The organism is Marinobacter sp. NFXS11, from assembly GCF_040148675.1.
Taxonomy (GTDB): Bacteria; Pseudomonadota; Gammaproteobacteria; order Pseudomonadales; family Oleiphilaceae; genus Marinobacter.
In genome coordinates this window covers 287957-400232 of the sequence record NZ_JAGDDV010000003.1, presented here as the reverse complement: position 1 = coordinate 400232, position 112276 = coordinate 287957, and the positions used below count along the sequence as shown (strand labels likewise).

The following is a 112276-nucleotide window of genomic DNA, read 5'->3' as shown; positions in this document are numbered from 1 at the left end:
CAACAGTTCCGGGTGCTGGGTATGCTGGCCGAGGGACTTCTGAACAAACAGATCGCCTATGATCTGGATGTGTCGGAGGCCACCATCAAGGCCCATATCACGGCGGTTTTCCGAAAGCTTGGCGTGCGTAACCGGACCCAAGCTGTGATTGCCATCCAGCAGATGGAGATTGATCCGTCGGATCAGTCCTTGTCTGGTAGCTGATTGATTTTATGGTTCAAACATAAAACGGGAGCCTTTCGGCTCCCGTTTTGTTTTTGGATGAGTGATAGATACGGTTATTTGCTGCCCGCGTACCCCAATTCCTTGTCGACCAAATTGAAAAGCTCGTCACCCTTGTGCCAGCGGTCGAAGTTGTCCAGGAACTGGTCCGTTAGTGCCCGCTTCCAGCCTATGAAATCCCCCGCCATGTGGGCGGTCATGGTCACGTTTTCCATGTCCCAGAGCGGGTGATCCTCTGCCAGCGGCTCCTCTTCGAAGACATCCAGACCAGCGCCGGCAATCTCACCATTTTCGAGGGCCGCGATCAGATCAGCGGTTTTGACGATTGGGCCGCGGCCAATATTGATCAGGCGGGCGGACTTTTTCATGGCCTTAAAGGCTTTTTCGTCAAACAGGCCTTCGGTCTGGGGTGTCAGTGGCGCCGCAATCACCACAAAGTCCGCATGCCCAAGCTGCTCGTAAAGATCGTCATTGCCGTGCACCGCCACAAAATCCGGGTCTTCCTTCCTGGGCTTGCGGGCGATGCCATGTGCTTTTAAACCGGCGGCGCCGACCAGGCGGCCGATCTGCCGGCCGATAGAACCTGCGCCGACAACCAGAACCTGCTTGCCCTCTGCCCGCTCCGTATCCCGATGCTTCCACTGGTGCTTCATCTGCAGCCGGATGGAATTCGGGAAATCCTTGGCGAACATGAGGATGGTGCACAGCACGTATTCGGCAATGGTACGGTCGAAAATGCCGCGGGCGTTGGTAACGGTCACATCATCCCTGATCAGATCCGGGAACATCAGGGCGTCGACGCCGGCACTGGTGGCGTGGATCCATTTCAGCTTGTCTGCGGTGTGCCAGGCGGCCGCGAGGGCCTCTGTGCGAAAGTCCGTCACCATCATGATATCGGTGCCCGGCAGGGTATCGCGGAGGGTTGGCTCGTCACAGGCAAAGCGCACATCGGCGCGGGCCCTGACTGCGTCCATTCCCGGCGGTTCCTGCTCTCCCGGCGCGGTGAGAACGGTAACAACAGGTTTGCTGTGCTGAGTCATTGAGCCTCCGCCTTTTTGATGAATGACTTCGTTGAACTGGTCGTTGCCCCGAGGGGTAATAACAGTCTGGTCGGCAGGCTCTGTCGGGTCAACTTGCGGGGCACCGGAATTTCCACTCACAGCGTTGATGGCGGTACTTTCACGTACATCATCTATATGATTTTTTGTCTTGTAGAGGCCATCCATACTGACTAACCTGCAGGGGTAGATCTTATTTGCCCCGTTCGCAGGAGGTGTTTATGGCAGAAGCCGCCAACAAAGAAACTGGTCAGGAAAAACCGCATAGAGTGAAGTACCGGAAAACCAAGGCCAGTTGGAACCCTGCCATGCAGGCGATCCCGGTACCGGGTATTCGTCGCATGGTGAATATGGCGGCCACCATGAAGGATGTTATTCATCTTTCCATCGGTCAGCCGGACCTGCCGACGCCGAAGCACGTCATCGATGCCTACATCGATGCGCTCAACGCGGGGCAGACCGGCTATACCATGGATGCCGGCCTGCCTGAATTGCTGGTAGCCCTGCGAGACTACTACGGCAAGCGCTACAACCGAAAACTGACCCGGGACAATATCCTTATTACCAGCGGCGCCACAGAGGCCATGTACCTGGCTATTTCCGCCACCTCTGCGCCCGGGCGGCAGTTTATCGTGACGGACCCGTCGTTTTTGCTTTATGCGCCCCTGATTCGTATGAACGGTGGTGAAGTAAAGTTCGTGCAGACCCGGGCAGAGAATAACCACCAGCTGGATCCGGATGAGGTCATCAAGGCCATGGGGCCCAGGACTTATGCGCTGATCCTGAACAATCCCAACAACCCGACCGGTGCGGTTTACCCGCGTAACACCGTGGAGACCATCCTGGAGGAATGTGCCTATCGGGGAATTCAGGTGTATGCCGATGAAGTCTACGACCACCTGATCTTTGATGACGAAGACTTCGCCAGCGTGCTGAACTGCTCGATGGATCTGGACAACATCATGTGCATCAGCAGTTTTTCAAAAACCTACAGCATGGCGGGTCTGCGGGTTGGCTGGGTGATTGCCAGTCAGGCGGCCATCAAATCTCTGCGTCGCTTCCACATGTTCACCACCTCCGTGGCTAACACGCCGTCCCAGTTTGCCGGCGTCGCAGCACTGACCGGTGACCAGCAGTGCGTTCGCGATATGGTAGATATCTACCGTGAGCGCCGGGACAAGGTGGTCGAGCTGGTCGATCAGACCCCCTACATGACCGGCTACAAGCCTGGCGGTGCCTTCTTTGCTTTCCCGGACCTTCCACCTCACGTCGATGGCTCGGATCTGGCTCTGCGAATGCTGAAGGAAACCGGCGTCTGCATGGTGCCCGGTGACGCCTTTGGCGAGGGGTGCACCAACGCCGTCCGGATCAGTTTCTCCACTACCTGCGAGAAGCTGGAAGAGGCGTTCGATCGCGTCATCCCCTGGATGGCCAAGCAACAGTTCTGAGGTGATGCCATGTCCGCCCTGGATTCGGTACTGATTCAGTGCCCGTACTGCTGGGAAACGCTGGATGTCAGCGTTGACCCGTCGGTACCGGAACAGGAGTATGTCGAGGATTGCCAGGTCTGCTGCAGGCCCATCTTGATACACGTGGTTTTTGACGACACTCTTACGCCTCATGTCGAGGCCAGGGCCGAAAATGAATAGAACGCCAATTTACGCCCTCCGGGCGCTTCTCGCCCTGCTGCTGGTGCTTGCCAGTGGTTGTGCCAGTCTGTCGCCCTATTCCATCTCCGAAGGCGAGCTGGAACGGCACCTTCAGGATGTGGTTCGCGAGTTCGATCGCAATCAGCTGAATAGTAGATCGCCGTTGAGCCTGAGTCTTGATGACGCCGACATTACCCTTGGGCCCGATGGTCGCGATGTGGCAGTGATTGATGTGCGGGGTCAGGTGGCGCTGAATGCGCTGATGGCAAAGCTGCCCGTAGATATTGCGTTGAAAGTCGAAGGGGCGCCGGTTTACGACAGCACCGAGAAAGCCATCTTCATACGGCGGTTGCAGCTTCTTGAAAGCAGTATTGACTCTCCGTTTTTCAAAGGGGATCTGAAGCCTGTAACCGATACGGTCATGCGGCTGGTTGCCCAGATGCTGGAGACCATGCCGGTTTACCGGCTGGACGAAACCGACTTCGCCCAGCGTATGTTCGGTATGATGCCTGTAGATGTGCGGGTGGCGCCTGGCCGGCTCGAATTTGTCATGGCCGACCAATAACCCTGATCTATTGAGACAGCCGTTCGCAGATCGCAGAGCCGATTTCGTGGGTGCCTCGTCGGCTGCCTGAGTTTTCGGCAAGGTCTGCGGCTACTGCATCGAACAGCTCCTTGCCAGCTGCGGCAATGGCAGGGTCCTTGCGGCCCAGCCACTCGAGCATGCGAGCGGCGGTAAAGAGCATGGCGGTGGGGTCAGCCAGGCCCTGGCCGGCAATGTCCGGCGCGCTGCCATGGGTGGGTTCGAACATAGACGGCATATCCGGATCCGTCGGGTTCAGGTTGCAGGAGGGCGCTACCCCCATGCCTCCTGACAGAACCGCAGCCAGGTCCGTCAGGATGTCACCCTGCAGATTGCTGGCCACTACCACATCAAATGCCCACGGACTCTGCACGAATTTCATGCACGCTGCGTCTACCAGCTCATGGTGTGTGGCGACATCCGGGTACTCTTTGCTGATTTGGTCAAAGGCCTCGGTGTACATATCGCCCCAGTAACGCAAGGCATTGCGTTTGGTCACCAGGCAGACCTGGCTTTCGCAACTTCGGCCATCCAGTGTTCGGAATGTCCGTGTCCGGCCCTCTTTTACCCGATCTGCTGCGCGGTTGCGGGCCTGTTCAAAGCCGTAACGGATGATCCGGTCTGTTGCCTTGCGTGTGAAAACCTCCATCTGGGTTGCTACTTCGTCTGGCGTACCCTTGCGCAAGCGACCGCCCTGACTGACGTACTCACCCTCGGAGTTTTCCCGAATCACCAGCATGTCAATGTCTTTGGCGCGCTCATCTGCCAGGTATTGGCGGGCCCCCGGCAGAAGTCGTGCCGGGCGCTCGCAAACCCATTGGTCGAAGCCTTTTCGCATGTCCAGCAGTGGCGCGAGGGAGATGCTGTCCGGTAACAGGTAGCGATCCGGATCGTCCATGGGGCCCGGGTCACCGAGGGCGCCCAACAGAATGGCATCGTACTTCTGCAACTGCTCCAGGGCATCAGCCGGCATGGATTCTCCGTGCTCCTCATGCCAGGCATGGGAGGGCCAGGGGAATCTTGTCCACTCAAGGTCCAGGCCGTGCTTGGCGCGCAGGGTCTCCAGACACCGCACAGCCTCGGCCACCACTTCGGGGCCTATGCCATCGCCTGGGGTTACTGCGATACGGGTAGATTTGGCCATTCGGGGAACTCCTTTTGAGGGCAGACACGTATAATTGACAAACCCCAGTTTAGTCAGGTGAACAGGGGATGCCACCGTTTAACAGGCTTTAACCGGAAAGTTGTTTTACGAGGATTTGGTTCAAGGCTATAGTGGCTTGTAAATACGTCTTATTGACACAGAAAACCGCCAGAAATGAAGTCAGGAGTTGAAGTGAACCAACCCGCCGTACTGTTTGATGAGTCCCATTGTGAGCAATGTGCCTGCGGAGCGGGGTTGGATTTTTCCTTTACCTTCGCATTCCAACCGATTGTCGATGTTCTGAACAAGTCTGTTTACGCCTATGAGGCCCTTGTGCGGGGCACCGAAGGTGAGGGTGCCATGAGTGTTCTCTCCAGGGTGAATGAGCAGAACCGGTATGCTTTCGATCAGGTCTGTCGCGTAAAAGCCGTCAAGCTTGCTGCAAAACTCAAAATGGACACAATGCTGAGCATTAATTTCATGCCCAACGCGGTCTATCGGGCCGAGTACTGTATTCGTACCACTCTCGCTGCAGCCAAGACCTATAATTTTGATACCCGCAAGATCATCTTTGAGCTGACTGAGGACGAGCAACTGACCTCAACTTCAGTGGACCATCTGGTATCGATTACTGAGGCGTATCAGGAAATGGGATTCAGCACCGCTATTGATGATTTTGGTGCCGGATTTTCCCGCTACAACATTATGATGGCCAGCCCACCCAACCTCCTTAAACTGGATATGGCTCTGGTTCGTAACATTCACGAGGAACCAAACAAGCAGGCAGTGGTGGCGGGAATTATCACGATGATGAAACAGCTCGGCGGTAAGATTATTGCCGAGGGTATTGAAACCCGGGAAGAATATTTCTGGTTGCGGTCCCAGGGTATCAGTCTTTACCAGGGCTACCTGTTTGCCAAGCCAGGGTTCGAGTGCCTCCCGGAGCCCGAGTTTCCGGCATAAACTGCCTTTGAACTGACAGGAACGACACCTTGCTATACCGAATGATCACCATTGTCGGCGGACTGGTTTTTGTCATCATCCTGTTCGCCCTGATCTGGTTTTTCTGCAAGAAATTTCTCGAGCACCACGGTGTCACCGACCAGGTCAAAGACCGGGCCATGGTTCTGGCTACCTGGACTTTTGCCGGAATCAGCGTCGGACTGGTCTTTGCGGTGGTCGGTGCATTTGTCCTGGGCCCCTGGGCTTTCTACCGAACCCTGAGGGGGCACGATGTGGAGATATCCGATGGCGCGGCCGTTTGGTGGGGGCTTGGCATCGTAGTGGCCTCCCTGGGGATTACGGCTATCGGCTTTTTCGGTTTCCTGATGGTGGTCGGCGCCTACTGAGGCTTAACTGATTGCCTTTAACTGCTCCCGGAACCAGATCAGCGCCGGCTCCCGTTCGTAAGCCTTGTGCCAATACAGGTGCACGTCGATAGACGGCAGGTTCGCCGGCGGATCCATAATCCGGATGTTTGCCCGCTCGGCGATAATCCTGGCGTACGCTTCCGGCATGGTCAGCAGCAGGTCGGTATCTTCCACCACTCTGCAGGCAGCATAGTAATGCTGGCACCTCAAGCGGATACTCCGTTGTACCCCCAGCCGCGATAGCTCAAAGTCCTCGATCCCGGGTCCTTCGGCTCGTGAGGATACCAGCACGTGTTTTGCGGACAGGTACCCTTCCATATCCAGCGACTCTGTTGCCAGCGGGTGCCCCTCTCGGGCCAGAACCACCAGACGGTCGCGCCTCAGGAGTTCGTGGGACGTCTGGTTACTCACGGGCAACAGCACATCCACGGCAAAGTCCAGTTTCCCGGCCGCCAGTTGCGTCTCCATGTCGCGCCTCGCGATCCGCTGGCTGACAATTTCCAGTTCTGGATAGGCGTCCAGGCGCGCCATCAGGTGGGGCAGGAAGGTGGATTCCAGAATGTCACGTAGCCCGAGCGAATAGGTTTTACGCTGGGTGGCCGGATCAAAGGCATGAAACTGGTTTACCGCGCCCTGGATCTGGGTGAGACCCGGCCGCATGGACTCGAGGAACCGTCGGGCCAACGGGGTTGGCACCATCTGATTGCCCTGACGGGTAAAGAGTGGGTCATCAAAATGGTCCCGGAGCCTGGACAGGGAGTGGCTCACCGCAGGCTGTGTCAGGTGCAGAGCCCTGGCCGCACGGGTCAGGCTTCCTTCCCGGTAGATGGTGTCGAATACGTGCAACAGGTTCAGGTCCAGGCGGTTGAGGGCCATGAGCGGGATCCGTTTCTGGAGAATTGGAATAAGTTTGGTTAATAATAAACGATAAGAATAATTCAGTCGCGTAATAGTTAAGTCATCCCTAGACTGGTCTCAACGTGATTATTCCGTGCACGCCAACGTGCAAAAGTCAGCGAGGATACGGCGATGGATTTCAATATTTCCGAGAAAGGCCAGGATTATCTCAACCGCGTGAAGCAGTTCATGAAGGATGAGATCTTTCCCATTGAAGAGCAGTACCACAAGGAGCTTGCCTCACTGGATAACCGCTGGGTTGTGCTGCCAATCATCCGGGAGCTGAAGGAAAAGGCCAAGGCCCAGGGTCTCTGGAACATGTTCTTCCCGGACGAGAAATATGGCTGCGGCTTGCTGAACTCGGACTATGCCCTGATTGCCGAGGAAACCGGCCGCAGCTTCATTGCCCCAGAGATTTTCAACTGCAACGCGCCAGACACCGGCAATATGGAAGTATTGATCCACTACGGCTCTGAAGAGCAGAAAGCCGAGTGGTTGCCGCGGCTGCTGAGCGGCGAGATCCGCTCCGCCTTCTGTATGACCGAGCCGGCGGTTGCCTCTTCCGATGCCACCAACATGGAAGCCACGGCGGTGGTCGAGGGCGACGAAGTAGTCCTGAACGGGCGCAAGTGGTGGAGCACCGGGATCGGCCATCCGGATTGCAAGGTCGCGATCTTCATGGGGCTGACCGACCCGGATGCCCATAAACATCGCCGACATTCCATGGTGCTGGTGCCGCTGGACACGCCTGGCGTCAAGATCGAGCGTATGCTGCCGGTGTTCGGTGAATATGATGAGCCCTATGGCCATGGCGAGGTGCTTTTCGACAACGTGCGTTTGCCCAAGAGCGCATTCATTGCCGGTCCGGGTCGGGGCTTCGAGATTGCCCAGGGCCGTCTTGGGCCGGGCCGAGTGCACCACTGTATGCGGGCGATCGGTGCGGCAGAGCACACGCTGGAGATTCTGATCAAGCGGGCAACGACTCGCGAGGCCTTCGGGCGGCCGATCGCCAAGCTGGGCGGCAATCCGGATATCATTGCCAATGCCCGCATGGCTATTGAGCAGGCCCGTCTGCTCACGCTGAAATGCGCCTGGGCACTGGATACCAAGGGCATCATGGGGGCGCTTCAGGAGGTCTCCATGATCAAGGCGGTGATTCCATCCATGTTGCAAACCATTGTGGATCAGGCCATTCAGATTCACGGTGGTGCCGGGGTCAGTGATGACGACTTCCCGCTGACACAGCTGTTTGCCTATGCCCGTGTTTTACGCCTGGCGGATGGCCCGGATGAGGTGCATCGGGCTATGGTGGCCCGTCTTGAATTGCGAAAGTACAAGAACTGATAGCTCGGTGGCGGAGCCGGCGGGGCTGGCCTTCTGAAACACGCTGTGAATACGTCCATGTACGCTTGGCTACGCCATCCATGGCTCCGCACAGTTTCAGAAGGCCAGCCCCGCCCACTCTCGTATACCTGTGAGTTAGGCTGACTAAAAATTCAATACAACGGGAATCACCATGACACAAAGAGTATTCATCACGGGCGGCGCAAGCGGACTTGGCCGTGCCATAGCACTGCGTTATGCCAAAGAAGGCGCCAAAGTTTGCATCGGCGACATTAACCCGGAGCAGGGGGTTGGCGTCGAGAAAGAGATTAATGCCGCCGGAGGGGAAGGCTATTTCGTTGAGTGCGACGTTCGCCGGCTGACGGATTTCGAGAAAGTCCGCGATGACCTGGTCAAGAAATGGGGTGGCGTCGATGTGGTGGTGAACAACGCGGGCGTTGCTTCAGCAGGTTCCATCGAAGACACCACTATGGCCGACTGGGAGTGGATCCTGGACATCAACGTGCTGGGTGTGGTTCGCGGCTGTAAGGCGTTTACGCCGCAGTTCAAGCAGCAGGGCTCCGGGGCATTCGTGAATGTGGCCTCCATGGCCGGGCTGATGCTGGCGCCGTTGATGGATAGCTACAATGTGACCAAGGCCGGGGTGATTGCCTTGTCTGAAACCCTGAGCCAGGAGCTTCGGGATGCTGGTATTCATGTGAGCTGTGTATGCCCGGCATTTTTCCAGACCAATCTGACCAGCAGCATGCGTTCAGATATTCCCGGCATTCAGCAGAATGTGAACAAGCTGATGAAGCGCTCCACGGTAACCGCCGAGGATGTGGCCGAGGATATTTTCCGGTCGGTGAGCAACAAGAGCTTCTGGGTACTGCCCCACGCCAAGGAGCGCCGGATGTGGATGCTCAAGCGCCATGCGCCCAAGGCCTTTGACTGGCTGATGCATCAGGAAAGCAAGCGCTGGATGAGCAAGATGGGTGGCAGCAAGGCCTGAGGGCGCGGTTTTTAACTGTCTTAAACTGAAGATTCAAAAGGAGAGTCCTGAATGACCCAGATCGACGAGGCCGTGGACATCCGGGAAGGCGAGGAACTGGACACTGGCGCCGTAGACCGGTTCATGAAAGAGGCGATCCCGGATCTGCAAGGCGAGCCAGAGATTCGTCAATACCCGGGTGGCGCCTCAAACCTGACCTATCAGGTGGATTACGGCGACCGGTCCTACGTCTTGCGCCGGCCGCCGTTTGGCAAGATTGCCAAGTCTGCCCACGACATGCTGCGTGAGGCGAAGGTCATGCGGGCGCTCAAACCGGTTTATCCCTACGTACCCAACATCATTGCCATTTGCGATGATCACGACGTGCTGGGTTGCGATTTCTATGTGATGGAACGGTTGAAGGGCATTATCCTGCGTCAGGACTTTCCCAAGGATTTCGAGCTCAGTGAAGCCGATACCCGCAAGCTTTGCCTGAACGTGATCGATAAACTGGTGGATCTTCACCGTGTGGATGCCAAGGCAGCAGGCCTGGACAAGCTGGGCAAGGGCGAGGGCTACGTTCAGCGCCAGATTGGCGGTTGGAGTGACCGTTTCCGCAAGGCCCGCACCGACGATGTGGGTGACTTTGAGCAGGTAATGAGCTGGCTCAATGACAAGATGCCGGACGACATTGCCCAGGTGGTGATCCACAACGATTTCCGCTTCGACAACGTGGTGCTGAACCCGGACAACCCGTTCGAGGTCATTGGCGTACTAGACTGGGAGATGGCCACCATCGGTGATCCGCTGATGGATCTTGGCAACAGCCTGGCCTACTGGATTGAGGCGGACGACGAAGGCCCTTTCCAGATGCTGCGCCGCCAGCCGACCCATCGCCCGGGCATGCTTACCCGCAAGGAAGTGGTGGCATATTACATGGAGCAGTCCGGCTTCAAGGTCGACAACTTCGACTTCTATGAGATCTACGGCCTGTTCCGGTTGGCAGTGATCATCCAGCAGATCTATTACCGTTTTTACCATGGCCAGACCAAGGACAAGCGTTTCGCCGCCTTTGGCCATGCCGCTAATTATCTCGAGAAGCGCTGCCAGCGGTTGATTGCGGAGAGCTCCCTGTAATGGCGACGATTTATCTGGTTCGTCACGGCCAGGCCAGTTTCGGGAAAGAAAACTACGATCAACTGTCTCCCACGGGCTGGGAGCAGGGCAGGGTGCTTGGCCGCTGGCTGGCGGGCAAAGTGGAACCGGCAGCGGTTTTCGGAGGCGATCTGGAACGCCACCGGGAAACCGTTGAAGCCATCGCCACCGGGTACGGATCCAAACTGCCCGATATGCAGGTGGTTCCCGGCTTCAACGAGTTTGATCACACAACTGTGGTGGCCCGGTACCGCCCGGAGTGGAGTGACCGCGCGGTGATGGCGCGGGACCTCAAGGCGTTTCCCAAACCGGCCAAAGCGTTCCAGGAGGCCTTTGTTCACGCGGTGCATCGCTGGGCCTCGGGCGAGTTTGACCACGAGTACGAGGAAAGCTGGCCAGACTTCAAGGCCCGCGTTCTGGCGGCCTTCGAGGAAATGATTGACTACGCCGATGGCGGCGACGTGCTGGTGGCGACCTCCGGCGGCCCGATCTCGGTTATTGCCCAGCATCTGCTAGGACTGGACGACGTCAAAGCCCTCGGTCTGAACGAGGTGATCGCCAATACCAGTGTTTCAAGGGTCCTTTACTCGGGCCCGAAGCGCACCCTGGCCGTTTTTAACAACTACAGCCACCTGGAAGCGGATGATCCCGCCCTGGTGACATTCCGATAGTGAATCGAGGTGAACGAATGAGCAGCAAGAACCTGTTTGATCTGACTGGCAAGGTTGCCCTGATTACCGGTGCTAGCCGCGGCATCGGCGAGAGCATTGCCCGGACCCTGGCCGATTATGGCGCCCACGTGATTGTCAGTAGTCGCAAGATTGACGGTTGCGAAGCGGTTGCCAGCAGCATCCGGGATGCCGGCGGCAGTGCTGAGGCTCACGCCTGCCATATTGGTGATATGGATCAGATTGAGAGTATCTGGGGGCATATTGAGCAGACCCACGGCAAGCTGGACATTCTGGTGAACAACGCCGCTGCCAACCCTTACTTCGGACCGATTGAGGACACAGACCTGGGGGCGTTCAACAAGACCGTGGATGTGAACATCCGTGGTTATTTCTTCATGTGCGCCCGCGGCGCCCAGATGATGAAGAAAGCCGGTGGCGGCTCCATTGTGAACGTGGCTTCCGTGAACGGCGTCAATCCGGGGCACTATCAAGGCATTTACTCGGTCACCAAGGCCGCCGTAATCTCCATGACCAAGTCCTTTGCCATGGAGCTGGGTCAGCAGAAAATCCGCGTGAACGCGCTGCTGCCAGGGCTGACCGATACCAAGTTTGCCAGCGCCCTGACCACCAACGAAGCCATCAAGAAGCAGGCCATGGCCCATATCCCCATGAAGCGGGTGGCCGATCCGGGCGAGATGGCGGGTACGGTGCTGTATCTGGTTTCAGATGCTTCCAGCTACACCACGGGCGCCTGCATCAATGCCGACGGTGGCTACCTGACAGTCTGAGTAATCGTTGGGGTCGGATGACCGCTTTGATCCGACCCCGCCTTCACTACGTCCGAGCCTATCAGGCCGGCGAACAGGTCAGTGTCTCGAAGTCATCGTTCAGCTCCACCGCCCGATCCTGGAGTTGGGCCAGTGTTTCTCTGTCACCTGCCATAATCAGGTCGTGCATCAGGGACGACATGGCAGCCCGACTTTCTGCCATCATGACTTTATAGGCCTCACCACGCACCTCTTCGGAATTCAGAATCAGGTATTCCAGCTCCGCCTCGAACGTCGGCGCGTTTCTTTTTTCCAGCAGTTCCAGCAAGGCCAGTTGCCAGTTCCTTCGACCCTGCAGCCAGATCTCAGTCTGCTCGCCCCGATTGGCGGACCATTGCCGCACGATGTCGCGCTGCTCGCTGTTCAGGTCCCCCAGCCATCGCTCAACCCGCTCCGCGGTTCTCTCTGCACGTGCTTCGGCTGTCGCCTCCGGGGAGTCGGCCAGGAATTCGTCTTCCATTTCCCGCTGACTTTGCGCCATGTTGTTCGCCAACTCCTGCACCTGTTCATCGCTCAGGCTTGAGAGAAGGTTTACCGCGACAGGCGTTGCCTTTTCCAGAAGACTCGGGAAGAAACTGAAAAGCTGTTGTTGATGGTAGTCGACGGTGGCCTTGTCGGGTGGGTTGCTGGAAACATCAGACTCGAGTTCATCCAGCCAGGCCTGGTAGCGGGGCAATTCAGCACTGCAATGCCATTGCCGCAATTGATCAATGTCGCTGTTGAGCTGCTGTTTCTGGTCGGCCGTCAGTGTCACGTAGTCTTCTACCCACCACACGATGCCCCAGTCCGCGTATCGATAAGCCATCTTGGTCGAGCTGCAGCCAACCAGTCCAAGGACCAGTACCAGAATGAGAACAAACGGTTTGAAAAAGCCGGGTGTCCAGTCTTTGGCAGTATCCATGGCGCACCTGTCTTGGTAAAAAGGCTTATCGAAAAAAGATTGCAAGCTCACTATCATTTCATTTTTGAGTGATATCAGTGTACGACATATCACGCCTTTCAGATGCTGCTCCGGGGAACCCTGGAGCATTGTTCAGGAGAAGTCATGAGCAAAATGAGACTTTCACGTCTACGCCAGCTGATCTTTGGCTTTTACATGTCCGGAATTATGTCGCTGCTGATGTCCGGGGTGATCACCTTCATCAACACGGGTATCGACGGCGAATTCCATTACCGGTGGGGGCCGGCTTTTCTCGTTGCCTGGGCCGTTGCTTTTCCTCTCGTGACCTTCATCGCGCCGCTTGCCGGGAAGATGACTGAGTTCACCATGCGCAGGTTTGATTAATTGCGTACATCCGTAAGCTTAAATGTCAAAAGATGCAAATCCGTTCTTTCTGACTCCCCGTAAATGCATTGACGCATGATTCATGGACGGAAATTGTGCAGGTTCGAACCACTCAAATCCTGGTAAACAACCTCAAAAGTGGGGAGTTTGAAAAATGAAGACAAAATATGCTTTACCGATGGTTTTGGCGGGTAGCGTTGTGCTATCCGGGTGTTGGCTTGATGACGATGATGATCCAGCAACAACCAGTGTTCGGGTCCTGCATGCGTCCTCTGATGCACCTGCGGTGAATGTACGGGTGAACGGTGATGTTGTCGTTCCAGGTGCTGATTATAAGCAGGCTGCCGTCCTCACTCCGGGTGCCGGTCTTGCCGATATCGCGGTTGATGGATTGCTGCCCGGCGGTGCTACCGCGACTGTAATTTCCGCTGACGGCGTATCGCTGCGTGCGGATACCAACTATGACGTGATCGCAGTTGGCAAAGTTGGTGACGAGACCATTGAGCCGCTGATCTTGACGGATGATGGTGCTCGTGATGATGCCAACAGTGCGCGCCTGAGGGTTGCGCATTTGTCGCCTGATGCTCAGACAGCTGCAGGCGGTCCAGTGGATGTATATGTGACTGCGTCCGGTGATCCGCTTCCTGCCGAAGCTACCTTTAGCTTCTCCTTCAAGGAAAGTGTAGGTCCACTGGAGCTTCCCGCTTCAGACGATTACCAGATTCGGGTTACCCCTGCGGGTTCCAGTACCGTTGTTTACGACAGTGGCCAAATTGGCTTGCCAGCCGGGTCTGATCTTCTGGTCGGCGCCGTTGACAACACGGGTGCAAACGGCGATGCAAGTCCAATCAGTCTGGTCGTACTGAATGGCAGTGAAGTTGCGGAGATTTTCGACGCAGGTCAGGACGCAGGAGTACGCGTTGTGCATGCCTCTTCTGATGCACCTAACGTAGATGTTTTTGTTGGTGAAACAGGTCCGGCGGCATTGTCCGATATCCCGTTCGGCAGTGTTTCTCCGTTTGCCTTCCTTGATGGTTATGCTGCTTTGCCGGCCGGGGATACCCGGGTTCGGGTAGCGGCTGCTGGAACCGGCCTAGGTGGCGGACAGGTTGTCATTGATGAGACATTGCCCCTTGCCAACGGCCAGGGTTATAGCGTTCTTGCGGTCGGTCAGTTGGCGAACATCGAGGCGCTTGTCGCAGAGGATACGGTGCGCAGCATTGCTACCCAAGCCTCCCTGAGAATCGTTCATGCTTCAACTGCGGCCGGCAATGTAGACATCTATCTGGTTCCCGGCACTCAGAACGGTATCGGTAACTCAGACCCGGCGTTGTCCGACGTTCCCTTCAAAGCGGTAACTGACTATCTTCCGATAGCCGAGGGCACGTATAACGTCTACATTGCACCGACAGGAACGGGCACACCGGCAATCACCGCCGAAGGTGTTGAGCTTAATGCAGGTGGAGTCTACACGGTAGTTGCACGGGATGCGGATCCAGCTAATGCAGATCCGGCATTGCAAGCGCTAGGGCTGATCTTGTTCGATGATTTCGTTGGGCAGCCTCAGTAAGGCACACTGTTAAATCTTTGAAAAAGCCCCGGCCACGGCCGGGGCTTTTTATTGAATGCTAGTCTCAGAAGTGCCGGAAGCCGCATGTGAAATAGCGGTCCCGGTCGGCGGCCTGAAGTGCAGCGAATACAGAATGCGGTCCAGCACTGCCTGGCCATTCCAGGCAGGATCGTTATTGACCATCCCGACCACGGCCCAGGTGGTGTTATTGGAATCGCGGGTGAATCCGGCGATCGATCTCACATTTTCCAGGTAACCGGTCTTGATGCGACCCTCGCCATCCATGCCGGTGTTGCGCAGGCGGCGTGCCATGGTTCCATCCATTGCGATAATGGGCATTGAGGCCATCAGGTCTGCGGAGTAGGCGCTGTTCCAGGCATGCTCCAGAATCTGAGCGCCCTGGCGCGCGGTGATTCGCCCGTGTCGGGTGAGGCCAGCGCCGTTGTCGATCACCATGCCGGCGGTATTGATGCCCTTGTTTTCAAGCCAGTCGTAGATCACCCGTATACCGGCAACCCGGTCATCGCTTTCATCTTCCTGGCGGTTTTCCGCACCAATGGTGAGGAGCAGTTGGCGCGCCATCACGTTGCTGCTCCACTTGTTGATGTCCCTCACCATGGTAACCAGGTCCGGCGAGGTGGTTTTCATCACCAGTCGGGCATCCTCAGGCGTCACGCCATTCAGGTCCCCACCTGACACCACGACGCCAAGGTCTGCCAGCAAGGAGCGAATCAACGAGGCGCTGTACTGCTCATGGGACAGCAATGAAAGATAGGTAGTGGTTCGGCAGCCCTGGGGAAGTTTACCGGTTACCCGAACGGTCACCCGGTGGTCTTCGTGAATGATGGGCTCCCATTCAAAGTTTCTTCGTGATGGGCACGGGCCTTCTGCAGTGGCAACCACACGGTTGTCGATCACAACTTCGCCCAGGGAGGGCGTGCTCCAGGCCTGGGTGCCACGCTCATCGGCACGCACCTGGAAATGCATCAGGTTCAGGTTGGTCAGATAGGCGGACGGTTCCACCAGAAACGGCGCGTGGGGGTTGTCGCCGTTGTCTTCAAACGCAGGAAAACCACCGTCTACCTGAAAGTAGGAACCATCAAGGATCAGGTCTCCCTCGATTCTGGTAATTCCCATGCTGCGAAGCTCACCCAGTGTGGTCCAGAGGCGTTCAATAGTGAGCTTGGGATCGCCTCCGAAGCGGACGTAGAGATTACCCTTGAGAGTGTCGCCGACCATGACACCGTCGGTCAGGAAATCGGTATCCCAATGGTGGTTGGGCCCGAGAACCTCCAGCGCCGCAAAGGTTGTCACCAGCTTCATGATGGAACCGGGGCTCATCAGCGCATCGGCATTGATGTACTGATTAATGCCGGGACCATTCAACGGAATGGCGGCCATGCTCATGGCATCTTCATTGTGGAGGGACTTGAGCGCGTAATCCTGAAGTTGGTTCGTCCAGAGGCGATTTCCCGAGAAACCGGAATTATCGTCTTCGGCGACCACAACGGACGGGGTGGTAATCACGGCAAGGGCCGTGAGGGATGCCAAAAGAGACCGTCTGAATCCAGAACCTGTTTTTTCTCTACTTTCAGAACGCCGCATACCCGGGGCTACCATGATCGCTATCCAGTGAGTTCCTATAGTCCAACAATAGCCCATCCTGCCGGTTTGTACTATGCAGAAAAGCTCTACATGACGTTAAAAAATGGCAGTAGTGTCGTTGTTTGTATTGAACTTTTGTGACGCGATGTAAGTGCCCTTGCGAATCATGGAGTTAGGTGAATAAAAATTAACCTTCGGGTTGTCCATGACTTTGCTATCGGATTCATGGGTGCTTTTTCCGGCGTTTGAGTCATGGAATTCGCGGCCGAAAAGGCGTTTCCTGATGAATGTGTAACCAAGTGTTCCGAAAACAACAAAAGGAGGACACCATGATTGGTATTCCACTGGGTCTTTTGACCGCCAATGGCGTGGAATGGGTATTCCATAAACACGTTCTTCATGAGCTGGGCCGGAACCGGGCAAGTTTCTGGTCGTTTCACTGGCACGATCATCACCGAAATGTCCGGCGAAATGGCTTCCTGGATGACGACTATCGCAGACTGCCCCTGACCTGGAATGCCCAAACCAAGGAGGTGGCTGCCCTGGTTGCGGGGGCTGCAGCAGTCACTCCGCTGCTGCCATTCGCACCTTTTTTTGTGGGTACTCTCTATTACAGCGCCTGGAATTACTACCGGGTACATAAGCGCTCACATCTGGATCCGGATTGGGCGAGGGAGAACCTGCCATGGCACTATGATCACCATATGGGGCCGAACCCCAACGCCAACTGGTGCGTGACCAAGCCCTGGTTTGACCACATCATGGGTACCCGGGAGCCAATGGAAAATCGTCAGATTGCGTGATAATGGCGTGGTCTCCAACAAAAGGTTTGTTTATGTCGAATATGCTGTCTCATAACGTCCACGTGCTGGGCTCGGTCGCCACATCGTCGCTCACTGCCTGGCGCGGTTGCCTGGTGGTAAAAAATGTTCCCCAGCCGGAAAAGCCGATCGTGCTCTATGACATGGAGGGCTGTCCGTACTGCCGTCGCGTTCGTGAAGCCCTGACTGCCCTTAACCTGGATGTGGAAATCCGGCCCTGTCCGAAGGGCGGGTCGGTTTTCCGGGCCCAGGCGGAGGCGTTGGGAGGTCGTCAGCAGTTCCCGTTGCTGGCGGACCAGAATACGGGGACAGTTATGTACGAATCCGAAGAAATCATCGAGTACCTGTTCCAGCATTACACCGGTCGTCCGGTGCCATCATATTATCGTGGCCGGGTGTGGCAGCCGGTCCTGGGTTCGGTTGGATCTGTGACAAGCGCCATGCGGGGGCTGCGAGCCAGCCCGGGCAAGCGGCCGGAGGAGCCGTTGCACCTCTGGAGTTTCGAGGGCAGCCCGTTTTCACGCCTCGTGCGTGAGCGGCTGTGTGAGCTGGAAATTCCGTATACCTTGCACAACCTCGGGAAGGAGCACTGGACAGAGATCGGGCCAGCGAAGCAGCGCATCAAGCCGGGGCCTTATACGCCGATTCCCGGTGGCAAGCGGGATGCGTTTTTCCAGGTGCACAAGCGGGTTCAGGTGCCCTATCTTGAAGACCCCAATACCGGGGAAGGCCTGTTCGAGTCTGCCCGTATTCTGAAATATCTTGATGCCCACTACGGGAACTGAGTTGTTGGTAAGACTGTCAGCCATGTAGCTGCCGCCCGGGTGGGTCATCCCTTCTCCAGACACGCCGTAAATACTTCCATGTAGGCTCGGTCGGGCCATCCGTGGCCCTCCACGGTCTGGAGAAGGGATGACCTGCCCGCGCTGTTTGAGCATCGTGCTATTCGCACTGAAATTTCTGTCAGTGGGGGCGCTATGGCGAATCAGATTACTCGAAGGAAGTTCCTGATCAGTTCCGGCCTCGCCGGAATTGCTCTTAAAGCCCCGATGCTGTTCGCAAACACATCGGGAAGCACTGCATTATCTCCCATCATGCGCCGGATTCCCGGCACAGACGAATCCATCCCTGCAATCGGCATGGGCACCTGGATCACCTTCAACGTTGGTGGTGACGAACAATTAATCGCCCAGCGCACTGAGGTTCTGAAAAGCTTTTTCGAGCTCGGCGGCACGGTGGTCGATGGCTCGCCGATGTATGGCAGCGCTGCAGATGTAATGGGCGAGGCGCTGAACGCTCTGGACGGCCACGACCGGATTTTTGCAGCTACCAAGATCTGGACCGGCGATGAATCAGAAACCCGGGCGGAGGCGGCGCGTTCGAGCAGGCGTTGGGGTGTTGACCGGTTCGATTTGTTGCAGGTGCACAATCTGTTGGGCTGGCAGGGGCATCTTGAAACGCTCAAGCAGATGAAGTCTGAAGGTAAAGTTCGGTATATCGGCATCACCACGTCCCATGGTCGCCGGCATCGCGAATTCGCGCAGATTATGGAGCGGGAACCACTGGATTTCGTGCAGCTGACCTATAACGTCCTGGATCGCGAGGTTGAGGACCGGCTGCTGCCACTGGCCGAGGAGCGGGGAATCGGGGTAATCGTCAATCGTCCATTCCAGGGTGGTTCGCTGTTCCGTCGGTTTCAGTCGGAGCCACTGCCTGGTTGGGCCGGGGAGGTCGGCGTCAGCAACTGGGCGGAGTTCTTTCTCAAGTACATCATTTCCCATCCGGCGGTGACCTGTGCCATCCCGGCGACCAGCAAGGTTGAGCACATGAAGGAAAACATGGGCGCCATGTACGGTAAATTGCCCGATGCCGATCAGCGCCAGCGGATGGCGGATTACGTGAGGTCGCTGTGAGTGGGGCTGACTGGCTGAGCTACTCGCTGCAGGATTTCGTGATGTTCGGGCCGCAGGTTTTTCTGCGGCTGTTTGTTCGGATCAACCAGGATCTCTGGCCCTGGCAGTTGCTGGCGGTGATTATTGCCATTTTTATACCGGTGCTGATCCTGAGGCAAAACAAGGCGGCACTGCGTTTGGCAGTCGGGCTGATGGCGCTTGCCTGGGTCTTTAGTGGTTACGGGTTTCTGGTGGGCTATTTCGGCCCCATTAATTGGCCGGCGGCGTGGTTTGGTTGGGCCTTTGTGGCTCAGGGCGTGTTGCTTGCAGCTGCCGTATTTGCCGGCGGCATTGATAACAGCAGGCTTTCGGTCGGGGAATTTGCCGTACTCTGGCTGATCGCCGTGTGTGGATTGCCTTGGTTGGCGATAGCTGATTCCGGCCAGTGGCATGCGGTCGCGCTGTTTGGCGTAGCTCCCGGCACTACCGCAGCGGCCGGCGCGCTGGCCTTGGCACTCATGACCCGGACCTGGCGCTGGCTTTACTTGCCGCTGCTGGTGTTATGGAGTCTGTTCAGCGCAGCCATCTTATGGGTGCTTCAGACCTGGTGGTTGCTTATCACCCCGGTGGCTACGCTCTTGCTGGTTGGAGCCGGGTTCTGGCTCAGTCCCAGGCGGGCGCAAAGCCTGGATTAGCGATTCGCTCGTTGCGATCCAGCTCATCAATGGCGCGGATCTCGTCCTCGCTCAACTCAACCTCCAGCGCCTCCAGGTTAGCCTTCTGATGGCCAGGACGTGTTGAGGAGGGGATCGGCACAACGCCTCTCGACGCCACCCAGGCAATAGCTACCTGCGCCGGGGTCAGGTTTCTCTCACCGGCAATACGCTGCAGTGTCTCGTCCTCCATCACCTTGCCGACGGCCAGCGGCATGTAGCCGGTCACGGTAATGCCTAGCTTCTGGGCATGCTCCACAACCTTGCGGTTGGCGAGGAAGGGGTGCACTTCTACCTGATTGGTGAAAATGGGCGTGTCGCCCAGAATCTCTTTTGCCTCATCCATCTGGGCGCAGGTGAAGTTGGAAATGCCGATGTGCTCGGCCAGACCTTCGCGTTGGGCATCCCTCAGGGCGCCGAGATACTCTTTCATGGGCACTTCGTCATCGGGCGATGGCCAGTGAATGAGCGCCAGATCCACATGGTCGGTTTTCAGCCGCGCGAGACTGTCATGCAGGCTGTTGATCAGATCGCTGGCGTGCAGCTGATCATGCCAGATTTTGGTGGTAAGGAAGATTTCCCGGCGAGGAATCCCACTGGAGGTAATGCCATCGCCAACTTCCGCTTCGTTCCCGTACATCTGGGCGGTATCGATATGGCGGTAGCCCAGGGACAGGGCGCTCTTGACGGCATCACGGGCGTCGTTGCCCTTGAGCCGGAAGGTTCCCATGCCGATCTTCGGAAGTGCACTGAATGACATAATGTCCTCCTTAGCGAATGCTGTGTTCTTAGAGTGGTGCCGGCACACTGGTTCTTCAAGTGGCCGCCCGGTATCATCGCGCCTGAATCAATCCGTGGACCGAACCAGTGAGGCCCGTCCCATGTACACCGGTCGTTGCCTATGTGGCGATATCAGTTTTGAATACGATGGCACTCTTGGCCCGGTGGCCCTGTGCCATTGCAGCCAGTGCCGGCGTGCCCACGGCAGCGCGTTTTCGGCCAGCGCTCCGGTGCAAAAGGTGCGGTTCCGGTTCGTATCAGGCGAAGACAGGATTACCGAGTTCGAATCTCGCCCCGGCAAATACCGGGGCTTCTGCAGCCGTTGCGGCAGCCAGCTTTACAGTCGTGTTGATGCCATTCCCGGGATTCTCCGGCTGCGGGTAGGCTGGATCAACGAACCCCTGGGGAAAGGGGCTGCCCAGCACGTTTTTGTCGGCTCAAAATCCGACTGGTTTGAGATTACCGACGAGCTGCCGCAGTTCGAGAAGACCGAGCGAACCAACGACCCTCATTGAACCGGTACCATCCGGTAAACCTTGCCCCGCGGTGAATCCGTCAGCAACCACAGGGCTCCGTCCGGGCCCATGCGTACGTCACGAATACGCTCGCCGAGATCGATCAACAGATTTTCCTCTTCTGTTACTTCTCCGTCCTGAATGCGCAGTCGAACCAGCTTGCGCATTTTAAGCGCTCCCACAAACAGATCCCCCTGCCATTCCGGGAACAGGTCACCGGTATAGAACGCCATGCCAGATGGCGCAATGGACGGATCCCAGTAATGAAGTGGCTGGGCCATGCCTTCCTTTTCGGTCTCGTCAGTGATGGGCAGGCCGGAATAGTCGATGCCGTAGGTGATTGTCGGCCAGCCGTAATCGGTGCCTGCCCGGATGATGTTGATTTCGTCGCCACCCCAGGGGCCATGCTCGTGGCTCCAGATCTCGCCCGTTTCCGGGTGGATGGTCATGCCCTGGATATTGCGGTTACCGGTTGTGTAAAAAGTATCGTTAACGCCGCTGGTGTCGAGGAAAGGATTGCCGGGCGCGGGACCGCCGTCAGTCGTAATCCGGTGAACGCCACCAGCATCATCACCATTGTCCTGGGCCCGGTCCATCTCGCCGCGGTCTCCAACGGATATGTAAAGATTGCCTTCCCGATCAAATTCCATCCGACCTGCAAAGTGCCTGCTGGTGTTCGAGCGGGGTAGCGCTTCAAAGATGGTGTCAACGCCGGTAAGGCGCTCTCCGTCCAGTCGGGCGCGTGCCACGCGGGTGGTCATGCCGTCACGGTTTCGATGGGCATAGCTCAGGAAAAGAATCTGATTCTGTTCAAATTCCGGGTGCAGAATCACGTCCAGCAGCCCGCCCTGGCCGGATACGACGAGCTCTGGTAGCCCGCTGATAGGGGTACTCAACAGCGCACCGTTACGGATCATTCGCAGCCGTCCTTCCCGCTCCGTCACCAGCATGGAGCCATCCGGCAGGAACGCCAGGCTCCAGGGATGCTCGAGGCCTTGTGCAATGGTCTCGAGCCGGAAATCGGTTTTGTCGGAGGAAAAGGTCGGGTTTGCCATGCTGGTAACGGCAACCAGCATTAAACTGCCTGTCAGTACAAGGTGTTTGAGTATACCCATTGGAGCCTCCGTTCCTACCGGTGCCGTGTGAACATTGAGAGTAGCAGTTGAAGCGGGCTTCGCCGAAGCGTGTCCCATTATCAAGAGTATAGGGCTTCCTTTGGATTACAGATCAGCGGCCTTCTATTGCAAAGGAAAATCATTCGCAATAAAGTAAGAGCCACTGGGTTCACCTCAAACGGGAGAGAAAGGAATGGCACCCGAACAGGAAATGATCGAAGGGTTGAAACTGGCGGCAGGGGCTGGTGTGCTTATTGGCCTGGCTGCCATTGGCCTGGTGTTGTCGTCCGCTCTAGGGGCATGAGAGCGGCGAATCGTTCCTTGCGATGTACGCCACAGGTACCGCAGTAACCGCCCTCCGGCAGCAGGTATTTCAGGCAACACCCCTTTCGCTGGGGTATTGCCGTGGCCTGCTCACCGAACACCGCAGGAATCCAGTCAATAAACTGGTTTGCATCGTTTTGAAATTGCTCCAGCCAGCCTTGCGCTAATTGGCAAAGCGCTTGCGGTTCGACCCGGTTCCACACGGCTGAAAACGGCGCCCCCAGTCCAAGACCTGTACTGCTCCAATAGGCGCCCGGGCTGACTCCCAACTGGCGCCGGAAGACAGGGTACCACTCAGCTGTCAGAGCTCCTGCTAACCTGACAAACGTTTCTTCATCAACACCCTCGCCACCCGGCAGCTGAAACCAACGGGATACGGTTTGTTTCGGGTGGTCCGCCGGAGCCAGGAATATTCTTTTGGCATCCGGTAAAGGCGCGTGGCCGTCGCGGAACAGCCTCAGGGTCAGCGGCGCAATCACGCTGAGCGCCAGATCCTGCTGAAGCACAGAAACAAACGCGCGCACGGCCCGGGGCCCGGCGTTGTCAGGGTATTCGATGCCAGCCTGGCTGAGCAGTAGCGACGGTTGCTCCAGGCACTGGGCCAGAGAAAAGAGGCCGCTTCGCGCACCAGCTTGCGTTTGGAGAGCCTCGGCAAGAACTGTTTCACCATCCAGCCCTGACTGACTCAGCAGACGGTAGTATTCCCGACCCCGGGGACCGACTCCCGGGTTACGCTCAGGCTCTGCCATGGCGACTCAGCCCCCAGAGGAAATACAGGCCACCGACCAGAGCTGCCAGAAGCCCCGCCGGAAGCTGGTTGGGGTAAACCACAATCCTGGACAGGTAGTCTGCCATGCCGAGCAGAAGACCGCCGGCAAGGGCAGCAACAACGAGTTGCCGCCCAACGGTCTGCTGGCCCAGAACACGGGCCAGGTGGGGTGCAATAAGTCCCACAAAACTCAGTGGGCCGATCACGACCGTCGCCGAAGCGGTCAGCAACGCTGCTAACAGAAGCAACATCAGACGGACTTTCGTCACCGGCAAGCCCAGTGAGCTGGCCGATGTTTCTCCCAGGGGAAGAATGCTCAGGGGCCGGATAATCACCAGGAGGCCGGCCGAAATCAGCACAATGAGTGCCAACAGCCCCAGGGCTTCGACTTCTGAAACCAGCCAGGTGGAACCGTACATCCAGTTGAGAAGCTGCGAGGCGACCGTGCCACCGGAAGCCATGACCAGGCGAAGGCCCGCGTCCATGAACACGTATAAGGCGAGCCCGCCAAGCAGGAGCTGGTTGCCGGCAAACCGGTGCTTGCGGGCAAGCATAATCAGCAACCCCAGCGCAGCTGCCGCACCCAGGGTGGCCGCGCCCAGCTGTCCAGCGCGCCCAATATCGGCACCAAACAGTACGATCAGAACCATGACCACCGCCGCGCCGCCGCTGATGCCGAGCATCTCCGGGCTGGCCATGGGGTTGCCTGTCATGCGCTGGATCAGTGTGCCCGCAAGGCCCAGGGCCACGCCGGCAAGAATGGCGGCCAGTAATCTGGGGCCGCGCCAGACCCACGCCTCGTGCCACTGGGCGGTCGGAGTCCAGCTCCATTCGTCCAGTCCCGGAGACCACCCCATGGAGATTACGATGGTGGCCAGCAGAAGAGCCGCTATGACCCCAGCAGTCAGGAAAATAGAGCGCCTCTTTGGCAGGAAACCGGCGGGGCTGTCATCCTCCCCTGGCATATGATGGGTGTTCTTCAAACCCTGCAGGGCCAGCAGGATAATCGGCCCGCCGATCAGGGCGGTGGTCGTGCCGGTTGGCACCAGCGATCCGTCGCCCCAGGTGGATGCCCAATGGGCGAGGGTATCTGCCAGCAACAGCAGGCCCGCGCCCAGGAGGCTGCTCCAGATCAGCCGCTCAGACAGTGTACGGGCACCCAGCAGCCTTGCCAGCACCGGTGCCGCAAGACCGATAAAGGCCACGACACCAACCCGGCTGACCACGGTGGCACTCATCAGGACCACCAGAAATAGCGCCAGCACCCGAATCAGACCGACCTTGGCACCGAGGGAGCGGGCAGAGGTCTGCCCAAGTTGCATGACCTGCAGCGGGCGCATCAACAGGACCATGAATACGCCCAACACCAGCACCCGGGGCCAGAGTTCCATAAACGGTTGCCAGTTATTCTGGACTAGCGAACCCGCGCCCCAGATGAACAGGTTCCCCAGCCATTCGCCTTTGAGTAACAGGAACGCCATGTTTACGGCGCCTAGGAAAAAAGTGACAACAAGCCCGGCCAGTATCACGGTGACCGGTGAAAAGCCCAGGCGCCAGGTGAGCGCGATGACCAGTCCGATGGCCAGTAGCCCGCCGGAAACTGCCACGAGGTCTGGACTGAAGGCGAGCAGGCCGGGAAAGAACATGGTCGCCACCGTTATACCGAACTGGCCGCCTGCCTCCACGCCCAGGGTTGTGGGGGAGGCGAGAGGGTTACCAAGGATCTGTTGGGTAACCGCGCCGGCGAGACCAAGACCAAAGCCAATGAGGACCGCAATGGCGACCCGGGGGGCCCAGCTGTAATGCGCGAGCACCGAAGCGTAATCGTTGGCGTCGAACGTCCAGAAAGCGGCGATGAGGGCGCCAGGGTCGAGCTGGCCAAACCAGGGCGCGGCGCTCGCGAGAAACGCGCCACACCAGATCAATGCTGCAGCCACCGGCAGTCTCGCTGGCAGGGATGGCTGAGCGACCGGGCTGGTCGCGGATTCAGCGTACATTGTCTGAACCTCCTTCCAGCAGGCCATCGGCAAGTAACGTCGCCAGTCGCTTGACCGGGAAGACCCCGCCAAACGGCCAGACCGGATCAATCTGGTACACCTGCTCGCGCTGGACCGGAGGCAGATAAGTCCAGAAAGGGCTATTGGCCAGGGTGTCAGACAACCCGGGCAGGGTCGGAGAAATGACAACAATCCGGCTGTCCTGATAGGGCGCAAGTGCTTCAAGCCCGACGACCGAGAACCCCCAGTAATTACCCGTGTGGGGCCAGGCATTCTCAAGGCCAAGGGCGTTCAGAGCGCTTTGATAAAGTCCATTGGGTGCATACACGCGAACGTGACGGTCGTCCAGAAAGTTCACCAGTGCGACCGGCCGGTCGGTCAGGCCAGCATCCTCAAGACGTTGGTGCTGGGCCTGGAGCGTCTGATTGATGTCACTGAGAACAGCCTCGGCCCGTTCCTCCCGGTTGAGCATGTCACCGAGGGTTGTGAGCATGTTGCTTGCCTTTTCGAAAGGGCGGGGACCTTGCTTGTACACACTCACAACGTAGGTAGGGGCAATGCGCTGAAGCAGGTTTGCGGCGGGAGCCATCTCGGAGCTGGTGACGATCAGGTCCGGCTTCAGCTCGGCAATGGCTTCCAGGCTTGGCGCCACGCGGGTGCCGACATTGGCGACTCCCTCTGGAAGTTCCGGTTCCTTGACCCAGACGTTATAACCGTCGCGATCGGCAACGCCAACAGGGGTAACGCCCAGTAACAGCAGGGCCTCGGTGGCGGCCCAGTTGAGAGCGATCACCCGTTCCGGAGTCTTGTCCAGGGTCAGGGTTCCCTGTTCGTGCTGCCAGCTTGCGGCACTGGCAAAGACTGGCATCAGGCTCAACAGCAGCGCCGCGCCGTATCGCCAGCAGCGTCCAGAACTAGTGAACATAGGACACCCACTGTCCGGGCGCGCGCTCCATCACGCCCATGGGCACGCCATATATGGATTCCAGGACGCCGGAATCCATGATTTCCCGGGGGCTGCCATCGGCAACCAGTTGCCCGGATTTCAGGGCGACCAGACGGTCGCAGAACCGGGCCGCAAGATCCACGTCGTGCAGCACCAAGACAACCGTAAGATCCCGCTGCTCGGCGAGACGATGCACCAGACGCAGGGTTTCCACCTGATGTTTCACATCCAGGGCGGATATGGGCTCATCCAGCAGCAGGCATCGTGTTTGCTGGGCCAGCAGCATGGCAATCCACGCGCGCTGGCGTTCACCACCGGAGAGCGTGGCGACAGAGCGATGCTGGAACTGGCCGAGTCGGGTGTCCTCAATGGCCCGGGTTATCAGCCGGTGGTCTTCCTCGTTATAGCGTCCCAGCGGTCCGCGCCAGGGGTAGCGCCCCAGGGCAACCAGCTCGCGAACCGTCAAACCGTCGGTTCCCGGCGGATGCTGGGGCAGGTAGCCCACATTGCGGGCAAATTCCCGTGCACCCGTGCTCCGGAAGGATTTGCCCAGAAGCCGGACATTGCCGGTTGAGGGTGCAAGCTGGCGGGCAAGCACCTTGAGCAGAGTGGACTTGCCGGAGCCGTTATGCCCGAGCAGGGCTGTTACCTCACCCTCACCGAAACCGAGGTTCAGGTTCTGAAGTATGGTGGTGTCGCCAATGCGGACATCAAGATTGGAAACGTCGAAGAAAACAGGCATGCAGGCTCCCGAAATGCTGAGGGCCTGCAGAATAATTTAAATGCGAATCACTATCAATATATATTGCGTTAAATGGCTGCCTGTATTTGCCCGGTCTGCACACGCCATTGGTTGGCGTAAGCGCCGTCCTGGTCGAGCAGCTCCCGGTGAGTTCCCTGTTCCAGCACTTTGCCGCCTTCGATGACCGCGATGGAGTCGGCATCAACGATGGTGGAGAGCCGATGGGCAATCATGATCACGGTCCGGTTATGGCCGATACGCTTCAGTGACCGCTGGATGGCGGCTTCTGTTTCGTTGTCCACCGCGCTGGTGGCTTCATCAAGCACCAGTATCGGCGGATTTTTCAGCAGTGCACGGGCGAGGGACAGTCGCTGGCGCTGTCCCCCGGACAGACGAACGCCCCGTTCACCCACCGGTGTGTTCAGGCCCTCGGGCAACGCTTCGATAAACGACCAGGCTTCCGCGGTTTTCGCTGCATCAATGATCTCGGTATCGGAGGCCGCCGGATTTCCATAGGCAAGGTTTTCCCGAATGGTGCCCTCGAACAGGTAAACATCCTGACTCACCAGCCCAATTGCGCCACGCAGGGATTGCAGGCTGAGATCCCGAATGGGTTGTCCATCGATTCGGATTTGGCCGTTGCTCGGATCGTAGAACCGCAGCAACAACTTGATGAGAGTGGATTTGCCGGAACCGGTTGCGCCGACCAGCGCAAGGGTATTGCCAGCTGGCACGGTCAGGCTGATATCCCGGATTCCTGCGCCGCTGGAGGGATAGTGAAAGCTTACTTTGTCCAGCTCAACATCGCCTTTCACCGGCTCTGCCAGTGCCTTGCCACCCTCGTCACGCACGTGCACGGGCTCGGCCAGAAGGTCCAGAATCCGACGGGTGCTTGCCATGGCCCGTTCGAACAAATCAATCACTTCGGCAAGCCCGGTCAGGGGCCACAGCAAGCGCTGGGTAAGAAAGACCAGAACGCCATAGGCACCCACGTTCAGGTTTCCTTCAAGGGCCATCATGCCCCCCACCGTGAAGGTGGCCAGGAAGCCGGCCAGAATGGCCATCCGGATCACCGGAATAAACGCAGAGCTGATGCGGATGGCCCGGCGGTTGGCCTCCACGTAGGCTTCGCTGCTTTCTTTCAGACGCTTTGCCTCTCTCTGTTCAGCGGTAAAGCTCTTGATGGTGGCGATGCCGCCCAGATTGTTGGCCAGCCGGCTGGACAGGTCACCCACTTTTTCACGAACGTCGGCGTAGAGCGGCCCCGCTTTGCGCTGGAAGTAGAAGGCGCCCCAGATAATCAGGGGAATGGGGGTGAATGCCAGCAGCGCAATGAGCGGCGAGAGCACGAAGAATACGGCGCCGACGGCAACCACGGTTACCAGCACCTGAATCATGGCGTTGGCGCCGCCGTCGAGGAAGCGCTCGAGCTGGTTCACGTCGTCGTTCATGGTGGCCACCAGCTGGCCGGAGCTGCGGGCCTCGAAGAAACTCATGTCGAGGCGCTGGGCATGTTCGTAGGCATCCTGCCGGAGGTCCGACTGCAAACGCTGGGCGAGGTTGCGCCACAGGATCTGGAACAGGTATTCGAACAGGGATTCGCCGGCCCAGATGAAAAAGGTGAGTACGGCCAGAATGGTGATTTGCTCCTGGGCCGTTTCAAAGCCGAGGCCAGCCACAAAGCTCTCTTCCTGGTTGACGACCACATCAATGGCGACACCGATCAGGATTTCCGGGGCGATATCAAAGAGTTTGTTGATGATCGAGCAGGTGGTGGCGGCGATGATCTGTCGGCGATATCCCCGGGCGTATCTCAGCAGGCGGGCCAGGGCAGCAAAGCTGCTGGTGGTTTGGTGGCTGTGTGAGGACATACTCCGCTTCTCTCCCTTGAATCAGGCAGGCCCGCGTTGAGCCTGCAAATAATAAGGCGGGAAGGGTAGCGGATCTGCCCAGGTTTTAAAATAGAATCATTATCAACTGCGTTTGTTTCTTTGCAGCCAGCGGTCAAGCTTGTCGGCAAATTCCTTGCGGTCGGTCTGGCTGAAAGGGGCGGGGCCTCCGGTGACCTGGCCGGCATTGCGCATTTCTTCCATGAAGTTGCGCATGGCCAGGCGCTGGCGAATATTCTCTTTGGTGAAGGCCTGGCCGCGGGGATTGAAGACGTCGGCGCCTTTTTCAATGGCTTCGGCGGCCAGGGGGATGTCTTGGGTGATTACCAGGTCGCCTTTGTGCATCTGGTCCATGATTTCGTTGTCGGCCACATCGAAGCCCTGGGGAACCTGTCGGCGCTTGATGTAAGGGCTCGGGGGCAGGGTGATGGCGTGGTTGGCGATGAAGGTGGTGTCGATTTGCCAGCGGGTGGCGGCGCGGCAGAGGATTTCCCGGATTGGAACGGGGCAGGCGTCGGCGTCGACCCAGATTGGCATGGTGGTTCCTTCTTTTGGCTAGGCTCTGCTGGGAGTTTACCTTTTGTTGATATGACCCTGATAGTTGGTATCCGCGTATTTAGGAGTGTGGTTCGACTTCAGTGGTTGAGGCATTGAGGCCGTCGTTCCAAAAACCGCTACGAGCACATCCATGTGCGCTTGTTTCGGGCCATCCCTGGCCCTCTACATTTTTGGAACGACGGCCCCAATGCCTCTCTCAGACATCCGTGGTTTATCCGCGGTCGCAGCAACCTTATAAGAGAGGTGTTGGAGATGATTTGCCGAATTCTGTTTTCAGGCCTGTTAGCCCTTCTGGTTTCGTTACCGGCCGTTGCTGCCGATAACAACGAAGAAGCCTGGGATGCACTGCGAGATGGACGGGCTGTTCTGATGCTGCGTCACGCATTGGCACCTGGAACCGGTGATCCGGGCAACTTTGATATCAACGATTGCAGCACCCAGCGGAATTTGAACGACGTCGGTCGTGAGCAGGCTCGGGCGTGGAAGCCGTTTCTGGCGGACCATGGTATTACGGAGGCGCGGGTGTTCAGCAGTCAGTGGTGCCGTTGTATGGATACCGCAACCGGGATGGACATGGGGAAGGTAACGGAGTGGCCGTCGCTGAATTCTTTCTTTCGCAATCGTGGCGATGGTCCGGCGCAGACGCGGCAGACAATTGCTCTGGTGAATGAGTTGGAGGACGGTGCACCGGTGATCATGGTGTCGCATCAGGTGAACATTACGGGCCTGACCGGGATTTTCCCCTCGTCGAACGAGGGCGCGATTATCGCCCTGCCTCTTTCGGAAGATCCGACGGTGCTGGCGAGGGTCTCACCCGGGCGTTGATGGTATAATCCTGTGCCCATTCAATTAACAGGAAATGATAATGTCGCAGCTTCCGCCATGCCCGCAGTGCAGTTCTGAGTACACCTATGAGGACGGCGTTCAACTGGTTTGTCCCGAGTGCGGGCATGAGTGGTCTGAGGCGGACGCTGCGGCGGCTGACGCCGCGAAGATGATTCGCGACGCCAACGGCAATGAGCTTCAGGATGGTGATACGGTTACGGTCATCAAGGATCTGAAGGTAAAGGGCTCCAGTTCCGTGGTTAAAGTTGGCACTAAGGTGAAGAATATCCGCCTGGTAGATGGCGATCACGATATCGACTGCAAGATCGACGGTATTGGTGCCATGAAACTGAAATCGGAGTTCGTCAAGAAAGCCTGACGACTACCCCGCTGTTGCACTCTGGATCTGTTGTTCCAGTTCCCTGGCAAGGCCCGGGTCGAGCTGCAGGGCGCTTGCCAGTTGATCCAGCCAGGCCCGCTCCATGGGGTTCTGTTCGTCGATCATTACCGCGCTGACGATGTAGATTTCCCGGCTGGCCTGGGGTGAGTCGGCATTGCGTGCCAGGGCAGTGGCGTCCAGAGGGGCGTCGAACTGCTGCTGAATCCAGGCGTGAAGCTCGTCATCCGGACCCAGTTTTTCAATTTCCTGGGTGAGAAGCGCGCGTTCGTTGGCGTCGATGTGGCCGTCAGCGCGGGCTGCCATGATCATGGCCTCGAGTATTTCCAGTCCCCGTTGTTCCTGCGCCTGGCCCTGCAGTTGCTCCAGTGGCTGGCCCTGCTGTGCCAATGCCGGTTGCGCCGGGCTCTGGCTGTTGGTCTGATAGTTCTGATAGGCTTTCCAGGCCAGGACACCCACGCCTGCAAGGGCACCGTATTTGAGGGCTTTGCCGCCCATCTTTCGGCCGCGCTTGGAACCCAGCATCATGCCGAGGGCGCCGCCGCCCAGCAGGCTCTTTACGTCGATGCCTGAACCGGATCCCTGGCTGCCCTTGAGTTGACTGCCAAGGTTGTTCATCATTTTGTTGACGTCCATGCCACTACCCTGGGACTGGCCACCCTGGGCCTGCTTCATTACCTGGTTCAGTACAGACATCACGTTCATAAACACACTCCTGTAAGATCGACTGCCGTTGAGCTTCTCAGAATAGTACACCCGATATCCTGATCGCTGATGGGCGCGGAATTACTCTGTTGTCACGAATCGACGCATTTAGTTCCATGGCAATTAACAACCTACAAATTAACGGTAAATAGTAATGCGCTTTTCGGGCTCTCCCGTATACTGACGCAAGGCCGTCGTTCAATCTCCTGAATTCCTGGAACTGCTTTTGGCGATTCTCAAACGCAATCTTTGGACACTCTTCGCTCTTATCCTCCTCGGTGGCCTGTTGCTCCTCAGTACTGTTCTGTTCTTTCGTTGGCAGGGCCTTATTTCGGACGAGAAGCTTTACCAGTCCGCCCGTGTCGAGCTGGTCGCACAGTCCGTTGACAGCATCCTGCGAACCCAGGAGCTGGTTCTCGATGTTATTGGCCGCGAGTTGCTCAGTCAGGACAACCTCCTGTCAGGCAGTCGACAGATCCCCTTGCTCGACAGCATCCTCGCCGCCAACCCCATGCTCGTGGGCTTTGGATTGGCCAGGCCGGACGGCACGCTGGTTCGTGTCAGCACCAACCTCGATCTGTCGACTCTTCCGAATTTGAAAACCGACCCCGAGACCCGTGACAGTTTCCTGGGAGCACTGTCTTCCGATGCAATGGTCGTGGGCCGGACCTATTTCGTAGACGCCCTTGGCGCGTGGGTTATACCGATCCGGAAAGCGATACGTTCCCCGAGCGGGGAAGTCGTTGCCGTCATGACAGCCGGCATGCGGCTTGATGGTCGCGGTTCGGTTTTTGGCAAGACACTGCATGACGGCGACTCTGACACCGTAATGCTGTTCCGGGAAACCGATGGCTATGTTCAGTTCATGTCGGCTGACGGCATTGGCCCGCAACAGTATTCGCAAATCCGGGTGCCGATGGACCAGAGGGAGACAAATAGGGCAGCGTTCGAAAAGGAGCTCGGCAAGAGCGTAGAGGAGGTCATGCAGGGCAGTGATTCGGTGGTTATCCGAACCCGACGCCAGGGTGAGGATTATCTGACGGCTGCTGTCTTCAACGCCCGTTACCAGTTGTGGTCCATCTCGGAAACCCGGTTTGCTCCGCTTTACCGGGAATTTTTCCAATCCATGTTGCAGTATCTGCTGGTATTCCTGGTCGTCGGGGTTGTTTTCTACAAGGGGTTCCGGATTATCGACAACGCCGAGAAAAAGCGGCATCTGGAGCTTTCCTACCTCTCACGGCACGATGATCTGACAGGGCTGTTGAATCGCAATGGGCTGCTGGACCGCCTCGACAACCTGGTTCCGGATAGAAAACCGTTCTGCCTCATTGTGATCAACATTGATAACTTTAAAGGCATCAATGACCGGTTCGGGCTGGAGACCGGAGATGAAACCCTTCTGGAGTTCGGTCGTCGGCTCGCCGAACTGGTTGAAAGCCGGGACGATCTTGCCCGGCTCGGTGGCGACGAGTACGCCATTGTGACCCCGAACACCAACCTCGACGATGTTGAAAAAGCCTGTGTGTCGCTTGCCGGCGACCTGTCCCGTACTTTCGAAGTGGGTCGATTGAGGTTGCAGGTGACGGCGAGTATTGGTGTGGCCTGCTTTCCGGATGACGGGGATTCTCTCAGCAAGCTGATTCGAAGTGCCCATCTTGCGCTGTACGAGGCCAAGCAAAGCCGGAACGACGTCTGCATTTATCGAAGTGAGATGGAAATGGCCTATCTGCGCAGGCTGTCGGTCGAGCAGCGTCTCAGGTACGGCCTGGCATCTGGCTCCCTGTACATGGTTTATCAGCCTCAGGTAGATGAGACTGGAAAAGCGGTCGGACTGGAAGCACTTGTTCGCTGGCAGGATGAGGAACTCGGCTTTGTTTCGCCCGCGGAATTTGTTGAGGTTGCGGAGAAAAGTGGGCTAATGGTTCCTCTCGGGCGATTTGTGGTTGAAACCAGTATTCGCGAATACAGCCTGTTTCGTGACCAGGTCGGTGGCTCCGTGGACCTGTCTATCAACATCTCCGTTATCCAGTTTCGCCAGCCAGACTTTGTTGAAGCAGTGCTTGAGGTTCTGGCAACGCACCGTGTGTCGCCCGGTGAGCTGGTTCTCGAGATCACCGAGAGCCTTTTCATGAGTGACTTTGATAAAGTTCTGAAGTCGATCGAACGATTGCGCGAGAACGGGATACGAATCTCGATGGACGATTTCGGTACGGGTTACTCCTCGCTCAGTCTTTTGCGAAAGCTGCCGCTTGACGAGTTGAAAATCGACAAGAGCTTTGTCGATACCATTCTGGAAGACGAAAAAGCCGCGAACATGATCCGGAGTATTATTGCCATTGCCCGTAGCCATAACATGGAGCTGGTTGCCGAGGGTGTTGAAGATGAGGCCCAGGCCAGCGCCCTGGTCGAGATGGGCTGTCGACGTTTTCAGGGTTATTACTTCAGTCGTCCGGAGACCCTGGACAGACTGAGAGCGACCCCGGCTCTCGCTATCGGGCATTGACCCAGTCTGCGACCATTCGTCGCACTGAAAAGCTTGGATCCGTGGCCTACCCTTTCTATCCTTTGGTTTTGAACCATCGACAAGGAACACTGGACATGAAGTATTGCCTGAGCGTGTTTGTGCTGGCCCTGGCCCTGGTTGCCCCGACAGCATTTGCCCATGATTACAGCCATGGCCCGGTCAAGGTCGATCATCCCTGGAGTCGGCCCACACCGCCTGGCACGCCCATGGGCGTGGGTTACATGAGTATCTCCAATAGCGGCAGCAGTGATATCACCCTGGTTGGGGCCGCAACCCCGAGGGCAGGTAGCGTATCGATCCATGAGACCAGCATGCACGATGGTGTAATGCGAATGGCACCGGTCAAGGGCGGGCTCGCCATACCGGCGGGTACCACCGTGGAGTTGAAGCCCCACAGTTTTCACCTGATGCTGGAGAAACTGAAAAGTCCGTTGCGCGAGGGTGAGAGCATTCCATTGACCCTGACCTTTGAGGGGGCGGACGAAATGCAGGTTGAGCTGAATGTCGAGTCGCTTGATGGCGAGATGATGAAAAGCGAGAGCATGGATCACTCCGGCAACAGTATGGGCCACAGCGGACACTGATCAAACCTGCCCGGGGCAGGCTTCGCGGCTGCCCCCAAAGCTACCACTCTCTGTCTTCGGCGCTCTCTTCAGCCTCGATCTCAGCCTTCCGCGCCTGGATTTTCTTCATCTTCTCATCGGAGATTTTCATGCTGTGTGCATTGTCACGCAGTATCACCAGGCTACCCACGATCAAGGCAAGGGCAACAACTATGAATATCCATCCTATGGCTGGCATGTACACCTCCACCAGTTGATCCGCTTTCCTACATAGTGGACCACGCATTGATCTGCCACAACTGTCATGCATCCTTCCAGAAAGCCGTGGGATCGAGTCGGTAATACCCTTGTAGGGCCTTGTAGACCTCGGGCTGTTCGCGCTTGAGATGGCGAGGCTGCTGGAAAAATGCCTCGGTGAGCACGGCGAAAAATTCCGCCGGTTCGGTTGCGCCGTATGGATCAAGCCACGATCTGTGGTGGTGCTGCAGGGAATGCCTCAGGTCTTCATAGGCCGTCGTCATGGAGCTTTGCCAGTGTCGGGCCTGCTCGCCACTGAGCGGCGGCGCCCCGTCTGCGGTGCCATCCAGGTAGTCCAGCTGGTGTGCAAACTCATGGAGCATGACGTTATGGCCACTGTGCGGGTTCCTGGCTGCCTCCTCACATTCTGGCCAGGCCAGCACCACCTGGCCCCTGCTTGAGGCCTCGCCGGCCCGTATTTCATTACTTTCGCTGACAACCAGACCATCGCTTTCAATGTCTCTGACGTGATAGGCATCGGGATAGACCAGAATGCTGCTTACCTCGTCAAAATCCGAATAGGGGCGGGCAAGAATCAGCAAACAGGCGTGGCCGGCAATGGTCACTCTCACCGCGTCGTCCACCTCAAAGCCGTCACAGCCATAGAATTCTTTCTCGGAGAGAAAAAGCTGGACCCGTTGCTCCAACGTTTGCTTGAGGGCTTCCGGAAGCTGTGGGTAAAGCGGCACGTTCGCATCAAGAAGCTCGCGCCAGGGTATTGGAAAGGGGGCCCTCAGTTCTCGTTCCCTCCGCCAGGCGCGGTAGAAGAAGAGGTAGAATATGGTTGCTGCGATCAGGGTCACTGCAAAGACTGCGAAAACAAGTGCTGCTGACATGCTGCTCCCAGCGACCATTGATTGAATTACCCCGTATCTTACAGAAAAATTGGATCTGCACGCAGTCAGGTCCCGTATTGCTGGTTGTTCTTCGGTGCAGGGGATGTGAAGCTGCATGAACTGTATTGATCGTTGAGGAGGCTGATATGTCCGAGAATTCCACTGTTGTAATCACCGGGGCAAACAGGGGCATTGGTCTGGAGCTCGCCCGGCTGTATGCAGGCCGCGGTTGCTCCGTGATCGGCGCGTGCCGGGAAGCCTCGCCGGAGCTGAAAGAGGTTGCCAAGCGGATTATCGAGAGCGTCGACGTGACGACCGATGGGGGCGTGGCCGAGCTCGTAGCCGGTCTTGAGGGCGAGCGTATCGATCTGTTGATCAACAATGCCGGTCTGCTGCAGGACGAGAAACTGGGCAGTATCGATTTCGATTCCATCCGCACCCAGATGGAGATCAATGCCTATGCTCCGCTGAGAGTGGCTGAAGCCTTGTTCGAAAAAATCCCCTCTGGAGGGAAAATCGCCAACATAACCAGCCGCATGGGCTCTATCGCCGACAATGATTCCGGCGGCCGCTATGGGTACCGTGCTTCCAAGGCAGCGCTAAATGCCTTTGGCAAGTCCCTGGCGATGGATTTGAAACCGCGGGGTATCGCCGTGGCGCAGCTGCATCCCGGCTATGTCCAAACCCGTATGGTGAATTTTGGCGGGTTGATTACCCCGGAAGAATCGGCAAGAGGCCTGGCAGAACGGATTGATGGCCTGACTCTGGAGAATACCGGGTCGTTCTGGCATAGCAACGGCGAAGAGCTGCCGTGGTAACTCTGAAAACATTTTCATTTGTTTACATTGGAGTGAGGCAGAATTCTGTTTTAACGAGTATTCTTGCTACCTAAAAAGGAATTCTGCTGTAAATGAAAAGTGCGACTACTCCAATGACTTATGAGCCTGAGCGGGATCGCAGGCCCCAATTCTGGCGTCTGGCCATGCGGTGTGCCCAGATTGCCGGAACCGTGGATGTCATCTTCTTTTTTCTTTTCCATGCCTTGGGGTCGCCGATTCTGGCGTGGGTTAATGTGGTCAGCGTGGCCATGTACGCCGGGGCCTATTACGCACTCAAATACCACAAGAACAATATTGCAGTCGTACTCATCTGGGCCGAAGTGCTTGGCCACGCCGGCCTTGGCATCGTTCTGATTGGATGGGAGAGCGGTTTCCATTATTACCTGTTGATGTTCATACCGGCGATTTGTGTGTCCGCATCACGGAAATGGGCCATCTATGCGCTGTCAGCCCTGTGGGGTTACTACATCGCCCTGGATGTCCTGATGTGGTACGTCGAGCCGTTACAGCCGATTCATCAAACGGCTCTGCATATCGTCCATCTTTTTAACCTGAGCGTGGTCTTCGCCATGTTCAGTTACCTGGCTTCCTATTATCTGAGAATGGTGGTCACAGCCCAGCGCAAGCTCCGGGAAATGGCAACAACGGATTCACTGACCGGGCTTTTCAATCGCCGGCACATGACCTATCTGGCTGAAAAAGAACTGGCCCGGTTCAGCCGTAGCGGTCACCCGGTTGGCTTTCTTCTGCTGGATGTCGATCATTTCAAAACAATCAACGACGCCTATGGTCACGAAACCGGCGACCGGGTGTTGGGTTTTGTTGCCGATGTGATTCGTGAGGAGTTGCGGGCTCAGGACCTGATCGGTAGATGGGGCGGCGAGGAGTTCCTGGCCATCCTCCCTGATACGGATTCCGGCAAAGCGCAGGCAAGCGCGGAGCGGATACGGAATGCGTTTTTGGCCAGGGACTGGAGCGCGATTACTGGTGGTGATGCCGATGTTACGATCAGTATCGGTGTGAGCGAACTGCGGGCTGGCGAAGACCTGAGTGCGGCTGTCAGCCGGGCTGATGAAGCGCTTTACCGGGGTAAAACCGGCGGCCGGAATCGGGTCGAGCTGGAAACCATCTGACGACATAAAGGGGTAGCTTTGATGAGTCTTGCAATTGCACTGCACGTTCTGTCGGCGGTTGTCTGGGTCGGCGGTATGTTCTTCGCCTATATGGCGATGCGCCCGGCCGTTGTTGAGGTAGTAGAAGCCTCGCAACGGGGCGTTCTCTGGTCCAGGACGCTAGAGCGGTTCTTTCGCTGGGTGTGGCTGTCAGTTGTGTTGCTCCTGGTCACCGGTTACTGGATGATTTTCAATGTGTTTGGCGGTATGGCTGGTGCCGGCTGGCATATTCATGCCATGCAGACGCTCGGCCTGTTGATGATGCTGCTCTACTTCCACGTGTATTTTGCGCCTTTCCGGCGGCTCAAGCAGGCGGTTGCAGACAAGGATCCGCAGGCTGGCGGTGTTCAGGTGGGAAAAATCCGCCGGCTAGTCGGCATCAATCTGATTCTCGGCCTCATTGTGGTCGCGATAGGGTCGGGCGGTCGGTACCTGTAACCGGCTGGGCGATCGGGGATCGATACCATGTCTGATATTCGAAAGAGAGCCATTGCCGGCCTGAAAGCCGGAGATTCGTTTACCCTGGCGCGAACGTTCACCGAGGGTGAGACCCTTTCCTTTGGCGAAATCAGCCGGGATCAGAATCCGGTTCACTACAGCGATGAGTTTGCCCAGGCCAAGAACCTGCAGGGAAAGATCTGCCATGGCTTGCTGGTTGGCGGGATGATCACGGAAGTGGGTGGGCAGATTGGCTGGCTGGCGTCCGGCATGAATTTTCGCTTCCGCCGGCCAGTGTATTTCGGCGATACCGTCACCTGTGTATTCACCATCACAGAAGTGGATGAAAGGAACCGGGCCCGGGCCGAAGCGGTGCTCTCGAATCAGCATGGTGAGCCGGTTATCGAAGCCACGTTAACGGGTGTTTTACCCGGGCCGAAGGAACAGCAGTTGATGTCAGCAATGATCAGCGAGGAGAAAACCACGTCTGCCAGCTGACCAGCACCGGCTAAGGCGTCAGTCCTCCTCGGCGTCCCTCATCCGTTCCTGTCGCTCCCATTCTTCCTCTTTTGCCGCATCGATGATTTCCATCAGTTCGTCGACGTCAGCCGCGGTATCGTCGTGCTGGAAACAGCCGGTGAGTTTGCTATCCGGGTGCAGGTCGCCGGACTCGTAGAGCGCCCAGATCTCCTTGCCATAATCGGTGTTCAAAAGTTCCGGCGCGAAGCGTCCGAAATAGCGGCGCATATTGTCTACGTCGCGCTCCAGCATGCGTTCCGCGTTGTTATTGCCGGACGCGTTGACGGCCTGGGGAAGATCAATGATGACCGGCCCGTTGGCATCGACCAGAACGTTGAACTCCGACAGATCGCCATGGATCAGACCGGCACTCAACATGCGGACCACCTCGCGGATGACCTGATCGTGGAAATCACGGGCCTGTTCCGGGGACAGGGTGACATCATCCAGTCTGGGTGCGGCCTTGCCATCTTCGTCCGCCACCAGTTCCATCAGCAGCACACCGTCCACGAAGCCCAGGGGTTCGGGAACCCGGACGCCCGCCGCGGCAAGCCGGTAAAGGGCATCTACCTCGGCGTTGAGCCAGGCATCTTCCTGTTCCTTCTGACCGTATTTCGTTTTCTTGCTCATGGCTCGGGCCCGGCGGCTGTTCCGGACCTTGCGGCCTTCCTGGTATTCCACAGCCTGCTTGAAGCTTCGCTTGGAGGCTTCCTTGAAGACCTTGGCGCAGCGTGTCTGATCTCCACAACGCACCACATAAACCTGCGCCTCCTTGCCGCTCATCAACTGGTAGAGCACTTCGTCCACCATGCCGTCATCAACAAGTGGTTGTAATCTCTTTGGTACTTTCATAAAACCTTTCAGACTGACAGTGAGTCGGCCAGCCACGTTCGTTGATCTGGAACAAGGCCGGATTCGGGCAGGGCAGGGACAATGACTGCTACGGAGCATAGCTTACATGAAAATCTTTTTCCTGATCCTGTTGATTCTGTTGGTTGCAGTCACCGTCGCCCTCTGGTTTTGGCGTCAGGCGGATCACACAGCGGACCAGTCTGCCATGGCGAGATTGGCGGCTCTGCAGCCGGCTGCACCGGAGCGTTTTGATCTTTCTCTTCTTGAAGGGTTGCCCGAGCCCGCCAGGCGATATTTCCGGTATACCATTCAGCCTGGTACGCCGCTCTACACCGTGGCCCGGATATCCATGAATGGAAAATTCGGAATGGGCAATCGGGAGTCGCCCGACTACATGGACATGCAGGCCACCCAGGTTTTGGCCGTACCGGAAGGATTTATCTGGAAAATGAGCGCCAACCGCGGCCGGCTCCAGATTTCGGGCTCAGACACTGAACAGTGGACCCGGTTCTGGCTGATGGGCTTGTTCCCGGTTGCCCGGATGGGTGGCGATCCGGACCACACCCGTTCGGCGTTCGGCCGGTATGTGGCAGAGGCGGTGTTCTGGACGCCGGCGGCACTGCTGCCAGGCCCGGGTGTTGCCTGGAAGCTGGTCGATATAAATACGGCCAGGGTGATTGTTCGCCATGATGGCATGGAGCAGGCGGTGGATGTTGTGGTGGCCGAAGACGGCCGGCCGGTCCAGGTGAGTTTTGACCGGTGGAGCAATGCGAATGCGGAAAAAGTCCACCGCCTGCAGCCGTTTGGCGGATACCTGTCAGAGTTTCGAGAGTTCGATGGATTTGTTGTGCCAACTCGCGTGGAAGCCGGGAATTTCTTTGCCACGGAGGATTATTTTCCCTTCTTCATTGCCGAAGTGACCAATTTAGAATTTCCGCGATCCAATGTGACCGAGAGTGATGACTGATGTCGCTGATGGTACTGCTTACCCAGTTCGTTCTACCGGTTGTTCTGCTGGTTTGGCTGGCACTGTTTCCTGCCCGGGGATGGCTTGCACTTGGCGTGCAGGTACTGTCGGTGGCAGGCGTGCTCATTGGTCTCGGTCTGGCCGCCCTCTGGACGATGCCCCCTTACTGGGTGCCGTATATCTATGACGGGGTTTTCGCGCTTATCGTAGTGTTACATCTCTGGCGGGGGCGGTTTCAGGGAAGCGGTCTCTGGCGAGTCTCAGCCGGGCAGGCCTTATTTGTCCTTCTTGGGTTCGGTCTGGGCTGCTTTGGCGCCTACATGGCGTATATGGCCTACCAGGGGAGGGCTGTGCCGGCGGTTGAAACTGTCGACATCGCACCGCCGTTCGGGCCTGGCACCTATCTGGTGGCCCATGGCGGTTCCAACGCCATGGTGAATGTGCATTTGAAAACGCTGGATACTGCGGTTGAGCGTTTCAGGCCCTGGCGGGGACAAAGCCGCGCCCTGGATATTTTCCGGATTTCGCCGTTGGGCATTCACAAGAATGGCTGGCTGCCTTCCGATCCGGCCCGCTACACAACGTTCGGCACCCCGGTGCTGGCGCCCTGCGATGGCGAGATAGCGAAGGTTGTCGATGGCCTGGAGGATATGCCGGTTCCGGTAATGGACCGCGATCACATGGCGGGTAACCATGTGGCGATCAACTGTGGCCGCTTCTTCGTGCTCCTGGCCCATCTCAGGAGCGGCAGCGTCAACGTCTCTAACGGTGACCGGGTGGCGATCGGCGATTTCCTTGCAGAGATGGGAAATTCCGGAAACAGCTCAGAACCCCATCTTCACGTCCACGCCCAGCGGGGGCTGCCTGAGGAGGCGGCGCTCGCAGGTGAGCCGCTGGCGCTGACTATTGATGGCGCATTTCCCGTAAGGAACGACAGGCTCCGCGTGAAAGAGCCTGGCGCCCGATAGTTCCTCGTTACCGAACGACGAAAACCGAAATATCGCTGTGTTTAACGATATTGGCGCCGTTCGAATGGAGAATGTGTAGCCGGTCGCCAATACCCGGCGGATGTGAAGCCATCACTACCAGATCTGTCCCGGTTGTTTTGATTGCCTCAAGCAACTTGTCTTCAAGCTCCACGGCGGTATCAGCAGATTCAATCACCATGCTGTCAGTACTGATCCCGTGGGATTTTCCCTGCTCCTCCGCGAACACCCTCAGTTTCTCTGCGAGCTCTTGCGGGTTGTGCGCGGCCGCTCCCGGGGTGCTGTTGGTGACGGTGACGTAGCACAGGGTGGCGTTGTAGTGTTTGGCAATATCAATGGATGTATTGAGCGCCTTCACCATTTTATCGGTATGGGCGAGGTCGACCGGAACGAGGATCTTGCTGTACATAAGAGTTCTCCTTTTCCGCTTGCGATACAGACATGGGTCTGATGTCCTGAATTCAGATTGGCAGTGCCCTGTTGGGTATGTCAAAAAAAGCCCGGTGAAGTTCACCGGGCTTTTGCGGTTGGAGAAGCCGGGATGGCCTTACAACAGGTTGTATAGGAAAACCACGGCGATACCGGCAGGCGTCAGATACCGGAGTACGAACATGAATGCCTTGTAGCTGCTTCCTTGCAGACCAATATCGGCCGGCAGACTCTCACGTTTCATCGCCCATCCGGCAAACAGCGCAATGGCGAGTCCGCCGAGAGGCATCATCAGGTTGGAGACGAGGAAGTCGAGCAGGTCGAAGACCGTCTTGCCCTCGAAGAACGGAATAAAGCCAAGCGGGTGCACACTTTCCCAGACGTTGAAGGACAATACGGTACCGATACCGATAAACCAGATCGCGAGCCCGCCACCAATGGCGCTTTTCGCTCGACTCACGCCTTTGTGTTCTTCCAGCCATTCGACCACCGGTTCCAGCATGGAAATGGCCGAGGTGATGGCTGCTACCAATAGCAGGGCGAAGAAAATGGTGCCGAACAGCGCACCACCACTCATCTGGCCAAAGGCCAGTGGCAGGGTCACGAAGATCAGGCCGGGCCCTGCCCCTGGCTCAAGGCCATTGGCAAATACCAGGGGAAAGATGGCCAGCCCCGCGAGAAGCGCAACGCTGGTGTCCACGACGGCAATGGTCATGGCGGTCCGCGCAATGTTTACGGTTTTTGGCAGGTAGGAGCCATAGGCCATCAGAACACCAATACCGATACTGAGCGTAAAGGCGGCGTGCCCCAGGGCAGTCAGAACCCCCGCCGTTGTCAGTTTGCTGAAATCCGGCGAGAACATGAAACTCACGGCCCGGCCAAAGCTGCCGCTGTTCATGGCATAGATCACCATGGCAACCAACAGTACGAACAACAGTGGCATCAGCATATTCACAGCTTTCTCAAGCCCCGAGCGAATGCCCCTGCCAACGATGAACACCACGATCACCATGAACACCGAGTGCCACATGAGCAGTTCCCAGGGGTTGGCAAGGAGCCCGCCGAACTGGCCGCCGATGGCTTCGGCATCTGCTCCGGTAAACAGCCCGGTTGCGGCCTTGCCGATATAGACCAGGGCCCAGCCGCCAATCACGGCGTAAAAAGACAGCACCAGGAAGGACGCGATAACGCCATTCCAGCCGATGGCTCTCCAGCCCCTCGCGGTACCTTCTGTTTTTGTCAGGGTACGCATGGTGGCCACGGGGCTCTGGCCGCCGCGCCGACCAATCATGGTTTCGGCAATCAGTACCGGCACGCCGATCAGGAAGATACAGGCCAGGTAGATCAGAACGAAGGCGCCGCCGCCGTTCTCGCCAGTAATGTACGGAAACTTCCAGATGTTCCCGAGGCCAACGGCTGAACCAGCTGCAGCCAGGATAAAGGCCATCCGTGAGGACCAGAGGTTATTGGCCTGCTGGTGTGGTTGGTTACTCTCACTCATTCTTCTCTCCGGCTAATTGTTTTTGTCGGATTGATTGGTTGTTGTCGAAAAAGTATTTACTTGCCGAGCACCTCGCGCAGGGCGGAAGCGACTTGTGGCAAGACGCGGTCGTTCAAACCGGCAACGTTTACGCGGCTGCTTTCCAGCATGTAGATGCCATGCTCCTTCCGTAGCCGGCCAACCTGCTCCGGACTGATTCCGAGGAACGAGAACATGCCTCGCTGACGGGCGATGAAGTCGAAATCGCCGACCGGTGAAAGCGCGCCGGCAAAAGCGTGACGCAGATGCAGGATGCGCTCACACATACCGTTTAGCTCCTGTTGCCACTGGGCTCGCAGGTCGTCATCGCCAAGGATGGTCTCCACAATTGAGGCGCCGTGGGCCGGTGGCATTGAATAATGCGACCGGATGACGCTCAGCAGCTGGCTGGTGGCGGCGGCTTTCACGGTTGCGGTTTCCGAAACCAGTGCGAGGGCGCCGGTGCGCTCCCGGTAGAGGCCAAAGTTCTTGGAGCACGAGGCTGCGACCAGCATTTCAGGTACTGCACTGGCCAAGTGCCTCAGGCCAGCCGCATCCGCGTCCAGGCCTTCGCCAAGGCCCTGATAGGCCATGTCCACGAAGGGCAGCAGGCCTTTGCGCTGGATCAGGCTGGTCACTTCCTGCCACTGGGCCAGGCTCAGGTCCGCGCCGGAGGGGTTGTGGCAGCACCCGTGCAGCAACACCACGTCGCCCGCATCCGCCTGTTCCAGGGTTTCCAGCATGGCGCCGAAGTCTACCTGCAGGGTCTCTGGATTGAGGTACGGATATTCGCGAATGGTCAGGCCGGCGCCACCAAGCAAAGGCAAGTGGTTGGCCCAGGTGGGCGTGCTGACCCAGACCTTGGTGCCCGCGTTGCACAGACGCAGAAACTCGGCGGCCATTCGCAGGGCGCCGCAGCCGCCCGGTGTCTGGATGACCGATACGCGACCGTCGCGGACCAGTGCGCTGTTGCTGCCCAGGATCAGCTCCGCCATGGCGCTGTTGAAGCCGGCGGAACCGGCAGGGCCCACGTAGCTCTTGGTGGTTTCGCCCTCAAGCAGGCGACGCTCGGCTTCGTGCACGGCGGCCATGATAGGCGTATTGCCGGCGTCATCTTTATAGACACCGATGCCCAGATCCACCTTGTCCGGTCGATCGTCTTCACGGAAGGTCTGCATCAACTGCAGGATCGGATCCTGGGGTAGGGGCTGGAGTGCTTCAAACATGATTGTCCTCCTCGTTAGCCTGTTGGGTGCGAATCAACGTCGGGCGACCGGTATCCAGCGCCTTGATCAGCTGAGTCTGCTTTTCACGAATGCTTTCTGCCGCTTGCTCCCGCACAGGGCCGTACCCGCGGACATCGGCAGGTAGCTCGGCAAGCTGCAGGAAGGTTTCGTAGTTGCTGGCGTTGAGCTCACGACCGATCCGGTCTACCAGGCTCTGATAGTCCTTCAGCATGGAGCGGTCCAGCTTGCGGTCGGCAGAATAGCGGAACGGATCGATTGCGGTTCCGCGCAGGCCGCGAAGTTTCGCCAGCAGCCGGAAGGCGCGGAACATCCAGGGGCCGAACCGGCGCTTTTTCGGGCGACCCTGGGCATCGGTTTCGCCGCTGAGCAGGGGCGGGGCCAGATGGAAGTGGACTTTGAAGTCACCTTCGAAGGTTTCATTAACCTCTTTCATGAAGTCGGTCTCGGCAAACAGTCGCGCGACTTCGTATTCGTCCTTGTAGGCCATGAACCGGTAAAGCTGCTGGGCCACTGCGCGAGTCAGCAGAAGGTTGGTTTCACCGAGGGACTCCTCAGCTTTCCGGACTCCGGCAACTGCGTCCCGGTATTGGTCGGCCCAGCGCTGGTTCTGGTAGTTGACCAGATGCTTATGCCGCGTGTTGATCAGTTCGTCGAGGGTTGGTTCGGGTTTGACCTCAACAACCTGGGCATTATTGTCGTCCAGCAGATCCGTGACTGCGCTCGGCTCCACGGCCGCCAGCCGGCCCCAGCCGAAGGCTTCCTTGTTCCGGTCGATGGCGACGCCGTTGAGCTCAATCGCCTTCATCAAAGCCGCTTCTGACAGCGGCAGAAGGCCTTTCTGCCAGGCAAAACCGAGCATCATCACGTTGGAGAACACGGTATCGCCCATCAGCTTTTCGGCGATGCCATTGGCGTCCAGCTGATCAAAGTGATCCTCGCCCACGGCGTTCTTCAGTAGCCCAAGGCGCTTGTCGGCCTTCATATCGGCGTCGCGGAAGAGCACGTAGTCGGCAGTGGGCAGTTCCGCTTCGTTGGCAACGATCCGGGTGTGGTTTGGCCGGAGAACGTTCAGGGCCTTCTGGGATGACGCCACAACCAGATCACAGGCGATGACCGCATCGGCCTGGCCATTGCTGATTCGCACCTGGCGGAGTTTGTCCGGAGACGGTGCCATACGAACGTAGCTCAGCACCGTGCCGCCTTTCTGGGCAAAGCCCATGAAATCCAGTACCGAGGCACCGCGCGATTCCAGATGGGCCGCCATGGTGATCAACTGTCCGACCGTCACCACGCCAGTGCCGCCAACGCCGCCCACCAGCAGATCGTAGGAGCCTGTCAGTTCCGGCAGTATGGGGGCTGGAATATCAGCCAGCTTGCGTGTCAGTACGGAGCCGGTGTCAACGCCGCGGGATTTGCGCAGCTGGCCGCCTTCGATGGTCACGAAGCTTGGGCAGAAACCGTTAACGCAGGAAAAGTCCTTGTTGCAGGATGACTGGTCGATCTTCCGCTTGCGTCCCAGCTCCGTCTTGCGGGGAACCACCGAGAGGCAGTTGGACTGCACCGAGCAGTCGCCACAGCCTTCACACACGTGATGGTTGATAAAGGCCCGCTTGGCCGGATCCGGGAACTGCTTGCGCTTGCGACGGCGGCGTTTCTCGGCGGCACAGGTCTGGTCGTAGATCAGTACGGTACAGCCGGGGATGTCACGCAATTCGCGCTGCACCTGGTCGAGCTCAGACCGATCGTGGAAGGTGACGTCCTTGGGGAACAGGTCGTGATGGCCATCGTATTTCTCGGGCTCGTCGCTGAGCACAACAACCCGATTCACCCCTTCTGCGGCCATTTGCTGGGCAATCCTGTCGACGGTGATCTGCCCATCCACAGGCTGGCCGCCGGTCATGGCGACTGCGTCGTTGAACAGGATCTTGTAGGTAATGTTGATGCCCGCGGCGACTGCCTGGCGGATTGCCATGGAGCCGGAGTGGAAGTAGGTGCCTTCGCCGAGGTTCTGGAACACGTGGGGATTGCCGGTATAGCGGCTCTTGCCAATCCAGTTGACGCCTTCACCGCCCATCTGGATAAGGGATTCGGTATTCCGGCCCATCCAGGAGGCCATGAAATGGCAGCCGATGCCCGCGAGGGCCTTGCTGCCTTCAGGGACTTTGGTGGAGGTGTTGTGGGGGCAGCCTGAGCAGAAATAGGGCATGCGCTTGACGCCGCCCGGATCCTGGGCAGTGCTCATGCCACTGATTTCAGCCATGCGCTCGCTGAAGTCCACCGAGAAGAAGCGACCAAGGCGGGCAGACAGGAAGCCGGCAACCAGCTTAGGGCTCAGCTCGCCAACATAGGGAATCAACGGGCGCCCCAGCTCATCCTGTTTGCCGGTAATCAGCACTTCACCGGGACGGTCCGGCTCAGACATGTACTCCTTGATCTGGCTCTCGATGATGCCGCGCTTTTCTTCGATGACCAGCACCTCTTCCTTGCCGTGAACGAAGTCCAGGATGCCGCGGCGCTCCAGAGGCCAGACCATGCCGACCTTGTAGATATCCAGTCCCATATCCCGAGCCTTGTCTTCATCAATGCCCAGGAGATCCAAAGCTTCCAGCAGGTCCAGATGACCCTTGCCGGTAGTGACAATTCCGAAGCGGGCTTCCGGGTTTTCGAACAGGCACCGGTCAATGCGGTTGGCACGGGCGAAGGCCTGTACGGCGGCAAGCTTGTGCTCGATCCGGGTTTCCAGTTGCGGTCCCGGCAGGTCCGGCCAGCGGTAATGCAGACCGCCTTCAGGGGCGGTGAAATCATCCGGGGTGACAAAATCCGGCGCCGGCGGGATCTCGACGGAAGCCGCGCTTTCCACGGTTTCCGAAATTGCCTTGAAGCCGACCCAGCAGCCACTGTAGCGGGACAGGGCATAACCCCAGAGACCGAACTCCAGGTACTCCGCGATGTTGGCCGGGTTGATGGTGGGCATGAAGAAGCTCATGAATGCCACGTCAGACTGGTGGGGCATGGACGACGACACGCAGCCGTGATCGTCCCCTGCCACCACCAGCACGCCGCCATGGGGGGAAGATCCATAGGTGGTGCCGTGTTTCAGGGCGTCGCCGGCGCGATCCACGCCCGGGCCCTTGCCATACCAGAGGCCGAATACGCCCTCTACCTGACGGTCTTCATCGGTTTCTACCTGCTGAGTACCCAGCATGATCGTCGCGGCAAGATCCTCGTTGATGGCGGGAACAAAATCGATCCGGTTCTGGTCCAGCAGATCTTTCGCCTGCCAGAGTGCCTGGTCGACCGCGCCGAGAGGTGAACCACGGTAGCCACTGACCAGGCCGGCGGTATTCAGGCCTTGCTTGCGATCCAGGGCAGCCTGCATCAACGGAATTCGGACCAGGGCCTGTGTGCCGGTGAGAAAAACCCGGCCGGATTCCCGCAGGTAACGGTCTTCGAGTTTGTAATCGTCGAGTTGTGGGGTATCGGCGGACATGGTGCCCTCCTTTTTGTCGATTTTATGACCAAAATTCTAGAGGGAAGTCCACAAAAGGTGCTTGCTTATTGGAAGGAGGTTTTCAGGATTTGCGAAAGGATGTTTGATAAAAGACAATAAAGAGAAAGAACCTTTGATAAAAATCAGGTGTTACCAAATGAAACAGGTAGATCTGGACAAGCTGGACCGGAAAATCCTCTCCGTATTGCAGCAGGATGGGCGTATCAGCAATCAGTTGTTGGCTGAACAGGTGGGTTTGTCACCGGCCGCGTGCTGGCGCCGGGTGCGCGCACTTGAGGAAAGCGGTGTGATTCAGGGATACAGCGCAAGAGTGGATCCGGAACGCATTGGTCAGGGTCTGTGCGTGCTCGTCAATCTGTCACTGCAGCGGCACAACATCGATAGCACGGCAGAGATTGAGCAGCAGGTGAGCAGTTATCCGGAAGTGCTTCAGTGCTTTGCGGTGACCGGTAATGCCGATTTCGTGCTCAGGGTAATCGTGCCGGATATGGCCAGTTACGACAGGTTCCTGAACGAAAAAATCTTCACCCTGCAGGGCATTGCCCAGGTGAATTCGAACTTTGCGTTGCGGGAGATAAAAAATACCGAGACGATCCCGGTGGAAGGTATTCAATAGATTCAGTAAAGGGGGTACCTAAACGAAAAAAGGCAGCCTAAGCTGCCTTTTTCTAAACGTGTAGCCTGTTATTTACAGGGCAACTACGTTTTCCGCCTGAGGACCTTTCTGGCCCTGGGTAACGGTGAACTCGACCTGCTGGCCTTCAGCCAGAGTCTTGAAACCGCCGCCCTGAATAGCGCTGTAGTGAACAAAAACGTCCGGGCCGCTTTCGCGAGTGATAAAGCCAAAACCTTTTGCTTCGTTGAAAAACTTAACGTTGCCGGTAACTGTAGACATAGTATTCTTCCTGATTTCAATCATTTAATGTGCCGTCACGTCATCTTTTTGATGGCTGATCGGCGGTATGCGGAAACAAAAAACTGGCGTGATCAAAAACAGGACGTGCTACTTATTACAGCTGAGCGGTCTTATTGATGAAATGCTTTGCTAAATCTTTCCAACGAGGCCCACTGTACTCCTGCCACGGGGAAAAGCAAAGCTATTTCTTGTAGGCATAAACCGGGGGAGTGGAATTCACAGTTCCAAGGCTGTCCAGCCTGCGTGGCTTGGCAATGGCGAAGCCCTGGGCGTAGTCCACCTGGATCTCTTTGAGGGTGTCCATGATTTCCATGTCCTCCACGTATTCGGCGATGGTCTGAAGATCCAGAAAATGACAGAGCTCGTTGATCGACCTCACCATGGCGTAGTTCGTGAGGTTGGTCGCCATGTCCTTTACAAATATGCCGTCAATTTTCACGAAGTCCACTGGCAGTTTCTGGAGGTACGCATAGGAAGACAGGCCGGTGCCGAAATCATCCAGTGCGAACCGGCAGTTCAGCCGCTTCATCTCACGCATGAAATCCGAGGCGAAATGAAGGTTGGCGACGGCAGAGGTCTCGGTTACTTCAAAGCAAAGCTTGTGGGCCAGCTCCGGATTCGCCCTGAGATTGGATTCCAGACCGAGCATGAAGCTGTCATCGCTCAACGACGAGCCTGAGAGGTTAACGTTCAGAGTGGCAATCCTGGCGAGCGCCTCGGGATTATCTCGCATCCACGCCAGCACTTCGGAAATGACCCACAAATCAACCCGCGTGCTGCGTTTGAACTGTTCGGCTGCCTCGATATAGCCCTGGGGCGAGATCTCCTTGCCAGAACTGTCTTTCAGGCCGAGCAAGAGTTCATACATCGTGCCTTCGCCGTCCTCCGGTTCAAGGGCAACGATGGGCTGGGCCCGAAGGTAGAGGCTGCCATCACGGATGGTCCGGTCTATTTCGGTGACCCATTGGGGGGTGCCGAGTCGGGATTGGTCCCGGTTTTCCCTGGCCAGTTCAATCCGGTTCCCGCCCAGCTTCTTGGCGGCTTTAAGCGAGAGGCTCGCAAGATTGAGAAGGTCGCCAGGTGAATGTCCCGCCCCGGTTACCGGCCGGATACTGATGCTGACGGTTGCCCGATATTCCGCCTGTCCGTGCCGGAACACCTGCTGCTCGAAGTTGCGCCGCAGGGACTCTGCAAAATCCAGGCAGTCCTCTGTACTGATGTTATTGATGAGTACCGCAAACTCATTGCCGCTGATCCGGCCAACGTGGGACTCCGCGAATCGGGATTCGCTGTGCTTACGGAGTGTGTCGGCGACATGCCTCAACAGGGCGTCGCCGGCTTCCGCGCCATAGGAGGCGTTGATGACACTGAACTCGTCTACATCGAGAACCATCAGGGCGGCGGCATAGTCTTCAGCAGATGACGGCAGGATGCTGATCAGCTGAGAAACCTGTTTCTCGAAGTCATGGCGGTGCATACACCCCGTCAGGGCATCGTGGGTTGCCTGAAAGTTGAGCTTCCGGTAAACATCTTCAACGATGCTGAACAGGCTTTGGTCGAGGAATGGGATGTCTCCGCTCTCAACCAGCCAGGCTTCGCCTTCAGCGAGTTTCTGCACAAACTCTGGAAACCCGTAACTGACTTCGCTCATGCCTTTGGGCGAAAGAAAAACAAACCGGAGCGAATCCTCGCTGCCCCACACCAGCCGCAACCGGCGGGTGTCGCCGGTATCCAGACGAACCTCAACCCAGTCGCCTACGGAAATCTCCTTTGCCCTTGAGGCCCAACGACTGTCTTCAAGCTCCGGTGGCAGCGGGGCCAGCGCTTCATCGGCGTCGCCGTACTCATCAACCCATGTGGTTTCTACTTCCCCGTTGCCCTCGAGAATTCCGGTTAACTCGTCAATAACCGGCCTTACTCGCGAAACTTCCCCGGCGGTTTTCAGCTCCCGTTCGATGAACTGCAGCATGACGCTGCTCTCCAGCTCACGTTCGAATGCCAGCTCTTCGGAGGTGTCGGCAGGCGAAAGCCAGGCCTGGAGCTGTGCAACCACATCAAGCAGTTCCTCACAATGCCGGCTTTCCGGACCTTCTCTCAGCATGGTCAGGACGATCAACTGCTCCCAGCCCGCCTGAAGAATGCGGATCAGAATGTTCGGAACCTGCCTGTTGCTCAAGAGCGAGTTCAGCCTCTGCCTTGCCTCCTTACGGGTAAGGCGCAGGCGCTCCTTGCCCTCCAGGGTTTTTGCCAGCCGTTCCGAGTTGCGGAGAAACGATTGATCCTGACGCTCGACCAGCTGTTTCAGGCGTTCGCCCAGGCTTCCCATCAGGTCCGGATCCGATACCTCGATCTCTGTCAGCTCTTCGACGATATCGGCAACCGTCGCTTCCAGCTTCTTGCTTGAGGCTCTCTCGGCAAGACAGATGTGCATCAGGTTATTGATGATATCCCTGGCCGGGTGGTCGCCGGCATTCAGAAAATCCGGTGTTTCAACCAGCGTTTCGAATACGGGTAGCCGAAGCTTTTGCAGTTGGTGGCGAAGCGAGCCCGAGAGTTCATCGTGGGTTTTCAACGGCTCGAACAGTCGGTCCACCAGATTGGCCTTCTCAACGGCCGTGTGGTCCAGTGAGCTGGCAAGGTCGGAGTCCGAGTTGGCCAGTTCCCGAAGCAGTCCCGCCATATCGGGCTCGTCGCCGTGCAGCCGGTCCAGCAGTTCCCGGCGCCGGGAGCGGAGGTTTTCCGAAAGCCTTGGATTAGGCTCCTCCCAGTCTGAAACTTCAGACGAGGGGTTGGACTCCAGTGCCATCAATTGAAACAGGGAACGACCGACCGAAGGCGACCCGGACGTCTCGGGCCCGGCGTGATTGGTTTCCGGAGTTTCTTCGGATGAGTCTTCTGTGGCTGCTGTTGCTGAACCTGAGTCGTCCGTTGCGTGCTCCCGGTCGCGGAGTGACCAGTTTGCGGGCAGCTCGGTGATATCTATGGCCTCTAGGCCAGCCCGTCGGCAGTCATTGATCAGGGACCGGATGGCCGCGGGCCAGACCCGCACCAGCGCATTCTCCCAGGCGCGATAGATGGTCAGGCGGTGCTCCCGCGCAATGCCCAGGTGATCGACCATATACTGCAGGCAGACGCACAGGGCCCGGGGCGTCAGAGGATTGTTGTCATCGTTGACGTCCTGTCGGAAAATCTGGTTGAGAAACTGGTTGAGCAGGAAGCTGGCCCCGGTATTTGCTTTGCTTACGCGGGTGGCGATGGCCTGCAGGTCCAGCCAGTCCTCGAACTCGTGCTGTTGCAGCAGGTGCAACTCCTTGTTGCCGGCCCGGGACCCGGCGGCGGGCTCAAGGGTTGCCTGATTGGCCTGGAACTGGGCCTGGAAATCCTGAAGCATCCGCTGCTGCCGGCTCTGGAAAATGAAGCGCATGTCCTTGAGCCGGGTAATTTCACGCAGCTCTGCAGCCTCTTCCAGGTCGGCTTCAATGCCCTCGAAGGTGCCTTCCATAAATTCCGGAAGTAACTGTTCCAGAAGCCGACGGCAATGCTGGTGGTAGAGCTGTTTCAGTGCAGGATCCGGAGTCGCGGCTTCAGGCCGATTCGTTCCAGCTTGCTGTAACAAACACTCAATGTCGTTGCTGAGCTCCTCAGTGTTCCCCGTTATGACCAGCGAAACGCCGCTACTGCGGCCAACCTGAACCGTGCCTCGGTAATGGATATGCTGTTTTTCACGGTCATTATCGAGGAAAACATGAAGATCGGTCTGTGCAGCGGCAGACGATGACAGTTGGTCGAGTACCGCCGGCGACGAAAAGTTCTTCAGGGTGAGGCGCAGCCCTTCTTTACCCAGAGCCACGCTGTCAATGACACAGCCACAGGGAATGAGGCCGGGCGCGACGACAACCGCATCCTTGCTGAGTCTGGAGTGTTTTGCGTTGAGCCGGGTCATTGACCGCCTTCCTGAGCAGTGAAAAATGAATCGTTGTTCAATTTATTGTAGGTTCAGTTTAATTTGAACTTCAGCAAACGCAAAGTGAATCTATAAAAGCGACACATATAAGCCTGGGCGGCGCGTTTAATCCACGCCTGTATTATAGACGCTCGATGGGCTTCAGCATCAGATCCCCGTTGAGCTCATAACAGGCAAAATCCTTTGCCAGATAAAGGTTTCCCCGATAAATACCTTTGGCTTCGGATTCGATCTCACCAATGTGCGGATAAGCATCCGGATTGAACTGGTAACGGGAACTGAAGTGGGTAAGGACGAGATTGGGAACGCCTGCGGCCTCGGCGAAGCGGGCTACCTGGGCAGCGGAGCTGTGTTGCGGCCAGGGTCCGACCCGGTCAGAGACTTCCTGGGTGTAGGTCGCTTCGTGGATGACCACCTGAACACCCATGCACGCTGCCAGAAGCAGGTCGGGCTGGTCGTTGTCGCCGGCTACGATAACCTTGCGAGGTTTTCTGGCAATTCGGGTGTAATCATCACAACGGGCGAGGCGCCCATCTTCCAGTACCACGTCGTCGCCCTGTTGCAGGCGGCCCCAGGCGGGACCGGCCTCAATACCATCCGCTTCGAGCCTGTCCCGGACCAGCTGGCGTTCCAGATTCTTTTCCGTGAACACAAAGGCCCTGCAGGAGACACGATGGGACAGGGGGACTGCAGTTACCGAGAGGGAGTCGTCTTCCCAGTGGAAGTTCTCTGCTTCGGAATCGACAAATCTCAATTCAAAACTCAGGCTGGAGTCACTATTACCGATGGCGGCCTCTATGAAGGTTTTTACCGGTCTTGGTGCAACCAGATACAAAGGAGCGGTGCGGCCGAGCATGGAGGCGCTGGTCAGCAGTCCAGGCAGCCCGAACGTATGGTCACCATGGATGTGGGTGATAAATATCGCCTGCAGCTGCATCACGGAATGATGGGTTCTCAGCAACTGGTGCTGGGTGCCTTCACCGCAGTCAATCAGGTACCAGTGTTTTGGTCCGCCGTGGCTCAGCGCCAGACCGGTTACGTTGCGCGATTTTGTCGGCGTTCCGGCTGACGTGCCGAGGAAGGTGAATTCCATACCAGGCCTTTTCGGGTTAACGTGTCGTCTCTCTGTTCGCCATAATACGAAGGTAGCAGAATTGACGATACATTAGCCGGGGCGACCGCTAATGAGCCGGTTAGCGACATTTATATAAGGAGTGCTGTCTTGTCTGAGTTGTCCAGTTACGAGAGTTTTTCGATTGAGGTTAAAGACCACATCGCCCATGTTCAGTTCAGTCGTCCGGAGGCCCTGAACACCATGAACAAGGCGTTCTGGCTCGAGTTGCCCCGGTGCATGCAGGATATTGAGGCCAACACCGATGCCCGCGTGATCGTCATTTCCTCCACCGGCAAACACTTCTCCGCAGGCATGGATCTTGGTGTATTCAGCGATCCCAAAGCCGTGCCCATGAACGGTGACCCCGGGCGCATGGCGGAAAACCTTCGCAGGGTTGTGCTGCAGTTGCAGGATACTCTCACCTCTCTGGAAAAAATCCGGCTTCCCGTGCTGGCAGGCATTCACGGCGGCTGTATCGGTGGTGCTCTGGATCTGGTGTGTGCCGCTGACAGCCGCTATTGCACAGAAGATGCCTACTTCACCATCAAGGAAACCGAGCTGGGCATGACCGCCGACGTCGGCACGCTCCAGCGCCTGCCCAAACTGATGCCCGAGGGCGTGGTTCGTGAACTGGCCTATACCGGCCGCAAATTCTCCGCCACTGAAGCGCAGAATCTGGGCTTCGTGAACGCCGTCTACGCCGACCAGGAATCCATGCTGGCAGAGGTTATGGCCATTGCCGGCCAGATTGCGGCGAACTCTCCTCTGGCCGTCACTGGCTGCAAGGAAATGCTCAATTACAGTCGCGACCACAGCGTGGAAGACAGCCTCAAATATATGGCCACTTGGCAGGCCGGCATGTTCCGCCCGACGGACATGATGAAATCGTTTCAGGCCAAGGCCCAGAAGCAGGCGCCGCAATACGATGCGCTGTTTCCGGTGAAGCCTTTGTTCGATCAGTAAATGGCGTTGGGTAAACGACGAAAATCCGGTATCTCCTCCAATGCCGCTCTGTTATTCCAGGGCGGCATTGGCGTTATCGGGTTAGTGGCGATACTGCTATTCGGAATTCCGGTGCTGCTCTTCGGTCCGGGCCTGTGGCCGAGCATCCTCCTGGGTTCGCTCGGAGCCATTCTTACCTACGCCGCTTTGCTCTTGCTTACGCGGGTTCCCGGCTTGTTCCCGGAGAACCTCGAGCGTCAGATGCAGGGTTTGTATGACTTTGCCTCCAGCTACTCCCCGGCAGTACTCATTCTGCTTTCCCTTTTGGCCGGTGTTGGCGAGGAACTGTTATTCCGGGGCGCAATCCAGGGCTGGCTGATGGCAAAGACGGACCCGGTAACGGCCGTGCTGGCGGCATCGGTACTGTTCGGGCTGGTGCACTACGTTTCTTTTGCCTACTTTCTGGTCGCTACCGGACTTGGCCTTATTCTGGGAGCTGCCTATGTGTTATCGGAAAGCCTGGCGCTGGTCATGGTCTGGCACGCGCTCTACGACATGATTGCCCTGTTCTGTCTGCTCCGGTTTCCGCGCTGGTTTGGTGTCCGGTTCGTGAATTCCGGCGCAAACAGGCCTCACGAATAGTCGACATCTTCCCGGCCGGCACTCTTGCGGGCCTCAAAGCTGGCCAGCTCTACATTGATGGCATTGGTGGATATCTGGATTTCGTAGAGGGAGTACAGCAGCGAGAAAGACAGCAGCACCAGGCTGGCGCCGAACGACACCACACCCGGCAGGTCGGCACCCAGGAAAAGCAGGAACATGGAAACCGTACACAGGAAGAAACTGAGCACCCCATAGGCCTGCATGCGTTTAGTCAGCACAATCCGTTTGCGCAACATGCCAATCTGCCGGGCGATCAGTGCGTGGTCTTCCTCGGTGTCCATCTGCTTGAGTTGGCGAATCAGCTGTGCCAGCACCAGAAACCGGTTGGTATAAGCCAGCAACAGCAGTGAGATCGCAGGGAAGAGCAGGGCGGGCGTTGTCAGATCCAATATGGTGTCCTTTTCGTGATGGTGTGTGAGCTGGTCTACCAGCTCCCGGAGCGCAGCCGCTGGATCGTTTTGACCGGCCGATTGTAAATATACACAAAGGCAGGCCCGTGTCGGGTGTCCATGGTCTGGCGAATATAAAGGCTGCTTTGAGGGCGATCAGGAAAGAAGTCTTCCAGTTGGTCCAATACCTTCAGCATCGGATCCGTTACTGCATATACTTCCACCCGAACTCCCGGGGAGGGTTCTTCAATGGCACCGGGATAGGGCCCCAGGTGGTACAGACTCAGTTCCGGCATCCAGTCGGTTCCGACAAACCGCGCGCCTCGCAGAACATGGCTGTTGTTACGACCTCGTTTCAATGTTCCGTAGACGGCCACAAGGTGCTTCAGTCTGATCTCTGTTCTCCCTCTTTCACACGCTTGAATGAAGCATGGCCGCAGACCGCAGAGCGTTGGTCAGACGGTCCATCACGCCGCCGCCATGGCGCCAGAAGTGCCAGTATAGCTGCACTTCCAGGGTTTGTTCAGGCGCGATGCTCACCAGGCGCCCGGCAGAAATTTCCGGGCGGGCCTGCATTTCCGGAATCATGCCATACCCCATGCCGGCCAGCGCCAGTTTCACAAAACCTTCCGAGGATGGGCAAAGGTGGTGGGGGAAGGTGCCGTGATAGCCGCACTGGGCCAGGAACCGGTGTTGAAGCTGGTCATTCGGCCCGAAAACAATGGCCGGGGCATTCTTCAGGCTGGATTCGCTCAGGCCTTTCCCGAAGTATCGGTGCACATAGTCCGGAGTTGCCAGTGGCATATAGGTCATGGTGCCAATGGGCACGCAGCGGGCACCGGCAACAGGCTGAGGGCTGCTGCACAGGCAGGCAGCCACATCACCTTCGCGCATCCGGCGCAGGCCGATGTCCTGGTCCTCGACCACGAGATCCAGCAACAGGGTTTCGTCCGCGCAGAAACTGCCCACGGCGGCTGCCCACCAGGTGGCCAGACTGTCTGCATTCAGGGCGATGCGCAGTCTTGCCGTGGGTTCCGAGAGCGCCGGAATGGATTTGGTCAGGTCTCTTTCCAGCAACTGCACCTGCTGGACATGATTGAGCAGGCGTTGCCCGGCCGGTGTGGCCTTGAGTGCCGGGCTTCGCACCAGAACCGGTTGTCCGAGTCGGATTTCAAGGGTGCGAATGCGCTGGGAAATCGCCGACTGGCTCAGGCCGAGGGCCAGGCCGGCGCGTTCGAATCCGCCGCACTCAATAACCGTCGCCAGGGCTTCCAGCAGTTTGTAATCGATCATAAGAAAAACTGATGCAGCATTATGAGTATGAATTTCAAGTATAGATGTAAATCGGTAACCTTGCGCCATTCACTAAGGAGAGATTCACGTGCTTGAGAGTTACCTGACCGGTTTGATTGTGTGTGGCGGCATCATCGTGGCGATCGGTGCGCAGAATGCCTACTTGCTGAGCCAGGCAATCCGCCGGGAACATCATTGGTGGTCAGCCGGGCTGTGCATAGTGGCCGATATCACCCTGTTTACCCTGGGCATGTTCGGCATCAGTGCTGCCCTGATGGCCATGCCTGAGGCCCTGGAGATTCTCCGGTGGCTGGGTGTGGCCTTCCTTGGCTGGCTGGCGATTCAGTCCTTCGTTCGCGCCAGCCGCGGCAGAGCGGCTCTTGAAGCGGGTGAGGCAACCAAACGAAGCCTTAAAGCCGTGGTGTTCACGACCCTGGCAGTCACTCTGCTCAACCCTCAGGTCTATCTGGATACGCTGCTGTTGATTCCTGCCATCGGAGCCCAGCAAGAGGACGCGACCACCTTTGTGGCCGGTGCGAGCAGTGCCTCGATTCTCTGGTTCGGTCTGCTTGCCTGGGGCGGCTCGGCGCTGGCGCCCATTCTCTCCCGGCCGCTGGCCTGGCGGATTATCGATGGTGTCATTGGAATCATGATGGCCGCCATCGCCCTGCACCTCACGTTCAGTGGTCTTTAATATTCAAACGATCGTATGAATTTCTTGCATCGGCGCGCGTCGGGTTGGAAGATAGCGTGCTACTGAATTTGCAGTCATTTATACCATCGAGGATGTTTGATGAACGCCACTCTACGTCGCTGGCTTGCCAGTGCCGGGGCCATGCGCCGTGTTCTTTCCACGTTTGCTCCCTATATCGGTGCTGGAATCCGGGTGACCCACATTGCTGAGGATTTCAGCTCGGCCCGGGTGGAGATGGGCCAGCACTGGTACAACACCAATTACGTGGGCACGCACTTTGGCGGTTCGCTCTACAGCATGGTTGATCCCATGTACATGCTGCTGCTGATGCGACGGCTGGGCAATGACTACATCGTGTGGGATAAATCGGCGAGTATTGATTTTATCCGTCCCGGCAAGGGCAAGGTGATGGCACGCTTTGAATTGACCGATGAGCGTGTTGAAGAGATTCGCGCCGCAACGGCAAACGGAGACAAAATGCTGCCAGAGTGGGACGTGGATATTATTGATGAATCCGGTGAAGTCGTCGCGCGCGTCCACAAAGTACTCTATGTGCGCCGGAAAAAGCGTTGAAGCGGGCTATTTAGCTTGGCTCAGTCAAAGCGTCTCGCTTCGGTCAGGCGGCCTTTCCAGTAGTAGCCGCTGATCGAGGACTGGATAACGCCGGCCGATGTTGATGCATGAATAAACCGGTCCCCACCCATATAGATGCCGGCGTGTTGTTCCTTTCCGCCAATCCGGAAGAACACCACATCGCCCGGTCGTATCTCGCCGGGATGAACCACGTCACCACGGGCAAGCATTTGAGTCGTTGTCCTGGGCAATTGTTTGCCCAGGCCTTCCTGGTAGGCGGTAAGAATGAATCCTGAGCAATCGAAGCCGTTGCCGGAGGTGCCGCCGTATTCATAGGGGGTGCCCCGGTAACGCTCGAACACCTGCCAGAGTTTTTGGGCCTTTACCGAACTGGATGCGTCGACAGGAACGGTCTGAAGTCCAGGCGTAGAACCCGACTGCAGCTTTCCGCTACTGGCGCAACCGCCGAGCGCAAGCGCCACGAATGCCAGAAATAAGACGTTTCTAAAGGAATAACGCATCTCAGACCCTGTGCAAGTTTTCACTGTCTTCACTTTAATTGTCGCGCCCGCGAATGTCAGGTTACGGAGCGTGAGATTTTGTTGATGCGGCTCAACGAAGTTGCCGGGCATCACCGGCTATCTTTTCCTTTCACGCAGGAATAGTCTGTCACGAGACCATTCAGGAGAGCTGCAATGAGCGACGGAACACGCAACACCCCCATACCGCGAGACACCCTGGCGACCATCCTCGAAAGTGCCGTATGGGCGCCATCGAGTCACAATACCCAGCCCTGGCGCTTTGAGCTCAACGACAGCGGGATCTCCCTGTTTGCCGACCGTCTGCGGGCCTTGCCGGTAAACGATCCGGACGACCGGGAACTGACCATCAGCTGCGGATGTGCTCTGTTTAACCTTCGGATTGCGGCCGCCCATGCAGGGTTCAATGCTGACTGCACGCTTTTGCCGGACCTCGACGACGAGGATCTGCTTGCGACCGTCTCGTTTACCCCCGCTTCCGGGCCTGAGGACCAGCAAACCGAGTTGTTCCGAGCGATTGCCAGGCGACGCACCTATCGTAAGCGGTTTGAGCCAAAGCAGGTGCCTTCAAATGTACTGAGCACTCTGGAAGAGTCGGCAGAGACCGAGGGGGCTTGGTTTCAGGTTCTGGAATCGGAGCATGCCCGCCATCAGGTGGCCGAGCTTGTTGCAGAAGGTGACGCTGCCCAGTGGTCCAACCCTAGCTGGCGACGGGAACTGGCCGCCTGGATGCATCCCCGCCGTAAAGGCGACGGTTTGACGGTTCCCGGTATGGTCGCGCCCGTGGCTCAATTGGTGGTGCGCACCTTCGATATGGGGAACGGCGTTGGCGCCAAGGACCGGCAACTGGCGGATGAATCGCCGGTGATTGCGGCACTGGGAACCGCCGGAGACGGCGTGGAAGACTGGCTGAAGGCAGGTCAGGCGCTGGAGCGGGTTTTGCTCCGGTCCCTTGGGCAGGGGCTTCAGGCGTCCTATCTGAACCAGCCAATTCAGGTAGCGGTGCTGCGCCCGAAACTCCAACACCTTCTGGGCCACTCGGGTTTTCCGCAGATTCTGCTCAGGCTTGGCTACCCGGCGACGGATTTGCCGGCGGCTCCGAGGCGCAATCTGCAGGAAGTTGTAGAAACCGCAGACACTCGGGATATCAAGGCAAAGCAGGCGGGCCAGGGGCACCAGCGCTGACAGACCCCTTGTAATCAATGCCTGGCTTTGGTTACCACCTCGGGTGCTGCCGGCTCACCGGATTGGCTGGCAAGAATGCGGTCCGCATCAAGCGAGGCAATCGGTACCCGGGTATCTCTGGGAACGTCGCCGCTCAGCTGCAGCTCAAGATAGCGGAGTGCACACACCCGAAGGAAGGACGTGAAGTTGCCGAGGTCGTGGCCGGCATCAATGGATTCGTGGTAGAGCCGGGTGATCATCTGGGGCAGGTTCATGCCATCCCGTTCGGCCAGCTCTGCCAGTACCTGCCAGAAGGCGTTTTCCATTCGTACACTGGTCACCATGCCATCAATTCGCAGGGAGTGGGTCCGGCTGACCCAAAGCTCCGGATCGGCGTTGATAAAGAGCTTGCACATGCGAGCCTCCCTGAGAGCGTTGCGGGGCCGGTGGGCCGGCCCCGTTTGCATTACTGATCCAGCAGCTTGAAAAACTGCGCCAGCCAGGCCGGATGAGCGGGCCAGGCAGGCGCTGTTACCAGATTAGCATCGGTGACCGCCTGATCAACCTCGATACCGGCGAACGTACCGCCGGCCAGTTCCACCTCCGGCTGGCAGGCAGGATAGGCCGAGCATTTGCGTCCCTCCAGAACCCCGGCTGCGGCCAACAGTTGGGCACCATGACAAATCGCTGCCACCGGCTTGTTGGTCTCGAAAAAATGGCGAACCAGATTCTGCACATCCTTGTTAAGCCGCAGGTACTCAGGTGCGCGACCGCCGGGCACCACCAATGCGTCGTAGTTCGCAGGGTCCAGCCCCTCAAAATCTGCGTTCAGGGCGAACCGGTGCCCCGGTTTTTCGGTGTAGGTCTGGTCACCCTCGAAATCATGAATGGCTGTGGCAACCGTGTCGCCGGCTTTCTTGTCGGGGCAGACAGCGTGAACCGTGTGCCCGACGGCCTGCAGTGCCTGGAATGGCACCATGGTTTCGTAGTCTTCGGTGAAGTCACCGGTAATCATCAGAATCTTCTTCCCGCTCATGGCTGTCTCCTTGTGATTGTCTTGCCAAGTCTGGAAACAGTAGCAGCGACGATGGTGAGGCGGGTATTAACCGACTACTACAGGCGTGAAGCCTCCAGAATCAGGTCTGGCGTGTTGTGCCTGGGATTATTCACCTCCGGCGAAACGGGAATGGCTTTAAGTTGTTCAGGATCCAGACGATGGGTCACCGCCCGTAACTGTGTCCGGTCGATGATTTCCGGATTCAGCCAGTCTATGAGGCAGGTTGGATCAAGCACAACTGGCTGGCGTTCGTGGATATGTTTCAGGTTCGCACTGGCCGGTTCGGTGATGATGGTGCAAGCCGTGGTTTCATCACCTTCCCTGGGGGTCCAGAGACCGGCGAAAAAAATCACAGGATACTTCCCGGAATTCGCTGGCGTTATGTAGTGAGGTTCCTTGCCATGTTCCGCCTGTTGCCATTCGTACCAGCCATTGGCAGGAATGAGGCAACGGTGGTGGGCAAAGGCGTCCCGGAAGTATTTTGATGTGGCTGCTGTTTCAGCACGGGCATTGATCGCAGCCGGCGCTTTCTGATCCGCCCAGGCCGGCCGGAAGCCCCAGTGGGAGTGGGCCATGATCAGGCTGCCGTTCATACTCATCCGGATCATGGGAATACCTGTGCCTGGAGGGATGTTGTAGCTGGGGTCAAAATGCCCGTCCACCTCCATACCCTCGGGAAAAAACTCGAGGATCAGGGTGTCCGGTGGGGTATAAAAGGTGAATCGTCCGCACATGGTGGCTGGTTGTTCCTCACGCAAATCCCGGCGCTGAAAGCCCACGGTTCTGTATTCTGTTAACCTTAGCAGATGCTGAAACTATCCAACGCTGTTGAACTTGCTGACTGGGAAATCGAAATCACCCAGATCCGGGCCCAGGGTGCTGGTGGCCAGAATGTGAATAAAGTCGCCTCCGCCGTGCACCTGCGCTTCGATATTCCCCGCTCCTCTCTGCCACCGTTTTACAAGGAACGGCTGATGTCGCTCAATGACCAGCGAATCAGCAAGGAGGGCGTGCTGATCATCAAGGCGCAATCCTTCCGCACTCTGGAGCTGAACAAGGAAGATGCCCTGGAGCGGTTGAAAGAGCTGATCCAGGAGGCCGTAAAGCCTCGCAAGGCACGCCGGCCCACTAAACCCTCCCGTTCCTCACAGCGAAAGCGTGTGGACAAGAAGACCAAAAAAGGTAAAACCAAGGCTCTTCGTGGCAAGGTACAAGTTTAGATAACGGCCTGTGCCGATTTTTCTGATTCAACCTGTGCCAGGAATTTTCTGATGTCCTCGAAGGCCTCTTCTGCCTCCGGAAGCAATGGGGCGAAAATTTGCCATACGTGCACCATGCCGTGCCAGGTGTGCAGCGTCACCGGAGAGCCTGCGGCTTCGGCCCGTGCTGCGTAACGCCGGGCGTTATCCAGCAGCATCTCGGTATCACTGGCGTGAATCAAAGTCGGCGGCAGGTTTTTCAGGTCGCCTCGAAGTGGTGAGGCAACAGGGCTGGTGGGAGAAACCCGAAACGCTGCGAGTGTTGCCCACCATATGACCGGCAGGGGGATCTTTGATAACCCGCCAAAGGCCGGCCCCAGCAGGGGATCCGTACCGATGTTGTTACGGTTGCTCGGTGCGGTCAGGGTCAGATCGGTGGATGGTGAGAAAGCGATGGCGGCATCGGCCTGGCGCAGGCCATTGTCACGAATCCAAGCAAGCAGTCCAAGAGTATGGCTGCCGCCGGCAGAATCCCCGGCGATCACCATGAAATCAGCCCGTTCGGCGCTATCCGGGCCGTGTTTCAGAAGCCATGTATAGGCCTCGCGGCAATCCCTTACACCGTCCATAAACCGGTTCTCCGGCATCAACCGGTAGTCCAGCGCGAACACTGCAGCTCTGGTTGTCTGCGATAAACGGTCGGTAATGGCCCGATGGCTTCTGGGGCTGCCAGCGGCCCAGGCGCCACCATGAATGTACAGGATGCGGCGGCGGGTATCGCAGCCCGGAGCGAGGACCCATTCCCCTCGGGGTGACTCGCGATGGCGCAGTTCCGAGGCCAGTTCAATGCCTTCGCTGAGTCCGTCCATGTGTTTTCGCAGCGCCATCAGCCGCGCCTTGCCGCGCAGGCCTTTTGAAGATTGCCCCAGCTCGCGGATGCGTCCCAGCACCTCCCGGTTGGCTTCGCTTGGTGTTGCGTCTTTGACCGGGTAATCATCCCTGTCCAGATGAGACAGATCCTCAAGCCGGAACAGAAGCAGGGTTGCGGCAACGATTAACACGATGATGGCAAGAATAATCCAGAGCATGGTCGATCCGTATGTTATTGGCCCCACCGGGCAGGTCGAACTATCCTTCAAATGATAATCGCAGATTTGTCCCGGTTCTGCCCGGAACGGTCACAGAAGGAGTCGCGTGTTGCAAATTGCCTATCGGGCCAGAGACATAACCGAAGCCCACATTGTGGCTGGTCTGTTGGAAGCCAACGGTATTGAAGCCCATGTTGGCGGCCATTACCTCCAGGGTGCCATGGGTGAGATCGGTGCCGCGGGCTTCAGCAACGTGCATGTCGATGATGAGGATCTCTACCGGGCGCGGCAACTGGTTTCCGAGTATGAGCAGACATCAGGCAGCAGTGTGAGCGCCGCCAGCGACCACGAGGACCGCCCCGACCACTACGCCCGCTGGTTTCTGTTGGCCCTGGCCATCGTCGCTCTCATCCTGCTGCAGATCTACTGACTGATCGATCTGGTGTCACCGGGCGTAGCCCTACCCACACTTCCCAAGCAACAGGAGAAAAAGCTTATGGCAGATCAACCTGTAATGCTGATTACCGGCGCGTCGTCAGGCATCGGCGCGGAAACAGCGCGAGCGGCCGCGAAACAGGGCTACCGGCTGGTTCTGGCCGCGCGCTCTGAACACAAACTCAAAGGCCTGCAGCAGGAGCTGGGTGGCGAGGAAAAGGTGTTGACGGTCCAGTGCGACGTCCAGAGCGGTGATGACCAGAAAAACATGGTCGACCAGGCCCTGAAAACCTTTGGCCGCATTGATGCGGTGTTTGCCAACGCCGGCCGCGGTGGTGAGCCGGGCGGATTCAGCGGCGCTGACCCGGACGTCTGGAAGGATATGATCCTCACCAATATCTACGGCGTGGGCCTGACCCTCCAGCATTGCATGCCGGCGCTCAAAGAGAGCAAGGGCCACTTGCTGTTAACCGGCTCTGCGGCAGGCCGTGCCACCATTCCCGGTTCCATGTACAGTGCGACCAAGTGGGCGGTAACCGCCATTGGCTATGGTGTTCGTGAGGAGCTCCGTGGCTCCGGTATCCGCGTTACCCTGATCGAACCGGGCATGGTGGACACGCCCTTCTTTGATGAACGTCCTGGCCATGCATTGAAGCCGGAGGACATTGCCAATGCGGTCATGTATGCCGTGGCTCAGCCGGCACATGTCGATGTAAATGAAATTCTTGTCCGGCCCACGCCCAAGGTTGAGTAACCGGTAGGGGCGGTCGTAACGGAGGTTGTTTTGAGTCAAACCGATCGCGTCGCATTGGTGACCGGCGGCGCTAAAGGCATCGGCCGGGGCATTGTGCTTCACCTGGCCGCTGCTGGCTGGAAGGTGGCGTTCTGTGACACCGACAGTGCCGTCGGTGAGCGGTTGGCCGCCGGTGCAGATCATGCACTGCACTTTCTGCCCGGCGATGTGGCTTCGGAAACCGATGTGGAGCGCATCGTTGCCGAAGCCCTTCGCTGGAGCGGCCGTCTGGACGCCGTTATCAATAATGCCGGAATCGCCAACCCCGAGACGGGGCCGATTGACGAACTGAGCCTGGATCAGTGGCAGCGCCGGCTGGACGTGAACCTGACCGGGCCGTTCCTGGTCACCAAGCATGCGGTGCCGCACCTTCGAAAAACGAAAGGCGCTATCGTTAACATGGCCTCCACAAGGGCGCTTCAATCTGAGCCAGATACCGAGGCATACGCCGCTACCAAGGGTGGCATTGTGGCACTCACTCATGCCCTTGCTGTGAGCCTGGGGCCGGATATCCGTGTGAACTGCATCAGTCCCGGCTGGATCGATACCCGGGCCTGGCAGGGCGGCGCAGAACCGGTCGAACTACTTTCCGAAAACGACCACCTGCAGCACCCGGCGGGCAGGGTAGGGCAACCAGGGGATATTGCCTCCTTGGCGGCCTACCTGATTTCGCCCGAGGCCTCGTTTATCACTGGCCAGAATTTTGTGGCCGATGGCGGCATGGTGCGCAAGATGATCTACGAGGAATAGGGTTTTGCCGCGGCTTTTTTTCGGGCTGGAGCTTCCGGCTGAGATCAAGGCCCGGTTGCTGAAGGTCAGATCACCGGTGAGGGGCGCCAGATGGCAGAGTGCTGAGCAATTGCACATCACCCTCCTGTTTCTGGGGAAGGTGAGCGGGGAAGGTCTCGAAGCCGTAGCCAGTTCAGCCCGTGAGATAGATTCGGAATCCTTCCCGCTTGAGGTTGCCGGCGTTGGTTGTTTCGGCAAGCCCGAAAGGCCGAAAAATCTATGGGCCGGTGTTCAGCCGGCGGCACCTGTGGCTGCGCTGCACCAGACTCTCGGGCGGCGACTGGAGAGTCTGGGCTGTGTGGCTGAACGTCGGGTATTTCGCCCGCACATTACGCTGGCCCGTTTCAAACGCCAACCGGGTTCTGTTGAACCGTTGTTGGTTGAATATGGTGACCATGGATTCGGCCAGTTCCAGGTTACTGAATTTGTGCTTTTCGAAAGCAAACCTGGCCCGGCCGGTTCCGTGTATTCAGTGGTCGATCGCTTCCCCCTGCGCAACGCCGGATAGCCGATTTGTCTTGACGAATCCCTGTCGTCCCACCAAAGATGAGGGGAAATCAACGCCTTTCCTGAGGTGTCTATGTGCCCCCCGTTTTCCGATCCTGATCAGCGTCTGTACGTCCGCAATGCCACGCTTGCAGATATCCCAGGCATCATCCAGCTCAGTCGCCGGGTTTATGAAGGCACGGGCATGTACGGCTATACCAAGGGGCCGTTGACCGGGCAGATCAATACCTTTCCCGACGGCCAGTTTGTTGCCATGCTCGGAGACACCGTGGTCGGCTACTGCGCCACGTTCCGGATCGGGGAAGAGATAGCACTCGTTGCCCACGACTGGACCTCCATCACCGGTAACGGTTATGCCTCGCGGCATGACCCGGAGGGGGACTGGCTGTACGGGATGGAAGTCTGTGTTGATCCGGAATGCCGTGGTTACCGCATTGGGGAGCGGCTCTACAACGAGCGCAAGCAGCTATGCCAGGCCCTGAACCTGCAGGGGGTGGTGTTTGCCGGCCGTTTGCCGAGCCTGCGACAGCGGCTGAAGAAGTTCACGAGCGTCGAGGAATATGTGGAGGCCATCCGAAGCAAGGAACAGAAGGATCCGGTGCTTTCCTTCCAGCTTCATCAGGGCTTCGAAGTGCACGGAATTATTCCGCATTATCTCGATGCCGACCACGATTCCATGGGCTATGGTATTCATCTGGTCTGGCGTAACCCGAAAGTACCCCAGTCGGAGAACAACGGCCGTCGGAAACGCTACGGTCAACGCATGCGCGATACCGTAAGAATCGGCACCGTCCAGTACCAGCAACGCCCGGTGGGATCGTTCGACGAATTCAGCGAGATTGTCCGCTATTTTGTCGATGTTGTTTCCACCTACAAGGGCGACTTTGTGGTGTTTCCGGAGCTGTTCACACTGCAACTGCTTTCCATCGAGGCCCGCAAGGGTAGCCCTGCCGAGACCTTCGCTGCAGTCACCCATTACGCGGAGCGCTACCGCGAACTGATGCGGGATCTGGCCCTGCGCCACAACATCAATATTGTCGCCGGCTCCACACCGGTCCGTGAGGAAGACGGCACCATCCGGAACATGGCGTATGTGTTTCTCAGGGATGGCCAGGTGTTCAGCCAGCCCAAGATCCATCCGACGCCCAACGAGGCGTTCTGGTGGAACGTTCAGGGCGGCAACCGGGTCAGCGCCATCGAGACGGACTGCGGTACCATCGGTGTGCTGATCTGCTATGACGCGGAGTTTCCGGAATTGACCCGCCATCTGGTGGACCAGGGTGTACACATCATCTTCGTGCCTTTCTGTACCGATGAGCGGCAGAGCTACCTGCGGGTTCGCTATTGTTGCCAGGCTAGAGCTGTGGAGAATCAGGTTTACGTGGTGATGTCCGGTAACGTCGGCAACCTGCCGAATGTCCCGAATATGGAAATCCAGTACGGCCAGAGCTGCATTCTGACGCCGTGCGACTTTCCCTTCGCCCGGGATGGCATCGCCGCCGACACCGAGCCCAACGTGGAGACGGTTGCCTTTGCGGACCTGCGTCCGGAAGTACTGATCACTGCCCGCAACAGTGGTACCGTTAAAAACCTTCAGGACCGCCGGCACGATCTGTACAGCGTGACCTGGCGTGGTGAGTAAACCGATTCGACAGGAGCGTCGTTTTGCCCAGTAGAGGGTCTGTAAAGCCTGAACGCATCGGTCGAGGGCTTCTTTGGGCCGGTGGAATGGCTCTGGTGGCCTGGCCCCTGGCGGTTGCAGGCTGGTCCTTTGCCATTGAACAGAGCTCGGTGGGTATGGCATTGCCGGATATACGGTCCGGCGGATGGGAAGTAACGGGCAGCCGTGCAGATGTCCGGCCTTCTGTGACCGCCAACGGTGATGTCGCAACCATCGATTTTGCCCCTTCGTCTCTTGTTCTGACGGATCATCTAACGTTTATCGGTGCAGACGAGCCGCTGACGCTCAACAGCCTGCGCACGGATCTCAGCAATGCAACGGTTACCCTGAACTATGGCGCAAATGGCCCCTGGGCGCAGCGCATTTCCATCGATGGCGACATCAGGGTCGATGCCGGGCGCGTCGAGCATCCGCAACTACTGCCGCAAACGTGGAACTTCCAGGGAAGGGCAAAGGGCCGCCTGGCAGATCTCAGGGTGCAGGGCACCTTGGCTTCCGAGTCCGGCTTTACGGCTGATCTCGATATCCAGCTCAATCCCGAAGGCGGCGTATCCGTCGCCATCGACTCTGTTATCGACGGTAAACAGGGCGTTCAGGCCCTGGCAGAAACCCTGGTCGGATGGCCGGATCTGCTGACAGTGGATTCTGGCAATGCCCGGTTGTCGATGGAGGTTTCGACCGGCCAGGGTGGTGAACTTGAAGCCAGTGGCAGCGTTGAACTGCAGGATGTTGGCGGGGTATTTAACCGGACCGCGGTATCAGGGCTCACCGGCCAGGTGCGGGGATCGCTGGAAAATTCCCGGATTACGGCCCGTTTCAGGGACATTACCGTTGGCGAGATCAATGCCGGCATTCCCGTCACCTCGGTTCTTTTTTCAGGGAATTACAGCGCGCCGGTCACGGAACTGCAGGCCGGCACTCTGGAGGTTCAGCAGGCCAGGGCCCGGTTCCTCGAAGGTACCCTCAGAGTGCCTCCTGCCAGGTACGAGTTGGGCGGTGGGTCTGGTCGCATCCCTGTGGAGGTTGAGGACGTCTCTCTCAGCCGTCTGATGGCCGTGTATCCAGCCGAAGGACTTTCTGGAAGCGGGTTGCTTCGTGGGCGAGTTCCTCTGGGCATCAGTGGCGATGGGGTGCAGGTGAGTGCAGGCAGTATTTCCGCAATAGATCCTGGTGGCCGTTTGCAGTTGCCGGCGGACAAGCTCCAGGCGATGCTCGGTGGCAACCAGGCCATGGACATCGTGGTCCAGGCGTTGCAAAACTTTCACTATTCAGTCCTCAACAGCACGATAGACTACGATGAACAGGGTAAGTTGAGCCTTGGCCTTCGCCTCGAAGGTAAGAATCCGGACCTGAGGGGTGGGCAGCCGGTGGTACTCAATGTCAATCTTGAGGAAGACATTCCCGCGCTGCTCACCAGTCTGCAGTTGAGTGGCAGGGTCAATGAAGCTGTTACCAGGCGCGTCCGGAAATTGCTGCAGGAATCCGGTGAGGAGAAAGCACCATGATAAAACCCGTGCGGCCCTGGTGGCCTGAAAGGTCGCCCATGGCAAGAACACTGATGATACTGATGCTTCCTCTGGCGATGGCTGCCTGCACGCCGACAGTGCAGATGGCGGCGCCAAAGGAGCCGATTACGGTCAACCTGAACGTGAAAATCCAGCACGAAATCTACGTGAAAGTGGATAAGGAAGTGGATGACCTGTTCAGCGAACAGGGCTTGTTCTGACTGTGTCCGGAAAGTTTGAGGGGTTGAAGATGAAACGATTGATACAAATGTTTGCGCTGGTTCTGGCGTTCGGTATCAGCGCCTCCGTGCTTGCCATGGGGCTGGACGAAGCCAAACAGAAACTGGACTCGGTCAAGCAGCAGGGGCTGGTTGGAGAAACACCGACGGGTTATCTGGAAGTGGTGCGCGCCGAAGGGCAGGCCCAGGAAGTGGTGGAAGCCATTAACAGCGCCCGTCGGGATGAGTACAAGCGCATTGCCGAAAAACACAACATTCCGGTCACCCAGGTGGAGACGGTTGCAGGCAAGAAGGCGATTGAGAAGACTCCGTCCGGCCAGTATGTGCAAATGGGCGGCAAGTGGGTGAAAAAGTAGCCCGACGCGGCCAGGTGCAAGCCTCGGTTACCGTTTAACGCTCTTCTGCCTTGGCTTCCCGCCCTTGGGCCGTTTGCCCGAGGCCGGCTTTTTGCCAGGCGCGGGCTTGCCTTTCGGGCCGGGCCGCCGAGCGCCGCCGGGCTTACCTGGTGCGGGTGGAGAACCAGGCTTTCGATCAGGCTTTGGTTTGGCCTTCGTTCCGGGCTTCTTTTTTGCCGGCTTGCCAGCGCCCGGTGGTGCTTCGGAAGACGAATCCCGGATGGCATCGAACAGCCCGGCAAGCTCTGCCTCGTTCAGGTCCCGCCACTGGCCCACCGCAAGCCCTTTCAGACTCACGTTCATGATCCGGATCCGTTCCAGTTTGGTAACCTCGTAGCCAAAATATTCGCACATCCGACGGATCTGGCGATTGAGGCCCTGAACCAGGGTGATCCGGAAGACAAATCGTGACTCCCGCGACACCTTGCACTTTTTCGTCATGGTTCCGAGGATCGGCACACCATTGGCCATCCCGTCGACGAATTCCCGGGTGACCGGCTTGTCGACGGTAACCAGGTATTCCTTTTCGTGGTTGTTACCCGCCCTCAGGATCTTGTTGACCAGGTCGCCGTTGCTGGTCATGAAGATGAGGCCCTGGGAGTCTTTGTCCAGTCGTCCGATCGGGAAGATGCGTTCGCTGTGACCGACAAAGCGCTGGATATTGTGTTTCTCCGCGCTGTCCGTGGTGCTGACGATCCCTACCGGCTTGTTCAGCGCAATGAACACGAGGTCTTCTTCAGCCCGTGGCTCGATCACCTGGCCGTTCACTTTGACCGTGTCACCCGGAAGCACCTGGTCGCCCACGGTTGCTCGTTTACCGTTGATGTAGACGTTGCCTTGCTCGATATAGCGATCGGCCTCTCGGCGGGAGCACATGCCGCTTTCGCTGATGTATTTGTTGAGCCGGGTGGAATTGCCAGTGGTCATCGGGTGTCCGGTTGCCAGTGAGAATGACGGGCATCATATCAGTCTGGAACCCCGGTCGCAGCAGGGGTGGTTCTTTCCGGGCGTCTCTGCCATTCTTTGCGCCTATCCATAAAACCAACAAACCCTGAGCCGCCATGGAAAAGACACGCATCACCATTGTTGCCGTTACCTGCATTGCCCTGTTCTTCCTGACCAACTACCTGTTCCGGTATCTGATCGGATTTACCGGGTTGCTGGCCTCATTGGTCATTGCGGCCCTGATTGCCGTCTACATGAGCTTCTCAATCGCTCGGACCCTCGAGCGATTTCCGGTGCCGGAGGAGCGCTCACGGGCGCTGTGGATTTATGGCGGTTTTCTGGGTGCCCTGTTCGTCGCCTTCGGGGCCTGGATGTTCCTGGATGCCGGTATGGATGCAGTCACCCTCGCCACCCTGTTTGTTCACTATCTGCCCTATCCGGCACTTGCTCATGCCCTGCTATCAGACAAGGCCGTCGGACTGTTCCTGAAAGAGGATCGTTCCGGCGGATAAATTGTTATAATATAACATTTTGATTCCTAGAGGAGTGCCTCCGGCGCCATGGCTCAACCTATTCCTACCAGCCTGATACTTGGTTTTCTGGGTGTCGGTAAAACCACCGCCATTCTGGATCTTCTGAAAAGCAAACCGGAAAACGAGGTCTGGGCGGTTCTGGTCAACGAGTTCGGCGAGGTGGGCATCGATGGCGCCATGCTTCAGACGGAAGGCGCCTTCATAAAGGAAATCCCCGGCGGCTGCATGTGCTGCGTTGCCGGGCTGCCGATGCAGATCGGGCTCAACCAGCTGATTCACAAGGCAAAGCCCGACCGTCTGTTGATTGAACCGACCGGGCTCGGTCACCCCTCTCAGATTCTGGACACCCTGACCAGCGAGCACTACCAGGATGTGCTCGCAATGGGCCCTGTGATCTGCTTGGTGGACCCCCGGAGGCTCGAGGAGCCGAAGGTGCTAGGTAATGTTCAGTTCCGGGACCAGGTGGCTGCGGCTGATATTCTCGTTGCCAACAAGACTGATCTTTGCACGCCGGAGCAACTGACTCATTTTGATGAGTGGGCCGCACAACTGGAACCCGCCAAGCGGGCGATTCACCACACGCGGTTCGGGCATCTGGCACCGGGCTGGCTGGACGGCCAATCGGATGCCCTGCCGGTGACCGATCCGGAAGCTCACCATCACCACCATCATAAGACTGCAGCGCCGGCCCCCGCTATTGATGACGAGCCCTGGCAACAGATTACCAATCAAGGACAGGGGCATTTCAGTGTTGGCTGGCGCATACATCCGGAACTGATACTCGATGAGAACGCATTGCTGGTGATGGCCATGGACTCAGCCTTTGTGCGCTTCAAGGCTGTCGTTCAGACCGTGGACGGCTGGCGGGCGATCAATGTGGTTGATGGAGCCCTGACCGTTATTCAGGGTGAACCGCAAGCCTACAGCCGGGCAGAGATCATAGCGTCCGATCAGATTGACGCCCGGGAACTCGATGCCCGCATGAGGGCGGCCGCGGGACTTGATCCGAGGTGAGGGCGTGAGTCTTTGTCCGGTGTGCGAGCAGGGCAGTCTCTCGGATTTCCGTGTGGTGAAGGCGCAGCGTTACCTTCGATGTGATGTCTGCGAGGCGACGGTGATGGATGCGTCCTGCCGGTTATCGCCTGAGCAGGAGCGGGAGATTTACCAACTGCATGATAATGACCCGTCTGATCCGGGGTACCGGACATTTCTCTCGAAACTGACAGAACCTCTGCTTGAGCGCCTGCCATCGGGCGCCAGCGGCCTGGATTTCGGCTGCGGCCCCGGCCCTGCGCTGGCGCAGATGCTTGAGGCGGAAGGCATGGCAGTCAGTCTCTACGATCCCTACTTTTATCCCTCAGCAGTGGCTCTCGATCAGACCTACGATTTCATAACCTGTACCGAAGTGGTAGAGCATCTTTACGCCCCCGCTGGCGTTTTCAGGGAACTCGACCGGATGCTGAAGCCCGGTGGTTGGCTGGGTGTGATGACCTGCTTCCAGACCGACGATGACCGGTTCGACAACTGGCATTATCGCCGTGACCCGACCCATGTGGTCTTCTACCGGGAATTCACCTTCGAGCTGCTTGCCAACCGGTTTGGCTGGCACCTGGAAATACCAAGAAAGGATGTGGCTCTGTTCCGGAAGCCAGCCTAGGGGGCTTCCCTTGGGCACTCGGGCAGTGCAGGACACTGTTCCGCGGATGTGGTGCCTTCTTGTTTGAGCAATTCTGATTCACCGAAGCGGTCCGGTGTCAGTGCGGCGGCGCATCTCGCCGCCTGGGTCGCAATGTTTGTGCAGCCGCTCGCCTGCAGCGCGAAAGCCAGGTTGTTCCAGCCTTCGGCCAATTTCGGAAAACGTTTCACCGCGCGCAGGAAATGCTCCTGTGCTTCGCCTTGGTGGCGCAACTGCCAGGCAAGGTTGCCTCTGGCCATAGTGGCCGTCGGTTGGTCCGGCCAGGTCGTTTCGGCTGTCTTATAGGCAATGCCAGCCGCTGTCGTTCGTCCGGTTGTTTCGAGGTCATGGGCGGATTGCAGAAAACGAAGCGGTGCTGCGGTCGCTGGAACCCGATCCGGCGGCAGAATAGTGACGGCCCAGTTGTCGGCCCGCCCCCAGGTATTTATGAAAACTTCCAGATCGATTGCTTCACGCTTGCGGGTATCGGTGTGGAGTATCAGGTCTCGCTCGCCGGCGTCATAGCCGATGACAACCGCAAAGTGCCATTGGGGCCACCAGCCAAACCTCAGATTTTGCATCACCAGGACTGGATTGCCTGCTGCGATCTCGGTCAGGACACTCTTTAATTTACCGTCCAGCGGGTAAACCAACATGCCATGGGCGCGTGCGCCGGCGATCATTTCGACCTGAAGGGAGCCTTCCCGGCCCGGAATATAAACCAGCTCTTTGAGAATATCAGGATCAGATGAAAGGCCCTGGCTGTTCAGCATCATGGCCAGCGACGCAGGCCCGCACTGATACCTTTCCTGGGGGTAGAAAGGCACGTCGTTCAGCACAACCCGGTCGGGCAGCATGGCCTGGTGAGTTTCGGGCGCTGGCCATTTGGGAGCACTGGCGCAACCGGCCAGCAGGCTGACCAGTAACATCAGGATCAGCCTGCTGGATGTCGCTTCTAGAGTGGAAAAAATGACAGCCACTGCTCCCGCTATCGAATGCAGTTCACGAACGGGAAGACGTTCGTAGCACAGAGCATATCGGTGATAATGAATACCAGCAGGAACAACACAATGATGCCGACCACATCCTGCCCTGCAGGGGCCTCGGCGAGCTGACGTTCAAAATCCGCCAGTTCCGCGGGCGTGAGGTTCTGAATGCGTTCCTTGACCTGGTCCTGGCTGACCCCAAGGTCTGCCAACTTGGCCTGCACATCCTGTCTGTCGAGCATGCTGATCAGCTCCTGCCGGTCCAGCTGAACCTGTTGTTGCCCGATCATTTCGCCGGTTCCAACCATTCCGGCGGTAGCGGTGGCCGACCAGACGGAACCTAGGGCCATCATCATGGCCATAAAAAAGGAAACATACCTCAAGTGCTTGCGAATGCCTGACATGGGTCACTCCTGTTCGTTGGCTACTTCCGGTGTAGCGGTTTGTTAGTCATCTTGCACTAACCGGACGATAAAACAGTCGGTTGCGTTCCCTCAACATACGAATCGTTCAGGATTCACAAACCTGCAGCTTTCGCTCCGGCCAATGGAGTATAGCCGAGCGTGCGACCATGCGGCTGGCAAGGTCTGGGTACGCCTGGCGGATAACGTTGGCGCCGAACTCTGCCAGGAACGCCGATTTCAGCTCTGCCCGGGCCTTCTGGGTGCCCGGTTCCTGGTAGGGCGCGGAGCAGAGCAGCAGGAAACCATCGTCCGGAACACGGCCATTATCCATGTTGCTCTTTATGATTCCGGCGGCCTGGCGGATGGGATGGGACAGATCCGGGCTGTAGGGGCCGATGATCAGGGCTACGTTGGGTGCGTGCAGGAAATCGAACCCCCTGCCGAGGCAGATGACCCACTCCCGGTGCTCTATGTTCAATTCCCGGTCAAAACGCCGAATCTCGTTCACGTGCCGGATATTGCCCTCAACCAGGGGCAGCAGATCACGCTGAACCGGTTCCGGCATATCCGGACAAAGGGAGGCGATTTCGGAGGCCATATCGGCAAGTCTCGACACAGGAATGGTAGACAGATCCAGCGTTCGCTCCTGGCTACCGTGCAAAACCAGTGCATCCTCGTCGCTCTCGAAACCACATACCAGGGGATAGACCGTTCGGTGGCCGTTTCCGAACAGTTTTTCCACCTGGCTCCGGATCTGGAACGCATGGCGCATGGCGGCCTCTCGGTCGCAGTCGAAGCCGGCGCAGCCCCGTTCCCGTGAACCTTTTGAATAGTGGTAGGTAATGATGATCAGCACCCGTCGTCCCTGGGTTACGGCTTGTTGGACCGTGTCCGCCAGCATGTCGCCGAGGTAGGGCCAGCCAAGCTCAAAGATCCCGCCAAGGTTCCTGAACGGGTGAATGACACCAAGAGGCGTTTGGGTCACGTAGGGCAGGTGGATGCGGCCATCCATGCACTTCATGGCAATGATCTGGGTATTGTGCTCTGCCAGGTAGCGCTGCCTGGCCAGATGGTTTTCCGGGCTGCAAAAGCTGGCCGAATGGGCCCGGCTGAGCTCCATCAGCCAGTCGATACGCTCTGCGATAGGGCGCGCATGCACGGGTGTTGTCATGGCTCTTGTCCTGTTCTGTTCAGAAGGTCGACAGGCCGGTCGCCTCCATAATCCGGTAGCGCCAGTAGCGAAGTCTGGATTCGTCGGCCCAACGCTCGTAGGGGAGGCTCATCACCGGATCGTCGCCAGGGCCTTTTTGCCATTGCTCGTCAAAGAATCGCCGGGCTCCGCTCGCAACCTGTGACTGCTCCAGCACCGATACCCAGACATCGGTTTCGAGATTCAGATCGTCGAGATTGCGCCGGGTAAAATTGGCCGAACCCAGGAGCAGTTCTGTTGCGCCGTTTTCTCTCGCCAACATCAACAGTTTAGTGTGGCATTGCTCACCCAGGGTATTACACCAACGTACCGGAACGCCCGCGCGAACCAGTTCCATGGCGACCTGCCTGTTGGGAATGCCACTCTTCTGGTGGCCGAAGGCCTCGTTGTTGGCATCAAGCAGAACTCGCAGCGCAGCGCCCCGTTTGGCGGCGCCGACCAGGGCTTTGACAATATCGCGATGTGAGAGATAGAACATGGCCAGGTCCAACTGATCGCCAGCTGAAGACTCGTGAATCATCGCCAGAGCCTGGTCGAGGATGGCTGATTCGGTCAGCACTGCCACCCGTGGCATTTCAGGTTTGTCGGATTTCGCCGTACCTTCGGAAGCCTGGCTGATCCGTTCATCGATCAGGCTGGTGTCCGCTCCGGACATGGCGAGAACGGCCCGTTCGCTTTTCAACAGATCAATGACCGCCGGCCCCGTGAAGCTCAGCCCCAGGTTGCTGTGCCGGCTGCTGCCATCGTGAGGGTTGGCCGAGGTAACGATGGCCCTCAGGGAACCCGCCTCATCTGCTATCACAAGCTTGCGATGGTTGGCCTTGAAGTTCAGCAGTGCGAGATAGCTTCGAAGGGTTACAGGCTTGGTGCCCAGGGCGTTGTCCAGCCAGCCACCGTCCTGATTGTTGCCGAACCACTGGCAGCACAGCCGCCAGATCGAAGACCAGGTGGGATTGCTGTCCCGTAGCGGGCGGAGTGCCGTCTCCACAACCGGAATGCCACCATCGCGCAGCGCTTCAAACCAGGGCGAGGTCGTGCCGCCATACATGGTGTTCAGGGGGTCGGAGATGACCGTAATGGATAGCTCCGGCTTCTCCGCTTTCCTGGCCAGCAGGGCTTCTGTGAGCTGCTGAGCCAGGGGGCGGTGGGCTACATCCTCCGGTCCGGTGCTGTTGAATAGAAACATGTCGATGAGAATGAACTCGTTGGCTTGTCCGATAAGCCGGAACACCTCGTCGAAGATTTCATGGTCTCGCTCTTCCCGGCCCTCCTGATAGTGGCGGGTGACGTCAGTCAGCAGGACGGGTTCCTCCAACGGTATCGCGGTTCCCCGATAGCTGATGCCTGGCGGCAGGGGCTTTTGAGTGTGGTAAAGGCCGATGCCGGCCAGGGTGAGCAACAGCAGGAGAATCAGTAACTTCAGTGTCATGTGTGTATTTCCATCATCCCTGAGGTAAACGACGGCATAACTATACGTGACCTCTCTCTCAGGTAAACAAACACTTACAAAAAACACCCCGGTCGTTGTATCGAAGTTCCGCCACGCTTTCTAAACTAGTCAGATCAACCATTTATAACAAAGTTGCCTGTGAACGCCATACTCTCTTTCATACCGCGCCTGTTCAGTCTGCGGGCCGTGATTCTCGTTCTGGCTGTTGTGTTTGCCCTCATGGGGGACCAGCTTGCCCTCGTGGGCTGGGCTGACCGTGCGCTGTTCAGCATTCTCGGCGTGCCTGAGGGCGCTACCCCGGCTACGATTCTCCCGCAGGAGGCATTCGGGCCGGCTATGGCTGATCGGGGGCTTTCGGAACCACTCTGGTCCGACATGGCAGTGACCGCCGGGCTGGCAATTGCGGCACTGTATCTGGTGCTTGCAATTCCGGCGATGGGCGCAGCCGTTTCCCTGCCTGTCACTCTTTTGCTTGGTGGCTCGCTCGTGGTGATCCAGGCGGCTTTGATGTTCTACCGCAACGCCTGGGTGCCGTTTGGCGTGGTGCTCACGTTGCTGGTGGTCGGTTATGTGGTGATGCTGTTCTGGCTGCAGCCCCGCAAACACATCCGTGCACTTACAGACAATGTGCGCGATGCGCGGCTGAAACTGGCCAAGGTGTTTCTGCAGCAAGGCCATACAGACGAGGCCCTCGAAGCGCTGGATCGCTGCCCCGACTGTGAGAGCGAGATCGAGCTGCGCTACGACGTCGCCATCCAGCAGGAGCGCAAGCGCCAGTACGACAAGGCGGTCGGCACCTACCGCAGTATCCAGGAACGAAAGAAAGGTTTTCGGGATACCCCCGCCAGGCTGGCGGCACTGGAAAAGCTCGCGCCGGATAATTCGTTGATGCAGGCCGGCAGTTTCGATAATACCCGCACCCTGTTGATGCCCGAGCCTTCCGTGAGTCGTCCGACCCTGGGACGGTACGAGATCGAGCGGGAAATTGGCCGTGGTGCCATGGGCGTGGTTTATCTGGGCAAGGATCCGAAGATTGCCCGGACCGTTGCGATCAAAACCCTCAGCTACCAGGCGTTCGACGATGGCCAGCTTCAGGATCTCAAGGAGCGATTCTTCCGGGAGGCAGAAGCCGCTGGCCGCCTGAGCCACCCGGCTATCGTCACCGTTTATGACGTTGGCGAGGAGGCAGACCTCGCCTATATCGCCATGGACTATGCGAAAGGGCGTCCGCTCAGTGAATTCGGCAGAACCGGGCGGTTATTGCCCTTGCCCAAGGTTCTGGATATTGTTGCCCGCGTGGCGGACGCCCTGGCCTACGCCCACAGCCAGAAAATCGTCCACCGCGACATCAAGCCCGGGAATATCATCTTCAATCCCGACAATGGCGACATAAAGATCACCGATTTCGGCATTGCCAAGATCTCCGATGACTCGCGAACCCGCACCGGCGCGGTAATGGGCAGCCCATTGTATATGTCGCCGGAGCAGTTGAAGGGTCAGAAGGTAACCGGTGCCTCCGATATCTACAGCCTGGGCGTAACGCTTTACAAGCTGGTGAGCGGCGAAACGCCCTATCAGGGCGATACCCTGGCCAACCTGACCTACCAGATTCTCAACAAGCGCCCACGCAGCGTCCGCGAGTTCAACGCGGATCTGCCAAACGGCGTGGTCCGTCTGATTAACAAGGCTATCCAGCGCGAGCCGGACAAGCGCTTTGCCAGTGCCGCCACCATGGCCGAGGCCGTGCGTCGTCTGGCCGTTCGTGAGGCTGGCCAGGAGGTGTCGTCCTGATGCGATATCACGTTGCCGGCCAGAGTCATCGCGGGGCCGTCCGGGAATCAAACCAGGATGTGGTGGACTGGCGGATCAATGATGCGGGTGGGCAGGCGCTGTTGGTTGTTGCAGACGGTATGGGCGGTCACCAGGGAGGCGAGGTTGCCAGTCGCCTTGCGGTTGATGCCATCATCGAATTCCTTGAGCCTGAAATTGCCGATGCCTCGAGCGGCACCACGGATGCGGATATCCGGGAAAAACTGGATCGGGCCTTCAGGTTGGCCAATGAGCGGATAGGGAGTCGCCGCACCGGGGATCCAAGACTTGAAAAGATGGGCACGACACTGGTGGTGGCCTGGGTGAGTGGCAACCAGGCGCATATTGCTCACATTGGCGATTCCCGTTGTTACAGCCTGCGTGGCAGCCAGGCGCTGTGTCTCACGCGGGACGACACCGTGGTCCAGAACATGCTGGAAGACGGCAGCATTACCGAGGCTGACGTGCCCAATGTGCCGTTCCGGAATGTGCTGACCAGAGCGGTGGGAGCGGAAGAGCAGGCAGGCCCCAGTTATCGGCGTGAGACACTTGTTGAGGGGGATGTTCTGCTGCTGTGTTCCGATGGGTTAACTGATTCAGTTCCGGAGTACCGGTGGCTTGAAATCCATAAGGAAAGTGACGGCATGGAGCGCACGGTTCAGGCACTGATTGATGCTGGCCTGGCAAACGAGGCCGGTGACAATGTGTCTGTGGTATTACTGACGTTGGAGTATTGAGGAAACTGACATGGCTTCGCTTTCGCAACTGGTGGATAACGTTGTTGTTAACACCTTTGAACTCGGGCAACCGGAAACGCGCATCGGTCGGCGCCCGGACAACGATATCCAGATTGATGAAATTTCTGTGAGCGGCCAGCACGCCCTGATAGAAGCGGTGCCCAATGCCTATCTGGAAGGTACGGTGGATTACTACATTACCGACAGCAACAGCACCAACGGCACTTTTGTGAACGAATTGCGGGTTGCTGACCGCCAGCGTCTTAACAGCAACGACATGGTGCGCATTGGCTGGAACGAGTTCCGCTTCATCGATGAAGAAGAGCAGGCAATGGAAAAAACCGCCTATATCCTCGACTGACCGTGACGGTTGGCCCGCGAATTAACGGATCCGATCCTGAACAAATCTGCTGAAACGGGAAAGCAGCGAGGACGCATCCGGCGCTGGCTTCACGCCGGCGATCAGCGCCTCCGCATCGAGCCCCTCCCGTGTCAGGTCGGGCGCCTGGACCTTCAGGTAGGCGCTCATAATGGTGTCCGTGAACTCCGGATGGAACTGCACGCCCCAGGCGCAGGGACCAATTCTGAAAGCCTGATGAGGCTCGAACTGGTTGCGTCCCAGCAACACCGCTCCTTCAGGCAGGCGCAGCACGGACTGCCGGTGTGTCAGCTGGGCAGGAAATTTTTCCGGTAGCTCCCGGAACAAGACATCGGAAGCGGCCTCGGGAAGGAGCTCAACCTCGTGGGTGCCGGTTTCCCGGCCATTCGGATGGTAACCAGCTTCCCCGCCCAGCGCGTGGGCCAGCAACTGGTGGCCATAGCAGACACCGAGCACCGGCACTTCGCTTCTGACGGCTTTTACCAGCCAACGGCCCGCGTTCTCGCTCCAATCGGCCCGATCGCTCACCATGGCAGGGGAGCCAGTCACCACGATGCCGTCCCAGTCTTCCGGATTCCCCGGCAGTTCACCGGCCTCGGCATTGGCAACGGTAATATCCAACTCGTCTGACAACCCGCGCAGGAACCACTCGTCAAAATCGCCAAACCTTGCCCGAATGTCCGGGTAAGTGGTGCCTGTTTTCAGGACCACCACGCGCGCCTTGCGGTTTGTGGGAGCGTTCTGTTGCATGGTGCTATCTTCCTGCGCGGCCGGAGGCCCGGGTTGTTTACTGCTCTGGCAGTTCGGCGTTGTGGAACACGTTCTGCACGTCGTCCAGTTCGTTCAGCATGTCGAGGAATTTCTCGAACATGGGGATGTCGTCGCCTTCCACCATTGTGGTGGTTTTGGGCAGGAACTGAATTTCATCCACTTCAAAATCGATGTCTTCGATTGCGTCCACGATTGCCTGGCGAGCCTTGGCGTATTCGGTGTTCGGTGTGAACACGGTGATCAGGCCATCTTCATTTTCGATGTCAGTGACATCGACATCCGCTTCCATAAGTGCTTCCAGAACGGCTTCTTCATCCTCGCCCTTGAACACGAAAATAGCGCTATGGTCGAACATGTGAGACACGGCGCCCGGGGTGCCGATCTTGCACTTGGTCTTGGTAAATGCCAGGCGCACGTCACCAAAAGTACGGTTCGGGTTATCGGTCAGGCAGTCCACGATCACCATGCAGTTGCCCGGTCCGTAGCCTTCGTAGCGAGCCGCAGCATAGTCTTCGCCGGCGCCACCCTTGGCCTTATCGATGGCCTTTTCGATGACGTGCGAAGGCACCTGGTCTTTCTTGGCCCGCTCGATCAGTCCGCGCAGGGACAGGTTGGCCTGGGGATCGGGGCCTCCGGACTTGGCGCTCATGTAAATTTCGCGGCCGTACTTGCTGTAGACCTTGGTTTTCGCCGCAGCCGTCTTGGCCATGGATTCTTTGCGGTTCTGGTAGGCTCTGCCCATCTGCGCTGCCTCTTGGTTCTCTGGAAAAGGCCGGATTTTACTCAACATTGCCGGTTTGGGACAGGCTTATTTGGTCCCTGTTCCGGGATGGTTTTCACGATCCGCCAATACCAAGGTGCCAGCAGGACAGCACTTTTGATGCACAGACCGATCGGCAAGCCACTGCTAGCGTGAGAGTACAACTGACAGGCGTCGGGGAGCAGAATGCAAAGACAAAGCGCAATGCATACAATGGTTCGGATGCTGGTTCTGTGCCTGATCTTTTTATGCTCGTTCGCGAGTGCCGGAGGTAACGAGAACGGCGATCAGGACCAGGTGGCACGGGACATGATCCGGGTTCTCAACGCTTATGTCGTCTACAAGATGGGGCAATATGAATCGGCCTTCGAGCAGTATCTGGAGCTGGCAGAGGAGGGCAGCCGCCAGGGCATGCTGAATGTGGCCAACATGTATGCCCAGGGGCAGGGCGTGGAACAAAGCCAGGAGAAAGCCTTCCAGTGGTACCTGCGGGCAGCCGATAGCGGTGATTCCATCAGTATGGTCGAAGTGGCCATGGCCTATGAAGAGGGCAGAGGAACCGTCCTGGATAAAAACGAGGCCCTCAGCTGGTATCGCCGAGCTGCGGAAGCGGGAAACAGTGATGCCCGCTGGCGGCTGGGAAAGAACTTGTATGAACAGGGGAGGATCGCTGAGGGGCTATGTTTGATCAGGATGGCTTCAACGAGCGGTCAACCCAGTGCGCATCAGTTTCTTGCTGGCCTTGCCGACAGCTTACCAGCGGCGCCAGGCCGGCGTGAGCCGGATGCCTGTTTGTAGAAATGAATAGAGGGTGAATTTGTGTTCATGAAGGGCCGGAATTGATCTTGGTCAGATTTCTGACGGTATCTCCGGGAGTATGCTCGAACTATGGAGCTTCCGCCCTAGAGCGGATACCCCAGGTTTGATCAGCAGTTCCCGAAGCCGGGGATTTCCGGGCTGATAGTGGAGGTGCGCTCATGAAATTAACAACTTTGTACTCGGCATCATTGGCAATGTGCCTGATGTTGCCTCTGTCCTCTTCCTTTGCGCAGGATCAGGACCGGGACATGGACCAGACGAGGGATCGCCTGCAGACCCAAACTCAGGACCAGGAAATGGATCGTGACGGTTACCCCATCTCCGGCTACGGCATGATGTCTGAGCAGGAAAGGGCGCAGTTCCGGGAGCAAATGCGTTCAATGACGCCCGAGCAGCGGCAGGCATTCCGCCAGGAGCATCATCAGCGGATGGTCGAGCGTGCGCGCGCCCGTGGTATTGATGTGGAGAACCTGCCACCGACTGCTGCTGGTCAGAAAAAGGGCCAGGGCGCGGGCATGATGAATGACGGCGAGAAAGGCATGATGAATGGCGATGGAATGAACAAGTCGCAGGAATGGAAAAAGAACGGCGGAGGAAGTGGCGGCAAGCAGTAAATCCAGAAAAGCGGATACTGGTAATTGCAGTCATCTCTTTGAAAGTGGCAGCCTTGTGGCTGCCACTTTACTCCAGACTAGACGTAATCGACCGGGCGCCGATAGTTGTCCTGGGTCATCAGGTCGATGCCGCACTCCATGTCGCTGACCCATTTCAGGAACCGATCAACCATAACCGGTCCTTCAAAGCGTTTGCCGTGCTGGGGAACGATCATCGCGACATCCATTTCGCGAACCATGTTCGCCCACAGGCGACAAACTTTCTGGGAAGCGATGTAACGGCGGTGGAAGCCGATCATGCTGGGTATGTGTTTGTCGAAGTCCTTCACTGGCAGGTGGTCATCGTCGCCACCCATGGAGGCGCCGAGGTCACCGGAGAACAGAATTTTGGAGACCGGGTCATAGAACTGCAGGTTGCCCACCGAATGCATGAAGTGGGCTGGCAGACACTGAAGATAGGACTCGCCAAACTTCACATTGGCACCCGCATCGGGGATGCTGATGATGCGGTCGTAAACGCTGCCACTGAGCTGGTTGGTCACGTAGCTGGAAACAAGGTGCGGAAGGAACCGGGCCCAGAGCTTTGAGGTGACAATTTTGGCGCGGGTATGAACGATCCATCGGTCGATTGCGCCGATAATGTCCGGGTCCTGGTGAGAGGCGAACACGTAATCCATGTCGCGAATGTTCATATAGCGTGAGGCGGCAACCGACAGCGGCGTGTAGGTCAGGTCGCCGCCCGGATCGATCAGTGCTTCGTGTTTGCCATCGACAATCAGGAACTGGTTGGACTGGACGCCCTCGCCGGTTACCAGGGAATCGAACATCAGGCATTTATGGTGTCCGTCATCGAACAGGACAATGGGTTCGGCTGCCATTTCGGTCTCCCGCAAAATACAGTTTGATCCGGCCGGAATGGCCGGATATTGCAAGCTGCGCGGAGATTACAAAATTGACAAAAGCCAACTCTTGCCTCAGGTCAATTCTCTGATATTCCTCAAGTAACGATTTGTTGTTGCCGACTCTCAGGCAAGCTGTGGTACCCGTTTGATCCCGCGGCGAATGCCCTGTTCCAGGGCGCTGCTGACGACCTTACCGGTGAACGGTACGATGTCGTCAAAGGTGATGGTGTAGTTCACCCTGGTGTGCCCTTCCGGTGTGTCCTCGAAGCGGATTCTACCCAGATGATTGCGGATCGGGCTCATGCTGGTGATGGTGTATTCGATCAATGAATCCGGCTCGAAGCTGGTCACCGTTTCTTCCAGGCCGACCGGGCCGATGCCGATCTTGCGAACGGAACCAATGCCGTTGGGATCAGCCTGATCGCTGTCCTTGATTCGTTTGACCGGCGCTCCCAGCAGTTTTCCGAAACGGTAATGGTCGGCGAACAGGGCGAAGACTCGTCGTCGGGGTACCTCAAAGGTTTCATCAATTTCAATGGTGTACATGGCCATGGGCTCACTCTTTTTGTCATTCGATACCCCCAGCCTAACCCCTTGGCTCCTACAACAAAAGTCGTAGAAGGCGGCAGGTTTTAATCTGGCCCGGGTTGACCGTTCAGTGTCGGGCGGTATGCCGGTAGTCCCGGGGTGATTGGCCCATTACCTTTTTGAAAAGTCGGGAAAAATAGTAAGCATCGTCATAGCCCAGGCGTCGGCTTATGTCTGCGAAGCTCAGGCTGCTGGTGTCCAGCATCTGGCAGGCGCGTTCCACCTTCAGGTGCAGGAAGTGCTGGATCGGAGAGGTGCCGGTCTGTTCCCGATAGCGGGTTGCGAAATGAGCCGGTGAAAGGCCGGCAAGATCGGCCAGTTGCTCCAGGCTGATACGCTCATCCAGATGCTCCCGCATATAGTTGTGGATGGTATCCAGTTCGGCCTGCCGCTCGTGCCCGGTTTCGTCGGCATTAATAGGAACTGCCGCCAACAGTTGCCGAAGCCGGTTGGCCGCATGGATCAGGCCGCGGGCCCGGAAACCGGTCTGTCGCACCGATAGCAGGCCATTGAAGTCAACCAGAAGCCGGGGTTGTCGGCCCAAATGACGAATCCGGGTCGGGCCGTCGAAACCCATATAATGTTGAAAATCCTCTGCCAGTGGCCCCGTGTAGTGCACCCAGTGAATGGTCCATGGGTTATCCGGATCGGCGGTATAGCGGTGGTTGGCGCCGGCGGGCAGGAGCAGCAGGTCGCCAGCCTCCACTGTATAGGGCTCCCCGTCGACGTTCAGGAACGCCCGGCCTTCCGTGCAATAGATCAAAAGATTGTCGTGATGGTGCTCCCGGTGCATGTGATGGCCGACGGCGCGCCGGTAGTGGCCGAACGCCAGCGGATAGAGATCCCGGGTAAGTGGATGGCTCGCGAGTAGTCGAATGATCGGCTCAGGCACCACGTAGCGAATGCTGTCTTTTGGCACCGGCCACTGTGAGGTTTGGGTCATTTCTGGTCTTGTTTGTTTGAGCTTTATCGAAAGATAGTCCATTACGGGCGAAATTTAGTCAATCACCCCTTGGTCGATCCCGTGCTAGCCTTTGGTTAAACGTGGCCGCAACTCTACGGTTCCGGCCGGCTTCCCGCACAAAAACAAACAGGGACATCAACATGAAAAATGTACCGCTGTATCTCGCAGGTGAATTCGTCCAGAGCAGCACCAATGACTGGATTGACGTCACCGACCCCGCGACCAACGAAGTAATCGCCAAGGCTCCGTGTACCACGGATGCCGAAATGCGCAAGGCCATCGACAGCGCCGGTGAAATGTTCAAGACCTGGAAGGAAGTTCCGGTCTCCGAGCGTGCCCGTGTCATGCTGCGGTATCAGGCCCTGCTGAAAGAACATCATGATGAAATTGCCGAAATTCTTTCCAAGGAAACCGGTAAGACCTTTGACGACGCCAAGGGCGATGTCTGGCGTGGTATTGAAGTGGTCGAGCACGCTGCCAATGTCGCCTCCATGATGATGGGCGAAACCGTTGAAAACGTGGCCCGTGAGGTGGATACCCATTCCTGGATCCAGCCGCTGGGTGTGTGTGCCGGTATTACCCCGTTCAACTTCCCGGCCATGATACCGCTGTGGATGTTCCCGATGGCCATTGCCTGTGGTAACACCTTTATTCTGAAGCCGTCCGAACAGGACCCTCTGACACCCACGCGCCTTGCCGAGCTGTTTGAAGAGGCTGGCGCACCCAAGGGCGTCCTGCAGGTAGTTCACGGCGGCAAGGAACAGGTCGATGTTCTGCTGACCGACCCCGCCATCAAGGCTGTCTCTTTTGTAGGCTCTGTGCCGGTCGGTCGTTACATCTACGAAACCGGTACCCGCAACATGAAGCGTGTACAGAGCTTTGCCGGTGCCAAGAACCACATGGTGATCCTGCCTGATGCGGACAAGCAGCAGGTCATCAACGCCCTGGTTGGTGCCTCTGTGGGCGCAGCCGGCCAGCGCTGCATGGCCATTTCCGTCGCTGTGTTCGTGGGCGAAGCCCAGCAGTGGATTCCGGAGCTGAAAGAAGCCATGGCGAAAGTACGCCCCGGCGCGTGGAACGATTCCGGTGCCAGCTATGGCCCGATCATCTCTGGCAAGGCGAAAGACCGTATTGAATCGTTGATTGCGACCGGCGAAGCCCAGGGCGCCAATCTGCTGCTGGACGGTCGCGGTTGTACCGTGGACGGACTGCCCGATGGCAACTGGGTTGGCCCGACGCTGTTCTCCGGTGTAACCACCGAGATGGACATCTACAACGAGGAAATCTTCGGTCCCGTGCTCTCCTGCATGGAAACCGACACCCTCGGTGATGCCATCGAGCTGGTAAATAACAGCCCGTACGGCAACGGCGTCTCCATCTTTACCAGCTCTGGCGGTGCCGCGCGTCGCTTCCAGCATGAGATCGATGTGGGCCAGGTGGGTGTGAACATTCCCATCCCGGTACCCCTGCCGTTCTTCTCGTTCACCGGCTGGAAGGGCTCCTTCTACGGGGATCAGCACGCTTATGGCAAGCAGGCGGTTCGCTTCTACACCGAAACCAAAACGGTGACCTCCCGCTGGTTCTCCAGTGAAGCGACCAGCACAGAAGCCAACTTCTCTATCCAGTTGCGTTAATTGCGTTGAAGGTGGGGTATTTGGGCCGGAACCTGTTTCCGGCCCCTTCTTTTCCCCTTTCAATGCCAAGCCCCTACTATCTGGAGCGTAACGATGGATTTTAACCTCACAGAAGACCAGCAGGCGTTTCGCGAAGCAGCCCGGGCGTTTGCGGAAAAATCCATGGCGCCGTTCGCGGCAAAGTGGGACGTCGAACATATCTTCCCGAAAGACGTGCTCAAAGAAGCCGGCGAAATGGGCTTCATGGGTATGTACACCCCCGAAGCCCTTGGCGGCATGGGTCTGTCCCGGCTGGATACCTCGGTCATCGTGGAGGAGCTCGCTGCTGCGTGCCCTTCAACCGCCGCGTTTATCACCATCCACAATATGGCTACCTGGATGGTCGCCAGCTTTGCGTCGGATGATCTAAAGCAGGAAATCGTGCCTAAACTCGCCAGCGGCGAATGGCTCGCCTCCTACTGCCTGACCGAGCCGGGTGCCGGCTCAGACGCGGCCAGTCTTCGCACCAAGGCGGTGCGGGATGGCGACAGCTATGTGATCAATGGTAGTAAGGTATTCATTTCCGGCGCTGGCGAGACCGATGTGCTAGTGCTCATGGCCCGAACCGGAGCGCCGGACTCCGGCTATAAAGGCATTTCTACCTTCGTGATTCCCGCAGATGCCGATGGCGTTTCCTACGGTAAGAACGAAGAGAAAATGGGCTGGCACAGCCAGCCGACCCGGATGATCAGCCTGGAGAATGTCCGCATTCCGGCCAGCAACCGAGTTGGTGACGAGGGCGACGGGTTTGCCATCGCCATGAAGGGGCTCGATGGTGGGCGTCTGAATATCGCCACCTGTTCCCTCGGTGGTGCCCAGGCGGCTCTTCTCCGTGCCCGTAACTACATGCACGAGCGGGAACAGTTCGGTAAGCCGCTGGCGGCTTTCCAGGCTCTGCAGTTCAAGCTGGCCGACATGGCCACCAACCTGGTGGCCGCCCGGCAGATGGTTCGTCTGGGCGCGTTCAAGCTCGATAACTCCGATCCGGAAGCCACACTGCACTGCGCCATGGCCAAGCGGTTCGCCACCGATGCCTGTTTCGAAGTGGTCAACGAGGCGCTGCAGCTTCACGGCGGTTATGGCTACATTCGTGAATACCCGCTTGAGCGCTATCTGCGTGACCTGCGTGTGCACCAGATCCTGGAAGGCACCAACGAAATCATGCGTCTGATTGTTGCCCGTCGCCTGCTCGATGACGGCGTGGCTGAGGCAATTCAATAAGCATAAAAATGGGGTCTGATGAAATCGTCATCCGACTCCATTTTCAGTATGAGGAATAACAAATGAGTGACCTGATTCAGCTCGAAAAACGCGGACATATCGCGGTACTGACCATCAACAATCCACCGGCCAACACCTGGACGAAGGATTCCCTGATTGCCTTGACGAGCATCGTCAAGGAACTGAACGAAGACCGGAATATTTTTGCCCTGGTGATGACCGGCCAGGGCGAGAAGTTCTATTCCGCCGGCGCCGATCTGAAAACCTTCGCCGATGGCGACAAGGCCCGGGCGAACGAGATGGGCCAGCTTTTTGGCGAGGCCTTCTCTACGCTGCAGCGGTTCCGCGGTGTTTCTATCGCGGCGGTGAACGGCTACGCCATGGGTGGCGGCCTTGAGTGCGCCATGGCCTGTGACATCCGCATTGCCGAAGAGCATGCCCAGATGGCACTGCCCGAAGCAGGCGTTGGCCTTTTACCTTGTGCCGGCGGCACCCAGAACCTGCCCTGGCTGGTGGGTGAAGGCTGGGCCAAACGGATGATTCTGTGTGGTGAGCGCGTGAAGGCTGACAAGGCGCTGCAGATCGGTCTGGTGGAAGAAGTAGTACCGTCTGGCAAGAGCCTGGAGAAAGCGCTGGAACTGGCGGAAATGGCATGCCAGCAGAGCCCGTCTTCCACGGCCCGTTGTAAGACACTGGTGATGAGCGCCCGCGATGGCCGCAGCCATGACGATGGCTGGCGCATGGAGCGTGAACTGTTTGTTGAGCTGTTCTCCACCGAAGACCAGAAAGAAGGCGTGAACGCGTTTCTGGACAAGCGCAAACCGGAATGGAAAAACCGCTGAAGCCGGTTCGCAAAGCTGGCTCAAGGACCTGTTATGAGTGATCAACCCATTATTTTTGAAGAATGGAAAACGGGCGACGGCGCGCTGATTGCCGTGGCCCGACTGAACATGCCCAAGACTCTGAACTCTCTGTCTCTGGAGATGATTCGGTTGCTGACACCGCAGTTGAAGCGTTGGGCGGAAGATCCAGCTATCCAGGCCGTTTGGCTGGAATCAGAAGGCGATAAGGCTTTCTGTGCTGGTGGCGACATCGTAGCGTTGTATCGCAGCATGACTGAGCCCCAGGGAGCCAGTGAAGGTGAGGCTTTCTTCACCGAGGAATATGAGCTGGATTACCTGATCCATACCTTCCCGAAACCGATCGTTTGCTGGGGTCATGGCATCGTGATGGGTGGCGGCATGGGCATTATGGAAGGGGCCTCGCATCGTGTGGTTACCGAAGGCTCGAAGCTTGCCATGCCCGAGATCACCATTGGTCTCTACCCTGATGTGGCGGCGGGCTGGTTCCTTAACCGGACACCTGGCCGTACCGGCCTGTTTCTTGGGCTAACAGGTGCCCGTCTCAATGGTGCCGATGCGATCTTTACTGGCCTGGCGGATCGATTCATCCGGCACGATCTCAAAGCGGATGTGGTTGCTGAGCTTTGCAAGCGCAACTGGCAGGATGAGGGCGCTCACGCCGTCGTCGGTAGTGTGCTCAGACAGTTCGAGCGTGAGAGCGCCGACGCCATGCCAGAATCTCCGGTGCGTACCCATTTTGATGAGATCAACCGGGTCACCGATGCCGACTCCCTTGAAGCGACCGTCGATCAGCTGAAAGAGCTGTCCGGTGGCGACGGCTGGGTGGCGAAAGCGACCCGCTCCCTGGCGGGTGCGTCACCGACCTCCCTGGCTCTGGTCTGGCGTCACCTGCACGGCTGCAAACACAATAGCCTGAAAGAGGTCCTCGACAAGGAACTGGTGCTCTCCACCAAGTGCCTGACCAAAGGGGAGTTTGCAGAGGGTATCCGCGCGCTTCTGATCGACAAGGACCAGCAGCCCCGCTGGCGCTATGCGACCCTTGCCGAGATGGACAGCGCGTGGATCGACGATTTTTTTAAATGATAGCCGGCTGGGTTGTCGGATTACGCTTTGCTAATCCGACCTACCCGGAGCGCAACCAAACCGTAGGTCGGATTAGCAAAGCGTAATCCGACAAACATCCAAACTATAAGAACAAGGAGAATGAACATGGCAAAAATCACCTTCATCGGCCTCGGTAACATGGGCGGCCCCATGGCCAGTAACCTGGTAAAAGCCGGCCACGAGGTCACCGTATTCGACCTATCCAAAGACGCCGTGGCGGCTCTGGTGTCCGAAGGCGCAAAAACCGCAGATACCGCCCACGAAGCCGCCAATGGCGCTGAATGTGTCATCACCATGCTGCCTGCCGGGCAACACGTGGAAGCTGTCTACCTGGGTGATGATGGCCTGCTGGCGAAACTGCCTGCTGGTACTCTGGTTATCGACTCCTCCACCATTGCTCCGGAAACAGCGAGGGGCGTGGCCGAAGTGGCACGAGCCAAGGACATCCCGTTCCTTGATGCGCCGGTATCCGGCGGCGTCGGTGGTGCCAAGGCCGGAACGCTGACCTTCATTTGTGGCGGCTCGGAAGAGGCCTTTAACAAGGCCAAGCCGATCCTCGATGCGATGGGCAAGAACATCTTCCACGCCGGGGATCATGGCTCCGGCCAGGTGGCCAAGATTTGCAACAACATGCTGCTGGCCATCCTTATGTCTGGTACCAGCGAAGCGCTGGCACTGGGTGTGAAGAATGGGCTGGATCCGGCGGTGCTCTCGGAAATCATGAAGCAGAGTTCCGGTGGTAACTGGGCGTTGAACGTCTACAACCCCTGGCCGGGCGTGATGGAAGGGGTACCTGCGTCCAGAAATTACGAGGGCGGTTTCCTTGTGAACCTGATGACCAAGGATCTGGGGCTGGCATTCGACAACGCCGTCAAAAACCAGGCCTCCATTCCCATGGGCTCTCTGGCTCGCAACCTGTTCCAGCTTCATGCGGGGCAGGGCAATGGCAGCCTGGACTTCTCGAGTATTCAGAGGCTCTACAAGCCCGAGTAATGCGCTATCGGGGCCAGATGAAACGCTTCATCTGGCCCCAGTCATATTCGCGTTTTTGCGACCAGCCGCTGGATTTTCAGAGTCGCTGCTGGTACTTTTGCCGCGAGTTGTTGTTCGGTAGCCCAACCAGGGACTTGGTTGGCTAAAGGCTGCCGGGAACAGGACATAACCATACCTTCAAGGATTGAAGATATGCCCCAGGCAAGCGGATTGCAGTTCACCGCCCGTGTTGGCGGACTCCCCTCCGATTTATTTTCCGTGGTTGGCTTCGCACTGACCGAGCGCCTTTCCGAGGTATTTCAGGGTCGTCTTGAGCTGGCCAGTACCGACCCATCGATTCAGGCAGCAGAGATCCTGGAGCAACCGGTTGATCTTGTTCTCTGGCAGGACGGCGTGCCGCTCAGGCGGTTCACCGGTGTGGTCAACGAATTTGTTCGTGGTGATGCCGGCCACCGGCGTACCCGCTATGAACTGAGTGTCCAGCCGCCGCTCTGGCGCCTGGGTCTGATGCACAATAGCCGGATCTTTCAGACCCAAAGCACCGAGGCCATCGCGCGAACCTTGCTCGAAGAGCGCGGCATTATCGACACAGTTTTCGACCTGAAGCGTACACCAGAACAGCGTGAGTACTGCGTTCAGCATCGTGAGAGCGACCTCGCCTTTTTCGAACGCATGTCAGCTGAAGAGGGCTGGCACTATCGTTATGAACACGGAAGCGTGGACGCGGACACACAGCCGGCGCTTGTAATCGCCGACCATCATGGCGACGCTCCTAAGCTGGAGCCGGCAGAATATAACGCCAAAGCAGGCGGCAGCACCCGGCGACCCTCGGTTTTTCGATTCCGTTATGAAGAGCGGGTGCGGGTCGCTTCCGTAGCGATGAAGGATTACACCTTCCGGAATCCTGCTTATGCGCTGATGCATGAGCAAGCCAGCGGCGATCTGAAACACCGGGAGGACTATCAGCACTACGATTACCCCGGCCGTTTCAAGGCCGATGCCAGTGGCCAGCCGTTTACCGAAGCCAGACTGCAATCCCTCCGCAATGATGCCAGCACCGCATCCGGTGAGAGCAATCGCCCGGACTTCAGCGCCGGCGCCAAGGTTGAACTGAAGGAGCACGACAGCGACGCCCTGAATCGGGAATGGCTGCTGACCGCAGTCACTCACACCGGCACCCAGCCCCAGGCCCTGGAAGAGGAGGGCGGCAGCGAACCCACCACCTATCACAACCGGTTCAATGCCATACCTGCAGACCTGACCTGGCGTCCCCGAACGCCCCATCGTCCTCTGATGGACGGCCCGCAAATTGCGATTGTCACAGGCCCGGAAGGCGAAGAGATCCACTGCGATGAACATGGCCGGGTCAAAGTCCGTTTCCCTTGGGATCGCTACTCGAAAAATGACGAACACAGTAGCGCTTGGCTCCGAGTCAGTCAGGGCTGGGCCGGTGGCCAGTATGGCTTCATGGCCTTGCCACGAATCGGCCACGAGGTAATTGTCTCCTTCCTGGACGGCGACCCGGACCAGCCTATCATCACCGGGCGAACCCATCACATCACCAACACGCCACCCTATGGGCTGCCGGAGCACAAAACTCGCACCACCCTGAAAACCAAGACCCACAAGGGCGAGGGCAGCAACGAACTGCGGTTTGAGGATGAGGCGGACCAGGAACAGATCTACGTCCACGCCCAGAAAGACCTGGACCTGCTCACCGAGAACAACCGCACGGAAGTGATTCGGAACGACAGTCATCGCACTGTCGAAAACCACGATTTCGCTCACGTGAAAGGCAATGAGCACCGCACCGTTGATGGCGAACAGCGCGAGTCTATAGGCCGTGATTACAGCCTATCGGTAGGTGGTAGTTTTCACAGCAAACAAGGCAAAAACCAGCTCGTTGAAGCCGGCACCGAGATCCACCACAAAGCGGGTTTGAAAGTCGTAATAGAGGCGGGCGCCGAACTCACGCTCAAAGCCGGTGGCAGCTTTCTGAAGCTGGATCCCAGCGGTGTCACGGTTTCCGGGCCTTCGGTTCGCATGAATTCTGGCGGCGGTCCGGGGAGTGGAAGCGGGGTGTCGGCCCAAGATCCGGCGCTTCCGGCTAGCCTGAGTGAAATTGCCGATACGAATAAACCGGCACAGCTCGCGGAAACCGACACCCGGGCTTTAGCCGGTCCGACTCCAAGTTCGGTGCAGGCCCTGAAAACGGCGGCCAGGAACGATGTTGCACTGGTCAAGCAGTGCGGCCGCAAGCCGGATGGCACCTGCGCACTTTCATCCTGTCCATGCGAGGGTGCGACTGCATGATAGGGCTGGATGAGACAACCAGAGGTAAAGCCTACCTTCTTATGGACAGCGCATTGTTCGATGCACCGCGCTTCATTTACGAGAATGACGATCAGCCCGAGCTGGAATATCTTTTCCTGGGCACGCACCATGAGCCGGCTTTGAAGGTCACCCCATGCCTGGTCAAACCTTCCGAGGCCACGCGCCTCTGGCGAGCTCAACCGGAGTGGCAGGATAAAGCTGTTGTCCTCGTGTCGGATGAGTGCATGCCCGTTGTGGCGGGCCATTTACGCAGCCTGCTCAGTGTGCAGTTGCCGGAGGGGGGATTTTCCTATTTGCGCTTTTACGCACCGAAGCAGCTTCAGCGGCTGATGTCTGCCCTCAATGAGCAGGAGCGCACCCGCTTTAGCGGGCCGGTCAGGGAGTGGTTGGTCTTCCAGCCAGACGGCGAGCTATCCAGATTCGGGTCAGACGGCTCGCAACCCGCCAGAAAAGCCGTTGATGAGGGCTGGTTTCTGCTTACTGATACTCATGTGGCGGCGCTGGCACGGAGTGCCAGGGAGGAGTTTGTAGAGAAGCTGGGCCGGTTCCTCGACATAAAGGATCAAGCACGGTTGGAGCAATGGATCGGTGATGCAACCGCGCTGGGATTTCAAACCGAAAAGGATGTGAGCCGTTACGCCGAGCTTGCCTTGGTTCACGGGGAGCGGCTCAAGCTAGCCGAAATTCAAGCCATCCTGTCTGATCCTGAGCTCTCGATCGGCGCGCGTCTAAAAGCAGTAGATACCCATTTGGCATACGGAGTTGCCTGATGAATTCTGAATATACCGTTCGCTCTGGCGACACCCTCAGTGCGATTGCACAACGGCATCAAACGACCCTCAGCAGCCTGATGCGGCTGAATCCTGAAATTGATAACCCGGATCGTATCTTCCCCGGACAGCTGCTCAAGCTACCAGCTGCCAACGAGGCTGAATTTTCTGGCTGCGAAGTAGGTTCTGTCGCCCAGGAGCCATCCTGTTCCGAAGAAATCGTGGAAGTCGTTCACGTAACCGGAGCGGACGAGCTGATTCTTCTGACCGAGGCGGAATTGGCGGAGTGGGTCGAAGAAGAGGAATTTGTTTGTGGTCCGATAACCGAATTCTACGGGAAGCTTGACAGGCTTGATCCAGGCGAGACGGACTCCGAATTGGGCGCGACCGAAGGCCAAGGGCAGTTGCTTTCGGAGGTACAGAAGGAAAAAGAGCGGCTGATAAACGAGCTTGAGGCACGCTCAGTCCTGACCACCGACATGCAATCCATCCCACCGATTACTGAGATAAAGCGGTTGGCTGGCAACAAACACGTCACTTTCGTGCGCTCTGACAAGATCGCGAACCACCCTCGCCGGTATTCGATGGCATCGCGAGACAGGGAGCGCAGTAAGGGTTGGCTAACCGAGAACGGCGTTGATCCGGCTAAGCTACGAGATGCTATCCGAAGCGAACTTAACATCAAGTTCAACGCAACCCTCTGGGAGCCGGATAAAAATGGCGCGCTGATGACGACGTTGAACAAGTTTTACGATGAGGCATCCTGGTCCATCTGGGGAGACGCGGAAGCCAGGCGGGAAGCGGTCGATGAAACCGGGTTTGATGCCTCCGCAGAAGCACAGTTCATGCGCTTTGCTGCCGGTGCGGCAGCTTCGGGTGAATTTGATCCGCGCAAGGGGGAAGTGCATTTCCAGGCGAAAGCGGAAGCGCAGTATGCCCTGGCGCAGGGCAAGGTTGGTGTTGAGCAGGCGTTTCCGGTGAATAACCGGTCCGAAATCCGGATTCCTTATCGGGTTGGAGGCTGGGATGGCGAGCGCAAGATCGCGTCGCTCGGCCATTTCCAGGCAGCGATCAACGCCTCGCTGACCGGGTTTGCCGGCGCCTCTGCGCTCGTGGCTGCCAACGTTGAGGTGTCCACCAGCGATGGCCTTCCCAAACTCAAGGGTATTGCCGCCCGAAAGCATGGACAAGGGGCTGGCATGGACGCGGGTGTGTTTGCCGGGGTTCGTGGTGGTTGTGAGGTTTCTGGTGAGCTGCGCTGGAAGGATGTGTTAACGGAGGAGAGAGAGTGGGACAGGCTTTGTGTCATTGGACAGAAAGTTGAAGGTGCATTAGGTGGAGGTGCTGAGCTTAACGTTCGGTTGGAATTCAGTCGCGTCACTGGAAAGTTTTATATCAATGTTCATGCGGGGCTAGTTTTCGGTGCTGGCGCGTCGGGGAGTTTCTTGTTGGAGATCGAAACTCAGAAAATATTGCGGATGCTTCACTTCGTTTATAACGCTCTGATGGATGTCGATTTTCGGTATCTTGAGCTTTTCGATCGCGATACAGAAGCTTTTGATTGGTATCGGCGTATGAGCTTGTTCGCTCTGGCTCGGGGGCTTACGGCATTAGAAGTGGCCCAAGGATTTGCGGACACTTTGGTGGATGGGGTTGTAGATTATATTCATGCCGTGTTTGTTGACCGCCATCGAGAACAACAGGGCAGCGAAATTGCTGAGAATGTAGTTCAAGATATTACAGTTAAAGATAGTTCGGTCTTTCTGCATTCTCCGCCTGAGGTCAAAGGCGTAATTCTGGACAATATCCTTTACGACTGGTGGCTAACGCCCGATATCTGGAGTGATGACGATATTAAAATTCAAGCCGTGAATTTGATTCTGAAATCGTTTCAGGGATGGCGTGATTTCGAGGAAACGGTGTTACGAATGAATCCGCAAGGCTTAGCCCGGCTGGATGAGTTCGAAAATAACCTCGACCGACTGTTTGACTTCATAGGCAAGAATAAATCGGATCAGCATCTCTTCATTCGAGGCTTGAAGGACCAGGTGGCCGTCGCTGACAGGCCGGTAAGAATGGATCCGTTTAATGTTTGTCGTATTTGTAGGATTGGTTAAGGAAACTCAGTGGATGTTGACAACTGAACGGTTGAAGGTGATTGGTCTGACGGTAATGCCGACTTTCTTGGTGGCATGTGGTGGTCTTGGTGGTGCTGATGGTGATAGCTCTGTATCCCGTATTGTGGGAAAAGCTATCGAGAATCAGGTTTTTGTTGAAGGCGGTGAATTTGAGCTTGGAGACGTGGGTCGCCCCGATGGATCTGCGTACGTGACTTTGGTCGATCATAGTCGGCCGGTAATTGAGGTAAAGGTCGATAGCTATTCAATCTCACGCTACGAAACTACTTGGGGCCAAATGAGGGTGTATTACGAAGCTACAGGGCGACTTTCTCAATATGAGGCGTCACCGTTCAAGCAACGATATGTAACCTCGCCAACTGACGATCGTTTGTCACCTTACTTCCGAAACAAGCCTGCCAGAGTGCCCAATTATGGAGAGGCCGAAGGCTATTGTGACTGGTTAGCTCAGGAGACTGGGTTGCCTTTTGCACTACCGACTGAGGCGCAATGGGAGTACGCGGCCAGAAGCCGAGGGCGTGAGGTAGCCTACGCGACAGACTCCGGTGAAGTGCAAAAAGATCCATACTTGCGGCGCCCTACAGAGTACGTGGACCCGTCGATTCCTCCCTCCGGCAACACTTTGATCCATTCTTCGCTTAAATTTGAGCGCCGGCCGGTTGGCAGCTACCCCCCAAATTCCCTGGGCCTCTACGACATGACTGGGAATGTCGCTGAGTGGACGCAGGATTGGTTTCAGGAGGATTACTACGAGCAAGCTCCCAGAGATAACCCCAGTGGGCCCGAGAAGCCGGCCAATCCAGACAGGCCAGAAAAAACCGTAAGGGATTGGGGAGGTCACGGAGATAGCATGGGGGGAGCAGGAACAGTGTTTATGCGGGCGGGTGTGCCTGTATCGGCCTCAGGAACGGGCTTCCGCTGCGTCGTCAATTATCCTGAGCCGATAAATTAAATAAGGGCGGGAGATCTTTGCAATGAATCACGGATGGGCTTCGGTTCATACACGGTTGGCAAGACCGGTCTGCTGTATCAACAAGACATCCGGAAAAGAGCTTGCTGGCACTTACCAGGTTTTTGGGGTTGGGTAAAGGAGATGTAAGACTTGTTGAGCTCAAATGGACTCAATGGATCCGGTCTTATCTTGGTTTCATTGATGATGGTTGCCTGCGCTGGATCTAAGGCCAGCAGTAGGCAGGGAGAATCAGCGGAACCAACAGTCCAGCGGGCCATACGAAATCAAGTTTTTGTCGAAGGCGGCAGCTTTAAGCTGGGCGATGTGGGACACCCAAATGGTTCGCCTTATGTAGTCTTAACGGATCACGCTCGGCCTGTTGTTGAAGTGAGCATTGACAGTTTCTCCATATCCAAATACGAGACTACTTGGGAAGATATACACGCCTACTATGAAAATCTTGGACGCTTTTCCTTGTATGAGGGCTCTGGCTATGACGAGCAATTTATCGTTGAACCGAGCGAAGATCCTTTGTCTCCCTACTATTATCTTAAGCCTGCTAGAACACCAAATTACTATGAGGCAGACGGGTACTGCGCCTGGTTAAGCGACCAAACCGGTTTACCCTTTGCTTTGCCAACGGAAGCTCAGTGGGAATACGCTGCCCGAAGCCGGGGCAAGAAAGTGCCTTATGCAACTGATACTGGGGAAGCGAATCCTGATACTTATTTGCAGAGGCCTAGGCAGTATATTGATCCAAGTATCCCTCCATCTGGCAATATGCTTAGCCATGATTTCACTGTAATGGAGCGTCGCCCGGTAGGGTCCTATCCGCCGAATTCAATTGGTATTCATGATATGACTGGCAACGTCGCTGAATGGACTCAGGATTGGTTTAAACCGGATTTTTATGCGGAGGCCAGGTTTGACAATCCAAGAGGGCCAAAGAACCCGCTAGACCCCGAAAAACCTAAGAAGACTGTTCGAGACTGGGCTGGAATGGGTGGTAGCTTTGGCGGCGGAGGTACCGTTTTTGCAAGAAGCGGGGGATCTGTTGACTCCGGGAGCATCGGCTTCCGCTGCGTCGTCAATCATCCTGAGCCGATAAACTAGGGAAGGGCAGGAATCGAAGCAATAGATAGCATCATTCGTTTTGTCGATGATTTTTACGTTGGCAGAAAGCGCGAAATCGAAGGAGCGGAGCTTGCAGTAAAAGTGTTAAGTGATTTCCAATCGAGAGAAGGTTCATTGTTCCTGCTCACCGCCTGAGGTAAAGGGCATAGTCCTAGATAATATTCTCTACGAATGGTGGCTTATACCTGAGGTTTAGAACGACCAAGATGCGAAAATTCGAGCTGTCACCGAAATAGTAAATTCGTTTCAAGGGTGGCGCGATTTTGAAGAAACTGACCCTACCCAAGAACATCTGAATCCGCGGCTTTTGGCCGCCAGTGTCTCAGATCCCTTGAGACGAGTTACGGTTGTGTTTCCTTCAAACTCTTCATAGTGGCCCCCTCGAAGGACCCGGTAGGAAAACCCTTCAAAGATATCAGTTTGTCCCACGGCAGGCCCTTTGGGGTTATCGATTGGAGATCTCTGATAATAATCATTTGAATATTTATCGCCAACCCATTCGCCAACGTTGCCAGACATGTCATACAAGCCCAGAGCATTTGGTGGAAATGCGCCGGGAGGGTTTGGTAGTGCGGCTTTTGCAGAAGGGTTGTAGCGGCTAACTTCAATCTTGGCCGCCATCGTGACATCCTCAATTGCGTCTCCACCCTCGGTGGCATAAGGAAGCATTTTGCCCCGGTCGCGCGCAGCGTATTCCCACTCAGCCTCTGTGGGTAGTCGGACCTCTTTACCGGTATGGTTGCCCAACCAGACGCAGAAAGCATTTGAATCAACCCATGAAGTGACCGCTGGTAATGCGTTGTCAAAACGCTCCGGCATTTCATCTTTCATATCTTTGTACCGGCTGTCTGAGGGTGTGTATCCCGTAACCGCCATGAACAGCTCGAAATCCCCTTGTGTCACTTCGTATTTCTGAATATAAAAATCATCAACGATGACACGGTGTGCCGGAATGGTATCGCTGCGAACACTCCACCCCCCGGGGTTCCCCATCATAAACTCCCCACCTTCCACAAAAACAATGGCGTCCATCTGACGCTGAATCATGTCTTTTGCCTGGGACTCGTAATAAAGGCTACAACCGGAAAGGGCAGAAGTGACAACAAGAGAAGAAAAAACGAGGTAACGCATGCTTGCTCCGTGCAATGGGGTTAACACTCCATGTGTTGGGAATATTCTATCAACTTGCTTGGAGCAACAGAATTACCATCGAGATAGTTTGTATGGATTGGAGGAACCGCGTCTCATCTTGTGACTTTCAAGCCTTGTCGAATCGAGTATAATTCCGACTTCCGAAAACAGGGTGTTTTCGGGCAAGGAAGCAATCTTCAAGGGAACTGATATGAAAACCTTCAATACGCTGCGGGTGATTTTTTCACTCGTGGGTGTCGGCATGCTTGTCGGCGCCTTTTTCTCTTTCCAGAGCACTTCAACCTTTCTTGAAACCGCGACAGCCAAGCCGGGCGTTGTAACCGACCTGATTCGATCACGATCCAGTGATTCCAATGCCTACTATCCTCTCGTCCGTTTTGAAGACGAAAGAGGCAGGCTCACAGAGTTCCTCTCATCCAGCGGCAGCAACCCTCCGAGTTACAGTCGCGGAGAGACGGTTCGTGTGTTGTTCATGCCCGGCAATGCTGAGGCTGCAAGAATCGATGGATTCTTTTCGCTGTGGGGAGTAACCCTGATCGTAGGCGGTTTGGGCGCTGTTTTCTTTATGGTTGGAGCCGGTATGTTTGTTGTGCCGGCTGTCAGGAACAGTGGGGCTGCCAAACTTCGCAAAACCGGGCAACGGGTTCAGGGTATGTTCCAGGGTGTCGAAAAGAACCAGATGATCGTCATGAACGGTAAGAGCCCCTATCAGATCGTCTGCCAGTGGCAGAATCCGGTCACCTCCGATATCCATGTCTTCAGGAGCGGCAACCTCTGGTTTGATCCTTCGGACCATATCCAGAGCGAGTCCATTCCCGTTTACATCAATCCCACAAACCCCAAGCGGTATTGGGTGGACACCTCCTTTTTGCCAAAGATGGCGAGCTGATCGGGCGCTGAATACGACTCAAGTGAACCCCGCGTAACCCTCTCCCGGGTGCGCTCGCGCCATGGTGCAGGTAGACTGACCGTTTTTAACACTGGCCTGGATTTACCGGGCCAGCTTTTTTTCACGGTATACAGGCTTCACCATGGACGACCAATCCACAGATAAGGAACCGGTTGGCGAGAACAAGCGCCTGCTGATCTCATCGGATCTTGCCACGCCGATATACGGTTTGTTCGGCCTGGGAATCCTGTACACCCTGTACGTGGCTCATCAGATTGTCCTGCCCATCATTCTTGCGGTAATGACGAGCCTGCTGCTCTCGCCCCTGGTAAAGAAGGCATACGTTAAGTGGCGGGTTCCCCGGATGATCAGCTCCCTGGTGTTTGTGCTCCTGGTGCTCGCCGGCATCGTCGGCATTACACTGGCCGTCGCGACGCCTGCCCTCAAGTGGGTTGAGGAAGTGCCCCAGGGTATATCGAGGCTGCTCGTCGGAGAGAGTGAAATCAGTCGCCAGATCGCCAGAGTCTCGGAGTCTGCGGAGCAGGTTGAAAAGTCGGTTGAGGAGCTTTCGGAGTCAGAAAGGCAACAGCCAACGGCAGTTGTTCTGCAGACGGACTCCTGGCGCAACCAGTTGATGACCAAAGCCCGGAACGGCATCGCTGGCCTGGCTTTGGCACTCGCATTGACCTATTTCCTGTTGGTGAGCGGTGATCGCCTGATCAAGAACTTTGTCCGTCAGTTGCCCATTGATCAGCGGAAAACGGTGCTTCGGATTACCCACGATTCTCAGCATCAGATTGCCCAGTACCTGGGTGTTCTCGGCCTGAGTAATCTGGCCGTGGGCACCACAACGGGCCTGATCTGCTGGGCAGTCGGGCTGCCGGATCCGGCTGTGTGGGGGCTGGTCGCCGGGCTTGCACGGTTCATTCCCTACCTGGGGGTTATTCTCTCTATCTCCATGCTGACGATTGTCTCTGCCATTAGCCTTGATGAGTTCTGGATGATGGCCATTGCGCCGCTGGGCTTCCTTGGTTTGACCACGCTGGTCGGGTTCTTTATCGAACCCTGGATTCACGGCTTTCGGATGGCGATCAATCCGGTGATCATCTTCGTCTCGATCTTCTTCTGGGGCTGGCTCTGGGGGCCGGTGGGCGTGCTCCTGGCCGTGCCGCTGATGACGGTCATCCAGGTGGTACTCAAGCAGATTCCCAAGCTGCGTCCTGTCTATAAGGTGATTGCCCGGTAGTCTGATAATGGATACCCGCAACACGCACTGACACGCCCGGTAAACTCACCTATCCTCTCTGAATACCCGAAATCCAGCAAACAGGGAGGATCGTCAGCCCATGTTCCCGAACACCATGAAAGCCATGGTTCTTACCGGTCACGGTGATGTCGATAAACTGGAGTACCAGGATGTGCCTGTTCCCAGCCCCGGCCCCGGTCAGGTGCTTGTCCAGGTCACAGCAACGGCGAAGAACAACACCGACCGCAAGGCGCGGGAAGGGCTTTACCCCACCAAAAAAGGCGAAATGACATCCTTCCAGATGGGCGGCAAGCCCACACTGGTTTTTCCGCGGATACAGGGTGCCGATATTGCCGGACGTGTCGTGGCCGTTGGTGAAGGTGTGAATGAGTCCCGCATCGGCGAACGGGGCCTTCTGGATTTCAATATCTACGCCAATGACCGGCGCGACATCAACCTCACCCCCGATTACTTCGGCCATGGTGCCGATGGTGGTTACGCCGAATACGTGGCGCTCCCGGCGGACCAGTTTCATCACATACCCAATGCTGAGCTGGCGGATGCCGAACTGGCGTCCATGGGCATGTGTTCCTACCAAACCGCCATGCACATGCTTACCGCGGCCAAGATCAAGTCTGGTGAGCGAGTGCTGGTTACCGGTGCCAGCGGTGGCGTTGGCACCGCCCTGATCCAGCTTTGCCGGATCATGGGGGCCATTCCCTACGCCCTCAGCAAACAGGATAAGGCGGCGGCTCTGCTGGAGCTGGGCGCCGAAGCTGTGCTGGATCGGTCTGATATGGACAGCTTTGTGGATCGTGTGAAAGCGGAAACCGGTGGCAAACCCATCGATGCGGTCATGGACCTGGTGGGCGGTGAGATGACCGATGTTTTCATCGACACCATGATCTTTGATATGAACGCCCGCAGCAGCTACCCGCGCCTGAGTATTGCCGGCGCCAGTGGCGGCAACATCAGCGAAATTCTGTGGACCCGGATCTACCTCTACCAGGTACAGATTTTTGGTGTATCTCATGGCACCCGGGAAGAGGCGGAGCAACTTATGGCCTGGATTCGGCAAGGGCAACTGAAACCGGTTCTGCACGGTGCTTTTCGGCTCTCTGATCTGCACCGGGCAGAAGAATATTTTGTGAACCGGGGTAGCAATTATCTCGGCAAGATCGTGATCGTTCCCGACTCACAATGGGAAGAACACGGCCAACCCTGGTCACTGGAGAGCGCTTGATGAAACCTGAACTGACCATTCAGTTGATGGATACCCATGCCGGCGGTGATGTCAGCCGGATTGTGACCGGTGGCATTGATCCGTTGCCGGGCGATACCGTTCGGGCGCAGATGGAGTACCTGCGGGATGACGCCGACGGTCTGCGCCGGCTTTTGCTGGAAGAGCCCTACGGTATACCGGAAATGTCTGTGGATCTGTTGGTGCCGCCCACGGATCCGCGAGCTGCCGCCGGCTACATCATCATGGAAGTCATGGGCTACCCGATCTACTCGGGCTCCAACACCATCTGCACGGCTACTGCGGTGCTGGAAGCAGGCATCGTTCCCAAACAGGAGGGCCAGCAGAGTTTCATACTGGAGTCGCCTGCCGGACTGGTCCAGATTGAGGCGACGGTGCACGATGGAGTGGTAGAAGCCATCACCTGTGAAGGTCTGCCTAGCTATATCGACACCTACAAGGCCACCATCGACGTGCCTTCGCTGGGCGAGGTTACCTACAGTGTTGCCTACAGCGGCGGTTTTTACGCTCTGGTTGATGCGGCCAGCATGGGCTTCGACCTGACTCTGGACGAGGAACGCAAACTGGCGGAAACCGCTCACGCCATTGTCGAAGCTATCCAGGCCGAGCGCGGCTTTTCCCATTACACCCTTGGCGATGTCGGCCCCTTGCCGTTCCTGCACTTCATGGGCCCTGTTGAACCTGTGGCAGAGGGCTATTACCGGTCCCGTTCCGCAACCTATGTGCATCCCGGTGTGATCTGTCGGAGCACAACGGGCACCGGCACCTCGGCCCGCCTGGCGTTGATGAACTACGAAGGCAGCATCAAACCGGGCGACAAGCTGGAAACCGTTTCCCTCAGAGAGACGGGATTTATCGGTGAATTCACTTCTGTTGAGGAAGAGGGTGAGTACCAGGTGATCAAAAACAGCATCACCGGCAAGGGCTATGTCATTGCCCGCTCCGACATCGTGGTCAATTGCGATGATCCCATGGTGGAGTGCGGATCCCTGCACCACATCCTTTCAAACCGCCATCCGGGGAAAATTACGCCGAAAACCTGATTTTCGCGCTTGATCCCTTCAACGGGCGCGGCAGGCCTGCTGCGCCCGGTTTTCCTGCTCATAAAACTCCACAGATTTCTTCCTTTTTGGTCTAAAGTTTACCTTTACGTAAAGTGAAGCCTGTGCTAAACCTTGACCCGTGCTTTCAATGATAAAAACAACAGGAGTTGAGAATGAGCCTTCCGGAATATACCGACGTTTACAACAACTTCGATCCTGCTGCTCTGGAAGCGGACATCCTGGATGGACGTCTGGATAGCGGGCTCAATGTATGCCACGAAATCTGCGACAAGTGGGCAGATGACCCGAGTCGGGTTGCGCTCTACTACGAAACCGAAGATGGCGGTGACGGCACTCTGACTTTCGCCGAGCTGAAAGAGGCCTCTGCGCGTTTTGCCAATTATCTGAAATCCCAGGGCATCGGAAAGGGCGACCGGGTGGCTGCACTCCTGCCGCGCACCCCGGAGCTGCTGATCGTTATTGCCGGTACCCTCCGTGCTGGTGCTGTGTACCAGCCACTGTTCACGGCCTTTGGTTCCGGGGCGATCGAATACCGGTTTGAGCGGGCCAGCACCAAGCTGGTGGTGACCAATCCCCAGAACTATCCCAAGCTGAACGACGTCAAAGTCTGCCCGCCGGTTGTGGGTGTCAACGCCAGTGAGATTGGCGCGGACATCCCTGACTTCGAGGAAACCCTGGTAGGCCAGTCGAGCGATTTTGAGCCCGTCATGATCAAGGGCGATGATCCGTTCCTGCAGATGTTCACTTCCGGCACCGTGGGCAAGTCCAAGGGGGTTGCTGTTCCCGCCAAGGCGCTGCTGGCGTTCTACGTTTATATGAAATATGCCATTGATCTGCAGGACGGCGACAGGTTCTGGAACGTGGCCGATCCCGGTTGGGCCTACGGTCTGTACTACGCCGTGGTTGGGCCACTGCTCATGGGCCACGCCACGCATTTCAACCCGGGTGGTTTTACCCCGGAATCCACCTACGACATGATCCGCAAGTACAAGATCACCAATCTGGCGGCGGCGCCTACGGCTTACCGTTTGCTCAAGGCAAACGATCACGTGCTGCCGGAAGGCGAGAACCTGGGCCTTCGGGTTGCCAGCAGCGCCGGCGAGCCTTTGAATCCGGAAGTGGTGAACTGGATTCGCAACCGTCACTACTGCCCGGTTAAAGATCATTACGGCCAGACCGAGACTGGCATGACCTGCTGCAATTTCCACGGTCTTGCCCATCCGGTTCGTGAAGGCTCCATGGGCTATGCCTCTCCTGGCCACAAGGTGGTCGCGCTGAACGAGAAAAACGAGGTAGTAGGCGAGGGTGAAGTTGGTCAGCTGGCGGTTGACGTAAAAGCGTCCCCGCTTTTCCACTTCGACGGTTACACCTGGGGTGAAAAGGACCCGTTCGTGAACGGCTATTACCTCACCGGCGACATGGTCATCAACCACGGCAATGGCAATTTCTCCTTCAGTGGCCGGGATGATGACATCATCACCACGGCCGGCTACCGGGTAGGCCCGGCAGACGTCGAGAGCACACTGCTCGAGCACGCCGCTGTGGCTGAGTCGGGTGTTGTCGGCAAGCCGGATGAAAAGCGCGGTTCCATCATCAAGGCTTATGTGGTGATCAAAGGTGATTATGCCCTCGGAGACGAGCAGGCCCTGAAAGACGAGCTTCAGGAACTGGTGCGTCGTCGGTTGTCTACCCACGCGTTCCCGCGGGAGATCGAGTTCGTTGATGAACTGCCCAAGACTCCTAGTGGCAAGATCCAGCGGTTTGTCCTGCGTAATCAGGCCAAGGAAGAAATCGGCGCATGATCATTACGTTTGAAGAGCTGCAGGCCTTCCTTGACGAGCAGTTTCCGCAGGGGGAAGCCTACGGCACCCTGCAGAAGCTCGGGGATGGTTGGGCAGAAATGAAGCTGGAAGTGGATGAGGCGCACCTCAGGCCCGGGGGCACCGTCTCCGGGCCGGCCATGATGGGGCTGGCGGATGTCACCCTTTACGCGGCGCTGTTGAGCAAGATTGGCCTGGTTCCCCTGGCGGTGACCACCAATCTGAACATTAATTTTCTGCGCAAGCCGATGGCGCATCAGCCTATCTGGGCCCGTGCCACCATGCTGAAAGTCGGCCGTACCATGGGCGTGGGCGAAGTGTTCGTTTACTCGGAAGGTGCCGAAGAGCCGGTTGCCCACTCCACCATGACCTATTCAATTCCGCCAAACCGGTAACGCCATGCAGATTCGTGACATGATGGTGCCGTTAGGCGACGGTGTTGAGCTGGAAGTCAGGCGGATCCAGCACGCGGAACCGAAAGGGCCGGTGCTGGTTTTTCTCCACGAGTCTCTGGGCAGCATCGCCTTGTGGCGAAAGTTCCCGGAAAAGCTCGCGAAAGCAACCGGCTGCGATGCGCTGATCTACAATCGTCAAGGTTATGGCCACTCTTCTGATGAAGAGCTCCCGCGTCCCTACGATTACCTTGAGGCAGCTGGTGAACAGTGGTTGCCACGTCTCCTGGATAAGCTCGAGATCAGGGATGTGGTGCTGATAGGGCACAGCGACGGTGGTTCCATTGCCCTCGTGACTGCCGGCGCCATGGGGGGCCGTGTAAGGGCGTTGGCGACCATGGCCGCGCACATCTATGCCGATCACCTGACCCTCGCCGGTATCGAGGAAATGGCCATACGCTATTGGGAGACGGATATCCGGGATCGTTTGGCGCGCTACCACGGCAACCGGACTGACGATCTTTTCAACGCCTGGCAGACAGTCTGGCGTGACGAAAGGTTCCAGGCGGCGATGGATTTCAGTCGTTGGCTGGCGGCAATTGAATGTCCGGCTATTATCATTCAGGGAGAAAACGACGAATACGGAGTGCCGGAGCAGGTTACGGACATCGTTGCCGGCATCGGACCAAAGGCTCGCGGCGTTCTTCTTGAGGATGCGGGGCATTCGCCACACCTGGAAAAGCAGGACCAGATAGTAGAACTCCTATACGACTTTTTGCGTAGCGAGCATGTACTTAAAAACTGCAATTAACTGTTGACGTTTACGTATACGTCAATCTAATCTGGTAGGCAGATAAAACGCACAAAAATAACAAAGGTAGATTGGCTCATGAGTGAACAGTACGTTCTGGAGACCCGTAACCTTGTAAAAGAATTCAAGGGCTTTGTTGCGGTCGACGACGTGAACCTGAAGGTTCAGAAAGGCCATATTCACGCCCTGATCGGTCCCAACGGTGCCGGCAAGACCACGGTCTTCAATCTGCTCACCAAATTCCTGATTCCGACTCGGGGCCAGATCCTGTTCGGGGGCAAGGACATCACCACCATGAAGTCCGCCGCCATCGCCCGCCAGGGGATTGTCCGCTCATTTCAGATCTCGGCAGTCTTTCCGCACATGACGGCGCTGGAGAACATCCGGGTCGCTCTGCAGACATTCGAAGGCAACACATTCAGTTTCTGGAAGTCCGGCAACTCGCTGCACAAGCTCAACCAGCGTTGCATGGAGTTACTGGAGGCCGTAGGCCTGGCCGAGTTCGCCAACACCACTACCGTGGAGCTGGCCTACGGGCGCAAACGGGCTCTGGAGCTGGCTACCACGCTTGCCATGGAACCTCAGATTCTTTTGCTGGATGAACCAACCCAGGGTATGGGTTCGGAAGATGTGGACCGGGTTGTAGAACTGGTTCGCAAAGCCGCCGAGGGACGCACTGTACTGATGGTTGAGCATAACCTCAGTGTCGTCAGCAAACTGTGTGATCGCATCACCGTGCTCGCCCAGGGCGCCGTTCTGACCGAAGGCGATTACGCAGCCGTCTCTGCTGACCCACGAGTTCGAGAGGTGTATATGGGTAGTGCTGGTAGCGGAGAGCGCGGAACCACCTCCGACAGCGATCAGGCGGAGGCAGCGCAATGACCACGAAATCCGACCGCGAGTACGAACAGCTGCGACTGTCCGGATTGCACGCCTTTTACGGCGAATCTCACATCCTCCACGGCATCGACATGGTGGTGAACCGCGGGGAACTGGTGACTTTGTTGGGCCGCAATGGCGCGGGCCGTAGCACAACGCTCAAAGCCATCATGAATATGGTCGGCCGGCGAACCGGCTCCATTATGATCAATGGTGAGGAGACCATGTCGTGTGCTCCTCATCATATTGCCAGGTTGGGTGTCGGGTATTGCCCCGAACATCGGGGCATTTTTTCCGCGCTCAGTGTCCAGGAAAACCTGACGCTACCGCCGGTTGTGCGTAGCGGTGGCATGAGCCTGGAAGAAATCTACAACATGTTCCCCAATCTTTATGAGCGTCGCTTCAGCCAGGGCACCAAGCTCTCTGGCGGCGAACAGCAGATGCTGGCCATGGCGCGCATTCTGCGCACCGGCGCCAATATGCTGTTGCTGGACGAGATCACCGAGGGCCTGGCACCGGTTATTGTAGAGAAGCTGGGAGAGGTCCTGATTTCCCTGAAAAACAAGGGTCTGACCATTGTCCTGGTTGAACAGAATTTCCACTTCGCAGCACCGTTAGCCGACCGTCATTACGTTGTTGAGCACGGTCAGATTGTGGAAGAAGTCAGCGCCAACGAACTGAGTGCAAAGCAGTCGGTGCTGGATAGCTATTTGGGGGTCTGATCCCGGATAGAACGAGAGCAAGAAAAGTAACAACAACCCGAACCAACGCAAGACAGTAGCGGAGATACAACAATGACAATGATGAAAAAGCTTCTGACATCAGCCGTTGCATCAGCCATGATGGTAGGCGGAGCCCAGGCGGCCATTTCCAACGATACGGTCAAAATCGGTTATCTGGCGGACATGTCCGGCACCTACCGTGACCTGGCAGGACCGAACGGGCTGAAAGCCCTGGAAATGGCGATTGCCGATTTTGGCGGCCAGGTAAACGGTGCCAAGATTGAAGTGGTCAGCGCCGATGACCGTAACAGCCCGGATACCTCATCCAGCACCGTCCGTCGCTGGGTTGAGAACGAGGATGTAGATCTCGTAGCCGGTATGGTGGCTTCCTCTGTTTCCATCGCCGTGAGCAAAATTCTGGAAGAGCACGATCGCCTCGGTATCATCTCCGGTTCGGCCGCTTCCAGCATCACCAACGAGCACTGTACTCCCAACCACATTCACTATGTTTACGACACCTATCCGCTGGCCAACGGCACTGCCAGTGCGGTAGTCAAAGAAGGCGGCAAGACCTGGTATCTGCTGACCGCTGATTATGCCTTTGGTCATGCACTGGAAGGCGATGTAACCCGTGTTGTCGAAGCTAACGGCGGCGAAATTGTTGGCAGTGTGCGTCATCCGTTCCCGACCCAGGACTTCTCATCGTTCATTCTTCAGGCCCAGGCATCCGGTGCTGACGTTATCGGTCTGGCAAACGCCGGCGCTGACACCACCAACGCCATCACCACCGCCAGTGAGTTCGGCGTAACCCAGTCAGGCCAGACTCTGGCGGCACTGCTGCTGTTCCTGACTGACGTACATGCGCTTGGCGCTCAGACGGCCCAGGGCATCCAGCTCACCACGGGTTGGTACTGGGACATGAACGATGAAACCCGTGAGTGGTCTGATCGCTTCATGGAAGAAACCGGTGTTCGTCCGACCATGGTTCACGCCGGCATTTACTCCAGCACCATGCAGTATCTGAATGCGGTCAAGGCTACCGGCTCTGATGACGCGCAGACTGTGCGCAAGCAAATGATGGATACCCCCATCAACGACATGTTCGCCAAGAACGGCAAGATCCGTGTTGACGGCCGTATGGTGCACGACATGTACCTGGCGGAAGTGAAAACCCCGGCTGAGTCCAAGAACGAATGGGATCTGTACAAGATTCTGCGGACCATCCCGGCCGAAGAGTCCTACCGTCCGCTCTCCGAGAGCAAGTGCAAGCTGGTCAATAACTAAAAACGACCGTTATGGGTTCGTCCTGCAACAGGGCAGGGCGAATCCATGAAAACGGAAAAGAAAAAAGCCAAAAACCAACCCCTGTGCTGCTTCTGGAGTTAGCCCAATGTCCATGATTTTCGGCGTCCCTTTAGCTGTGCTATCTGGCCAGCTGCTGATCGGAATTATCAACGGCGCCTTTTACGCCCTGCTGAGCCTTGGGCTCGCGGTCATCTTCGGTCTGCTGAAGATCATCAACTTCGCCCATGGCGCCATGTACATGCTTGGCGCTATGACCACGGTCCTGATGTTCGACTACCTGGGCGTTAATTACTGGGTCGCGCTGCTGCTGGCGCCTCTATTGGTAGGCGCTTTCGGCGTTGCCATTGAGTATTTTCTGCTGCGCCGCATCGCGGGGCAGGATCATATCTACAGCCTTCTGCTGACGTTCGGTGTTGCGCTGATCATTTCGGGTGTGCTGGTGAACTGGTTTGGTGTTTCCGGCCTTCGCTATACCATGCCGGACATATTCAAAGGCGGCATAAATCTGGGCTTTATGTTCATGCCGTATTATCGGTTGTGGGTCATTGTTGCGGCATTGCTCATGTGCTTTGGAACCTGGTTCGTGATCGAAAAAACCAAGCTTGGATCGTACCTGCGGGCCGGCACCGAGGATTCTCAGTTGATGCAGGGTTTTGGAATTAACGTTCCCCTGCTGATCAGCCTGACCTACGGGTTTGGTGTCGCATTGGCGGCGTTCGCGGGTGTTCTGGCTGCGCCGATTTATTCCGTGACGCCGGTCATGGGGTCGGCCACCCTGATCACCGTGTTTGCAGTCGTGGTTATCGGCGGTATGGGCTCCATCGGCGGCGCTATTATCACCGGTATCCTCATGGGCGTGATTGAAGGACTCACCAAAACCTTCTACCCGCCGGCGTCTTCGGCGGTCATTTTCCTCGTCATGGTTCTGGTTCTTATGTTCCGGCCCAGTGGCTTGTTCGGTAAGGAGGCATAAACATGAATCAGCCAGACAATTCCGCCGACATTCACAAGGCTATCGTTCAGGAACAAGCCGCTCAGGACCGCAAGAAACTAATGTTGAATGGTGTGCTACTGCTCATACTGCTCGCCGCACCGTTCATTATCTATCCTGTCTTCCTGATGAAGATTCTCTGTTTCGCGTTGTTCGCGGTAGCGTTTAACCTTCTCTTCGGGTTTACCGGCCTGCTGTCATTCGGCCATGCGGCCTTCCTGGCCGCCGGCGGTTACACCACCGGTTATCTGCTCAGCAACTACTCCGGGCTCACGACCGAGATGGGTATCGTTGCCGGCACGCTGGCCGCTACGGTATTAGGCGTCGGGTTTGCGCTACTGTCGATTCGCCGGCAGGGCATCTACTTTGCGATGGTAACCCTTGCGCTTGCCCAGCTTGTGTTCTTCTTCTTCGTCCAGTCGGAATTCACGGGTGGTGAAGACGGTATGCACGGCATTCCCCGTGGCGAGTTGTTGGGTGTCATCAATCTTGAAGACAACCTGAACATGTATTACTTCGTGCTGGCCGTATTCATTGCCTGCTACCTCCTGGTGCAGCGTATTGTCAGCAGCCCGTTCGGTCAGGTGCTGAAGGCCATCAAGCAGAACGAGCCCCGTGCCGTGTCGCTTGGTTACAACGTGGATCGCTACAAGGTGCTGGCATTTGTGATTTCAGCAGCACTGGCGGGGCTTGCCGGTTCGATGAAATCGGTCGTTTTCCAGCTTGCCTCCCTGAACGATGCCCACTGGCATATGTCGGGCGAGGTCATCCTGATGACTCTGGTTGGTGGTATGGGAACACTTCTGGGGCCGGTGGTTGGTGCCACCTTCGTGGTCAACATCGAGTACCAGTTGTCCCAGGGTGCCCTGCGTGACTGGGTGGACCCAATCCTCGGCGGGATATTCGTTCTGACGGTACTGGCATTCCGTAGCGGTATCGTGGGAGAGATCCAGAAGTTCGTGAAAAAGAACCTGGGCTGAAGCCTGCGTTACCCCGGAAAACAAGAAGGGCCACCCCTCAGGGTGGCCCTTCTTGTTGTT

The 112276-nt window shown here is 57.3% G+C and carries 116 protein-coding genes (1 of these 116 only partly in view); 73 read left to right on the top strand and 43 right to left on the bottom strand.

Annotated features, from left to right (window positions below; translation table 11 throughout):
• A protein-coding gene (locus tag J3362_RS17555) for a response regulator transcription factor (RefSeq protein ID WP_008176124.1) crosses the window boundary here: on the top strand, window positions 1–204 show its end. 462 nt of this gene lie to the left of the window's left edge; the window shows 204 of its 666 coding nt (coding positions 463–666); its start codon lies beyond the left edge, outside the window; the stop codon is at window positions 202–204.
• A 74-nt stretch (window positions 205–278) separates the two neighbouring features.
• Here the strand turns inward: J3362_RS17555 and J3362_RS17550 are convergent, their stop codons facing one another.
• Window positions 279–1262 (bottom strand): D-2-hydroxyacid dehydrogenase, encoded by a 984-nt coding sequence (locus J3362_RS17550; RefSeq protein WP_349521501.1) that lies wholly within the window; start codon window positions 1260–1262, stop codon window positions 279–281.
• Between the two features lie 239 nt (window positions 1263–1501).
• On the opposite strand from J3362_RS17550, the gene J3362_RS17545 reads away from it, so the two are divergent.
• From J3362_RS17545 to J3362_RS17535, 3 genes are read left to right on the top strand one after another with little or no spacing between them, the layout of a single operon-like run.
• Window positions 1502–2728: a pyridoxal phosphate-dependent aminotransferase gene (locus tag J3362_RS17545; RefSeq protein WP_349521499.1), complete on the top strand. Its 1227-nt coding sequence runs from the start codon at window positions 1502–1504 to the stop codon at window positions 2726–2728.
• Window positions 2729–2737: 9 nt separating this feature from the next.
• Window positions 2738–2929: a CPXCG motif-containing cysteine-rich protein gene (locus J3362_RS17540; protein ID WP_008176119.1), complete on the top strand. Its 192-nt coding sequence runs from the start codon at window positions 2738–2740 to the stop codon at window positions 2927–2929.
• Entirely contained in the window at window positions 2922–3494 is a 573-nt protein-coding gene (locus J3362_RS17535; RefSeq protein WP_349521498.1) for a YceB family lipoprotein, read from the top strand. The genes J3362_RS17540 and J3362_RS17535 overlap by 8 nt, the downstream gene beginning before the upstream one ends.
• Before the next feature lie 7 nt (window positions 3495–3501).
• On the opposite strand, the gene J3362_RS17530 is transcribed toward J3362_RS17535, so the two are convergent.
• Window positions 3502–4656, bottom strand: coding sequence for an isocitrate/isopropylmalate dehydrogenase family protein (locus J3362_RS17530; RefSeq protein ID WP_349521497.1), 1155 nt, complete (start codon window positions 4654–4656; stop codon window positions 3502–3504).
• Between the two features lie 192 nt (window positions 4657–4848).
• Between J3362_RS17530 and J3362_RS17525 the strand changes: the two genes are divergently transcribed.
• Window positions 4849–5619 carry an EAL domain-containing protein gene (locus J3362_RS17525; protein ID WP_349521495.1) on the top strand — a complete coding sequence of 257 codons (771 nt, stop codon included), beginning with the start codon at window positions 4849–4851 and terminating at the stop codon, window positions 5617–5619.
• 29 nt (window positions 5620–5648) lie between these two features.
• The gene (locus tag J3362_RS17520; protein ID WP_349521494.1) at window positions 5649–6005 is read left to right on the top strand and encodes a hypothetical protein; all 357 of its coding nucleotides are present in this window, start codon (window positions 5649–5651) and stop codon (window positions 6003–6005) included.
• A 3-nt stretch (window positions 6006–6008) separates the two neighbouring features.
• On the opposite strand, the gene J3362_RS17515 is transcribed toward J3362_RS17520, so the two are convergent.
• Window positions 6009–6902, bottom strand: coding sequence for a LysR family transcriptional regulator (locus tag J3362_RS17515; protein ID WP_349521492.1), 894 nt, complete (start codon window positions 6900–6902; stop codon window positions 6009–6011).
• A gap of 153 nt (window positions 6903–7055) precedes the next feature.
• Between J3362_RS17515 and J3362_RS17510 the strand changes: the two genes are divergently transcribed.
• From J3362_RS17510 to J3362_RS17490, 5 genes are all read left to right on the top strand, one after another.
• Window positions 7056–8267 carry an acyl-CoA dehydrogenase family protein gene (locus J3362_RS17510; RefSeq protein WP_349521490.1) on the top strand — a complete coding sequence of 404 codons (1212 nt, stop codon included), beginning with the start codon at window positions 7056–7058 and terminating at the stop codon, window positions 8265–8267.
• A 172-nt stretch (window positions 8268–8439) separates the two neighbouring features.
• Window positions 8440–9258 (top strand): SDR family oxidoreductase, encoded by an 819-nt coding sequence (locus J3362_RS17505; RefSeq protein WP_349521489.1) that lies wholly within the window; start codon window positions 8440–8442, stop codon window positions 9256–9258.
• Between the two features lie 51 nt (window positions 9259–9309).
• Window positions 9310–10374: a phosphotransferase family protein gene (locus J3362_RS17500; RefSeq protein ID WP_008176102.1), complete on the top strand. Its 1065-nt coding sequence runs from the start codon at window positions 9310–9312 to the stop codon at window positions 10372–10374.
• Complete coding sequence (locus tag J3362_RS17495; RefSeq protein WP_349521487.1) at window positions 10374–11063, top strand: histidine phosphatase family protein; 690 nt, start codon at window positions 10374–10376, stop codon at window positions 11061–11063. Before J3362_RS17500 ends, J3362_RS17495 begins: the two co-directional genes overlap by 1 nt.
• Window positions 11064–11080: 17 nt before the next feature.
• Window positions 11081–11851: an SDR family oxidoreductase gene (locus J3362_RS17490; RefSeq protein ID WP_349521485.1), complete on the top strand. Its 771-nt coding sequence runs from the start codon at window positions 11081–11083 to the stop codon at window positions 11849–11851.
• A 61-nt stretch (window positions 11852–11912) separates the two neighbouring features.
• On the opposite strand, the gene J3362_RS17485 is transcribed toward J3362_RS17490, so the two are convergent.
• Entirely contained in the window at window positions 11913–12791 is an 879-nt protein-coding gene (locus tag J3362_RS17485) for a DUF6279 family lipoprotein (protein ID WP_349521484.1), read from the bottom strand.
• A 144-nt stretch (window positions 12792–12935) separates the two neighbouring features.
• On the opposite strand from J3362_RS17485, the gene J3362_RS17480 reads away from it, so the two are divergent.
• Together J3362_RS17480 and J3362_RS17475 are read left to right on the top strand one after the other, a co-directional pair.
• Complete coding sequence (locus tag J3362_RS17480) at window positions 12936–13175, top strand: DUF2798 domain-containing protein (protein WP_041645013.1); 240 nt, start codon at window positions 12936–12938, stop codon at window positions 13173–13175.
• A 154-nt stretch (window positions 13176–13329) separates the two neighbouring features.
• Entirely contained in the window at window positions 13330–14745 is a 1416-nt protein-coding gene (locus J3362_RS17475) for a DUF4397 domain-containing protein (RefSeq protein WP_349521482.1), read from the top strand.
• A gap of 48 nt (window positions 14746–14793) precedes the next feature.
• On the opposite strand, the gene dacB is transcribed toward J3362_RS17475, so the two are convergent.
• Window positions 14794–16350, bottom strand: coding sequence for a D-alanyl-D-alanine carboxypeptidase/D-alanyl-D-alanine endopeptidase (gene dacB, locus J3362_RS17470; protein WP_349521480.1), 1557 nt, complete (start codon window positions 16348–16350; stop codon window positions 14794–14796).
• Window positions 16351–16679: 329 nt separating this feature from the next.
• Between dacB and J3362_RS17465 the strand changes: the two genes are divergently transcribed.
• From J3362_RS17465 to J3362_RS17450, 4 genes are all read left to right on the top strand, one after another.
• Complete coding sequence (locus tag J3362_RS17465; protein ID WP_349521478.1) at window positions 16680–17153, top strand: sterol desaturase family protein; 474 nt, start codon at window positions 16680–16682, stop codon at window positions 17151–17153.
• A gap of 32 nt (window positions 17154–17185) precedes the next feature.
• Window positions 17186–17956: a glutathione S-transferase N-terminal domain-containing protein gene (locus tag J3362_RS17460; RefSeq protein ID WP_349521477.1), complete on the top strand. Its 771-nt coding sequence runs from the start codon at window positions 17186–17188 to the stop codon at window positions 17954–17956.
• 192 nt (window positions 17957–18148) lie between these two features.
• Entirely contained in the window at window positions 18149–19084 is a 936-nt protein-coding gene (locus J3362_RS17455) for an aldo/keto reductase (RefSeq protein ID WP_349521476.1), read from the top strand.
• A complete protein-coding gene (locus J3362_RS17450; protein ID WP_349521475.1) occupies window positions 19081–19758 on the top strand; it encodes a DUF6064 family protein in 678 nt (225 codons plus the stop codon). The genes J3362_RS17455 and J3362_RS17450 overlap by 4 nt, the downstream gene beginning before the upstream one ends.
• On the opposite strand, the gene dkgB is transcribed toward J3362_RS17450, so the two are convergent.
• Window positions 19727–20536, bottom strand: coding sequence for a 2,5-didehydrogluconate reductase DkgB (dkgB, locus tag J3362_RS17445; RefSeq protein WP_349521474.1), 810 nt, complete (start codon window positions 20534–20536; stop codon window positions 19727–19729). The genes J3362_RS17450 and dkgB overlap by 32 nt on opposite strands.
• A gap of 121 nt (window positions 20537–20657) precedes the next feature.
• Here dkgB and J3362_RS17440 point away from each other — a divergent pair, with 121 nt between their 5' ends.
• Complete coding sequence (locus J3362_RS17440; protein ID WP_088559212.1) at window positions 20658–21071, top strand: GFA family protein; 414 nt, start codon at window positions 20658–20660, stop codon at window positions 21069–21071.
• On the opposite strand, the gene J3362_RS17435 is transcribed toward J3362_RS17440, so the two are convergent.
• The 7 genes from J3362_RS17435 to J3362_RS17405 form a co-directional block, all read right to left on the bottom strand.
• Window positions 21065–22186, bottom strand: coding sequence for a PQQ-dependent sugar dehydrogenase (locus J3362_RS17435; RefSeq protein WP_349521472.1), 1122 nt, complete (start codon window positions 22184–22186; stop codon window positions 21065–21067). The two genes, J3362_RS17440 and J3362_RS17435, sit on opposite strands and share 7 nt — an antisense overlap.
• Window positions 22187–22437: 251 nt before the next feature.
• The gene (locus J3362_RS17430) at window positions 22438–23259 is read right to left on the bottom strand and encodes a (2Fe-2S)-binding protein (protein ID WP_349521470.1); all 822 of its coding nucleotides are present in this window, start codon (window positions 23257–23259) and stop codon (window positions 22438–22440) included.
• Window positions 23246–25276: a Fe(3+)-hydroxamate ABC transporter permease FhuB gene (fhuB, locus tag J3362_RS17425; RefSeq protein ID WP_349521469.1), complete on the bottom strand. Its 2031-nt coding sequence runs from the start codon at window positions 25274–25276 to the stop codon at window positions 23246–23248. Before fhuB ends, J3362_RS17430 begins: the two co-directional genes overlap by 14 nt.
• The gene (locus tag J3362_RS17420; protein WP_349521467.1) at window positions 25266–26201 is read right to left on the bottom strand and encodes an ABC transporter substrate-binding protein; all 936 of its coding nucleotides are present in this window, start codon (window positions 26199–26201) and stop codon (window positions 25266–25268) included. The genes fhuB and J3362_RS17420 overlap by 11 nt, the downstream gene beginning before the upstream one ends.
• Window positions 26191–26964, bottom strand: a complete 774-nt coding sequence (locus J3362_RS17415) for an ABC transporter ATP-binding protein (protein WP_349521466.1) — start codon at window positions 26962–26964, stop codon at window positions 26191–26193. Before J3362_RS17415 ends, J3362_RS17420 begins: the two co-directional genes overlap by 11 nt.
• Before the next feature lie 68 nt (window positions 26965–27032).
• On the bottom strand, window positions 27033–28835 hold the full coding sequence (locus tag J3362_RS17410) for an ABC transporter ATP-binding protein (protein WP_053114667.1): 1803 nt from the start codon (window positions 28833–28835) through the stop codon (window positions 27033–27035).
• 102 nt (window positions 28836–28937) lie between these two features.
• Window positions 28938–29390, bottom strand: a complete 453-nt coding sequence (locus J3362_RS17405) for a YaiI/YqxD family protein (RefSeq protein ID WP_349521465.1) — start codon at window positions 29388–29390, stop codon at window positions 28938–28940.
• A 273-nt stretch (window positions 29391–29663) separates the two neighbouring features.
• Between J3362_RS17405 and J3362_RS17400 the strand changes: the two genes are divergently transcribed.
• Together J3362_RS17400 and J3362_RS17395 are read left to right on the top strand one after the other, a co-directional pair.
• Complete coding sequence (locus tag J3362_RS17400) at window positions 29664–30236, top strand: histidine phosphatase family protein (RefSeq protein WP_349521464.1); 573 nt, start codon at window positions 29664–29666, stop codon at window positions 30234–30236.
• Between the two features lie 40 nt (window positions 30237–30276).
• Window positions 30277–30615, top strand: a complete 339-nt coding sequence (locus tag J3362_RS17395) for a zinc ribbon domain-containing protein YjdM (protein ID WP_349521462.1) — start codon at window positions 30277–30279, stop codon at window positions 30613–30615.
• Between the two features lie 3 nt (window positions 30616–30618).
• Here the strand turns inward: J3362_RS17395 and J3362_RS17390 are convergent, their stop codons facing one another.
• Entirely contained in the window at window positions 30619–31338 is a 720-nt protein-coding gene (locus tag J3362_RS17390; protein ID WP_349521460.1) for a tellurite resistance TerB family protein, read from the bottom strand.
• A gap of 226 nt (window positions 31339–31564) precedes the next feature.
• Between J3362_RS17390 and J3362_RS17385 the strand changes: the two genes are divergently transcribed.
• Together J3362_RS17385 and J3362_RS17380 are read left to right on the top strand one after the other, a co-directional pair.
• Window positions 31565–33841, top strand: coding sequence for a bifunctional diguanylate cyclase/phosphodiesterase (locus J3362_RS17385; protein ID WP_349521458.1), 2277 nt, complete (start codon window positions 31565–31567; stop codon window positions 33839–33841).
• 95 nt (window positions 33842–33936) lie between these two features.
• Window positions 33937–34446, top strand: a complete 510-nt coding sequence (locus tag J3362_RS17380; RefSeq protein WP_349521457.1) for a copper chaperone PCu(A)C — start codon at window positions 33937–33939, stop codon at window positions 34444–34446.
• Window positions 34447–34486: 40 nt separating this feature from the next.
• Here the strand turns inward: J3362_RS17380 and J3362_RS17375 are convergent, their stop codons facing one another.
• On the bottom strand, window positions 34487–34663 hold the full coding sequence (locus tag J3362_RS17375) for a DUF2897 family protein (protein ID WP_349521456.1): 177 nt from the start codon (window positions 34661–34663) through the stop codon (window positions 34487–34489).
• A 64-nt stretch (window positions 34664–34727) separates the two neighbouring features.
• Window positions 34728–35558: a M90 family metallopeptidase gene (locus J3362_RS17370; protein ID WP_349521455.1), complete on the bottom strand. Its 831-nt coding sequence runs from the start codon at window positions 35556–35558 to the stop codon at window positions 34728–34730.
• Window positions 35559–35704: 146 nt separating this feature from the next.
• Here J3362_RS17370 and J3362_RS17365 point away from each other — a divergent pair, with 146 nt between their 5' ends.
• The 4 genes from J3362_RS17365 to J3362_RS17350 all read left to right on the top strand — a co-directional run bounded on the left by J3362_RS17365 (window position 35705) and on the right by J3362_RS17350 (window position 38505).
• Window positions 35705–36376 carry an SDR family oxidoreductase gene (locus tag J3362_RS17365; RefSeq protein WP_349521453.1) on the top strand — a complete coding sequence of 224 codons (672 nt, stop codon included), beginning with the start codon at window positions 35705–35707 and terminating at the stop codon, window positions 36374–36376.
• A 92-nt stretch (window positions 36377–36468) separates the two neighbouring features.
• The gene (locus J3362_RS17360) at window positions 36469–37530 is read left to right on the top strand and encodes a GGDEF domain-containing protein (protein WP_349521451.1); all 1062 of its coding nucleotides are present in this window, start codon (window positions 36469–36471) and stop codon (window positions 37528–37530) included.
• Window positions 37531–37551: 21 nt separating this feature from the next.
• Complete coding sequence (locus J3362_RS17355) at window positions 37552–38007, top strand: CopD family protein (RefSeq protein ID WP_349521449.1); 456 nt, start codon at window positions 37552–37554, stop codon at window positions 38005–38007.
• 27 nt (window positions 38008–38034) lie between these two features.
• A complete protein-coding gene (locus tag J3362_RS17350; protein ID WP_349521447.1) occupies window positions 38035–38505 on the top strand; it encodes a MaoC family dehydratase in 471 nt (156 codons plus the stop codon).
• Window positions 38506–38523: 18 nt separating this feature from the next.
• Here the strand turns inward: J3362_RS17350 and J3362_RS17345 are convergent, their stop codons facing one another.
• Window positions 38524–39378: a PA4780 family RIO1-like protein kinase gene (locus J3362_RS17345; RefSeq protein WP_349521446.1), complete on the bottom strand. Its 855-nt coding sequence runs from the start codon at window positions 39376–39378 to the stop codon at window positions 38524–38526.
• A 106-nt stretch (window positions 39379–39484) separates the two neighbouring features.
• Here J3362_RS17345 and J3362_RS17340 point away from each other — a divergent pair, with 106 nt between their 5' ends.
• Window positions 39485–40345, top strand: a complete 861-nt coding sequence (locus tag J3362_RS17340; RefSeq protein WP_349521445.1) for a DUF6544 family protein — start codon at window positions 39485–39487, stop codon at window positions 40343–40345.
• On the top strand, window positions 40345–41313 hold the full coding sequence (locus J3362_RS17335; protein ID WP_349521444.1) for a M23 family metallopeptidase: 969 nt from the start codon (window positions 40345–40347) through the stop codon (window positions 41311–41313). The genes J3362_RS17340 and J3362_RS17335 overlap by 1 nt, the downstream gene beginning before the upstream one ends.
• 7 nt (window positions 41314–41320) lie before the next feature.
• On the opposite strand, the gene J3362_RS17330 is transcribed toward J3362_RS17335, so the two are convergent.
• The 4 genes from J3362_RS17330 to J3362_RS17315 all read right to left on the bottom strand — a co-directional run bounded on the left by J3362_RS17330 (window position 41321) and on the right by J3362_RS17315 (window position 48016).
• On the bottom strand, window positions 41321–41740 hold the full coding sequence (locus tag J3362_RS17330) for a universal stress protein (protein WP_349521442.1): 420 nt from the start codon (window positions 41738–41740) through the stop codon (window positions 41321–41323).
• 138 nt (window positions 41741–41878) lie between these two features.
• On the bottom strand, window positions 41879–43261 hold the full coding sequence (locus J3362_RS17325; RefSeq protein WP_349521440.1) for a sodium-dependent transporter: 1383 nt from the start codon (window positions 43259–43261) through the stop codon (window positions 41879–41881).
• A 56-nt stretch (window positions 43262–43317) separates the two neighbouring features.
• A complete protein-coding gene (locus J3362_RS17320; protein WP_349521438.1) occupies window positions 43318–44505 on the bottom strand; it encodes an amino acid aminotransferase in 1188 nt (395 codons plus the stop codon).
• A complete protein-coding gene (locus J3362_RS17315) occupies window positions 44498–48016 on the bottom strand; it encodes an indolepyruvate ferredoxin oxidoreductase family protein (protein ID WP_349521436.1) in 3519 nt (1172 codons plus the stop codon). The genes J3362_RS17320 and J3362_RS17315 overlap by 8 nt, the downstream gene beginning before the upstream one ends.
• 157 nt (window positions 48017–48173) lie before the next feature.
• Here J3362_RS17315 and J3362_RS17310 point away from each other — a divergent pair, with 157 nt between their 5' ends.
• The gene (locus J3362_RS17310; protein ID WP_349521435.1) at window positions 48174–48653 is read left to right on the top strand and encodes an Lrp/AsnC family transcriptional regulator; all 480 of its coding nucleotides are present in this window, start codon (window positions 48174–48176) and stop codon (window positions 48651–48653) included.
• Between the two features lie 72 nt (window positions 48654–48725).
• Here J3362_RS17310 and J3362_RS17305 read toward each other — a convergent pair whose 3' ends face one another.
• From J3362_RS17305 to J3362_RS17295, 3 genes are all read right to left on the bottom strand, one after another.
• On the bottom strand, window positions 48726–48932 hold the full coding sequence (locus J3362_RS17305; RefSeq protein WP_008176018.1) for a cold-shock protein: 207 nt from the start codon (window positions 48930–48932) through the stop codon (window positions 48726–48728).
• 202 nt (window positions 48933–49134) lie between these two features.
• Window positions 49135–52896, bottom strand: coding sequence for a DUF1631 family protein (locus J3362_RS17300; protein ID WP_349521433.1), 3762 nt, complete (start codon window positions 52894–52896; stop codon window positions 49135–49137).
• 142 nt (window positions 52897–53038) lie between these two features.
• Entirely contained in the window at window positions 53039–54010 is a 972-nt protein-coding gene (locus J3362_RS17295) for a ribonuclease Z (RefSeq protein ID WP_349521431.1), read from the bottom strand.
• Between the two features lie 138 nt (window positions 54011–54148).
• Here J3362_RS17295 and J3362_RS17290 point away from each other — a divergent pair, with 138 nt between their 5' ends.
• Together J3362_RS17290 and J3362_RS17285 are read left to right on the top strand one after the other, a co-directional pair.
• Complete coding sequence (locus tag J3362_RS17290) at window positions 54149–54994, top strand: crotonase/enoyl-CoA hydratase family protein (protein WP_349521735.1); 846 nt, start codon at window positions 54149–54151, stop codon at window positions 54992–54994.
• Entirely contained in the window at window positions 54995–55615 is a 621-nt protein-coding gene (locus tag J3362_RS17285; RefSeq protein ID WP_349521430.1) for a CPBP family intramembrane glutamic endopeptidase, read from the top strand. It begins immediately after the preceding gene.
• Here the strand turns inward: J3362_RS17285 and J3362_RS17280 are convergent.
• From J3362_RS17280 to J3362_RS17270, 3 genes are read right to left on the bottom strand one after another with little or no spacing between them, the layout of a single operon-like run.
• On the bottom strand, window positions 55606–56025 hold the full coding sequence (locus J3362_RS17280) for a DUF2721 domain-containing protein (RefSeq protein WP_349521429.1): 420 nt from the start codon (window positions 56023–56025) through the stop codon (window positions 55606–55608). The genes J3362_RS17285 and J3362_RS17280 overlap by 10 nt on opposite strands.
• Before the next feature lie 35 nt (window positions 56026–56060).
• Window positions 56061–56402 carry a gamma-glutamylcyclotransferase family protein gene (locus tag J3362_RS17275; RefSeq protein WP_349521427.1) on the bottom strand — a complete coding sequence of 114 codons (342 nt, stop codon included), beginning with the start codon at window positions 56400–56402 and terminating at the stop codon, window positions 56061–56063.
• A gap of 34 nt (window positions 56403–56436) precedes the next feature.
• A complete protein-coding gene (locus tag J3362_RS17270; protein ID WP_349521426.1) occupies window positions 56437–57318 on the bottom strand; it encodes a LysR family transcriptional regulator ArgP in 882 nt (293 codons plus the stop codon).
• A gap of 88 nt (window positions 57319–57406) precedes the next feature.
• Here J3362_RS17270 and J3362_RS17265 point away from each other — a divergent pair, with 88 nt between their 5' ends.
• Window positions 57407–58012: a LysE/ArgO family amino acid transporter gene (locus tag J3362_RS17265; protein WP_349521424.1), complete on the top strand. Its 606-nt coding sequence runs from the start codon at window positions 57407–57409 to the stop codon at window positions 58010–58012.
• A gap of 99 nt (window positions 58013–58111) precedes the next feature.
• Window positions 58112–58585 (top strand): DUF4442 domain-containing protein, encoded by a 474-nt coding sequence (locus J3362_RS17260; RefSeq protein WP_349521422.1) that lies wholly within the window; start codon window positions 58112–58114, stop codon window positions 58583–58585.
• A 20-nt stretch (window positions 58586–58605) separates the two neighbouring features.
• Here the strand turns inward: J3362_RS17260 and J3362_RS17255 are convergent, their stop codons facing one another.
• On the bottom strand, window positions 58606–59106 hold the full coding sequence (locus J3362_RS17255; protein WP_349521421.1) for a C40 family peptidase: 501 nt from the start codon (window positions 59104–59106) through the stop codon (window positions 58606–58608).
• 174 nt (window positions 59107–59280) lie between these two features.
• Here J3362_RS17255 and J3362_RS17250 point away from each other — a divergent pair, with 174 nt between their 5' ends.
• Entirely contained in the window at window positions 59281–60309 is a 1029-nt protein-coding gene (locus J3362_RS17250; protein ID WP_349521419.1) for an Acg family FMN-binding oxidoreductase, read from the top strand.
• 14 nt (window positions 60310–60323) lie between these two features.
• On the opposite strand, the gene J3362_RS17245 is transcribed toward J3362_RS17250, so the two are convergent.
• The 3 genes from J3362_RS17245 to J3362_RS17235 form a co-directional block, all read right to left on the bottom strand.
• Window positions 60324–60704 carry a ribbon-helix-helix domain-containing protein gene (locus J3362_RS17245; protein ID WP_349521418.1) on the bottom strand — a complete coding sequence of 127 codons (381 nt, stop codon included), beginning with the start codon at window positions 60702–60704 and terminating at the stop codon, window positions 60324–60326.
• Window positions 60705–60754: 50 nt separating this feature from the next.
• Entirely contained in the window at window positions 60755–61324 is a 570-nt protein-coding gene (locus J3362_RS17240) for a DJ-1/PfpI family protein (RefSeq protein WP_092001719.1), read from the bottom strand.
• A gap of 77 nt (window positions 61325–61401) precedes the next feature.
• A complete protein-coding gene (locus J3362_RS17235) occupies window positions 61402–62079 on the bottom strand; it encodes an SOS response-associated peptidase (RefSeq protein WP_349521416.1) in 678 nt (225 codons plus the stop codon).
• A 72-nt stretch (window positions 62080–62151) separates the two neighbouring features.
• Here J3362_RS17235 and arfB point away from each other — a divergent pair, with 72 nt between their 5' ends.
• Window positions 62152–62565, top strand: coding sequence for an alternative ribosome rescue aminoacyl-tRNA hydrolase ArfB (gene arfB / locus J3362_RS17230; RefSeq protein WP_349521415.1), 414 nt, complete (start codon window positions 62152–62154; stop codon window positions 62563–62565).
• On the opposite strand, the gene J3362_RS17225 is transcribed toward arfB, so the two are convergent.
• The gene (locus J3362_RS17225; protein ID WP_349521413.1) at window positions 62562–63632 is read right to left on the bottom strand and encodes an alpha/beta hydrolase; all 1071 of its coding nucleotides are present in this window, start codon (window positions 63630–63632) and stop codon (window positions 62562–62564) included. The two genes, arfB and J3362_RS17225, sit on opposite strands and share 4 nt — an antisense overlap.
• Window positions 63633–63738: 106 nt before the next feature.
• Between J3362_RS17225 and J3362_RS17220 the strand changes: the two genes are divergently transcribed.
• The 8 genes from J3362_RS17220 to J3362_RS17185 all read left to right on the top strand — a co-directional run bounded on the left by J3362_RS17220 (window position 63739) and on the right by J3362_RS17185 (window position 69937).
• Window positions 63739–64062, top strand: coding sequence for a putative signal transducing protein (locus J3362_RS17220; protein ID WP_349521411.1), 324 nt, complete (start codon window positions 63739–63741; stop codon window positions 64060–64062).
• 66 nt (window positions 64063–64128) lie between these two features.
• Window positions 64129–64821 carry an SDR family oxidoreductase gene (locus J3362_RS17215; RefSeq protein ID WP_349521409.1) on the top strand — a complete coding sequence of 231 codons (693 nt, stop codon included), beginning with the start codon at window positions 64129–64131 and terminating at the stop codon, window positions 64819–64821.
• Between the two features lie 30 nt (window positions 64822–64851).
• Window positions 64852–65610: an SDR family oxidoreductase gene (locus J3362_RS17210; protein ID WP_349521407.1), complete on the top strand. Its 759-nt coding sequence runs from the start codon at window positions 64852–64854 to the stop codon at window positions 65608–65610.
• Between the two features lie 4 nt (window positions 65611–65614).
• Window positions 65615–66157, top strand: coding sequence for an RNA 2',3'-cyclic phosphodiesterase (gene thpR / locus J3362_RS17205; RefSeq protein ID WP_349521406.1), 543 nt, complete (start codon window positions 65615–65617; stop codon window positions 66155–66157).
• Between the two features lie 72 nt (window positions 66158–66229).
• Entirely contained in the window at window positions 66230–67798 is a 1569-nt protein-coding gene (locus J3362_RS17200) for a GNAT family N-acetyltransferase (protein WP_349521404.1), read from the top strand.
• Window positions 67799–67821: 23 nt separating this feature from the next.
• Window positions 67822–69342, top strand: coding sequence for an intermembrane phospholipid transport YdbH family protein (locus J3362_RS17195; RefSeq protein WP_349521402.1), 1521 nt, complete (start codon window positions 67822–67824; stop codon window positions 69340–69342).
• 38 nt (window positions 69343–69380) lie between these two features.
• The gene (locus J3362_RS17190) at window positions 69381–69563 is read left to right on the top strand and encodes a YnbE family lipoprotein (RefSeq protein WP_014576371.1); all 183 of its coding nucleotides are present in this window, start codon (window positions 69381–69383) and stop codon (window positions 69561–69563) included.
• Window positions 69564–69592: 29 nt separating this feature from the next.
• On the top strand, window positions 69593–69937 hold the full coding sequence (locus J3362_RS17185) for a YdbL family probable chaperone protein (protein ID WP_349521401.1): 345 nt from the start codon (window positions 69593–69595) through the stop codon (window positions 69935–69937).
• Window positions 69938–69964: 27 nt separating this feature from the next.
• Here the strand turns inward: J3362_RS17185 and rluF are convergent, their stop codons facing one another.
• Entirely contained in the window at window positions 69965–70903 is a 939-nt protein-coding gene (rluF, locus tag J3362_RS17180; protein WP_349521399.1) for a 23S rRNA pseudouridine(2604) synthase RluF, read from the bottom strand.
• A gap of 134 nt (window positions 70904–71037) precedes the next feature.
• Here rluF and J3362_RS17175 point away from each other — a divergent pair, with 134 nt between their 5' ends.
• The 3 genes from J3362_RS17175 to J3362_RS17165 all read left to right on the top strand — a co-directional run bounded on the left by J3362_RS17175 (window position 71038) and on the right by J3362_RS17165 (window position 73111).
• A complete protein-coding gene (locus J3362_RS17175; protein WP_349521397.1) occupies window positions 71038–71433 on the top strand; it encodes a hypothetical protein in 396 nt (131 codons plus the stop codon).
• A 48-nt stretch (window positions 71434–71481) separates the two neighbouring features.
• Window positions 71482–72468 carry a CobW family GTP-binding protein gene (locus J3362_RS17170; RefSeq protein ID WP_349521396.1) on the top strand — a complete coding sequence of 329 codons (987 nt, stop codon included), beginning with the start codon at window positions 71482–71484 and terminating at the stop codon, window positions 72466–72468.
• 103 nt (window positions 72469–72571) lie between these two features.
• Complete coding sequence (locus tag J3362_RS17165) at window positions 72572–73111, top strand: class I SAM-dependent methyltransferase (protein ID WP_349521734.1); 540 nt, start codon at window positions 72572–72574, stop codon at window positions 73109–73111.
• On the opposite strand, the gene J3362_RS17160 is transcribed toward J3362_RS17165, so the two are convergent.
• The 4 genes from J3362_RS17160 to J3362_RS17145 form a co-directional block, all read right to left on the bottom strand.
• Entirely contained in the window at window positions 73108–74058 is a 951-nt protein-coding gene (locus J3362_RS17160; RefSeq protein WP_349521394.1) for a PA2778 family cysteine peptidase, read from the bottom strand. The two genes, J3362_RS17165 and J3362_RS17160, sit on opposite strands and share 4 nt — an antisense overlap.
• A 59-nt stretch (window positions 74059–74117) precedes the next feature.
• A complete protein-coding gene (locus tag J3362_RS17155) occupies window positions 74118–74519 on the bottom strand; it encodes a PA2779 family protein (RefSeq protein ID WP_041645035.1) in 402 nt (133 codons plus the stop codon).
• 106 nt (window positions 74520–74625) lie between these two features.
• Window positions 74626–75690 carry a hypothetical protein gene (locus J3362_RS17150; RefSeq protein ID WP_349521393.1) on the bottom strand — a complete coding sequence of 355 codons (1065 nt, stop codon included), beginning with the start codon at window positions 75688–75690 and terminating at the stop codon, window positions 74626–74628.
• 19 nt (window positions 75691–75709) lie between these two features.
• Window positions 75710–77158 (bottom strand): phospholipase D family protein, encoded by a 1449-nt coding sequence (locus tag J3362_RS17145; protein WP_349521391.1) that lies wholly within the window; start codon window positions 77156–77158, stop codon window positions 75710–75712.
• Window positions 77159–77317: 159 nt separating this feature from the next.
• Here J3362_RS17145 and J3362_RS17140 point away from each other — a divergent pair, with 159 nt between their 5' ends.
• From J3362_RS17140 to J3362_RS17130, 3 genes are read left to right on the top strand one after another with little or no spacing between them, the layout of a single operon-like run.
• Entirely contained in the window at window positions 77318–78970 is a 1653-nt protein-coding gene (locus J3362_RS17140) for a serine/threonine-protein kinase (RefSeq protein WP_349521389.1), read from the top strand.
• Window positions 78970–79725, top strand: coding sequence for a protein phosphatase 2C domain-containing protein (locus J3362_RS17135; protein ID WP_349521387.1), 756 nt, complete (start codon window positions 78970–78972; stop codon window positions 79723–79725). Before J3362_RS17140 ends, J3362_RS17135 begins: the two co-directional genes overlap by 1 nt.
• 10 nt (window positions 79726–79735) lie before the next feature.
• Complete coding sequence (locus tag J3362_RS17130) at window positions 79736–80086, top strand: FHA domain-containing protein (protein WP_008175962.1); 351 nt, start codon at window positions 79736–79738, stop codon at window positions 80084–80086.
• A gap of 21 nt (window positions 80087–80107) precedes the next feature.
• Here J3362_RS17130 and J3362_RS17125 read toward each other — a convergent pair whose 3' ends face one another.
• A complete protein-coding gene (locus J3362_RS17125; RefSeq protein ID WP_349521385.1) occupies window positions 80108–80854 on the bottom strand; it encodes a glutamine amidotransferase in 747 nt (248 codons plus the stop codon).
• 37 nt (window positions 80855–80891) lie between these two features.
• Window positions 80892–81617 (bottom strand): YebC/PmpR family DNA-binding transcriptional regulator, encoded by a 726-nt coding sequence (locus tag J3362_RS17120; protein ID WP_349521383.1) that lies wholly within the window; start codon window positions 81615–81617, stop codon window positions 80892–80894.
• Window positions 81618–81839: 222 nt separating this feature from the next.
• Here J3362_RS17120 and J3362_RS17115 point away from each other — a divergent pair, with 222 nt between their 5' ends.
• Both J3362_RS17115 and J3362_RS17110 read left to right on the top strand, forming a co-directional pair.
• On the top strand, window positions 81840–82433 hold the full coding sequence (locus tag J3362_RS17115; protein WP_349521381.1) for a tetratricopeptide repeat protein: 594 nt from the start codon (window positions 81840–81842) through the stop codon (window positions 82431–82433).
• 179 nt (window positions 82434–82612) lie between these two features.
• Window positions 82613–83068, top strand: a complete 456-nt coding sequence (locus J3362_RS17110) for a hypothetical protein (RefSeq protein WP_349521379.1) — start codon at window positions 82613–82615, stop codon at window positions 83066–83068.
• 77 nt (window positions 83069–83145) lie between these two features.
• On the opposite strand, the gene J3362_RS17105 is transcribed toward J3362_RS17110, so the two are convergent.
• The 3 genes from J3362_RS17105 to J3362_RS17095 form a co-directional block, all read right to left on the bottom strand.
• Window positions 83146–83946 carry an oxygen-binding di-iron domain-containing protein gene (locus J3362_RS17105; RefSeq protein ID WP_349521377.1) on the bottom strand — a complete coding sequence of 267 codons (801 nt, stop codon included), beginning with the start codon at window positions 83944–83946 and terminating at the stop codon, window positions 83146–83148.
• A gap of 147 nt (window positions 83947–84093) precedes the next feature.
• Window positions 84094–84522 (bottom strand): SRPBCC family protein, encoded by a 429-nt coding sequence (locus J3362_RS17100; protein ID WP_349521375.1) that lies wholly within the window; start codon window positions 84520–84522, stop codon window positions 84094–84096.
• Between the two features lie 103 nt (window positions 84523–84625).
• Window positions 84626–85501: an AraC family transcriptional regulator gene (locus tag J3362_RS17095; RefSeq protein ID WP_349521374.1), complete on the bottom strand. Its 876-nt coding sequence runs from the start codon at window positions 85499–85501 to the stop codon at window positions 84626–84628.
• Window positions 85502–85662: 161 nt separating this feature from the next.
• Between J3362_RS17095 and J3362_RS17090 the strand changes: the two genes are divergently transcribed.
• From J3362_RS17090 to J3362_RS17045, 10 genes are all read left to right on the top strand, one after another.
• Window positions 85663–87156 carry a CoA-acylating methylmalonate-semialdehyde dehydrogenase gene (locus tag J3362_RS17090; protein WP_349521373.1) on the top strand — a complete coding sequence of 498 codons (1494 nt, stop codon included), beginning with the start codon at window positions 85663–85665 and terminating at the stop codon, window positions 87154–87156.
• Between the two features lie 93 nt (window positions 87157–87249).
• A complete protein-coding gene (locus J3362_RS17085; protein WP_349521372.1) occupies window positions 87250–88416 on the top strand; it encodes an acyl-CoA dehydrogenase family protein in 1167 nt (388 codons plus the stop codon).
• Between the two features lie 62 nt (window positions 88417–88478).
• Window positions 88479–89258 carry an enoyl-CoA hydratase gene (locus tag J3362_RS17080; RefSeq protein ID WP_349521370.1) on the top strand — a complete coding sequence of 260 codons (780 nt, stop codon included), beginning with the start codon at window positions 88479–88481 and terminating at the stop codon, window positions 89256–89258.
• A gap of 33 nt (window positions 89259–89291) precedes the next feature.
• Window positions 89292–90362, top strand: a complete 1071-nt coding sequence (locus J3362_RS17075; RefSeq protein ID WP_349521368.1) for an enoyl-CoA hydratase/isomerase family protein — start codon at window positions 89292–89294, stop codon at window positions 90360–90362.
• Between the two features lie 126 nt (window positions 90363–90488).
• Window positions 90489–91376: a 3-hydroxyisobutyrate dehydrogenase gene (mmsB, locus tag J3362_RS17070; RefSeq protein WP_069184229.1), complete on the top strand. Its 888-nt coding sequence runs from the start codon at window positions 90489–90491 to the stop codon at window positions 91374–91376.
• Between the two features lie 192 nt (window positions 91377–91568).
• On the top strand, window positions 91569–93689 hold the full coding sequence (locus J3362_RS17065) for a type VI secretion system Vgr family protein (RefSeq protein ID WP_349521367.1): 2121 nt from the start codon (window positions 91569–91571) through the stop codon (window positions 93687–93689).
• Complete coding sequence (locus tag J3362_RS17060; RefSeq protein ID WP_349521366.1) at window positions 93686–94480, top strand: DUF4123 domain-containing protein; 795 nt, start codon at window positions 93686–93688, stop codon at window positions 94478–94480. The genes J3362_RS17065 and J3362_RS17060 overlap by 4 nt, the downstream gene beginning before the upstream one ends.
• Entirely contained in the window at window positions 94480–96597 is a 2118-nt protein-coding gene (locus tag J3362_RS17055) for a LysM peptidoglycan-binding domain-containing protein (protein WP_349521365.1), read from the top strand. The genes J3362_RS17060 and J3362_RS17055 overlap by 1 nt, the downstream gene beginning before the upstream one ends.
• A 13-nt stretch (window positions 96598–96610) precedes the next feature.
• Window positions 96611–97570, top strand: a complete 960-nt coding sequence (locus J3362_RS17050; protein ID WP_349521363.1) for a formylglycine-generating enzyme family protein — start codon at window positions 96611–96613, stop codon at window positions 97568–97570.
• A gap of 150 nt (window positions 97571–97720) precedes the next feature.
• On the top strand, window positions 97721–98683 hold the full coding sequence (locus J3362_RS17045; protein WP_349521362.1) for a formylglycine-generating enzyme family protein: 963 nt from the start codon (window positions 97721–97723) through the stop codon (window positions 98681–98683).
• A 267-nt stretch (window positions 98684–98950) separates the two neighbouring features.
• Here J3362_RS17045 and J3362_RS17040 read toward each other — a convergent pair whose 3' ends face one another.
• Window positions 98951–99835 (bottom strand): formylglycine-generating enzyme family protein, encoded by an 885-nt coding sequence (locus J3362_RS17040; RefSeq protein WP_349521361.1) that lies wholly within the window; start codon window positions 99833–99835, stop codon window positions 98951–98953.
• Between the two features lie 211 nt (window positions 99836–100046).
• Between J3362_RS17040 and J3362_RS17035 the strand changes: the two genes are divergently transcribed.
• The 12 genes from J3362_RS17035 to J3362_RS16980 all read left to right on the top strand — a co-directional run bounded on the left by J3362_RS17035 (window position 100047) and on the right by J3362_RS16980 (window position 112216).
• Complete coding sequence (locus J3362_RS17035; RefSeq protein WP_349521360.1) at window positions 100047–100745, top strand: DUF3592 domain-containing protein; 699 nt, start codon at window positions 100047–100049, stop codon at window positions 100743–100745.
• A 142-nt stretch (window positions 100746–100887) separates the two neighbouring features.
• Window positions 100888–101991, top strand: a complete 1104-nt coding sequence (locus tag J3362_RS17030) for an AI-2E family transporter (protein WP_349521358.1) — start codon at window positions 100888–100890, stop codon at window positions 101989–101991.
• 100 nt (window positions 101992–102091) lie between these two features.
• Window positions 102092–103234, top strand: coding sequence for a zinc-binding dehydrogenase (locus tag J3362_RS17025; protein WP_349521357.1), 1143 nt, complete (start codon window positions 102092–102094; stop codon window positions 103232–103234).
• Window positions 103234–104295 carry a proline racemase family protein gene (locus J3362_RS17020; protein ID WP_349521355.1) on the top strand — a complete coding sequence of 354 codons (1062 nt, stop codon included), beginning with the start codon at window positions 103234–103236 and terminating at the stop codon, window positions 104293–104295. Before J3362_RS17025 ends, J3362_RS17020 begins: the two co-directional genes overlap by 1 nt.
• Before the next feature lie 173 nt (window positions 104296–104468).
• Window positions 104469–106118, top strand: coding sequence for an AMP-binding protein (locus J3362_RS17015; protein ID WP_349521354.1), 1650 nt, complete (start codon window positions 104469–104471; stop codon window positions 106116–106118).
• Window positions 106115–106531, top strand: a complete 417-nt coding sequence (locus J3362_RS17010) for a PaaI family thioesterase (protein ID WP_349521353.1) — start codon at window positions 106115–106117, stop codon at window positions 106529–106531. The genes J3362_RS17015 and J3362_RS17010 overlap by 4 nt, the downstream gene beginning before the upstream one ends.
• A 4-nt stretch (window positions 106532–106535) precedes the next feature.
• A complete protein-coding gene (locus J3362_RS17005) occupies window positions 106536–107339 on the top strand; it encodes an alpha/beta fold hydrolase (protein WP_349521352.1) in 804 nt (267 codons plus the stop codon).
• 78 nt (window positions 107340–107417) lie between these two features.
• On the top strand, window positions 107418–108221 hold the full coding sequence (locus tag J3362_RS17000; protein WP_349521350.1) for an ABC transporter ATP-binding protein: 804 nt from the start codon (window positions 107418–107420) through the stop codon (window positions 108219–108221).
• Complete coding sequence (locus J3362_RS16995; RefSeq protein WP_349521349.1) at window positions 108218–108940, top strand: ABC transporter ATP-binding protein; 723 nt, start codon at window positions 108218–108220, stop codon at window positions 108938–108940. Before J3362_RS17000 ends, J3362_RS16995 begins: the two co-directional genes overlap by 4 nt.
• Window positions 108941–109012: 72 nt before the next feature.
• Window positions 109013–110224: an ABC transporter substrate-binding protein gene (locus J3362_RS16990; RefSeq protein ID WP_349521348.1), complete on the top strand. Its 1212-nt coding sequence runs from the start codon at window positions 109013–109015 to the stop codon at window positions 110222–110224.
• Between the two features lie 106 nt (window positions 110225–110330).
• Window positions 110331–111218, top strand: a complete 888-nt coding sequence (locus J3362_RS16985) for a branched-chain amino acid ABC transporter permease (protein WP_349521347.1) — start codon at window positions 110331–110333, stop codon at window positions 111216–111218.
• A gap of 2 nt (window positions 111219–111220) precedes the next feature.
• Window positions 111221–112216 carry a branched-chain amino acid ABC transporter permease gene (locus J3362_RS16980; protein ID WP_349521345.1) on the top strand — a complete coding sequence of 332 codons (996 nt, stop codon included), beginning with the start codon at window positions 111221–111223 and terminating at the stop codon, window positions 112214–112216.
• Window positions 112217–112276 lie beyond the last annotated feature (60 nt).

Coding starts and splice junctions, on each gene's coding strand:
- J3362_RS17550 (WP_349521501.1), bottom strand. CDS start 1,262: ATGACTCAGCACAGCAAACCTGTTGTTACCGTTCTCACCGCGCCGGGA.
- J3362_RS17545 (WP_349521499.1), top strand. CDS start 1,502: ATGGCAGAAGCCGCCAACAAAGAAACTGGTCAGGAAAAACCGCATAGA.
- J3362_RS17540 (WP_008176119.1), top strand. CDS start 2,738: ATGTCCGCCCTGGATTCGGTACTGATTCAGTGCCCGTACTGCTGGGAA.
- J3362_RS17535 (WP_349521498.1), top strand. CDS start 2,922: ATGAATAGAACGCCAATTTACGCCCTCCGGGCGCTTCTCGCCCTGCTG.
- J3362_RS17530 (WP_349521497.1), bottom strand. CDS start 4,656: ATGGCCAAATCTACCCGTATCGCAGTAACCCCAGGCGATGGCATAGGC.
- J3362_RS17515 (WP_349521492.1), bottom strand. CDS start 6,902: ATGGCCCTCAACCGCCTGGACCTGAACCTGTTGCACGTATTCGACACC.
- J3362_RS17510 (WP_349521490.1), top strand. CDS start 7,056: ATGGATTTCAATATTTCCGAGAAAGGCCAGGATTATCTCAACCGCGTG.
- J3362_RS17505 (WP_349521489.1), top strand. CDS start 8,440: ATGACACAAAGAGTATTCATCACGGGCGGCGCAAGCGGACTTGGCCGT.
- J3362_RS17500 (WP_008176102.1), top strand. CDS start 9,310: ATGACCCAGATCGACGAGGCCGTGGACATCCGGGAAGGCGAGGAACTG.
- J3362_RS17495 (WP_349521487.1), top strand. CDS start 10,374: ATGGCGACGATTTATCTGGTTCGTCACGGCCAGGCCAGTTTCGGGAAA.
- J3362_RS17490 (WP_349521485.1), top strand. CDS start 11,081: ATGAGCAGCAAGAACCTGTTTGATCTGACTGGCAAGGTTGCCCTGATT.
- J3362_RS17485 (WP_349521484.1), bottom strand. CDS start 12,791: ATGGATACTGCCAAAGACTGGACACCCGGCTTTTTCAAACCGTTTGTT.
- J3362_RS17480 (WP_041645013.1), top strand. CDS start 12,936: ATGAGCAAAATGAGACTTTCACGTCTACGCCAGCTGATCTTTGGCTTT.
- J3362_RS17475 (WP_349521482.1), top strand. CDS start 13,330: ATGAAGACAAAATATGCTTTACCGATGGTTTTGGCGGGTAGCGTTGTG.
- dacB (WP_349521480.1), bottom strand. CDS start 16,350: ATGCGGCGTTCTGAAAGTAGAGAAAAAACAGGTTCTGGATTCAGACGG.
- J3362_RS17465 (WP_349521478.1), top strand. CDS start 16,680: ATGATTGGTATTCCACTGGGTCTTTTGACCGCCAATGGCGTGGAATGG.
- J3362_RS17460 (WP_349521477.1), top strand. CDS start 17,186: ATGTCGAATATGCTGTCTCATAACGTCCACGTGCTGGGCTCGGTCGCC.
- J3362_RS17455 (WP_349521476.1), top strand. CDS start 18,149: ATGGCGAATCAGATTACTCGAAGGAAGTTCCTGATCAGTTCCGGCCTC.
- dkgB (WP_349521474.1), bottom strand. CDS start 20,536: ATGTCATTCAGTGCACTTCCGAAGATCGGCATGGGAACCTTCCGGCTC.
- J3362_RS17440 (WP_088559212.1), top strand. CDS start 20,658: ATGTACACCGGTCGTTGCCTATGTGGCGATATCAGTTTTGAATACGAT.
- J3362_RS17435 (WP_349521472.1), bottom strand. CDS start 22,186: ATGGGTATACTCAAACACCTTGTACTGACAGGCAGTTTAATGCTGGTT.
- J3362_RS17430 (WP_349521470.1), bottom strand. CDS start 23,259: ATGGCAGAGCCTGAGCGTAACCCGGGAGTCGGTCCCCGGGGTCGGGAA.
- fhuB (WP_349521469.1), bottom strand. CDS start 25,276: ATGTACGCTGAATCCGCGACCAGCCCGGTCGCTCAGCCATCCCTGCCA.
- J3362_RS17420 (WP_349521467.1), bottom strand. CDS start 26,201: ATGTTCACTAGTTCTGGACGCTGCTGGCGATACGGCGCGGCGCTGCTG.
- J3362_RS17415 (WP_349521466.1), bottom strand. CDS start 26,964: ATGCCTGTTTTCTTCGACGTTTCCAATCTTGATGTCCGCATTGGCGAC.
- J3362_RS17410 (WP_053114667.1), bottom strand. CDS start 28,835: ATGTCCTCACACAGCCACCAAACCACCAGCAGCTTTGCTGCCCTGGCC.
- J3362_RS17405 (WP_349521465.1), bottom strand. CDS start 29,390: ATGCCAATCTGGGTCGACGCCGACGCCTGCCCCGTTCCAATCCGGGAA.
- J3362_RS17400 (WP_349521464.1), top strand. CDS start 29,664: ATGATTTGCCGAATTCTGTTTTCAGGCCTGTTAGCCCTTCTGGTTTCG.
- J3362_RS17395 (WP_349521462.1), top strand. CDS start 30,277: ATGTCGCAGCTTCCGCCATGCCCGCAGTGCAGTTCTGAGTACACCTAT.
- J3362_RS17390 (WP_349521460.1), bottom strand. CDS start 31,338: ATGAACGTGATGTCTGTACTGAACCAGGTAATGAAGCAGGCCCAGGGT.
- J3362_RS17380 (WP_349521457.1), top strand. CDS start 33,937: ATGAAGTATTGCCTGAGCGTGTTTGTGCTGGCCCTGGCCCTGGTTGCC.
- J3362_RS17375 (WP_349521456.1), bottom strand. CDS start 34,663: ATGCCAGCCATAGGATGGATATTCATAGTTGTTGCCCTTGCCTTGATC.
- J3362_RS17370 (WP_349521455.1), bottom strand. CDS start 35,558: ATGTCAGCAGCACTTGTTTTCGCAGTCTTTGCAGTGACCCTGATCGCA.
- J3362_RS17365 (WP_349521453.1), top strand. CDS start 35,705: ATGTCCGAGAATTCCACTGTTGTAATCACCGGGGCAAACAGGGGCATT.
- J3362_RS17360 (WP_349521451.1), top strand. CDS start 36,469: ATGAAAAGTGCGACTACTCCAATGACTTATGAGCCTGAGCGGGATCGC.
- J3362_RS17355 (WP_349521449.1), top strand. CDS start 37,552: ATGAGTCTTGCAATTGCACTGCACGTTCTGTCGGCGGTTGTCTGGGTC.
- J3362_RS17350 (WP_349521447.1), top strand. CDS start 38,035: ATGTCTGATATTCGAAAGAGAGCCATTGCCGGCCTGAAAGCCGGAGAT.
- J3362_RS17345 (WP_349521446.1), bottom strand. CDS start 39,378: ATGAAAGTACCAAAGAGATTACAACCACTTGTTGATGACGGCATGGTG.
- J3362_RS17340 (WP_349521445.1), top strand. CDS start 39,485: ATGAAAATCTTTTTCCTGATCCTGTTGATTCTGTTGGTTGCAGTCACC.
- J3362_RS17335 (WP_349521444.1), top strand. CDS start 40,345: ATGTCGCTGATGGTACTGCTTACCCAGTTCGTTCTACCGGTTGTTCTG.
- J3362_RS17330 (WP_349521442.1), bottom strand. CDS start 41,740: ATGTACAGCAAGATCCTCGTTCCGGTCGACCTCGCCCATACCGATAAA.
- J3362_RS17325 (WP_349521440.1), bottom strand. CDS start 43,261: ATGAGTGAGAGTAACCAACCACACCAGCAGGCCAATAACCTCTGGTCC.
- J3362_RS17320 (WP_349521438.1), bottom strand. CDS start 44,505: ATGTTTGAAGCACTCCAGCCCCTACCCCAGGATCCGATCCTGCAGTTG.
- J3362_RS17315 (WP_349521436.1), bottom strand. CDS start 48,016: ATGTCCGCCGATACCCCACAACTCGACGATTACAAACTCGAAGACCGT.
- J3362_RS17310 (WP_349521435.1), top strand. CDS start 48,174: ATGAAACAGGTAGATCTGGACAAGCTGGACCGGAAAATCCTCTCCGTA.
- J3362_RS17305 (WP_008176018.1), bottom strand. CDS start 48,932: ATGTCTACAGTTACCGGCAACGTTAAGTTTTTCAACGAAGCAAAAGGT.
- J3362_RS17300 (WP_349521433.1), bottom strand. CDS start 52,896: ATGACCCGGCTCAACGCAAAACACTCCAGACTCAGCAAGGATGCGGTT.
- J3362_RS17295 (WP_349521431.1), bottom strand. CDS start 54,010: ATGGAATTCACCTTCCTCGGCACGTCAGCCGGAACGCCGACAAAATCG.
- J3362_RS17285 (WP_349521430.1), top strand. CDS start 54,995: ATGGCGTTGGGTAAACGACGAAAATCCGGTATCTCCTCCAATGCCGCT.
- J3362_RS17270 (WP_349521426.1), bottom strand. CDS start 57,318: ATGATCGATTACAAACTGCTGGAAGCCCTGGCGACGGTTATTGAGTGC.
- J3362_RS17260 (WP_349521422.1), top strand. CDS start 58,112: ATGAACGCCACTCTACGTCGCTGGCTTGCCAGTGCCGGGGCCATGCGC.
- J3362_RS17255 (WP_349521421.1), bottom strand. CDS start 59,106: ATGCGTTATTCCTTTAGAAACGTCTTATTTCTGGCATTCGTGGCGCTT.
- J3362_RS17250 (WP_349521419.1), top strand. CDS start 59,281: ATGAGCGACGGAACACGCAACACCCCCATACCGCGAGACACCCTGGCG.
- J3362_RS17245 (WP_349521418.1), bottom strand. CDS start 60,704: ATGTGCAAGCTCTTTATCAACGCCGATCCGGAGCTTTGGGTCAGCCGG.
- J3362_RS17240 (WP_092001719.1), bottom strand. CDS start 61,324: ATGAGCGGGAAGAAGATTCTGATGATTACCGGTGACTTCACCGAAGAC.
- J3362_RS17235 (WP_349521416.1), bottom strand. CDS start 62,079: ATGTGCGGACGATTCACCTTTTATACCCCACCGGACACCCTGATCCTC.
- arfB (WP_349521415.1), top strand. CDS start 62,152: ATGCTGAAACTATCCAACGCTGTTGAACTTGCTGACTGGGAAATCGAA.
- J3362_RS17225 (WP_349521413.1), bottom strand. CDS start 63,632: ATGCTCTGGATTATTCTTGCCATCATCGTGTTAATCGTTGCCGCAACC.
- J3362_RS17215 (WP_349521409.1), top strand. CDS start 64,129: ATGGCAGATCAACCTGTAATGCTGATTACCGGCGCGTCGTCAGGCATC.
- J3362_RS17200 (WP_349521404.1), top strand. CDS start 66,230: ATGTGCCCCCCGTTTTCCGATCCTGATCAGCGTCTGTACGTCCGCAAT.
- J3362_RS17190 (WP_014576371.1), top strand. CDS start 69,381: ATGGCAAGAACACTGATGATACTGATGCTTCCTCTGGCGATGGCTGCC.
- J3362_RS17185 (WP_349521401.1), top strand. CDS start 69,593: ATGAAACGATTGATACAAATGTTTGCGCTGGTTCTGGCGTTCGGTATC.
- rluF (WP_349521399.1), bottom strand. CDS start 70,903: ATGACCACTGGCAATTCCACCCGGCTCAACAAATACATCAGCGAAAGC.
- J3362_RS17175 (WP_349521397.1), top strand. CDS start 71,038: ATGGAAAAGACACGCATCACCATTGTTGCCGTTACCTGCATTGCCCTG.
- J3362_RS17170 (WP_349521396.1), top strand. CDS start 71,482: ATGGCTCAACCTATTCCTACCAGCCTGATACTTGGTTTTCTGGGTGTC.
- J3362_RS17165 (WP_349521734.1), top strand. CDS start 72,572: ATGGATGCGTCCTGCCGGTTATCGCCTGAGCAGGAGCGGGAGATTTAC.
- J3362_RS17160 (WP_349521394.1), bottom strand. CDS start 74,058: ATGTTACTGGTCAGCCTGCTGGCCGGTTGCGCCAGTGCTCCCAAATGG.
- J3362_RS17155 (WP_041645035.1), bottom strand. CDS start 74,519: ATGTCAGGCATTCGCAAGCACTTGAGGTATGTTTCCTTTTTTATGGCC.
- J3362_RS17150 (WP_349521393.1), bottom strand. CDS start 75,690: ATGACAACACCCGTGCATGCGCGCCCTATCGCAGAGCGTATCGACTGG.
- J3362_RS17145 (WP_349521391.1), bottom strand. CDS start 77,158: ATGACACTGAAGTTACTGATTCTCCTGCTGTTGCTCACCCTGGCCGGC.
- J3362_RS17135 (WP_349521387.1), top strand. CDS start 78,970: ATGCGATATCACGTTGCCGGCCAGAGTCATCGCGGGGCCGTCCGGGAA.
- J3362_RS17130 (WP_008175962.1), top strand. CDS start 79,736: ATGGCTTCGCTTTCGCAACTGGTGGATAACGTTGTTGTTAACACCTTT.
- J3362_RS17125 (WP_349521385.1), bottom strand. CDS start 80,854: ATGCAACAGAACGCTCCCACAAACCGCAAGGCGCGCGTGGTGGTCCTG.
- J3362_RS17120 (WP_349521383.1), bottom strand. CDS start 81,617: ATGGGCAGAGCCTACCAGAACCGCAAAGAATCCATGGCCAAGACGGCT.
- J3362_RS17115 (WP_349521381.1), top strand. CDS start 81,840: ATGCATACAATGGTTCGGATGCTGGTTCTGTGCCTGATCTTTTTATGC.
- J3362_RS17110 (WP_349521379.1), top strand. CDS start 82,613: ATGAAATTAACAACTTTGTACTCGGCATCATTGGCAATGTGCCTGATG.
- J3362_RS17105 (WP_349521377.1), bottom strand. CDS start 83,946: ATGGCAGCCGAACCCATTGTCCTGTTCGATGACGGACACCATAAATGC.
- J3362_RS17100 (WP_349521375.1), bottom strand. CDS start 84,522: ATGGCCATGTACACCATTGAAATTGATGAAACCTTTGAGGTACCCCGA.
- J3362_RS17095 (WP_349521374.1), bottom strand. CDS start 85,501: ATGACCCAAACCTCACAGTGGCCGGTGCCAAAAGACAGCATTCGCTAC.
- J3362_RS17090 (WP_349521373.1), top strand. CDS start 85,663: ATGAAAAATGTACCGCTGTATCTCGCAGGTGAATTCGTCCAGAGCAGC.
- J3362_RS17085 (WP_349521372.1), top strand. CDS start 87,250: ATGGATTTTAACCTCACAGAAGACCAGCAGGCGTTTCGCGAAGCAGCC.
- J3362_RS17080 (WP_349521370.1), top strand. CDS start 88,479: ATGAGTGACCTGATTCAGCTCGAAAAACGCGGACATATCGCGGTACTG.
- J3362_RS17075 (WP_349521368.1), top strand. CDS start 89,292: ATGAGTGATCAACCCATTATTTTTGAAGAATGGAAAACGGGCGACGGC.
- mmsB (WP_069184229.1), top strand. CDS start 90,489: ATGGCAAAAATCACCTTCATCGGCCTCGGTAACATGGGCGGCCCCATG.
- J3362_RS17065 (WP_349521367.1), top strand. CDS start 91,569: ATGCCCCAGGCAAGCGGATTGCAGTTCACCGCCCGTGTTGGCGGACTC.
- J3362_RS17060 (WP_349521366.1), top strand. CDS start 93,686: ATGATAGGGCTGGATGAGACAACCAGAGGTAAAGCCTACCTTCTTATG.
- J3362_RS17055 (WP_349521365.1), top strand. CDS start 94,480: ATGAATTCTGAATATACCGTTCGCTCTGGCGACACCCTCAGTGCGATT.
- J3362_RS17050 (WP_349521363.1), top strand. CDS start 96,611: ATGTTGACAACTGAACGGTTGAAGGTGATTGGTCTGACGGTAATGCCG.
- J3362_RS17040 (WP_349521361.1), bottom strand. CDS start 99,835: ATGCGTTACCTCGTTTTTTCTTCTCTTGTTGTCACTTCTGCCCTTTCC.
- J3362_RS17035 (WP_349521360.1), top strand. CDS start 100,047: ATGAAAACCTTCAATACGCTGCGGGTGATTTTTTCACTCGTGGGTGTC.
- J3362_RS17030 (WP_349521358.1), top strand. CDS start 100,888: ATGGACGACCAATCCACAGATAAGGAACCGGTTGGCGAGAACAAGCGC.
- J3362_RS17025 (WP_349521357.1), top strand. CDS start 102,092: ATGTTCCCGAACACCATGAAAGCCATGGTTCTTACCGGTCACGGTGAT.
- J3362_RS17020 (WP_349521355.1), top strand. CDS start 103,234: ATGAAACCTGAACTGACCATTCAGTTGATGGATACCCATGCCGGCGGT.
- J3362_RS17015 (WP_349521354.1), top strand. CDS start 104,469: ATGAGCCTTCCGGAATATACCGACGTTTACAACAACTTCGATCCTGCT.
- J3362_RS17010 (WP_349521353.1), top strand. CDS start 106,115: ATGATCATTACGTTTGAAGAGCTGCAGGCCTTCCTTGACGAGCAGTTT.
- J3362_RS17005 (WP_349521352.1), top strand. CDS start 106,536: ATGCAGATTCGTGACATGATGGTGCCGTTAGGCGACGGTGTTGAGCTG.
- J3362_RS17000 (WP_349521350.1), top strand. CDS start 107,418: ATGAGTGAACAGTACGTTCTGGAGACCCGTAACCTTGTAAAAGAATTC.
- J3362_RS16995 (WP_349521349.1), top strand. CDS start 108,218: ATGACCACGAAATCCGACCGCGAGTACGAACAGCTGCGACTGTCCGGA.
- J3362_RS16990 (WP_349521348.1), top strand. CDS start 109,013: ATGACAATGATGAAAAAGCTTCTGACATCAGCCGTTGCATCAGCCATG.
- J3362_RS16985 (WP_349521347.1), top strand. CDS start 110,331: ATGTCCATGATTTTCGGCGTCCCTTTAGCTGTGCTATCTGGCCAGCTG.
- J3362_RS16980 (WP_349521345.1), top strand. CDS start 111,221: ATGAATCAGCCAGACAATTCCGCCGACATTCACAAGGCTATCGTTCAG.